100 protein-coding genes, 2 tRNA genes and 3 rRNA genes are annotated in these 111,940 nt (G+C 53.8%); 57 read left to right on the top strand and 48 right to left on the bottom strand.

From position 1 onward, the window contains the following. Positions 1-247 precede the first annotated feature (247 nt). The 11 genes from AC236I_RS25150 (at position 248) to AC236I_RS25100 (ending at position 8,693) form a co-directional block, all read left to right on the top strand. On the top strand, positions 248-328 hold the full coding sequence (locus tag AC236I_RS25150; protein ID WP_418325380.1) for a hypothetical protein: 81 nt from the start codon (positions 248-250) through the stop codon (positions 326-328). A gap of 218 nt (positions 329-546) precedes the next feature. After that, positions 547-687, top strand: coding sequence for a 50S ribosomal protein L34 (rpmH, locus tag AC236I_RS25145; protein ID WP_004871828.1), 141 nt, complete (start codon positions 547-549; stop codon positions 685-687). 15 nt (positions 688-702) lie between these two features. Further along, complete coding sequence (rnpA, locus tag AC236I_RS25140; protein WP_049264554.1) at positions 703-1,062, top strand: ribonuclease P protein component; 360 nt, start codon at positions 703-705, stop codon at positions 1,060-1,062. After that, positions 1,026-1,283 (top strand): membrane protein insertion efficiency factor YidD, encoded by a 258-nt coding sequence (gene yidD, locus AC236I_RS25135; RefSeq protein WP_015585463.1) that lies wholly within the window; start codon positions 1,026-1,028, stop codon positions 1,281-1,283. The genes rnpA and yidD overlap by 37 nt, the downstream gene beginning before the upstream one ends. Positions 1,284-1,285: 2 nt before the next feature. Then, positions 1,286-2,932, top strand: coding sequence for a membrane protein insertase YidC (gene yidC, locus AC236I_RS25130; RefSeq protein ID WP_004869180.1), 1,647 nt, complete (start codon positions 1,286-1,288; stop codon positions 2,930-2,932). Positions 2,933-3,015: 83 nt separating this feature from the next. Continuing rightward, complete coding sequence (gene mnmE / locus AC236I_RS25125; RefSeq protein WP_004869182.1) at positions 3,016-4,380, top strand: tRNA uridine-5-carboxymethylaminomethyl(34) synthesis GTPase MnmE; 1,365 nt, start codon at positions 3,016-3,018, stop codon at positions 4,378-4,380. A 180-nt stretch (positions 4,381-4,560) separates the two neighbouring features. Beyond that, positions 4,561-4,965 (top strand): GNAT family N-acetyltransferase, encoded by a 405-nt coding sequence (locus AC236I_RS25120; RefSeq protein WP_004869184.1) that lies wholly within the window; start codon positions 4,561-4,563, stop codon positions 4,963-4,965. Between the two features lie 118 nt (positions 4,966-5,083). Next, a complete protein-coding gene (locus AC236I_RS25115; RefSeq protein ID WP_015585461.1) occupies positions 5,084-6,268 on the top strand; it encodes an MFS transporter in 1,185 nt (394 codons plus the stop codon). Beyond that, the gene (gene yidZ / locus AC236I_RS25110; protein ID WP_004869189.1) at positions 6,237-7,196 is read left to right on the top strand and encodes an HTH-type transcriptional regulator YidZ; all 960 of its coding nucleotides are present in this window, start codon (positions 6,237-6,239) and stop codon (positions 7,194-7,196) included. The genes AC236I_RS25115 and yidZ overlap by 32 nt, the downstream gene beginning before the upstream one ends. Before the next feature lie 308 nt (positions 7,197-7,504). Continuing rightward, a complete protein-coding gene (locus AC236I_RS25105) occupies positions 7,505-8,089 on the top strand; it encodes a 4'-phosphopantetheinyl transferase family protein (protein ID WP_463666837.1) in 585 nt (194 codons plus the stop codon). Positions 8,090-8,126: 37 nt separating this feature from the next. Then, on the top strand, positions 8,127-8,693 hold the full coding sequence (locus tag AC236I_RS25100; protein WP_004869193.1) for an NADPH-dependent FMN reductase: 567 nt from the start codon (positions 8,127-8,129) through the stop codon (positions 8,691-8,693). A 46-nt stretch (positions 8,694-8,739) separates the two neighbouring features. On the opposite strand, the gene AC236I_RS25095 is transcribed toward AC236I_RS25100, so the two are convergent. After that, positions 8,740-10,077: an NCS2 family permease gene (locus AC236I_RS25095; RefSeq protein WP_004869195.1), complete on the bottom strand. Its 1,338-nt coding sequence runs from the start codon at positions 10,075-10,077 to the stop codon at positions 8,740-8,742. Between the two features lie 168 nt (positions 10,078-10,245). On the opposite strand from AC236I_RS25095, the gene yieH reads away from it, so the two are divergent. Beyond that, positions 10,246-10,911, top strand: a complete 666-nt coding sequence (gene yieH, locus AC236I_RS25090; protein ID WP_100662850.1) for a 6-phosphogluconate phosphatase — start codon at positions 10,246-10,248, stop codon at positions 10,909-10,911. 97 nt (positions 10,912-11,008) lie between these two features. Here yieH and phoU read toward each other — a convergent pair whose 3' ends face one another. The 7 genes from phoU to glmU form a co-directional block, all read right to left on the bottom strand. Next, positions 11,009-11,734 (bottom strand): phosphate signaling complex protein PhoU, encoded by a 726-nt coding sequence (gene phoU, locus AC236I_RS25085; RefSeq protein WP_004869199.1) that lies wholly within the window; start codon positions 11,732-11,734, stop codon positions 11,009-11,011. A 51-nt stretch (positions 11,735-11,785) separates the two neighbouring features. Next, positions 11,786-12,559, bottom strand: coding sequence for a phosphate ABC transporter ATP-binding protein PstB (pstB, locus tag AC236I_RS25080; RefSeq protein ID WP_004869200.1), 774 nt, complete (start codon positions 12,557-12,559; stop codon positions 11,786-11,788). A 45-nt stretch (positions 12,560-12,604) separates the two neighbouring features. Then, the gene (gene pstA / locus AC236I_RS25075; protein WP_004869202.1) at positions 12,605-13,495 is read right to left on the bottom strand and encodes a phosphate ABC transporter permease PstA; all 891 of its coding nucleotides are present in this window, start codon (positions 13,493-13,495) and stop codon (positions 12,605-12,607) included. Beyond that, on the bottom strand, positions 13,495-14,454 hold the full coding sequence (gene pstC, locus AC236I_RS25070; protein ID WP_004869204.1) for a phosphate ABC transporter permease PstC: 960 nt from the start codon (positions 14,452-14,454) through the stop codon (positions 13,495-13,497). The genes pstA and pstC overlap by 1 nt, the downstream gene beginning before the upstream one ends. A gap of 134 nt (positions 14,455-14,588) precedes the next feature. Next, positions 14,589-15,629 (bottom strand): phosphate ABC transporter substrate-binding protein PstS, encoded by a 1,041-nt coding sequence (pstS, locus tag AC236I_RS25065; protein WP_004869206.1) that lies wholly within the window; start codon positions 15,627-15,629, stop codon positions 14,589-14,591. Positions 15,630-15,968: 339 nt separating this feature from the next. Further along, positions 15,969-17,798, bottom strand: a complete 1,830-nt coding sequence (glmS, locus tag AC236I_RS25060) for a glutamine--fructose-6-phosphate transaminase (isomerizing) (protein WP_004869213.1) — start codon at positions 17,796-17,798, stop codon at positions 15,969-15,971. Between the two features lie 186 nt (positions 17,799-17,984). Next, a complete protein-coding gene (gene glmU / locus AC236I_RS25055) occupies positions 17,985-19,355 on the bottom strand; it encodes a bifunctional UDP-N-acetylglucosamine diphosphorylase/glucosamine-1-phosphate N-acetyltransferase GlmU (RefSeq protein WP_004869214.1) in 1,371 nt (456 codons plus the stop codon). A gap of 345 nt (positions 19,356-19,700) precedes the next feature. Between glmU and AC236I_RS25050 the strand changes: the two genes are divergently transcribed. Then, on the top strand, positions 19,701-21,872 hold the full coding sequence (locus AC236I_RS25050) for a right-handed parallel beta-helix repeat-containing protein (RefSeq protein WP_487608660.1): 2,172 nt from the start codon (positions 19,701-19,703) through the stop codon (positions 21,870-21,872). A gap of 407 nt (positions 21,873-22,279) precedes the next feature. Here AC236I_RS25050 and AC236I_RS25045 read toward each other — a convergent pair whose 3' ends face one another. From AC236I_RS25045 to asnC, 13 genes are all read right to left on the bottom strand, one after another. Then, positions 22,280-22,699 carry a F0F1 ATP synthase subunit epsilon gene (locus AC236I_RS25045; protein WP_004869216.1) on the bottom strand — a complete coding sequence of 140 codons (420 nt, stop codon included), beginning with the start codon at positions 22,697-22,699 and terminating at the stop codon, positions 22,280-22,282. A gap of 20 nt (positions 22,700-22,719) precedes the next feature. Beyond that, positions 22,720-24,102: a F0F1 ATP synthase subunit beta gene (atpD, locus tag AC236I_RS25040; protein ID WP_004869217.1), complete on the bottom strand. Its 1,383-nt coding sequence runs from the start codon at positions 24,100-24,102 to the stop codon at positions 22,720-22,722. Positions 24,103-24,128: 26 nt separating this feature from the next. After that, complete coding sequence (atpG, locus tag AC236I_RS25035) at positions 24,129-24,992, bottom strand: F0F1 ATP synthase subunit gamma (protein ID WP_004869218.1); 864 nt, start codon at positions 24,990-24,992, stop codon at positions 24,129-24,131. 50 nt (positions 24,993-25,042) lie between these two features. Continuing rightward, positions 25,043-26,584 (bottom strand): F0F1 ATP synthase subunit alpha, encoded by a 1,542-nt coding sequence (atpA, locus tag AC236I_RS25030; protein ID WP_004869219.1) that lies wholly within the window; start codon positions 26,582-26,584, stop codon positions 25,043-25,045. A 12-nt stretch (positions 26,585-26,596) separates the two neighbouring features. Next, positions 26,597-27,130, bottom strand: a complete 534-nt coding sequence (gene atpH, locus AC236I_RS25025; RefSeq protein WP_004869220.1) for a F0F1 ATP synthase subunit delta — start codon at positions 27,128-27,130, stop codon at positions 26,597-26,599. Positions 27,131-27,144: 14 nt separating this feature from the next. Continuing rightward, a complete protein-coding gene (gene atpF / locus AC236I_RS25020) occupies positions 27,145-27,615 on the bottom strand; it encodes a F0F1 ATP synthase subunit B (RefSeq protein WP_004869221.1) in 471 nt (156 codons plus the stop codon). Between the two features lie 54 nt (positions 27,616-27,669). Further along, positions 27,670-27,909 carry a F0F1 ATP synthase subunit C gene (gene atpE / locus AC236I_RS25015; protein ID WP_000429386.1) on the bottom strand — a complete coding sequence of 80 codons (240 nt, stop codon included), beginning with the start codon at positions 27,907-27,909 and terminating at the stop codon, positions 27,670-27,672. A 47-nt stretch (positions 27,910-27,956) separates the two neighbouring features. Further along, positions 27,957-28,772, bottom strand: coding sequence for a F0F1 ATP synthase subunit A (gene atpB / locus AC236I_RS25010; protein WP_004869223.1), 816 nt, complete (start codon positions 28,770-28,772; stop codon positions 27,957-27,959). An 8-nt stretch (positions 28,773-28,780) separates the two neighbouring features. Next, positions 28,781-29,161 carry a F0F1 ATP synthase subunit I gene (gene atpI, locus AC236I_RS25005; protein ID WP_004869225.1) on the bottom strand — a complete coding sequence of 127 codons (381 nt, stop codon included), beginning with the start codon at positions 29,159-29,161 and terminating at the stop codon, positions 28,781-28,783. 614 nt (positions 29,162-29,775) lie between these two features. Then, the gene (gene rsmG, locus AC236I_RS25000) at positions 29,776-30,399 is read right to left on the bottom strand and encodes a 16S rRNA (guanine(527)-N(7))-methyltransferase RsmG (RefSeq protein WP_004869227.1); all 624 of its coding nucleotides are present in this window, start codon (positions 30,397-30,399) and stop codon (positions 29,776-29,778) included. A gap of 115 nt (positions 30,400-30,514) precedes the next feature. Further along, the gene (mnmG, locus tag AC236I_RS24995) at positions 30,515-32,404 is read right to left on the bottom strand and encodes a tRNA uridine-5-carboxymethylaminomethyl(34) synthesis enzyme MnmG (protein WP_004869229.1); all 1,890 of its coding nucleotides are present in this window, start codon (positions 32,402-32,404) and stop codon (positions 30,515-30,517) included. A 381-nt stretch (positions 32,405-32,785) separates the two neighbouring features. Beyond that, positions 32,786-33,226, bottom strand: a complete 441-nt coding sequence (gene mioC / locus AC236I_RS24990; RefSeq protein ID WP_004869231.1) for an FMN-binding protein MioC — start codon at positions 33,224-33,226, stop codon at positions 32,786-32,788. A 91-nt stretch (positions 33,227-33,317) separates the two neighbouring features. Beyond that, positions 33,318-33,776: a transcriptional regulator AsnC gene (gene asnC / locus AC236I_RS24985; RefSeq protein ID WP_004869233.1), complete on the bottom strand. Its 459-nt coding sequence runs from the start codon at positions 33,774-33,776 to the stop codon at positions 33,318-33,320. Positions 33,777-33,928: 152 nt separating this feature from the next. Here asnC and asnA point away from each other — a divergent pair, with 152 nt between their 5' ends. Continuing rightward, on the top strand, positions 33,929-34,921 hold the full coding sequence (asnA, locus tag AC236I_RS24980) for an aspartate--ammonia ligase (RefSeq protein WP_004869235.1): 993 nt from the start codon (positions 33,929-33,931) through the stop codon (positions 34,919-34,921). Positions 34,922-34,938: 17 nt separating this feature from the next. Here the strand turns inward: asnA and viaA are convergent, their stop codons facing one another. Together viaA and ravA are read right to left on the bottom strand one after the other, a co-directional pair. After that, a complete protein-coding gene (gene viaA, locus AC236I_RS24975) occupies positions 34,939-36,387 on the bottom strand; it encodes an ATPase RavA stimulator ViaA (protein WP_004869237.1) in 1,449 nt (482 codons plus the stop codon). Next, positions 36,384-37,883: an ATPase RavA gene (gene ravA / locus AC236I_RS24970; protein WP_004869239.1), complete on the bottom strand. Its 1,500-nt coding sequence runs from the start codon at positions 37,881-37,883 to the stop codon at positions 36,384-36,386. Before ravA ends, viaA begins: the two co-directional genes overlap by 4 nt. Before the next feature lie 217 nt (positions 37,884-38,100). Here ravA and kup point away from each other — a divergent pair, with 217 nt between their 5' ends. The 7 genes from kup (at position 38,101) to rbsR (ending at position 46,007) form a co-directional block, all read left to right on the top strand. Continuing rightward, positions 38,101-39,969 carry a low affinity potassium transporter Kup gene (gene kup / locus AC236I_RS24965; RefSeq protein WP_004869240.1) on the top strand — a complete coding sequence of 623 codons (1,869 nt, stop codon included), beginning with the start codon at positions 38,101-38,103 and terminating at the stop codon, positions 39,967-39,969. 185 nt (positions 39,970-40,154) lie between these two features. Then, a complete protein-coding gene (rbsD, locus tag AC236I_RS24960) occupies positions 40,155-40,574 on the top strand; it encodes a D-ribose pyranase (protein WP_088883545.1) in 420 nt (139 codons plus the stop codon). Positions 40,575-40,584: 10 nt separating this feature from the next. Then, positions 40,585-42,090 carry a ribose ABC transporter ATP-binding protein RbsA gene (rbsA, locus tag AC236I_RS24955; RefSeq protein ID WP_004869243.1) on the top strand — a complete coding sequence of 502 codons (1,506 nt, stop codon included), beginning with the start codon at positions 40,585-40,587 and terminating at the stop codon, positions 42,088-42,090. Positions 42,091-42,095: 5 nt separating this feature from the next. Then, positions 42,096-43,061, top strand: coding sequence for a ribose ABC transporter permease (gene rbsC, locus AC236I_RS24950; protein ID WP_004869245.1), 966 nt, complete (start codon positions 42,096-42,098; stop codon positions 43,059-43,061). A gap of 27 nt (positions 43,062-43,088) precedes the next feature. After that, a complete protein-coding gene (rbsB, locus tag AC236I_RS24945; protein WP_004869247.1) occupies positions 43,089-43,979 on the top strand; it encodes a ribose ABC transporter substrate-binding protein RbsB in 891 nt (296 codons plus the stop codon). 102 nt (positions 43,980-44,081) lie between these two features. Further along, a complete protein-coding gene (gene rbsK / locus AC236I_RS24940; protein ID WP_004869249.1) occupies positions 44,082-45,011 on the top strand; it encodes a ribokinase in 930 nt (309 codons plus the stop codon). A 12-nt stretch (positions 45,012-45,023) separates the two neighbouring features. Beyond that, positions 45,024-46,007, top strand: a complete 984-nt coding sequence (gene rbsR / locus AC236I_RS24935; RefSeq protein ID WP_004869251.1) for a ribose operon transcriptional repressor RbsR — start codon at positions 45,024-45,026, stop codon at positions 46,005-46,007. On the opposite strand, the gene mdtD is transcribed toward rbsR, so the two are convergent. Continuing rightward, the gene (gene mdtD / locus AC236I_RS24930) at positions 46,004-47,401 is read right to left on the bottom strand and encodes a multidrug transporter subunit MdtD (protein WP_004869253.1); all 1,398 of its coding nucleotides are present in this window, start codon (positions 47,399-47,401) and stop codon (positions 46,004-46,006) included. The two genes, rbsR and mdtD, sit on opposite strands and share 4 nt — an antisense overlap. A 12-nt stretch (positions 47,402-47,413) precedes the next feature. Continuing rightward, positions 47,414-48,115 (bottom strand): FadR/GntR family transcriptional regulator, encoded by a 702-nt coding sequence (locus AC236I_RS24925; RefSeq protein ID WP_004869256.1) that lies wholly within the window; start codon positions 48,113-48,115, stop codon positions 47,414-47,416. Positions 48,116-48,592: 477 nt separating this feature from the next. On the opposite strand from AC236I_RS24925, the gene AC236I_RS24920 reads away from it, so the two are divergent. The 5 genes from AC236I_RS24920 (at position 48,593) to rrf (ending at position 53,785) form a co-directional block, all read left to right on the top strand. After that, positions 48,593-50,132 (top strand): 16S ribosomal RNA (locus tag AC236I_RS24920). 71 nt (positions 50,133-50,203) lie between these two features. Beyond that, a tRNA-Ile gene (locus AC236I_RS24915) sits at positions 50,204-50,280 on the top strand. A 109-nt stretch (positions 50,281-50,389) separates the two neighbouring features. Continuing rightward, positions 50,390-50,465 (top strand) — tRNA-Ala (locus AC236I_RS24910). Between the two features lie 206 nt (positions 50,466-50,671). Beyond that, positions 50,672-53,577, top strand: a 23S ribosomal RNA gene (locus tag AC236I_RS24905). 92 nt (positions 53,578-53,669) lie between these two features. Further along, a 5S ribosomal RNA gene (gene rrf / locus AC236I_RS24900) occupies positions 53,670-53,785 on the top strand. Together the 16S, 23S and 5S rRNA genes with 2 tRNA genes alongside form the textbook arrangement of a ribosomal RNA operon. 127 nt (positions 53,786-53,912) lie before the next feature. On the opposite strand, the gene mobB is transcribed toward rrf, so the two are convergent. Together mobB and mobA are read right to left on the bottom strand one after the other, a co-directional pair. Next, a complete protein-coding gene (mobB, locus tag AC236I_RS24895; RefSeq protein ID WP_015585455.1) occupies positions 53,913-54,428 on the bottom strand; it encodes a molybdopterin-guanine dinucleotide biosynthesis protein MobB in 516 nt (171 codons plus the stop codon). Next, complete coding sequence (gene mobA, locus AC236I_RS24890; protein WP_015585454.1) at positions 54,425-55,006, bottom strand: molybdenum cofactor guanylyltransferase MobA; 582 nt, start codon at positions 55,004-55,006, stop codon at positions 54,425-54,427. Before mobA ends, mobB begins: the two co-directional genes overlap by 4 nt. A 71-nt stretch (positions 55,007-55,077) precedes the next feature. Between mobA and AC236I_RS24885 the strand changes: the two genes are divergently transcribed. From AC236I_RS24885 to dsbA, 3 genes are all read left to right on the top strand, one after another. Next, a complete protein-coding gene (locus tag AC236I_RS24885) occupies positions 55,078-55,347 on the top strand; it encodes a YihD family protein (protein ID WP_004869260.1) in 270 nt (89 codons plus the stop codon). A gap of 75 nt (positions 55,348-55,422) precedes the next feature. Further along, on the top strand, positions 55,423-56,409 hold the full coding sequence (locus AC236I_RS24880; RefSeq protein ID WP_015585453.1) for a serine/threonine protein kinase: 987 nt from the start codon (positions 55,423-55,425) through the stop codon (positions 56,407-56,409). A 27-nt stretch (positions 56,410-56,436) separates the two neighbouring features. After that, a complete protein-coding gene (gene dsbA, locus AC236I_RS24875) occupies positions 56,437-57,060 on the top strand; it encodes a thiol:disulfide interchange protein DsbA (protein ID WP_004869264.1) in 624 nt (207 codons plus the stop codon). 75 nt (positions 57,061-57,135) lie between these two features. Here the strand turns inward: dsbA and yihG are convergent, their stop codons facing one another. Then, complete coding sequence (yihG, locus tag AC236I_RS24870; protein ID WP_015585452.1) at positions 57,136-58,044, bottom strand: 1-acylglycerol-3-phosphate O-acyltransferase, YihG family; 909 nt, start codon at positions 58,042-58,044, stop codon at positions 57,136-57,138. 396 nt (positions 58,045-58,440) lie between these two features. On the opposite strand from yihG, the gene polA reads away from it, so the two are divergent. Together polA and spfP are read left to right on the top strand one after the other, a co-directional pair. Beyond that, positions 58,441-61,227: a DNA polymerase I gene (gene polA / locus AC236I_RS24865; protein ID WP_487608659.1), complete on the top strand. Its 2,787-nt coding sequence runs from the start codon at positions 58,441-58,443 to the stop codon at positions 61,225-61,227. 165 nt (positions 61,228-61,392) lie between these two features. Next, positions 61,393-61,440 carry a small protein SpfP gene (gene spfP, locus AC236I_RS24860; RefSeq protein WP_071892919.1) on the top strand — a complete coding sequence of 16 codons (48 nt, stop codon included), beginning with the start codon at positions 61,393-61,395 and terminating at the stop codon, positions 61,438-61,440. Between the two features lie 135 nt (positions 61,441-61,575). On the opposite strand, the gene yihA is transcribed toward spfP, so the two are convergent. Continuing rightward, entirely contained in the window at positions 61,576-62,208 is a 633-nt protein-coding gene (yihA, locus tag AC236I_RS24855) for a ribosome biogenesis GTP-binding protein YihA/YsxC (RefSeq protein WP_004869272.1), read from the bottom strand. Positions 62,209-62,795: 587 nt separating this feature from the next. Between yihA and yihI the strand changes: the two genes are divergently transcribed. Together yihI and hemN are read left to right on the top strand one after the other, a co-directional pair. Continuing rightward, the gene (gene yihI / locus AC236I_RS24850) at positions 62,796-63,302 is read left to right on the top strand and encodes a Der GTPase-activating protein YihI (protein WP_004869274.1); all 507 of its coding nucleotides are present in this window, start codon (positions 62,796-62,798) and stop codon (positions 63,300-63,302) included. Between the two features lie 188 nt (positions 63,303-63,490). Next, entirely contained in the window at positions 63,491-64,864 is a 1,374-nt protein-coding gene (hemN, locus tag AC236I_RS24845) for an oxygen-independent coproporphyrinogen III oxidase (protein ID WP_015585451.1), read from the top strand. Positions 64,865-64,947: 83 nt separating this feature from the next. Here hemN and glnG read toward each other — a convergent pair whose 3' ends face one another. The 3 genes from glnG to glnA form a co-directional block, all read right to left on the bottom strand. Continuing rightward, positions 64,948-66,357, bottom strand: coding sequence for a nitrogen regulation protein NR(I) (glnG, locus tag AC236I_RS24840; RefSeq protein ID WP_004869277.1), 1,410 nt, complete (start codon positions 66,355-66,357; stop codon positions 64,948-64,950). An 8-nt stretch (positions 66,358-66,365) separates the two neighbouring features. Beyond that, the gene (gene glnL, locus AC236I_RS24835; protein ID WP_004869278.1) at positions 66,366-67,415 is read right to left on the bottom strand and encodes a nitrogen regulation protein NR(II); all 1,050 of its coding nucleotides are present in this window, start codon (positions 67,413-67,415) and stop codon (positions 66,366-66,368) included. A 187-nt stretch (positions 67,416-67,602) separates the two neighbouring features. After that, positions 67,603-69,012 (bottom strand): glutamate--ammonia ligase, encoded by a 1,410-nt coding sequence (glnA, locus tag AC236I_RS24830; RefSeq protein WP_004127100.1) that lies wholly within the window; start codon positions 69,010-69,012, stop codon positions 67,603-67,605. A 378-nt stretch (positions 69,013-69,390) separates the two neighbouring features. On the opposite strand from glnA, the gene typA reads away from it, so the two are divergent. The 8 genes from typA to fabY all read left to right on the top strand — a co-directional run bounded on the left by typA (position 69,391) and on the right by fabY (position 77,536). Beyond that, entirely contained in the window at positions 69,391-71,214 is a 1,824-nt protein-coding gene (gene typA, locus AC236I_RS24825; protein WP_004869279.1) for a ribosome-dependent GTPase TypA, read from the top strand. Between the two features lie 210 nt (positions 71,215-71,424). Further along, positions 71,425-72,135, top strand: coding sequence for a GntR family transcriptional regulator (locus AC236I_RS24820; RefSeq protein ID WP_004869280.1), 711 nt, complete (start codon positions 71,425-71,427; stop codon positions 72,133-72,135). A gap of 7 nt (positions 72,136-72,142) precedes the next feature. Beyond that, complete coding sequence (locus AC236I_RS24815) at positions 72,143-73,123, top strand: sugar phosphate isomerase/epimerase family protein (protein ID WP_487608838.1); 981 nt, start codon at positions 72,143-72,145, stop codon at positions 73,121-73,123. Positions 73,124-73,227: 104 nt separating this feature from the next. Continuing rightward, a complete protein-coding gene (locus AC236I_RS24810; RefSeq protein WP_004869285.1) occupies positions 73,228-74,496 on the top strand; it encodes an MFS transporter in 1,269 nt (422 codons plus the stop codon). Positions 74,497-74,662: 166 nt separating this feature from the next. Further along, a complete protein-coding gene (gene yihX / locus AC236I_RS24805; protein ID WP_004869287.1) occupies positions 74,663-75,253 on the top strand; it encodes a glucose-1-phosphatase in 591 nt (196 codons plus the stop codon). A gap of 2 nt (positions 75,254-75,255) precedes the next feature. Continuing rightward, positions 75,256-76,110, top strand: coding sequence for a virulence factor BrkB family protein (locus tag AC236I_RS24800; protein ID WP_004869289.1), 855 nt, complete (start codon positions 75,256-75,258; stop codon positions 76,108-76,110). A gap of 2 nt (positions 76,111-76,112) precedes the next feature. Beyond that, positions 76,113-76,550, top strand: coding sequence for a D-aminoacyl-tRNA deacylase (dtd, locus tag AC236I_RS24795; RefSeq protein WP_004869291.1), 438 nt, complete (start codon positions 76,113-76,115; stop codon positions 76,548-76,550). A 44-nt stretch (positions 76,551-76,594) separates the two neighbouring features. Then, complete coding sequence (gene fabY, locus AC236I_RS24790; protein WP_004869293.1) at positions 76,595-77,536, top strand: fatty acid biosynthesis protein FabY; 942 nt, start codon at positions 76,595-76,597, stop codon at positions 77,534-77,536. A 15-nt stretch (positions 77,537-77,551) separates the two neighbouring features. Here fabY and AC236I_RS24785 read toward each other — a convergent pair whose 3' ends face one another. The 5 genes from AC236I_RS24785 to fdnG form a co-directional block, all read right to left on the bottom strand. After that, positions 77,552-78,475, bottom strand: a complete 924-nt coding sequence (locus tag AC236I_RS24785; protein WP_015585448.1) for an alpha/beta hydrolase — start codon at positions 78,473-78,475, stop codon at positions 77,552-77,554. A gap of 198 nt (positions 78,476-78,673) precedes the next feature. Then, a complete protein-coding gene (gene fdhE / locus AC236I_RS24780; protein WP_004869299.1) occupies positions 78,674-79,603 on the bottom strand; it encodes a formate dehydrogenase accessory protein FdhE in 930 nt (309 codons plus the stop codon). Continuing rightward, positions 79,600-80,235 (bottom strand): formate dehydrogenase cytochrome b556 subunit, encoded by a 636-nt coding sequence (gene fdoI, locus AC236I_RS24775; RefSeq protein WP_004869301.1) that lies wholly within the window; start codon positions 80,233-80,235, stop codon positions 79,600-79,602. Before fdoI ends, fdhE begins: the two co-directional genes overlap by 4 nt. Further along, positions 80,232-81,134, bottom strand: coding sequence for a formate dehydrogenase subunit beta (gene fdxH / locus AC236I_RS24770; RefSeq protein ID WP_004869304.1), 903 nt, complete (start codon positions 81,132-81,134; stop codon positions 80,232-80,234). Before fdxH ends, fdoI begins: the two co-directional genes overlap by 4 nt. A gap of 12 nt (positions 81,135-81,146) precedes the next feature. Beyond that, positions 81,147-84,197, bottom strand: coding sequence for a formate dehydrogenase-N subunit alpha (gene fdnG / locus AC236I_RS24765; protein WP_088402721.1), 3,051 nt, complete (start codon positions 84,195-84,197; stop codon positions 81,147-81,149). A 156-nt stretch (positions 84,198-84,353) separates the two neighbouring features. Between fdnG and fdhD the strand changes: the two genes are divergently transcribed. The 9 genes from fdhD to AC236I_RS24720 all read left to right on the top strand — a co-directional run bounded on the left by fdhD (position 84,354) and on the right by AC236I_RS24720 (position 90,761). Then, on the top strand, positions 84,354-85,190 hold the full coding sequence (gene fdhD, locus AC236I_RS24760; protein ID WP_004869309.1) for a formate dehydrogenase accessory sulfurtransferase FdhD: 837 nt from the start codon (positions 84,354-84,356) through the stop codon (positions 85,188-85,190). 127 nt (positions 85,191-85,317) lie between these two features. Continuing rightward, positions 85,318-85,530, top strand: a complete 213-nt coding sequence (locus AC236I_RS24755) for a YdgH/BhsA/McbA-like domain containing protein (protein WP_015585446.1) — start codon at positions 85,318-85,320, stop codon at positions 85,528-85,530. Positions 85,531-85,931: 401 nt separating this feature from the next. Continuing rightward, positions 85,932-86,912, top strand: coding sequence for a 6-phosphofructokinase (locus AC236I_RS24750; RefSeq protein WP_015585445.1), 981 nt, complete (start codon positions 85,932-85,934; stop codon positions 86,910-86,912). An 11-nt stretch (positions 86,913-86,923) separates the two neighbouring features. Next, on the top strand, positions 86,924-87,238 hold the full coding sequence (locus AC236I_RS24745; RefSeq protein WP_004869315.1) for a PTS sugar transporter subunit IIB: 315 nt from the start codon (positions 86,924-86,926) through the stop codon (positions 87,236-87,238). Continuing rightward, entirely contained in the window at positions 87,231-88,598 is a 1,368-nt protein-coding gene (locus AC236I_RS24740) for a PTS sugar transporter subunit IIC (RefSeq protein WP_004869317.1), read from the top strand. Before AC236I_RS24745 ends, AC236I_RS24740 begins: the two co-directional genes overlap by 8 nt. Beyond that, on the top strand, positions 88,585-89,427 hold the full coding sequence (locus AC236I_RS24735) for a class II fructose-bisphosphate aldolase (RefSeq protein WP_015585444.1): 843 nt from the start codon (positions 88,585-88,587) through the stop codon (positions 89,425-89,427). The genes AC236I_RS24740 and AC236I_RS24735 overlap by 14 nt, the downstream gene beginning before the upstream one ends. 66 nt (positions 89,428-89,493) lie before the next feature. Beyond that, the gene (locus AC236I_RS24730; RefSeq protein ID WP_015585443.1) at positions 89,494-89,763 is read left to right on the top strand and encodes a hypothetical protein; all 270 of its coding nucleotides are present in this window, start codon (positions 89,494-89,496) and stop codon (positions 89,761-89,763) included. 9 nt (positions 89,764-89,772) lie between these two features. Further along, positions 89,773-90,210, top strand: coding sequence for a PTS sugar transporter subunit IIA (locus AC236I_RS24725; protein ID WP_015585442.1), 438 nt, complete (start codon positions 89,773-89,775; stop codon positions 90,208-90,210). After that, positions 90,207-90,761, top strand: a complete 555-nt coding sequence (locus AC236I_RS24720; RefSeq protein ID WP_004869327.1) for a P-loop nucleotide/nucleoside kinase family protein — start codon at positions 90,207-90,209, stop codon at positions 90,759-90,761. The genes AC236I_RS24725 and AC236I_RS24720 overlap by 4 nt, the downstream gene beginning before the upstream one ends. A gap of 41 nt (positions 90,762-90,802) precedes the next feature. Here AC236I_RS24720 and AC236I_RS24715 read toward each other — a convergent pair whose 3' ends face one another. Together AC236I_RS24715 and AC236I_RS24710 are read right to left on the bottom strand one after the other, a co-directional pair. After that, a complete protein-coding gene (locus AC236I_RS24715) occupies positions 90,803-91,126 on the bottom strand; it encodes an AzlD domain-containing protein (RefSeq protein WP_015585441.1) in 324 nt (107 codons plus the stop codon). After that, on the bottom strand, positions 91,126-91,785 hold the full coding sequence (locus AC236I_RS24710; protein ID WP_015585440.1) for an AzlC family ABC transporter permease: 660 nt from the start codon (positions 91,783-91,785) through the stop codon (positions 91,126-91,128). The genes AC236I_RS24715 and AC236I_RS24710 overlap by 1 nt, the downstream gene beginning before the upstream one ends. A gap of 100 nt (positions 91,786-91,885) precedes the next feature. Between AC236I_RS24710 and AC236I_RS24705 the strand changes: the two genes are divergently transcribed. The 7 genes from AC236I_RS24705 (at position 91,886) to AC236I_RS24675 (ending at position 101,866) form a co-directional block, all read left to right on the top strand. Further along, a complete protein-coding gene (locus AC236I_RS24705; RefSeq protein WP_004869333.1) occupies positions 91,886-92,434 on the top strand; it encodes a helix-turn-helix domain-containing protein in 549 nt (182 codons plus the stop codon). A gap of 95 nt (positions 92,435-92,529) precedes the next feature. Then, positions 92,530-93,525 (top strand): substrate-binding domain-containing protein, encoded by a 996-nt coding sequence (locus tag AC236I_RS24700; RefSeq protein ID WP_048023486.1) that lies wholly within the window; start codon positions 92,530-92,532, stop codon positions 93,523-93,525. Positions 93,526-93,638: 113 nt separating this feature from the next. Next, positions 93,639-95,762: an alpha-galactosidase gene (locus tag AC236I_RS24695; RefSeq protein ID WP_004869338.1), complete on the top strand. Its 2,124-nt coding sequence runs from the start codon at positions 93,639-93,641 to the stop codon at positions 95,760-95,762. A 41-nt stretch (positions 95,763-95,803) separates the two neighbouring features. Beyond that, entirely contained in the window at positions 95,804-97,069 is a 1,266-nt protein-coding gene (locus AC236I_RS24690) for an MFS transporter (protein WP_015585438.1), read from the top strand. Positions 97,070-97,916: 847 nt separating this feature from the next. Beyond that, positions 97,917-98,927: a LacI family DNA-binding transcriptional regulator gene (locus AC236I_RS24685; RefSeq protein WP_044023575.1), complete on the top strand. Its 1,011-nt coding sequence runs from the start codon at positions 97,917-97,919 to the stop codon at positions 98,925-98,927. 71 nt (positions 98,928-98,998) lie between these two features. Then, positions 98,999-100,387: a glycoside-pentoside-hexuronide (GPH):cation symporter gene (locus AC236I_RS24680; protein ID WP_044023633.1), complete on the top strand. Its 1,389-nt coding sequence runs from the start codon at positions 98,999-99,001 to the stop codon at positions 100,385-100,387. 105 nt (positions 100,388-100,492) lie between these two features. Then, a complete protein-coding gene (locus tag AC236I_RS24675) occupies positions 100,493-101,866 on the top strand; it encodes a NosD domain-containing protein (RefSeq protein WP_015585435.1) in 1,374 nt (457 codons plus the stop codon). 91 nt (positions 101,867-101,957) lie between these two features. Here AC236I_RS24675 and rhaM read toward each other — a convergent pair whose 3' ends face one another. From rhaM to rhaB, 9 genes are all read right to left on the bottom strand, one after another. Continuing rightward, complete coding sequence (gene rhaM, locus AC236I_RS24670) at positions 101,958-102,272, bottom strand: L-rhamnose mutarotase (protein WP_004869340.1); 315 nt, start codon at positions 102,270-102,272, stop codon at positions 101,958-101,960. Then, positions 102,269-103,417, bottom strand: a complete 1,149-nt coding sequence (fucO, locus tag AC236I_RS24665; RefSeq protein WP_004869342.1) for a lactaldehyde reductase — start codon at positions 103,415-103,417, stop codon at positions 102,269-102,271. The genes rhaM and fucO overlap by 4 nt, the downstream gene beginning before the upstream one ends. Positions 103,418-103,489: 72 nt before the next feature. Continuing rightward, a complete protein-coding gene (locus tag AC236I_RS24660) occupies positions 103,490-104,494 on the bottom strand; it encodes an ABC transporter permease (protein WP_032718499.1) in 1,005 nt (334 codons plus the stop codon). Then, positions 104,491-105,498 carry an ABC transporter permease gene (locus AC236I_RS24655; protein WP_487608837.1) on the bottom strand — a complete coding sequence of 336 codons (1,008 nt, stop codon included), beginning with the start codon at positions 105,496-105,498 and terminating at the stop codon, positions 104,491-104,493. The genes AC236I_RS24660 and AC236I_RS24655 overlap by 4 nt, the downstream gene beginning before the upstream one ends. Further along, on the bottom strand, positions 105,495-107,006 hold the full coding sequence (locus tag AC236I_RS24650) for a sugar ABC transporter ATP-binding protein (RefSeq protein ID WP_004869347.1): 1,512 nt from the start codon (positions 107,004-107,006) through the stop codon (positions 105,495-105,497). The genes AC236I_RS24655 and AC236I_RS24650 overlap by 4 nt, the downstream gene beginning before the upstream one ends. Before the next feature lie 48 nt (positions 107,007-107,054). After that, the gene (gene rhaS / locus AC236I_RS24645) at positions 107,055-108,041 is read right to left on the bottom strand and encodes a rhamnose ABC transporter substrate-binding protein (protein WP_004869349.1); all 987 of its coding nucleotides are present in this window, start codon (positions 108,039-108,041) and stop codon (positions 107,055-107,057) included. A gap of 176 nt (positions 108,042-108,217) precedes the next feature. Then, positions 108,218-109,048: a rhamnulose-1-phosphate aldolase gene (gene rhaD / locus AC236I_RS24640; protein WP_015585433.1), complete on the bottom strand. Its 831-nt coding sequence runs from the start codon at positions 109,046-109,048 to the stop codon at positions 108,218-108,220. Positions 109,049-109,153: 105 nt separating this feature from the next. Further along, on the bottom strand, positions 109,154-110,413 hold the full coding sequence (gene rhaA / locus AC236I_RS24635) for an L-rhamnose isomerase (protein WP_004869351.1): 1,260 nt from the start codon (positions 110,411-110,413) through the stop codon (positions 109,154-109,156). Beyond that, positions 110,410-111,876 (bottom strand): rhamnulokinase, encoded by a 1,467-nt coding sequence (gene rhaB / locus AC236I_RS24630; RefSeq protein ID WP_086817479.1) that lies wholly within the window; start codon positions 111,874-111,876, stop codon positions 110,410-110,412. Before rhaB ends, rhaA begins: the two co-directional genes overlap by 4 nt. Positions 111,877-111,940 lie beyond the last annotated feature (64 nt).

The raw sequence follows: 111,940 nt of genomic DNA, 5'->3' as shown, positions 1-111,940 counted from the left end.
GACCCTGCATTGGCCGAAAAGCCCCTGCACAAAAGGGGTGACGCGTGAACCGCTATCTGCGGTATTTATCCGATGCGGATCGGTGGATCGCGATCAGGACCGGGGATCATAGCCTAAACTGAGAAAGATATCTTGTGTTTCTCAACAGATTCTTCCCGATTTATCCACAGGAAGGATCGAAGCCGGGTAAGTGTAATCGATCCGGAGAGGAGTGAGGCACGATTTCGCCCACATATTGGAAAATTTAATGAGCTATGCTGGTTTAGGGCCTAAACGATCTAACAAAGATCCTTTGCGATCCTTGCGCTTTACCCGTCAGGCCGTATAATCCTCCACCCGGCGCGTAATGCCCGTTTTCCGTTGCCTGTCGCAGGTCATTTTTTGTGCGACAAGGTGCGAGAAATAAGGAAAGAGAATTGACTCCGGAGTGTACAATTATTACAATCCGGCCTCTTTAATCACCATCGCTGCCGCGTAAGTCGTTCGAAGTTCGTTCGGGTATACGCAAAAGTCAGTGAAATTATTCAAGTTTAGGTAGAAACCGCCATGAAACGCACTTTTCAACCGTCTGTACTGAAGCGCAACCGTTCTCACGGCTTCCGTGCACGTATGGCTACTAAAAATGGTCGTCAGGTTCTGGCACGTCGTCGTGCTAAAAGCCGTGCTCGTCTGACCGTTTCCAAGTAATAAAGCTAACCCTGCGTGGTTAAGCTCGCATTTCCCAGGGAGTTACGTTTGTTAACTCCCAGTCATTTCACTTTCGTCTTCCAGCAGCCACAACGGGCTGGCACGCCGCAAATCACCATCCTCGGCCGCCTGAATTCGCTGGGGCATCCCCGCATCGGTCTTACCGTCGCCAAGAAAAACGTCAAACGCGCACATGAACGCAATCGGATTAAACGTCTGACGCGTGAAAGTTTTCGTTTGCGTCAACATGAACTCCCGCCAATGGATTTCGTGGTGGTGGCAAAGAAAGGGGTTGCTGACCTCGATAACCGTGCTCTCTCGGAAGCGTTGGAAAAATTATGGCGCCGCCATTGTCGCCTGGCTCCCGGGTCCTGATAGGCCTTATACGGGTCTATCAGCGCCTGATTAGTCCGCTACTCGGGCCGCATTGTCGTTTCACGCCAACCTGTTCAAGCTACGGAATTGAGGCATTGCGCAGGTTTGGAGTGATAAAAGGCAGTTGGTTGACAGTGAAACGCGTATTAAAATGCCACCCTTTACACCCTGGTGGTGACGATCCCGTCCCGCCTGGACCATTTGATACCAGAGAACACTAACGATGGATTCGCAACGCAATCTTCTTATCATCGCTTTGTTGTTCGTGTCTTTCATGATCTGGCAAGCCTGGGAGCAGGATAACAATCCTCAGGCTCAGCAACAGACCACGCAGACAACGACCACAGCAGCGGGTAGCGCCGCCGACCAGGGCGTACCGGCCAGTGGCCAGGGGAAACTGATTACGGTAAAAACCGATGTGCTTGAGCTGACCATCAACACCCGCGGTGGTGATGTGGAGCAAGCGCTGCTTCCGGCTTATCCGAAAGCACTGAAGTCGACTGAACCGTTCCAGTTACTGGAAACCACGCCACAGTTTATCTATCAGGCTCAAAGCGGCTTAACCGGTCGTGATGGCCCGGATAACCCGGCTAATGGAGCCCGCCCGCTGTATAACGTCGATAAAGATGCGTTTGTGCTGGCGGAAGGCCAGAACGAAATCGTCATTCCGCTGACGTATACCGATAAAGCAGGCAACGTCTTCACCAAAACCTTCACCCTGAAACGCGGTGATTATGCGGTGAACGTGGGTTATAACGTGCAGAACGTTGGCGAAAAACCGCTGGAGATTTCTACCTTCGGTCAGCTGAAACAGACTGCCAACCTGCCAACCGCCCGCGATACGCAAACCGGTGGCCTGTCTACGATGCACACCTTCCGTGGCGCCGCGTATTCAACGTCTGAATCGAAATACGAAAAATATAAATTCGATACCATCGTCGATAACGAAAACCTGAACGTCAGCACCAAAGACGGTTGGGTGGCGATGCTGCAGCAGTACTTCACCACCGCATGGGTTCCGCAAAACAGCGGTACCAACAACTTCTACACCGCCAACCTCGGCAACGGCGTTGTCGCCATCGGCTATAAATCGCAGCCGGTACTGGTGCAGCCGGGTCAAACCGACAAGCTGGAAAGCGTTCTGTGGGTCGGCCCGGCCATTCAGGACAAAATGGCAGCCGTCGCGCCGCACCTGGATCTGACCGTCGACTACGGCTGGCTGTGGTTCATCTCCCAACCGCTGTTTAAGCTGCTGAAATTCATCCACAGCTTCCTCGGCAACTGGGGCTTCTCGATCATCGTTATCACCTTTATCGTTCGTGGCATCATGTACCCGCTGACCAAAGCGCAGTACACCTCCATGGCGAAGATGCGCATGCTGCAGCCGAAGATTCAGGCAATGCGTGAGCGTCTGGGCGATGACAAACAGCGTCAAAGCCAGGAAATGATGGCCCTGTATAAAGCAGAAAAGGTCAACCCGCTGGGTGGCTGCTTCCCGCTGATTATTCAGATGCCAATCTTCCTTGCGCTGTACTACATGCTGAGCGCCTCGGTTGAACTGCGTCATGCGCCGTTTATCCTGTGGATCCACGACCTGTCAGCACAAGACCCGTACTACATCCTGCCGATCATCATGGGCGCGACGATGTTCTTCATTCAGAAGATGTCTCCGACCACCGTGACCGACCCGATGCAGCAGAAGATCATGACCTTTATGCCGGTCATCTTTACGGTGTTCTTCCTGTGGTTCCCGTCAGGTCTGGTGGTTTACTATATCGTCAGCAACCTGGTGACCATTATTCAGCAGCAGCTGATTTACCGTGGTCTCGAGAAGCGTGGTCTGCATAGCCGCGAGAAGAAAAAGAGCTGATACTCTGCTTAAACCGCAGTAGCATCAATGCCAGAGAAGGCGGTCAATAGACCGCCTTTTTTACATTTACATAGAGAGTCATCATGAGCCATAACGACACTATCGTCGCCCAGGCAACCCCACCGGGACGCGGTGGTGTGGGCATCCTGCGCATCTCCGGCCTCAAAGCACGCGACGTCGCGCAAGCGGTTCTCGGCAAGCTGCCAAAACCGCGCTACGCCGATTATCTGCCCTTTAAAGATACCGACGGCACGCCGCTGGATCAGGGTATTGCGCTATGGTTCCCCGGCCCAAACTCCTTTACCGGTGAAGATGTGCTGGAACTCCAGGGCCACGGCGGCCCGGTGATTCTGGATCTGCTCCTGAAACGAATCCTGACGCTGCCGGGCGTGCGTATCGCCAGGCCCGGGGAGTTCTCTGAACGCGCGTTTCTTAACGATAAGCTCGATCTCGCCCAGGCTGAAGCGATTGCTGACCTGATTGACGCCAGTTCCGAGCAGGCAGCACGCTCGGCGCTGAACTCGCTGCAGGGCGCCTTCTCTGCCCGGGTGAATCATCTGGTGGAAGCGCTGACCCATCTGCGTATCTATGTCGAAGCCGCTATTGACTTCCCGGATGAGGAAATCGATTTTCTTTCCGACGGTAAAATCGAAGCCCAGCTCAACGGCGTGATTGCCGATCTTGATGCCGTTCGCGCCGAGGCCCGCCAGGGCAGCCTGCTACGCGAAGGGATGAAAGTGGTGATCGCCGGTCGCCCGAACGCCGGGAAATCGAGCCTGCTGAACGCGCTGGCCGGGCGCGAAGCGGCGATCGTGACCGATATTGCCGGAACCACCCGCGATGTACTGCGCGAGCATATCCATATCGACGGCATGCCGCTGCATATCATCGATACCGCAGGACTCCGCGATGCCAATGATGAGGTTGAGCGCATTGGTATTGAACGTGCCTGGCAGGAAATCGAGCAGGCTGACCGGGTACTGTTCATGGTGGACGGTACGACCACCAGCGCCGTCGACCCGGCGGAAATCTGGCCAGACTTTATCGAGCGTTTACCGGCGAAACTGCCGATTACCGTGGTCCGAAACAAAGCTGACGTCACTGGCGAAACGTTGGGTATCAGTGAAGTGAATGGCCACTCACTGATTCGACTGTCGGCGCGAACCGGTGAGGGCGTAGATGTCCTGCGCAACCATCTCAAGCAGAGCATGGGCTTCGATACCAACATGGAAGGCGGTTTCCTCGCCCGTCGTCGTCACCTGCAGGCGCTGTCAGAAGCCGCCAGTCATCTCCAGCAGGGCAAAGCGCAGCTGCTTGGCGCCTGGGCCGGTGAACTACTGGCCGAAGAGCTACGGCTCTCGCAACAGGCGTTGAGCGAGATCACCGGCGAATTCACCTCTGATGACCTGCTGGGGCGCATTTTCTCCAGCTTCTGTATCGGTAAATAACGCATCATCAATATGCCTTGGTGAGCATGAACTAACCTGCATCAACTTAATGTTTATGCAGGTTTTTTATTTTCCTGGCAGGAGGTTTTTCCTTTCATCTCACGATCTCACCGACGCAAGGTTGCTTCCTACAACGTGGCATCATTAAATGTCATGAGCCTCCCACAGCAGGATACCGCCATGACTTCTGATTACGCCGTTATCGAGACCGTCCCGTCGGCAGAGGATTTTTGCCGTTTACGACGGATCTCCGGCATGTCACCGCGCCCGCTGGAGGGCGTGATAGCCGGATTGCCGCGCAGCTGCTACGGCGTCCATATTCTCTGGCAGGGAATTCCGGTTGGCATGGGTCGCATCGTCGGTGATGGCGCCGTGAATTTCGAGATAGTCGATGTCGCGGTCGATCCGGCGCACCAGGGAAAAGGGCTGGGTAGACTGATTATGGAGAATATTGTCCGCTGGCTGGATGCCAATGCCTTTCAGGGCGCGTATGTTTCTCTGGTTGCCGATGTCCCCGAGCTGTATGCGAAGTTTGGTTTTACTTCCGTGCGCCCGGCCAGCGATGGCATGGCCAAAGTCTGGTAGTTCATCGCAGAACGCAGCGAGGGTTTTTCCTCTCAGGAAATCATTGTTGTCCAAATGGCAACTCGTACTGCCGCGCAATAGCCATTACTCTGTACGCCTCTATTCTCGCGGGGGTTCTATGGCACGCTTTCTTATCTGCAGTTTTGCGCTGGTTTTACTCTATCCATCCGGCATCGATATGTATCTGGTTGGTTTGCCGCGTATTGCGCAGGACCTCGGCGCCAGCGAAGCACAGCTGCATATTGCATTCTCGGTTTACCTTGCGGGCATGGCCGCCGCGATGCTGTTTGCCGGCAGAGCCGCCGATAAATCCGGACGTAAGCCGGTCGCCATTTTCGGTTCGACGACATTTATTTTGGCCTCGCTGCTCTGCGCGCACGCGCAGAGCAGCGATCTCTTCCTGGTCGGGCGTTTTATTCAGGGCATCGGGGCGGGGAGCTGCTACGTCGTCGCCTTTGCCGTCCTGCGCGATACGCTCGACGATCGTCGTCGCGCCAGGGTGCTGTCGCTGTTAAATGGCATCACCTGCATTATCCCGGTCCTGGCTCCCGTTTTGGGCCACCTGATTATGCTGAAATACCCGTGGCAGAGCCTGTTCTACACCATGACCGGCATGGGGGTGATGGTCGGCCTGCTCTCGGTCTTTATGCTGCGGGAAACGCGGCCGGCAGCCCCTTCACCGACTCTTGCCGGGCAGAAAAATGCCACGGAATCACTGCTGAACCGCTTTTTCCTCAGCCGTATCGTCATTACTACCCTCAGCGTAACGGCGATCCTCACCTACGTTAACGTCTCCCCGGTATTGATGATGGAGGAGATGGGGTTCGATCGTGGACAATACTCGATGGCGATGGCCTTAATGGCGCTGGTCAGCATGACGGTGTCGTTCTCAACGCCCTTTGCGCTCACCCTGTTTAAACCGCGTACATTGATGCTGACGTCACAGGTGATGTTCTTTACGGCCGGGGCTTTGCTCTGCCTTGCCACCAGCCAGACGGTAACCATGCTGGGTCTGGCGCTCATTTGCGCAGGCTTCTCTGTGGGCTTTGGCGTTGCCATGAGCCAGGCCCTGGGGCCATTTACTCTGCGGGCTGGGGTTGCCAGTTCGGTACTGGGGATTGCTCAGGTTTGCGGCTCTTCACTGTGGATTTGGCTCGCTGCCATCATCGGGTTAAGTGCCATGAATATGCTGATCGGGATTCTCATTGCCTGTAGCATAGTGAGTATTGTTCTGATTCTGGCCGCTTCCTCTGTCCGGGCTGCGCAACATAATGAAGAAATCCCTGTCGAGTCTCGATCTTAATTTATTACTCTGTCTGCAGCTTCTGACCCAGGAGCTCAGCGTCACCCGCACGGCGAAGCGCATGAACGTTTCGCCGTCGGCGGTGAGTAAATCATTAGCTAAACTGCGCGCCTGGTTTGACGATCCGCTATTCGTCAAAACGCCGCTCGGTCTGTCGCCGACGCCATTGATGACCAGCATGGAGCAGGATCTGGCGGACTGGATGCAGATGGGCAATCAGATCCTCGATAAACCCCACCACATCATGCCGAGCGGTCTGAAGTTCGAACTGGCGGCGGAAACGCCGCTGCTGATGATTCTGTTTAATTCGCTGTCGCAGCAAATCTACCAGCGCTATCCCCAGGCGCTGATTCGCCTGCGCAACTGGGACTATGACTCGCTGGATGCGATCATTCGCGGTGAAGTCGATATCGGCTTTTGCGGACGTGAAACACATCCGCGTTCACGGGAGCAACTCAGCCAGCTGCCGTGGTATATCGATTTTGAAGTCCTGTTTACCGACCTGCCTCAGGTCTGGCTGCGCGCGGATCACCCGGCGCTCAACGAAGAGTGGAATCTGGAGACCTTTTTACGCTATCCGCATATCAATATCAGCTGGGAACAGAGTGATACCTGGGCGCTGGATGATGTTCTCCACGAGCTGGGGCATAAACGCACCGTTGCGTTAACCCTGCCGGGGTTTGAACAATCGCTGTTTATGGCCGCCCAGCCGAATCACACGATGCTGGCCACCGCGCCGCGTTATTGCCATCACTATAACCGGCAGCACCACCTGCCGCTGGTGTCGCGGCCGCTTCCGCTGGAGCCGCTATTGCTGGAAAAAACGCGGGTGCCCTTTACCCTGCTATGGCACAAACGCAACAGCGACAACCCGAAGATAGTCTGGCTCAGAGAAACGTTTAAGCGACTCTATGCGGACCCCCTCTGACGTGTTTTCTCCTGCCATCCCCGCCTGACTGCGCAAGAAATTGTAAAAATCGCGCAAATCCCTTTTCAAGGGGGGATTTCCGCATTAAAACCTATCAATACCAGGTGATAATAGACCCCCAACTTTTTCTCTGACCATTAATCACGGAGCGACGAATGGCAACGCATTTTGCAAGAGGGATACTCAGCACCAGGGAGCCGCTATCGACACGACTGTCCGCGGCCTGTCATCAATCCGCGCAGCGCCTGCCAGAATACCGACAGACCCGCTATCGCGCATCACGTTCGCTGCTCGCCGAACTGTTGTTTATGCTGTATGGCATTAGCGAGCTCCCCGAAATCATCAGCGAAGAGAACGGCAGACCCGTTTTTCGCGATCCCCACCTGCCGCGATTTTCCATTTCCTATGCCGGAAACATTGTCGGCGTGAGCCTGACGACGGAAGGCGATTGTGGGCTGGATATGGAGCTTCAGCACGCCTCGCGCGGCGTCCACCCGCTGCACGACGCCAACCGCTACGTGTTCAACAGCAATGAGAATTTATGGATTAACATCCAGCATGACCCTGACGAAGCGCGCGCCCAGCTGGTGGCGCTGCGCAGGAGCGTGCTGAAGTTGACCGGTGAAGCGCCCGTCCGTCTGCAGCTACTACCCGGCGCGGGGCGACTACGGACCACCAACATGCAACCTGTTGAAGCCCTGTGCGATGCGGAACCGATACTGGTCTGGTCGATTGCCGCCACGCCGGCCATCGGCCAGCTTAAAGTCTGGGAATACAATTGTCAGGAAGGCTGGCGTAGCCTGCCGGACGCACAGATGCGAGCGAAGGAGCCCTCTGCCCGTCTGATACGCTTTACCAGCCTGCCCACAGAAAAAGCACTCTCCCTCAACTGACCGGTCTGTCCGGCTATCATGATGCAAAGGAGCAATCATGTCTGATACGTTGAAAGTTGTTACGCTACTCGGAAGTCTGCGCAAGGGGTCTTTTAATGGCATGGTTGCGCGCACCCTGCCTGGCATTGCGCCGGCGGGCATGGAGATCTCCGCATTGCCATCGATTGGCGACATTCCGTTATATGACGCGGATATCCAGCAGGAAGACGGGTTTCCGCAAAGCGTGCAGGATATTGCACAACAGATTCGCGAAGCCGACGGCGTTGTTATCGTTACACCTGAATATAACTATTCCGTTCCCGGCGGCCTGAAAAACGCGATTGACTGGCTGTCGCGCCTGCCTGAACAACCGCTGTCCGGGAAACCGGTCCTGATTCAAACCAGCTCCATGGGCGCAATTGGCGGCGCACGCTGCCAGTATCACCTGCGTCAAATTCTGGTGTTCCTCGATGCGATGGTGATGAACAAGCCTGAGTTTATGGGCGGCGTGATTCAGAACAAGGTCGATCCGCAGTCGGGAGAGGTGGTCGATCAGAGCACACTCGACCATCTGAGTGGACAGCTGAGCGCCTTTGCCGAGTATATTCAGCGAGTGAAAGCGTAAAAAAAAGCCCGGCAGCGCTGCCGGGCTTTCTTATTATGCTCGACGCTTAGTGCGCGTCGATAAACACGATTTTCAGCACGAACAGCAGCGAGACGATAATCACGCACGGGCTGAGATCGCGCAGACGACCGGTACCAATCTTCATCACGCAGTAAGAGATAAAGCCTAACGCAATCCCTTCGGTAATTGAGAAGCTGAACGGCATCATCACGGCGGTCACAAAGGCCGGCACCGCTTCCGTCAGGTCGTCCCACTTCACGCGCGACAGGCTGGATGTCATCAGTACGCCCACATAGATCAGCGCACCTGCTGCGGCATACGCCGGCACCATGCCCGCCAGCGGCGACAGGAAGATAACCAGCAGGAACAGAATCCCCACGACCACCGCCGTCAGACCGGTACGCCCGCCCACGGAAACACCGGAGGAGGATTCGATATAGGCGGTCACAGAAGAGGTGCCGATAAAGGAACCGGCCACCGATGAGATACTGTCGACAAACAGCGCCTGTTTCATCCGCGGGAATTTGCCTTTTTCATCGGCCAGACCGGCTTTATCAGTCACGCCGATCAAGGTTCCGGAGGAGTCGAACAGGTTCACCAGCATAAAGGAGAAGATGATACCCGCCAGACCGAGATTAAATGAGCCAGCCAAATCAACATGGCCAATCACCGACGTAATGCTCGGCGGAGCGGAAACAATACCGGTGTAGTGGACATCACCCAGAATCCAGCCCAGCAGCGTCGTGACGATGATGGAGACCAGCACCGCAGCATGAATGTTACGGGAGGCGAGAATAGCGATAATAAAGAAGCCGAGAATCCCCAGCAGCACGCTGTGGGAGGTCAGGTTACCGATGCTCACCAGCGTGTCTTTGTTTGCGACAATCACGCCGGCATTTTTCAGCCCCATCATGCCGATAAACAACCCGATACCGCTGGTGATCCCCACCCGCAGGCTGACGGGAATATTGGCAATCATCCAGTAACGTACGCGGAAAATAGTCAGCAGCAGCAGACCAACGGCGCCCCAGAAGATAGCGCCCATCCCCACCTGCCACGGCAGCCCCATCGCCTGGACGACGACAAAGGCGAAGAAGGCATTCAGCCCCATTGCCGGCGCCAGCGCAACCGGCAGGTTAGCAAACAGCCCCATCAAAATACTACCGAAGGCGGCGATCAGACAGGTCGTCACAAAGACAGCGCTGGTATCCATACCCGCTACGCCAAGAATTTGTGGGTTAACGAAAACAATGTAGACCATTGTCAAAAAGGTGGTGAAACCTGCTATCGCTTCGGTACGTGCCGTCGTGCCGTGTTCACGTAGTTTGAATACGCGCTCCAGCAGACCCTGGCCAGAAGACTGGCTGGTTTGTTGTTGACTCATTATCGGTTTCCGAACAAAAGGAGGGAAAATTCGTCGCTATCCTATACCAAAATGCGACACCGGGGGCAGTTGTATGGTAATTTTTTTCATTGAATTTGCTTATACGGCAACGATTGCGTCTTGTGAATAGGCAGGACGAAAACGTTAACTTGTTAAAATGGAAACGGCATGTCCCAAATAGAAGCCCTGTTTTTCGACTGCGACGGCACGCTGGTCGACAGCGAAGTGATCTGTTCCCGCGCCTATGTTCACATGTTCAAAGCGTTCGGCATTACGCTGGATTTAGACGAGATTTTTAAGCGTTTCAAAGGCGTAAAGCTCTACGAAATCATTGATACCATCAACCAGGAGCACGGCGTTAATCTACAAAAACCAGAGCTCGAACCTCTCTACCGTGCCGAAGTCGCACGCCTGTTTGATTCTGAACTGGAAGCGATTGCCGGAGCGGAAACGCTGCTGGATACGATCAGCGTGCCGATGTGCGTGGTCTCTAACGGCCCGGTCAGTAAAATGCAGCACTCGCTGGGAAGAACCGGCATGTTGCGCCATTTTCCCGACCGACTGTACAGCGGTTACGATATTCAGCGCTGGAAACCCGATCCGGCACTGATGTTCCATGCAGCAAAGACGATGAACGTTAACGTCGAAAACTGCATTCTGGTGGATGATTCCAGTGCAGGCGCTCAGTCCGGGATTGAGGCAGGAATGGAGGTGTTTTACTTCTGCGCCGATCCGCACAACAAACCGATCGATCATCCAAAAGTGACGACCTTTACTGATTTGGCACAGCTGCCTGCGCTGTGGAAAGCCCGTGGATGGCATATTACGCGTTAATGAAAAAAGCCGGATAGCGCGAGCGCGTATCCGGCCTCCAGGATCCGGGGTTTTGTCGACCCGGTAAGCGTAGCGCCTGCGGGTATTTTACGGCGGATCACTCTTTCGGATCTTTACCCGCCAGCAGCTTATCCAGCTCGTCGCCGCCAACGTGGCGGAAATCCTGACCTTTGACGAAGTAGAAAATATATTCGCAAATATTCTGGCAGCGGTCGCCGATACGCTCGATTGAACGGGCGCAGAACAGCGCGGTCAGCACGCTTGGAATCGTACGTGAATCTTCCATCATATAGGTCATCAGCTGACGCACGATGCCCTCATATTCCTGATCCACCTTCTTATCTTCGCGATAGATACGCACCGCTTCGTCGAGATCCATGCGAGCGAAGGCATCCAGCACGTCATGCAGCATCTGCACGGTATGACGCCCCAGTGATTCCAGGCTCACCAGCAGCGGCTGGTGCTGCTGGGAGAACTTCTCCAGCGCGGTGCGGCAAATTTTATCCGCCACATCACCGATACGTTCCAGCTCGGCGATAGTCTTGATAATCGCCATGACTAAACGCAGATCGCTGGCGGTTGGCTGACGCTTGGCGATGATGCGCACGCAGGCTTCATCAATGGCCACTTCCATCATGTTGACCTGCTTATCGCCGTCAATCACGCGTTTTGCCAGATCGCTGTCCTGATTGTGCATCGCGGTAATCGCATCAGACAGCTGCTGTTCCACCAGCCCACCCATGGTCAACACCTGAGTGCGGATATACTCCAGTTCTGCATTGAACTGGCCAGAAATATGTTTGTTAAGATTTAGGTTGTCCATGGTGTCTCCTGAATGCCCAACGGGTTAGATCCTGTGAAAGCAGAAGGGCAATCAACCGTAGCGGCCAGTAATATAATCTTCAGTTTGTTTCTTCGCGGGCTTCGTAAACAGATCGTCCGTGTTACTGAATTCAATCAGCTCGCCAAGATACATAAATGCCGTATGGTCTGAACAACGCGCAGCCTGCTGCATGTTGTGGGTAACAATAACGACGGTGTAGTCCTGTTTCAGTTCGGTGATCAGCTCTTCAATGCGCCCGGTGGAGATCGGGTCCAGCGCTGAACACGGTTCATCCAGTAACAGCACTTCCGGACGAATCGCGATACCGCGCGCGATGCACAGACGCTGCTGCTGACCGCCGGAGAGAGAATATCCGCTCTGATGCAGTTTATCTTTGGTTTCGTTCCATAATGCGGCTTTGGTCAAGGCCCACTGCACGCGCTCATCCATATCGGCACGCGACAGCTTTTCAAACAGGCGAACGCCAAAGGCAATATTGTCATAAATCGACATCGGGAACGGCGTCGGCTTCTGGAAAACCATGCCGACTTTGGCACGCAGCAGAGCGATATCCTGAGTATTGGTCAGAATATTATCGCCATCCAGCAGGATTTCGCCTTCCGCGCGCTGCTCCGGGTAGAGCTCGAACATTTTGTTGAACGTCCGCAGCAGGGTCGATTTACCGCAGCCTGACGGGCCGATAAACGCCGTAACCTGGTTTTTGGTGATATCCAGGTTGATATTTTTCAGGGCATGGAATTTTCCGTAGTAGAAGTTCAGGTTACGAACTGAAAGTTTACCCGGGGTCGCATTCGCCATACTCATCAATCTCTTCCTCATTCGGCGCCGCATTTCGCCGCGCCGCAAAAATTAACCGTGTTTATTCTTCGCGAAAACCACGCGCGCCAGAATGTTCAGCAGCAATACGCACAGGGTGATAAGCAGTACCCCGGCCCATGCCAGTTGCTGCCACTCCGCGAACGGACTCATGGCAAATTTGAAAATAGTCACCGGCAGGTTGGCAATCGGCTGCATCATATCGGTGCTCCAGAACTGGTTGGAGAGCGCGGTGAACAGCAGCGGCGCCGTTTCCCCGGCGATACGCGCGATAGCCAGCAGGATCCCCGTCATGATGCCGGACACCGAGGCCTTCAGCGTGATCGCAGAAATCATTTTCCACTTCGGCGTGCCCAGCGCATAGGCCGCCTCACGCAGGCTGTCCGGCACCAGTTTCAGCATATTCTCGGTAGTACGAATCACGATAGGCACCTGCAGCAACGCCAGGGCGATAACCCCAGCCCAGCCGGAAAAGTGCTGCATCTGTGCAACCACGATGGTATAGACGAACAGACCCACGACGATGGATGGCGCGGAAAGCAGGATATCGTTAATAAACCGAATCACTTCCGCCAGCGCGGACTTACGCCCGTATTCCGCCAGATAGATACCCGCCATAATGCCCAGCGGCGTACCGAAAACCGTCGACCACAGGATCAGCAGGCCGCTGCCCGCCAGGGCATTCGCCAGACCACCGCCCGCGGTGTTCGGCGGCGGCGTCATTTCGGTAAACAGCGCCAGACTCATGCCATCGATACCGCGGGTAACGGTGGACATCAGGATCCAGATAAGCCAGAACAACCCGAAGACCATGGTTCCCATTGACAGGGTCAGGGCGATACGGTTTTTCAGCCGGCGTTTAGCCTGCATCTTACGACGGGATTCAGCCAGCTCGGTGCTGGTTTGCAATTCAATCGTGGCCATTAGCGCGCCCCCTCACTCTTCGCCAGACGCATCACCATAAACTTCGATGCGGCCAGAACAATAAAGGTAATCACAAACAGAATCAGCCCCAGCTCCATCAGCGCCGCCACGTGCAGCCCGGTTTCCGCTTCGGCAAACTCATTCGCCAGAGCGGAAGTAATACTGTTCCCCGGCATATACAGTGAAACGCTATCCAGCTGGTAAGTGTTGCCGATAATGAAGGTCACCGCCATGGTTTCCCCCAGCGCGCGCCCCAGACCGAGCATCACGCCGCCGATAACCCCGTTCTTGGTAAAGGGCAGGACGATACGCCAGATGACCTCCCAGGTCGTACAGCCGATACCGTAGGCCGACTCTTTCATCATCACCGGCGTTTGTTCAAACACATCGCGCATGACGGCGGCGATGTACGGAATAATCATGATGGCCAGAATGACGCCCGCCGCCAGAATACCGATACCAAATGCCGGACCGGCAAACAGCGCTCCCACAAACGGGATCGTCGACAGGACGTTGCCTACCGGTTCCTGGAAGTAGGTGGCAAACAGCGGAGCAAAGATAAACAGGCCCCACATGCCGTAAACGATACTCGGAATGGCCGCCAGCAGTTCAATGGCGATGCCAAGAGGACGTTTCAGCCAGGCAGGAGAGAGCTCCGTCAGGAACAGTGCGATACCAAAGCTCACCGGAACGGCGATCAGCAGCGCTATAAATGAGGTCACCAGCGTCCCGTATATCGGCACCAGCGCACCGAAAATTTCGTTGGGCGCATCCCACTCTTTGGTCCACAAAAAGGAAAAACCAAACTTCTGAATGCTTGGCCATGAAGAGATGATGAGGGAAACGATGATGCCGCCCAGCATCAATAGCACAATCAGCGCCGCCAGTTTGACCAGCACGCCGAAAATTATGTCACCCTTTTTCCCCGGAGGGTTAAATGCCGGCTTGGTTGCAGCCATAGATTACTCTTTCTGTTTGGGCCTGGAAGCGCGCATTTTACCGTGCCTCCAGGCTAACGTAATGCTATACCCTAAATAATTCGAGTTGCAGCAAGCGCAGCCAACGCAGCTGCGGCTCGAAGTATGACGGGTATTTAGTACAGCGCTTTACCGCTGCTGTCTTTCACGTTGGTTTTCCATGCAGCACGAACCTGCTCAACCACGCTTTCCGGCAGCGTTGCGTAATCCAGCGCGTTGGCTTCTTTACTGCCATTTTTGTACGCCCAATCGAAGAACTTCAGCACTTCAGCAGTCTGTTCTGGCTTGTTCGTAGCTTTGTGTACCAGGATAAAGGTGGTTGAGGTGATCGGCCATGCATTCTCACCCTTCTGGTTAGTCAGATCCTGTGCGAAGGATTTGCTCCAGTCGATACCTTTAGCCGCGTTAGCGAAGTTATCTTCCGTCGGGCTGACCGGCTTGCCATCTGCGGAAAGCAGTTTGGTGTAAGCCAGGTTGTTCTGCTTCGCATAGGCGTATTCTACGTAGCCAATGGAGCCCGGCAGACGTTGAACGAAAGCGGCGATGCCGTCGTTACCTTTACCGCCCAGACCGGTCGGCCAGTTAACGGTAGAACCCGCGCCAATCTTAGATTTCCACTCTTCGTTCACTTTCGCCAGGTAGCTGGTGAACACGAAGGAAGTGCCGGAACCATCGGCGCGACGAACCACGGCGATATTCTGAGACGGCAGCTTCATACCCGGGTTGAGTTTAGCGATCGCTTCGTCATCCCACTTTTTAATTTTGCCCAGGTAGATATCACCCAGAGTTTTACCGTCCAGAACCAGCTCACCCGACTTCACGCCAGGCAGGTTGATTGCCAGAACCACACCGCCGATAACGGTCGGGAACTGGAACAGGCCTTCCTGAGCCAGTTTGTCATCAGCCAGAGGAGCATCAGAAGCACCGAAATCAACGGTGTTAGCAATAATTTGTTTGACACCACCGGAAGAGCCAATGCCCTGGTAGTTCACTTTATTGCCGGTTTCTTTCTGATAGGTATCAGCCCATTTGGCATACACCGGTGCAGGGAAAGTTGCGCCCGCGCCAGTCAGGCTTGCAGCTGCAAATGCAGAGAAAGCGCTCATCGATAAGGTCGCGGCGACAACTGTTGCGACGGTGGTACGCATAACGTTCATAATGTCTCCTGCTGGATTCGTAAATCGTTGTTTCGAGGCTATGGTGAGCAAAATAGGACAAAGAGGTGACAGTAAAATGTACGAATTATTACAGTTTTATGACACCCAAAAAGATAGCGGACTGGAGAAAATAAAAACAATATAAATCATAATGTTAATTATTTAAGTGACCGTAAGATTGCAGAAAAATTTTCTTTTTATGACACTTAAAATCGTAGTCGAAGATGACGGTTTGTCATAAACCCGCGCAGCAGCATTTTTCAGCAGAGCGCTGAAAAACAATCGCGGGAAATAAAAAAGGGCCGCCGGATGGCAGCCCTTTGTCTGATGCGTGTTGGCTTATTCTACGGTGACCGATTTTGCCAGGTTACGCGGCTGGTCAACGTCAGTGCCTTTAATCAGCGCAACGTGATAGGCCAGCAGCTGCAGTGGCACGGTGTAGAAGATCGGCGCAATGACCTCTTCAACATGCGGCATTTCAATAATGTGCATATTGTCGCTGCTGCTAAAACCCGCCTCGCCATCGGCGAAGACATACAGCTGGCCGCCACGCGCGCGAACTTCTTCAATGTTGGATTTCAGCTTCTCCAGCAATTCGTTATTCGGCGCCACGACGATCACCGGCATTTCGGCGTCAATCAGGGCCAGAGGGCCGTGCTTCAGCTCACCGGCCGCGTAGGCTTCCGCGTGGATATAAGAGATCTCTTTGAGCTTCAACGCCCCTTCCAGCGCGATCGGATACTGATCGCCACGGCCAAGGAACAGCGCATGGTGCTTATCGGAGAAGTTCTCGGCCAGCGCCTCAATACGCTTATCCTGCGACAGCATCTGCTCAATACGGTTCGGCAACGCCTGCAGCCCATGAACGATATCATGCTCAACGGCGGCATCCAGACCTTTAAGGCGCGCCAGTTTTGCCACCAGCAGCAGCAATACGGTCAGCTGAGTGGTAAAGGCTTTGGTCGAGGCCACGCCGATCTCAGTGCCCGCTTTGGTCATCAGAGCCAAATCGGACTCGCGGACCAGAGAAGAACTCGCCACGTTACAAATAGCCAGCGATCCGAGGTAGCCCAGCTCTTTTGACAGACGCAGCGCGGCCAGCGTATCCGCGGTCTCACCGGACTGGGAAAGCGTGATCATCAGACTGTTGCGACGCACCGCCGATTTGCGATAGCGGAATTCAGAGGCGATTTCAACATCGCACGGCACGCCCGCCAGCGCTTCAAACCAGTAGCGAGAAACCATGCCGGAGTTATACGAAGTGCCACAGGCTACGATCTGGATATGTTCAACCTGAGACAGCATTTCGTTAGCATGCGTGCCCAGCTCGCTGAGATCCACTTCGCCATGGCTGATGCGCCCGGAGAGGGTGTTTTTGATCGCATTCGGCTGTTCGTAAATCTCTTTTTGCATGTAGTGGCGGTAAGTGCCTTTGTCGCCTGCGTCGTACTGCAGATTAGATTCGATCTCCTGACGTTTCACCTGCGCGCCTTTGGTATCAAATACGGTCACATTGCGGCGAGTCACTTCCGCGATATCGCCTTCTTCCAGGAAGATAAAGCGACGGGTAACCGGCAGCAGAGCCAGCTGATCGGAGGCAATAAAGTTTTCCCCCATACCCAGACCGATAACCATCGGGCTACCGGAACGCGCTGCCAGCAGCGTGGACGGATCGCGGGAATCCATGATCACCGTACCGTAGGCACCGCGAAGCTGAGGAATGGCTCGCAGTACCGCTTCACGCAGCGTGCCGCCCTGCTCCAGCTCCCAGTGCACCAGGTGAGCAATCACTTCGGTGTCAGTTTCAGAGACGAAGGTGTAACCGCGCGCTTTCAGCTCTTCGCGCAGCGGCTCGTGGTTTTCGATGATGCCGTTATGGACCACCACAATGTGTTCAGAAACATGCGGATGCGCGTTACCTTCAGACGGCTCACCGTGCGTTGCCCAGCGGGTATGGGCAATCCCCGTACCACCGTGTAACGGGTGTTCTTCTACCGCCTGAGCCAGCATCTGGACTTTACCGAGACGACGAACGCGGGACATATGCCCTGCGTTATCAACCACTGCCAGACCGGCAGAGTCATATCCACGGTATTCCAGACGACGTAGACCTTCGAGAAGGATTTCAGCAATATCACGCTGCGCGACTGCGCCAACAATTCCACACATAGTTAAATTTCCTGATAATGGCGTTATGCCATGCGTTGTCGCTGACCTGTATTTGCCCGCGTTACGGGCGCCCCGAGCCTTGTAGAGAGTGGGGTTATTTTTATGGTACTGCCTGCGGACGGGGACCTATATTGCTCCTCTCATCCTGGTTCGCCGGGCGGTTTCCCCCCGGCGATAAGCCAAAAATTACTTCTTCTTCACCGGACGCTGCCAGCCCTGTTTATGGACCTGCGGCACACGGCTTAAAACCAGTTCGTTGTCGGCGATATCGCGCGTGACCGTCGTACCGGCGGCAATCGTGACGCCTTTACCCACGGTCACCGGCGCCACCAGCTGAGTGTCGGAACCGACAAACACATCATCGCCGATAATGGTTTTGAATTTATTTGCGCCATCGTAGTTACAGGTAATGGTACCGGCGCCGATGTTCACGTTGTCGCCGATTTCCGCATCGCCGAGGTAGGAGAGATGCCCTGCCTTCGAACCTTTACCCAGTCGCGCTTTTTTCATTTCTACGAAGTTGCCGACATGCGCACCTTCCAGCAGTTCGGCGCCTGGACGCAGACGTGCGAACGGCCCGATGGTGCAGGCGGCCTGCAGATGAGCATCTTCCACCACCGAGTACGGGCTGATCTCACAATCATCGCCAATGGTGCTGTTCTTGATCACGCAGCCGGCGCCGATCTTCACGCGCTCACCCAGAACCACGTTGCCTTCGAGGATAACGTTAGTATCAATCTCCACATCACGCCCATGTTTCAGGGTACCACGGAGATCAAAACGCGCAGGATCGCGCAGCATCACGCCCGCCAGCAGCAGTTTTTCCGCCTGCTCGGCTTGATAAACGCGCTCCAGACGCGACAGCTGCAGGCGGTTGTTTACCCCTTCAACTTCGCTTAAGCGCTGCGGATGAACGGCAACGATTTCACGCCCTTCCTGATACGCCATGGCGATAATATCGGTGATGTAGTATTCGCCCTGCACATTGTTGTTCGTCAGCTTCGCCAGCCAGCGTTTTAAATCCGCCCCACCAGCGATCAAAATACCGGTGTTAATTTCCTGAATCTGACGCTGCGCATCGCTGGCATCTTTATGCTCCACGATGCCGGTTACCTGACCGTTTTCACGCGTAATGCGACCATATCCGCTCGGATCGTCCAGCTTTACCGTCAGCAGGCCAATGCCGCCCTGCGGCTTCGCCGCGCGCAGGCGTTGTAGCGTATCAACGGAAATCAGCGGAACATCGCCGTACAGCATCATGATGTCTTCATCATCATGGAAGAACGGCGCCGCCTGTTGCATGGCATGGCCGGTACCGAGCTGTTCAGCTTGTAAGACCCAGTTAAGATTATCTTCATGCAGCGTCTGGCGCAGCAAATCGCCACCGTGCCCGTACACCAGATGTACGGCCGAAGCACCGAGATCTTTAGTCGCATCAATAACATGTTGCACCATTGGCTTCCCGGCCAGGGAGTGCAGCACCTTAGGAAGATCGGAATACATGCGGGTCCCTTTGCCTGCGGCAAGGATAACCACGCTCATCGCACTGTTTGACATACGCATCCTGACAACAATTAGAACGAAAAGTAAAAGCCTTTCACGTTGAAATATCTACATATTTTTCATCATGAAACGAGACGAGGATAAAACGCTCAGGCTCAACGATATACACCATTTTATGGTGCTATTTTTCACCGCTGTAAATGAGTTTATCTCCTGAAAAAGCGCATAAGGGAGATAAATCCCTGCTATCCCACTGCTTTTCCTGTTTTTTTGACACCTGAATAAAGCAAATCAATAAAATAAAACATAGTTTCAATATTCATTAATTGTGACGCATCAAATAGAAACGCCATTTCATTATTATGATAATACTGCTCAATAATTACCCAGGAGACAAAAATGAATAAAAAAATACCTTTGGCATTAGCCCTTTGCAGCACAATTATCGCATTACCGCTGCAGGCTGACGAGCAGCATGTCTGGCGAGGCATCGCTTTTGGTCAATCAACTGACGTGAATTTTTCCTCCAACGTGCTGCCGGAAAAGATCGGCGTTAACGACGTAACGATAGCAGGCAAAAAACTGGCTCCGCAGGATACTGCCAACCTCCAGGCCCCCATCACCATTGAGAGCCGCGGCGGAAAAATAGCCAACTCGCACGACGGTTTGACCTTCTTTTATACCGAACTACCGGCCCGACAGAATTTCATCCTGCAGGCCACGGTGACGGTGGATCAATTTGGTCCAGAAAATGGCGCCCTTCCGGCTGCACAGGAGGGCGCCGGGCTGCTGGTACGCGATATCATCGGCCATCCGCGGCAGCAGCCTTTGGTGGTTGGCTACGAAGAGTTTCCGGCGGCATCCAATATGGTCATGAACGCGATTATGACCCAGGATAAAAAAGATCGCTCGCACGTCAAACTCCAGGCCATCACCCGGGAAGGGATCGCGCAACCGTGGGGAAACGCAGGTTCGACTATCAACCGGCTGAGTTATAAAGAGAATATCGATCTTAAACAGACACCGGACTTCCAGCTCAGACTCGAACGAACCAACGAAGGATTTGTAACATCATGGGCGCCAGTCGGCAGCGATAAGTGGGTGAGCCAAAAAGTGCCTCATGCCGATCTGATCACCCAACAGGATAAAGATAGCTACTACGTTGGCTTTTTTGCCTCTCGTAACGCCAAAATCACCGTCAGCCATGCATCTCTGGTGACATCCCCGGCGAATACCGTTGCTTCACAGCCCTATGTTGCCAAAACCTGGCCGGTTGTGATGCAAATCGCCTCAGGCGCAGTAAGCCAGAGCGCAGATTACGTATTGCAGGCCCGGGCCAGTGGCGACGGTAACTTCACGGTTCGTCAGGATGAGGTGACGATTGGGATGAATAAAAAGGTCAAGGCCGGTGAGATGTTTACTCAAGCCGCGACGCTCAAAGAGAAAAGTACCTTTGAGATTGTTTTTACACCCACCAGCAGCCAAAAACCCATCACACAAAGCCTGACGGTTGAACGCAGCCGCCGCATTGAAGGGTGTACGCTACATGTCTCCCCTGAGGGGCTGTCTGACGCGAAAGGGACGCTTGATTCTCCGCTCGATCTCTCCACCGCGGTCGATTTGTTGCCTCCGGGCGGAAAGATTATCTTAGCCGCCGGGGATTATCCGCAAACGGTGATTCCGCTACAGGCCAGCGGGCTCAGAGAAAAGGTAAAAACGCTGCAGGCCGACGACAAGGCGGTTATTCATGGCCTGCTGCTGGATGCAAGCTACTGGCATATCAAGGGTATCTCAATAACAGACAAGAGCCTGCGCATACAGGGCAGCCATAACCTGATCGAGAACGTCACCGCCTACAAAAACGAGGATACCGGGATCCAGATCTCCTCCCCGGACAAAACCGATCGCCCGCTATGGGCCAGCTACAACCGGGTCGTGAACTCAGAATCCTACGGCAATGAGGATCCCGGTAAGATTAACGCCGATGGTTTCGCCGTAAAAATGCGGGTAGGGGAAGGTAATCGCCTGGAAGGCTGCTACTCACACGACAATATCGATGACGGATTCGACCTGTTTAACAAAATCGAAGACGGTGCCAATGGCGTTGTGGTGATCGAGAATTCAATTGCCCGCAATAACACCAGTAACGGTTTTAAACTCGGTGGGGAAGGGCAGCCGGTTGCCCACGAAATACGTAACAGCATTGCTATCGGTAACCATCTGGACGGGTTCACTGATAATTTCAATCCCGGCAAGCTGGTGGTGGTCAATAACGTCGCGGTAGATAACCAGCGCTTTAACTATCTCTTCCGCCCCAGCCCATACGGTAAGCCAGAGACTCAAGGCAACTTCAGCGACAATCTGTCGCTGCGCAGCCAGCCCGGAAAATATGATGATGCCGTTGTCGGGAATATTGAAGATAACAACTACTTTATTCGCGGGGGAAAAAGCGTCAATGCAGAGGGGAAAACCATTCTGAGCACCGATTATCAAACCCTGGCGCTACCGGATCCGCTGCTGCGTCATGCCGATGGCAGTTTTGCTACCGGAGACTTTCTCAACCGTAGATAGCAATATCCGGCTGAGAAAAACACAAAGGCCGCCCTCGGGCGACCTTTTTTGTTCTGCTTCGCACCGCAGGTGTTGTCGTTTTCGTTAGCGGTACAGCGCAAATGCAGAGAGGCTGGCGACTTAGTGATTGAAGGTACCGAAAGTGACGTTCATAGCACTGAAGAAAGCGATGATTTTGTTAAGCAGTTTCATGATGACTTCCTGGATAAAGAATGTGTTCTGGTAAATTTGTTTTGTGATTTACATCACAAAAACAAGTCTACGCTTCATTTTTTAACCGATCAACAAAAATGAGACGCTCATCACAAAAAAATTAAAATGCCATTTTAGTTTTGATAAATTTGAAACGAAGCCATAAAAAAAGCCAGCCTGGAAACCAGACTGGCTTTTTAACTTTCAAGCCGGTGTTACATCGCTTTTTTGGTCAACTCGATAACGCGCAGTTTGGCGATCGCTTTGGCCAGTTCCGCGGACGCCTGAGCGTAATCCACGTCGCCGTGAGAGCTGTTAATGTGCTCTTCCGCTTTACGCTTCGATTCCAGGGCTCGCGCTTCGTCGAGATCCTGGCCACGAATTGCCGTATCAGCCAGAACGGTCACGCTACCAGGCTGCACTTCAAGAATGCCGCCAGACAGATAGATAAACTCTTCATGACCGTGCTGTTTAACGATGCGAATCATACCAGGCTTAATGGCGGTGAGCAGCGGTGCGTGACCCGGGTAAATACCCAGTTCACCTTCACTACCCGTTACCTGGATTTTCTCGACCAGACCGGAGAACATTTGCTGCTCCGCGCTGACGACGTCCAGGTGGTAAGTCATTGCCATATCACCCTCCGATTAAGGCGTTAAAGTTTTTTGGCTTTTTCCACGGCTTCGTCGATAGAACCGACCATGTAGAACGCCTGCTCTGGCAGGTGATCGTATTCGCCTTCCATGATGCCTTTAAAGCCACGGATGGTGTCTTTCAGGGAGACGTACTTGCCCGGAGAACCGGTAAATACTTCTGCCACGAAGAACGGCTGGGACAGGAAGCGCTGAATCTTACGTGCGCGAGCTACCACCAGTTTGTCTTCTTCAGACAGTTCATCCATACCGAGGATGGCGATGATGTCTTTCAGTTCCTGATAACGTTGCAGCAGGGACTGTACGCCACGTGCGGTGTCGTAGTGCTCCTGACCCACAACCAGCGGATCCAGCTGACGGCTGGTGGAGTCCAGCGGGTCAACGGCCGGGTAGATACCCAGAGACGCGATCTGACGGCTCAGTACCACGGTTGCATCAAGGTGAGCAAAGGTGGTGGCTGGTGACGGGTCAGTCAAGTCATCCGCAGGGACGTATACGGCCTGTACGGAAGTGATAGAACCGGTTTTGGTGGAGGTGATACGTTCCTGCAGAACACCCATCTCTTCCGCCAGGGTCGGCTGATAACCTACCGCTGAAGGCATACGACCCAGCAGTGCGGATACTTCAGTACCGGCCAGGGTATAACGATAGATGTTATCGACGAACAGCAGAACGTCACGACCTTCGTCACGGAATTTCTCAGCCATGGTCAGGCCGGTCAGAGCAACGCGCAGACGGTTTCCCGGCGGCTCGTTCATCTGGCCATAAACCAGGGATACTTTATCCAGAACGTTGGAGTCGGTCATTTCGTGGTAGAAGTCGTTACCCTCACGAGTACGTTCACCTACGCCCGCAAACACGGAGTAACCGGAGTGCTCGATCGCGATGTTACGGATCAGCTCCATCATGTTTACGGTTTTACCTACACCCGCACCACCGAACAGACCAACTTTACCGCCCTTAGCGAACGGACACATCAGGTCGATAACTTTGATGCCGGTTTCCAGCAGTTCCTGAGAGCTGGACAGCTCCTCATAGGACGGAGCTGCACGGTGAATAGCCCAACGCTCTTCTTCGCCGATGTCGCCTTTCATATCGATTGGCTGACCCAGCACGTTCATGATACGACCCAGCGTTGCTTTACCAACCGGGACTTCGATCGGGTGCTCAAGGTCTTTAACTTCCAGACCACGACGCAGACCGTCGGAAGAACCCATGGCGATAGCACGTACGATACCACCGCCGAGCTGCTGCTGAACTTCCAGCACCAGGCTCTCATTACCATTCTGTACCTCAAGAGCATCGTACACGCGCGGTACGGCATCCTGAGGGAATTCGACGTCAACCACGGCGCCGATTACCTGGACAATTTTTCCAGTAGCCATCTTGAATCCTCTACGAATTAACCTGGTTATACCGCGGATGCACCACCGACGATCTCGGTGAGTTCCTGAGTAATGCTGGCCTGACGAGCTTTGTTGTATACCAACTGCAGCTCTTTAATCAGGCTGCCGCCATTATCGGTTGCGGCTTTCATCGCCACCATACGTGCGGCCTGCTCGCTGGCCAGGTTTTCTACCACGCCCTGATAAACCTGGGACTCGACATAACGACGCAGGAGGGTATCCAGCAGCGCTTTCGGGTCTGGCTCATACAGATAATCCCAGGATTTACGCTTCAGCTCAGCATCTTCTGATGCCGGTAACGGCAGCAGCTGAGTGATGGTCGGAGTCTGGGACATGGTATTAATAAATTTGTTGCTGACAACGTACAGCTTGTCCAGACGGCCTTCATCATAGGCCTGCAACATCACTTTTACCGGGCCGATCAGTTCGGACAGCGATGGGTTATCCCCCATGCCAGTCACCTGGGCGACAATATTGCCACCGACGGAACTAAAGAAAGATACGCCTTTAGAGCCGATCATTGCGATGTCGCACTGAACGCCTTTATCGGACCATACTTTCATATCTGCCAGCACTTTCTTGAACAGGTTAATGTTCAAGCCGCCGCACAGACCACGGTCGGTCGACACCACCAGGTAGCCCACGCGTTTAACGTCGCGTTCTTCCAGGTACGGGTGCTTATATTCCAGATTACCGTTTGCAAGGTGACCAATCACTTTGCGCATAGTATCTGCATAAGGACGGCTGGCCGCCATGCGCTCCTGCGATTTACGCATTTTGGAAGCGGCGACCATTTCCATCGCTTTAGTGATCTTTTGCGTGTTCTGGACGCTTGCGATCTTACTACGTATCTCTTTTGCGCCGGCCATGAACTTCTCCTCAATGCCTTGCGGCCTGCCCTAAGGCAAGCCGCCAGACTTTACCAGGACTGGGTTGCTTTAAAGGAGTCGAGGATGCTTTTCAGCTTGCCTTCGATCTCGTCGTTATAGCCACCGGTCTGGTTAATCTCTTGCATCAGCGGAGCGTGGTCACGGTCAACGTAAGCCAGCAGAGCGGCTTCGAAGCTACCGATTTTCGCCAGTTCCACATCTTCGAGGTAACCGCGTTCAGCAGCAAACAGGACCAGACCCTGCTGTGCTACAGACATAGGTGCATACTGTTTCTGTTTCAGCAGCTCGGTTACTTTCTGACCATGGCTCAGCTGTTTACGGGTTGCTTCATCCAGATCGGATGCGAACTGAGAGAACGCAGCCAGTTCACGATACTGTGCCAGCGCGGTACGGATACCACCGGACAGTTTCTTGATGATCTTGGTCTGAGCAGCACCACCCACACGGGATACGGAGATACCCGGGTTAACCGCAGGACGAATACCGGAGTTAAACAGGTTGGTTTCCAGGAAGATCTGACCATCGGTAATGGAGATTACGTTGGTCGGAACGAACGCAGAAACGTCACCCGCCTGGGTTTCGATAATCGGCAGTGCGGTCAGGGAGCCGGTTTTACCTTTAACTTCACCTTTGGTGAATTTCTCAACGTATTCCGCGTTAACGCGGGATGCGCGCTCCAGCAGACGGGAGTGGAGGTAGAACACGTCGCCCGGGAATGCTTCACGTCCTGGCGGACGACGGAGCAGCAGGGAAACCTGACGGTAAGCAACAGCCTGTTTAGACAGGTCATCGTAAACGATCAGCGCATCTTCACCGCGATCGCGGAAGTATTCGCCCATTGCGCAACCGGCATACGGTGCCAGGTATTGCAGTGCAGCGGATTCAGAAGCGGTCGCCACAACAACGATAGTGTTGGACAGCGCGCCGTGCTCTTCCAGTTTACGTACCACGTTAGAAATGGTGGACGCTTTCTGGCCGATAGCGACGTAGACGCACTTGATACCGGAATCACGTTGGTTGATGATCGCATCGATTGCCATCGCGGTTTTACCGGTCTGACGGTCACCGATGATCAGCTCACGCTGGCCACGGCCGATTGGAATCATGGCATCGACGGATTTATAACCGGTTTGTACCGGCTGATCGACGGACTGACGTTCGATAACGCCCGGAGCGATAACTTCGATTGGCGAGAAGCCATCGTGCTCAACCGGACCTTTACCGTCGATAGGTGCACCCAGGGTGTTCACCACGCGACCCAGCAGGCCACGGCCAACCGGAACTTCAAGGATACGGCCAGTACATTTAACCTTCATGCCTTCGGCGAGGTCAGCGTACGGACCCATGACTACTGCACCTACGGAGTCGCGCTCCAGGTTCAGTGCGATAGCGTAACGGTTACCCGGCAGGGAAATCATCTCACCCTGCATACAATCGGCCAGGCCGTGGATGCGGATAACACCGTCACTGACGGAAACAATAGTACCTTCGTTGTGAGCTTCGCTCACCACATTGAACTGAGCAATGCGCTGCTTGATCAGTTCGCTGATTTCGGTGGAATTCAGTTGCATGCTCCAGTCCCCTTAAGACTGCAAGACGTCTGCAAGGCGATCAAGACGGCCGCGTACGCTACCATCAATGACCATATCACCCGCACGGATGATAACACCTGCCATAACAGACTTATCGATTTTGCAATTCAGCTTAACTTTGCGTGACAGACGTTTTTCCATCGCGCCGACGATCTTCTCAAGCTGTGCTTCACTCAACTGGGAGGCAGAAATAACATCTACCTCTGCGGTTGCCTCACTGGCAGCGCGCAGGTGAATAAATTGCTCAAGAACATCCGGGAGCACTTGCAGACGACCATTTTCAGCCATAACCCGAATCAGGTTCTGGCCATTTTCGTCCAGTTGCTCACCGCATACCGCAATGAACGCGTCAGAGAGCGTTTCCGGCGCCAGAGCACCGGACAGAAGCTCTGCCATTTGTTCGTTTTTGGTCACTTCAGCGGCAAACGCCAGCATATCCTGCCAGCGTTCAACACTTTTGTGTTCGACGGCAAAGTCAAAAGCTGCTTTGGCGTAGGGGCGAGCTACCGTTACAAATTCAGACATCAGCCCCTCCCTCCTTACAGTTCAGCGACAAGTTTGTCCACGATGTCGCTGTTAGCAGCTTCATCCACGGAACGTTCGATGATCTTCTCGGCGCCAGCAACAGCCAGGATTGCGACCTGCTTACGCAGCTCCTCGCGAGCACGTTTACGTTCGGCATCGATTTCAGCCTGCGCCTGTGCGACGATTTTGGTGCGTTCCTGTTCTGCTTCAGCTTTAGCTTCGTCCAGCATCTGAGAGCGACGCTTGTTCGCCTGCTCGATGATGACCTGAGCTTCCGCTTTCGCTTTTTTCAGCTGGTCGGTCGCGTTGGCCTGTGCAAGGTCCAAATCTTTCTTAGCGCGTTCTGCAGAAGCCAAACCGTCAGAAATCTCTTTCTGACGTTTTTCGATGGCAGCCATTAACGGCGGCCATACGTACTTCATGCAGAACCATACGAAAAGAACAAACGCGATGGCCTGGCCGAGGATTGTTGCGTTCATGTTCACAGCACAATACCTCTTAAATTAACTCTGTGGCTTAGGTTTCTTTCGAACAACTTACTACGCGACAGCAAACATCACGTACAGACCCAGACCTACAGCGATCATCGGGATAGCATCCACCAGACCCATAACGATAAAGAACTGAGTACGCAGCAGAGGAATCAGATCCGGTTGACGCGCTGCGCCTTCCAGGAATTTGCCCCCGAGGATGCCGATACCGATCGCAGCACCGATCGCCGCCAGACCCATCATCACAGCGGCAGCCATGTACAGCAGATCCATATTCAGGTTTTCCATGACAGTCTCCAGTTTGTTTCAGTAAAAACGTAGTATGTTGGTAAAAATCAATGCTCTTCAGATGCCATCGACAGATAGACGATCGTCAGAACCATGAAGATGAAGGCTTGCAGCGTAATAATCAGGATGTGGAAAATGGCCCATGGCACATTCAGAACCCACTGTGACCACCACGGCAGCAGACCAGCAATCAGAATGAAAATCAGCTCACCGGCATACATGTTGCCGAACAGTCGCAGACCAAGTGAAACCGGTTTGGACAGCAGGCTTACCCCTTCAAGGATTAAGTTGACAGGAATGAATGCCCAGTGATTGAACGGCTGCAGTGTCAGTTCTTTAACGAACCCACCCACGCCTTTCATTTTGATGCTGTAGAAAAGAATCAGGATAAACACGCCAAGCGCCATCGACAGGGTGATGTTCACGTCAGCAGACGGAACCACGCGCAGTGCAGGCAGGCCGAAAATGTGTTCGCCGATATACGGAATCAGGTCGATTGGCAGCAGGTCCATCAGGTTCATCAGGAATACCCAGACGAACACGGTGAGGGCCAGCGGAGCAATCAGCTTGCTCTTGCCATGATACATGTCTTTGACGCTGCCATGGACGAAGCCAATGGTCATCTCGATAGCCGTCTGGAGTTTACCAGGAACACCGCTGGTCGCTTTTTTCGCAACGCTACGGAAAATGGTAAGGAACAACAGACCGAGCACCACTGAGAAGAACATGGAGTCAATGTTGAGCGTCCAGAAGGTGGCCGGGGGGTTGTGCGGATCCACCAGCGAGAAAGTACGCAGGTCCAGCTGAAGGTTGTTCAGATGGTGGCCTATGTATTCCTGCGGCGTCATATTTTCTGCAGCCATGATGCCTTTTACCCTTTGTTGTTAATTACAGCTGGTGCCAGAATTTGTACCACCAGCACCAAAACCCACGTCACTATCAGCGGCATGAATACCACTTTGAATACGGCCAGCGCCACCGCGAGGAGGGCAAAGGTCAGCAACACCTTGAAAGCTTCGCCGAAGGCGAAGGTCCAGGCCACTCGGCCTTTAGATGGTGTATGCGCCTGATGACGCCAGGCAAAAATCATAAACAACATGTTTGGCAAAACAACCGCCAAACCTCCGCATACTGCGGAGACGCCCCAGAAGGGGTCTTTTAGGCTGAACAGCAGTCCACTTGCTATTACTGCCAGTAACTGAATAAACAGAAGCTTACGAGCAACGTTTCGACTCAAGAGCGACACAGACATCACGTTTTTACTCCTGCTCCCTTCGAGGTATGTCGCGTGTCGTATAAAACGTCCTTTAAGACGAAGAGTCAAGCATCAAAAAGCGGACAAATTATACGGTGACGCCCCGTGATTTCAAACAATAAGTAGCAAAATAGTGAATAAATGTTTAATTATTTTCCAGCAGGCAACTTTTCCTGCATTTTGCCAATCTGTGAGCCGTCATACGAAACTGCAAATACTGAGAAAACACAGAGATTAAAGCGTGCACCAGATCACATATTAAACATTTTAGAGTAAAGCGAATTAATTCCGCTCATAAATTGTCTGTTTTCATCTTTTTGATATTAAAGATAAAAAATGAGCAGTTTTTATAAAACAACCGCGCATACAATGAAAACCTTTTATTGACATTTATAATAAATATTTAACATCTGTATGCCCTGTCAGTTGCTCGATTTTTAGCGTACTGATATTTTCAATGTTGACTATTTTATGGGTTAACCAACCGTTAAAGTTAACTTCGAGATAACCCATAGTAAAAACATGGTTAAAACACGCCGGGAATAGCTCGCAGTGACATTTATTTTTGTAACATGCGGCGGTCTCATTTTTTTCACATTTTTTGATAAAAACTAAATCATTTTTGGCTTAATAACCACCAGGTGACGCTCCCCTTCCAGCTCAGGAACATGCAGCCTGATGATCTCGCTGACGGTGTATCCTTCGGGAAGATTTGCCATTTCATCTTCCTGGGCCACCCCTTTCAACGCATAGAAGCAGCCGGTTTCCGACGGCAGATGATGACACCAGCTGACCATGTCATTCAACGAGGCAAATGCGCGGCTGATGACGCCATCGAACGGCGGCTCAGCGGGGAAATCTTCCACGCGGCTCTGAACCGGGGCGATATTCTCCAGTTTTAACTCATGCTGGACCTGACGAAGAAAACGCACGCGCTTACCGAGGCTGTCCAGCAGCGTGAAATGTGCTTGCGGGAGAACTATCGCCAGCGGGATTCCCGGTAGTCCAGGCCCTGTTCCGACATCGATAAAACGCGTTCCCTGCAGGTACGGCGCAACAACAATGCTATCGAGGATATGGCGAATCAGCATCTCATTCGGATCGCGAACGGAAGTCAGATTGTAGGCTTTGTTCCACTTATCCAGCATGCCAACGTAGGCCACCAGCTGGTTTTTCTGGTGATCGGTGAGCGAAATACCGGCTTCAGCCAGCAGACGAGAGAGTTTGTTGAGCACGTTCTGTACCTGTCCAGAAATAATGAGCCCGGAGGCGATGACGCTTACCGGGCCGGTGAATCAAAAAGGGCGGAGAAGCAGCCTGCTATCCGCCAAATTCCGCCTGTCAGGGCAATCAGGCGCTACGGCGCAGCATCCCCTGCTTTTTCAGCCAGACCAGCAAAATAGAGATCGCCGCTGGCGTGATGCCGGAAATACGCGAAGCCTGACCGATTGAAGACGGTTTGTGATCGTTGAGCTTGGCAATCACCTCATTCGACAACCCGATCACCTGACGATAATCAAGCGTTGCCGGCAGGATCGTATTCTCATTACGCTGCTGTCTTTCGATCTCTTCCTGCTGACGAGCAATATACCCTTCGTACTTCACCTGGATTTCGACCTGTTCTGCGGCCTGCACATCTTCGAGGCCCGGCGCGAACGGCGACAGCTGAACCAGCTGCTCATAGGTCATTTCCGGACGACGGAGTAAATCTTCTCCACTCGCTTCGCGAGAAAGTGGTGCAGTCAGGTGAGCATTCACTTCTTCCGCACTGTCCGCCGCCGGATAAACCCAAGTGGATTTCAGACGCTGACGCTCCAGCTCAATGCTTTCCAGCTTCTCGTTGAAACGCGCCCAGCGTTCATCATCGACCAGACCCAGTTCACGCCCCTGTTCCGTCAGACGCAGATCGGCGTTATCTTCGCGCAGCATCAGACGATATTCGGCGCGTGAAGTAAACATCCGGTACGGTTCTTTGGTCCCCAGAGTACACAGATCGTCGACCAGCACGCCGAGGTAGGCTTCCGAACGCGCCGGCGCCCATCCCTCTTTTTCCGCAGAGAAACGACCGGCGTTCAGACCGGCAAGCAGCCCCTGGGCGGCAGCTTCTTCGTAACCCGTGGTGCCGTTAATCTGTCCGGCAAAGAACAGACCGTGGATATATTTACTTTCCAGCGTCGGCTTCAGATCGCGCGGGTCGAAAAAGTCGTACTCAATAGCGTAGCCTGGACGAACGATTCTGGCGTTCTCCATGCCTTGCATAGAGCGAACAATTTGCATTTGTACGTCAAACGGCAGGCTGGTGGAGATACCGTTTGGATAAATTTCGTTGGATGTCAGCCCTTCTGGCTCGAGGAAGATCTGATGCTGGTTACGATCGGCAAAACGCATCACTTTATCTTCGATCGACGGGCAATAACGCGGTCCGATCCCTTCAATCACCCCGGCATACATTGGGCTACGATCGAGGTTATTACGGATCACGTCGTGGGTTTTCTCGTTGGTATACGTGATATAGCACGGTACCTGCTGCGGATGCTGAGACACGTTGCCCATGAACGAGAAGACCGGCATGGGGTTATCACCATGCTGCGGCGCCAGGACGCTAAAATCGATGGTACGGGCGTCAATACGCGGCGGCGTACCGGTTTTCAGGCGGCTGACGCGTAGCGGCAGCTCACGTAAGCGGCGAGAAAGGGGGATGGACGGCGGATCGCCTGCGCGACCACCGCTGTAATTATCCAGTCCGATATGGATCTTGCCGTCAAGGAAGGTGCCGACGGTCAGGACCACCGCTTTGGCGCGGAATTTCAGACCCATTTGGGTAACGGCACCGACAACCCGATCGTTTTCAACAATCAGATCCTCAACCGCCTGCTGGAAGATCATCAGGTTGGGCTGGTTTTCCAGCGCAGTGCGCACCGCCTGACGATAGAGCACGCGGTCTGCCTGAGCGCGTGTCGCCCGTACCGCCGGGCCTTTGCTGGCGTTTAGTATCCTAAACTGAATGCCTGCCTGGTCGATCGCTTTCGCCATCAGTCCGCCAAGCGCATCCACTTCTTTTACCAGGTGTCCTTTCCCAATGCCGCCAATCGCCGGGTTGCAGCTCATCTGCCCCAACGTGTCGATATTGTGTGTCAAAAGCAGGGTCTGCTGACCCATTCGCGCTGCGGCCATCGCGGCCTCAGTGCCTGCATGACCCCCGCCAATGATGATGACGTCAAAAGGATCCTGATAAAACATGGTGGTATGCCTCGCATAAAGCGGTTTGAAAATGGATTGAAGCCCGGGCCGTGGATTCTACTCAACTTTAGTCGATCGAGAAAGCTCCGGGATCTTGAGTATTAAAAAGAAGATCTTTTATTTAGAGATCTGTTTTATTGTGATCTCTTATTAGGATCGAACCTTTCTGTGGATAAGCCGGATCCGCGTTTTAAGATCAAATGCTTAAGAAGGATCACTATCTGTGAATGATCGGTGATCCTGTTCCGTATAAGCTGGGATCAAAATGAAGGGTTATACACAGGTCAAAAAGCAGCCACTGGTTATACGTTGGATAACTACCGGTTGATCAGAGCTTTTAACTGTAGTTATCCACAGAAGATCGGACGATCTTTACAAAACTTAGAGTAAATCTTTCCAGGATCCGACCCAAATCTCAGCCGGATCCTCCGGAATTTCATGTTCCAGGACATTTATCTTCAGCGTTTCGCCGATCTGTTGGGCACCACATGCCTTCAATGCGCTGTCGATTTTGTCGATGGCGCCGCAAAAGGTGTCGTATTCGCGGCTACCAATACCTACGGCGCCAAAACGAACGGCGGACAGGTCTGCCTGCTTTTCCTGAAGCGCTTCATAGAACGGCAGCAGATTATCAGGGATATCGCCCGCACCATGTGTCGAGGAGATAACTAACCAGATCCCTTCAGCCTGCAGATCCTCGATCAACGGACCGTGCTGGATTTCGGTGCTGTAGCCCGCCTCTTCCAGCTTTTCAGCCAGATGCTCCGCTACATATTCCGCACTGCCCAGGGTACTGCCGCTGATAAGCGTAATGTCTGCCATGATCGTCTGCTCAATTATTCAGAGTGGCACATTGTACGCTGTGTGAGAGCTGGGATCTACCTGTGGAAAATGTGGGATTAAAAAAGCCCGATCACGGGCGGATGGTCCGCATGATCGGGTTCTGCAGGGAGATCAGGGTCTCGGTGGACTGAATTTCATCGATTGTTTGGATCTTGTTGATAAGTACCTGCTGCAGGGCATCGATCGAGCGGCACATCACCTTAATAAAGATGCTGTAGTGCCCGGTGGTGTAGTAGGCCTCGGTAACCTCGTCGAGGCTTTCGAGTTTGGCCAGCGCGGAGGGATAGTCTTTGGCGCTTTTCAAAATGATGCCGATAAAGCAGCAGACGTCGTAACCGAGCTGTTTGGGGTTCACGTCGATACGGGCACCGGTGATGATGCCCGCCTGTTTCATCTTCTCCACACGAACATGAATCGTCCCCGGGCTGACGCCAAACTGTTTGGCCAGTTCAGCATAGGCGGTACGGGCATTGGCCATTAAGGCTTCCAGGATGCCGCGGTCCAGATTGTCGATCTGATAATTTTCCATAGGTTTTTCTTATGATGTTTGATGATTCTTTCTATATTAGCCATATATTTTAATGAATCAAAAGTGAACATGGCTTTTTGTTGTTTGATTATTGAATTGGTGGTCGTTTTTGTTGCTTAATCAATATCAACAGGACGCAGGAGTAATAAAAAATGAAAACCGCATACATCGCAAAACAACGCCAGATTAGTTTCGTTAAGTCTCACTTTTCCCGCCAGCTGGAAGAGAAGCTTGGTCTGATTGAAGTCCAGGCACCTATCTTAAGCCGCGTAGGAGACGGGACTCAGGACAACCTGTCTGGTTGCGAGAAAGCGGTTCAGGTGAAAGTGAAAACACTGCCAGACGCCCAGTTCGAAGTGGTTCATTCACTGGCGAAGTGGAAACGTCAAACCCTGGGACAACACGACTTCAGCGCGGGCGAAGGGCTGTACACGCACATGAAGGCCCTTCGCCCCGATGAAGACCGACTGACCGCCATTCACTCCGTTTACGTCGACCAGTGGGACTGGGAACGCGTGATGGGTGATGATGAACGTCATGTCGGCACATTAAAATCAACCGTAGAGGCTATCTACGCCGGGATCAAAGCGACCGAGGCCGCCGTATGTAAAGAGTTCGGCCTGACGCCGTTCCTGCCGGAACAGATTCAGTTTGTCCATAGCCAGACGCTGCTGAGCCGTTATCCGGATCTCGATGCCAAAGGCCGCGAGCGGGCGATTGCCAAAGAGCTGGGAGCCGTATTCCTGATAGGGATTGGCGGTAAGCTTTCTGATGGTCAGCGTCACGACGTTCGTGCGCCGGATTATGATGACTGGAGTACGTCGGTTGAGGAAGGCTTTAGCGGCCTGAACGGCGATATTCTGGTGTGGAACCCGGTGCTGGAAGACGCTTTCGAGCTCTCCTCTATGGGGATCCGCGTGGATGCCGAGGCCCTGAAGCGCCAGCTGGCGATCACCGGTGATGAGGATCGTCTGAAACTGGAGTGGCACCAGGCGCTGCTGCGCGGTGAAATGCCGCAGACTATTGGCGGCGGCATTGGTCAATCCCGTCTTACCATGCTGCTGCTGCAGCTGGATCATATCGGCCAGGTGCAGTGCGGAGTATGGCCGGCGCAGGTTCGTGAGAGCGTGACTTCGCTCCTTTAATTGCCCGGAGAGATCCGTTAACGCCGCCAGCGTCGCAGCAGGCGGCTACGTAACCCGGTATCAAAGCGCCAGATATGATCGAAGATGCGCATTATGCCGGGTTTGCCATGTACAGACATCGCCACCGCATGAAAGCGATGATGATGCTTGCGCTGTAGCTCCCCCACCTTATTGATCACCTCGTCCGGCAGCCGCTGGGCAATAAAATCGGAAATCACCACCGCATCGGCATCGACCCACTGCGGATTTTGCATTCGCTCAATGATCGAACGGAAACAGCTGGCTAAATCCGTACCGCCGCGAAAACGCTGGCTCAGGAAGCGGATCGCCTGCTCCAGACCCTGCGGGCCCGTCAGCTCGTAATGCACGACTTCACTGGAGAAAAGCATAATAAAGCAGCGGCGATTGTCCGCCAGCGCCACCCGCATTAATGCCAGGCAAAATGCCTTGGCGCACTGTTCGTTGAAACCGCCCATCGAGCCGGAAGTATCGACGCAGACGATAAACGGTCCGCGCGGCTGCTCGTCAACATCTTGTCGGGTCACCGGCCGCTCGGTGATTTTTTCCCGCCAGGCGTCGCCATGTAGCCGATAGGTCAGCAGCTGCTTTTCTACCAGCTTGCGATAGAACTCGAATTCCAGTTCAGTGATCCCCAGCGTCGCCAGCTCCGGCGGCAGCAGGCGCAGGATATCGTCGCTCTGTTGTAGGCCATCAACCTGTTCCGGTACCGTTGCCGGCTCACGCACCAGGCTGCGAAAGGCTTCCATCGGCGCATCCTTTTTCGGTACCGATTTGGCTTCCCGCGAGCGGCCTAACTGTTCAGCCAGCTGCATCAGCTCCGGCTGCTGGCTGAGAAAGTCACCGTAGCGAACGATCAGCTGATAGTCACCGCGCTTCAGCTCACCTGCGCTCATATCCCACAGCCGGCCCGCGGCGTTATCGTTTTCCACCAGCACCGGCTCCAGCTGCCCGCTCAGCGTCATCCTCTCCTGGACTTCGCTCAGCAGCTGATCGCGTTCTTCATCCAGTAGCTGCTGGTTGAGTGTGGTTGCCTGCACCACCAGACTCAGACGCCAGCGTTGTAAAAACAGGGTATGTAGTGCGGGCGTGAAGGTCGCATTGTCATCCACCAGCAGCTGCGCCTGGGCTGCAAACGGCGAGTGCAGCTGATGCAGCTGGCCAAGGATCTGCGGGAGCTGCACGATGAACTGCGAGGTGGAGAGCAGCTGCGATCGCTGATAGTGCTGTACTTCAATATCCAGCTCCGGCGGGATCGGCGTCTCTTTGAGTCGTGCTCTGACGGCTTGCCGCCAGCGTGGAATATCGGCGGCGATAATATTCTTCAGGCGCGGAAATTTTTCGAAGAACACGGCAAGCTGAGGAGAGGCCAGCAGCGCCAGCAGCATCTCCTCGATCATCCCCTCTTCGCTGACTGCCAGCATGACATTCAGCATATCCAGCGTCATGGCTGTCGCGCCTGTTTAATCTGCGTGCCGACGTCCTGCAGGCTGGCTTCAATACGTCCTAGCCAGTCACCGGGAATAAACAGACATTTTTGCTGTTCGCTAAAGCGGTTATGTTGCTGGTGCCACTCGTCATCCAGCGCTTCCAGCTGCTGGCGGATTTCTGCCGGCATGTTTTCTTGCGATTCGCTGCCGGGCAACGAAAGACGGGATCCTTGCAGGCTGACGTCGCGCACAACCAGATGCTGGCTGGCATCGACATCGATATTCAACTGCTGGGCGAAACCAATGCCGTTAAGCTTGCCGCGGATTTCACCGCCTTTTTCCAGCCAGTGCGAAAGCTCTTCGCGGACGAAGGTAATATGAATCACTTCCATATCGTGCAGCTTAAGCGGCTGCTGGAGCAGCAGAGTCAGCGTGGTATCTTTGAGTTCAGACGGTAATTCATAATGCGGCTTACGGCTGAACATCCCGCCGAGGCGCGTGACCTTCAGCGCGGTTTTGTCGCTGTGCTGCTGTTGGATTTGGATGCGTCTTTGGGTTATGGCGCCCAGTTTGGTCAGCATTGCCTGCTGTTGCCAGGCATGGCTGGTCATCAAGGTTTCCAGCTGCTGTGACATCAGATTCATGCTTTCGATATCGTGCCACAGACAATCTTTCAGCAAAATCAGATCGATAGGAGCAATAGTATCCCGGCCGCTGAAGAAGGCGCTGGCCTGCAGCAGACGAATGGCCTTTTTCCAGCGCCGATCCGAGACATAAGGCGAACCCGGTAACGTATCCAGCTGCTGGCGGAGCTGGAAGATAAGCTCAAACACACTATCCGGAAGCTTCACGGCGCTGATATCCTGCTGCCACTGCCGGAACTCTTCGTCGCTGACCTGCAGGCTGGCGGGGACCGGGTTGCTGTTTTCATCCTGCTGGCTTATCAGCATCGAGCGGAAGTTCGTTTTATCCTGAACCTTATCCAGCCATAAACGGATGAGCATACGGTCGTACAGCGCTTCAAGGCTGCTGTCCGCTTCCGGTAATTCGTTTGAGGCCGCCACCAGCAGGCGCATGGGGATTTTTTCTTCTTTCGCCCCGTTGCGGAAATGACGTTCGTTGATTGCCGTCAGTAAGGTGTTGAGGATAGCCGGCCCGGCTTTCCAGATTTCATCGAGGAAGACAATTTCGGCTTCCGGAAGGTAGCCTGTCGTCAGGCGCTCGTAGCGTCCTTCATCCTTCAGCGCCTGGATGGAGAGTGGACCAAAAACCTCTTCCGGAGTGGAAAAGCGGGTCATCAGGTATTCAAAGGCGCGGGCTTGCTGAAAGGCAAATTTGAGGCGGCGGGCGATCAGGCTTTTAGCGATGCCCGGCGGACCGAGTAAAAAAACGCTTTCGCCGCTGAGTGCGGCAAGCAGGCAGAGTCGTATCGCGTGACTGCGTTCGAACAAACCTTTTTCGAGGGAGGCGCTGAGCCGGGAAATTCTTTCTGCCAGTAAATGTGATTGAGCCATAATTGAGTTGCGTGCTTTTTCATGTGTCGTTATTGATCCGAGTATAGATGTTTGATTAGGGATGGTAATAGCCTGAAGAATCGATTTATTTTCTTTGAGTCAGGTTAATATGATGTTCGTTAGGGGTACGATTCAGCAAATAATCGTGCATACTGTGCGCTTTTTGTGGGCCAAGGGACTAGGCACACATTTGTTTTATAAACGAAAAGACTAGTCTATGAGCACTGATAATAAGCAATCGTTGCCAGCAATAACGCTGGCGGCTATCGGCGTGGTATACGGAGATATCGGTACCAGTCCGCTGTATACACTTCGGGAATGTCTGTCTGGTCAGTTTGGGTTTGGCGTTGAACGTGATGCTGTTTTTGGCTTTCTGTCGCTAATATTCTGGCTATTGATCTTTACCGTATCACTCAAATATATCACCTTCGTCATGCGCGCAGATAACGCCGGTGAAGGGGGGATCCTGACGCTGATGTCGCTGGCGGGCCGCAATACGTCCGCGCGAATGACGTCGGTTCTGGTTATTCTTGGCCTGATCGGCGGCAGCTTCTTCTATGGCGAAGTGGTGATTACGCCAGCGATTTCGGTGATGTCGGCTATTGAAGGGCTGGAAATTATCGCCCCTAATCTGGATACCTGGATTGTCCCCATCTCCATTATCGTGCTGACGCTGCTGTTTGCTATCCAGAAGCACGGCACCAGTATGGTCGGCAAGCTGTTCGCGCCGATTATGCTGATTTGGTTCCTGCTGCTGGCGGTGCTGGGCGCGCGCAGCATTATCGCCAACCCGGAAGTGCTGCAGGCGCTAAACCCTTACTGGGCGGTTCATTTCTTCCTTGAATATAAAACCGTCTCTTTTGTTGCGCTGGGCGCGGTGGTGCTGTCCATTACCGGTGTTGAAGCGCTGTATGCGGATATGGGGCACTTTGGCAAACTTCCGATTCGCCTGGCCTGGTTCTCGGTGGTGCTGCCCTCGCTGGTGCTGAACTACTTCGGTCAGGGAGCGCTGCTGTTGCAGCACCCGGAGGCGATCAAAAACCCCTTCTTCCTGCTGGCCCCTGAATGGGCGCTGATTCCGATGCTGATCATTGCGGCGCTGGCGACGGTTATCGCCTCGCAGGCGGTAATTTCCGGCGTCTTCTCGCTGACTCGCCAGGCGGTTCGTCTGGGATATCTGTCGCCGATGCGGATTATTCATACCTCGGAAATGGAGTCCGGACAGATCTATATTCCGTTCATCAACTGGCTGCTGTATGTCTCGGTGGTGATCGTGATTATCAACTTCGAGCACTCTTCGAACCTGGCGGCGGCATACGGGATCGCGGTAACGGGAACCATGGTGTTGACCACGATTCTCTTCACTACGGTCGCGCGTAAAAACTGGCGCTGGAATAAGTTCGTTGTCGCGCTGCTCCTTATCGCCTTTATGAGCATTGATTTTCCGCTGTTCTCGGCCAACCTCGATAAGATTGTTTCCGGCGGCTGGCTGCCGTTAACCCTGGGTCTGGTGATGTTCACCGTGATGACGACCTGGAAAAGCGAGCGTTTCCGTCTGCTGCGTCGGATGCATGAACACGGTAACTCTCTGGAAGCGATGATCTCTTCCCTGGAGAAATCACCGCCGGTTCGCGTGCCGGGGACTGCCGTATATATGTCCCGTGCGCTGAACGTGATTCCGTTTGCCCTGCTGCATAACCTGAAGCACAACAAGGTGCTGCATGAACGCGTGATTCTGCTGACGCTGCGTACTGAAGATGCGCCTTATGTGCATAACGTCCGCCGGGTGCAGATTGAGCAAATCTCACCGTCGTTCTGGCGCGTGGTGGCCAGCTACGGCTGGCGCGAAACGCCAAACGTGGAAGAGGTGTTCCACCGCTGCGGGCTGGAAGGCCTGAGCTGTCGGATGATGGAAACCTCCTTCTTTATGTCGCATGAATCGCTGATTATCGGCAAACGGCCATGGTATCTGCGTTTGCGCGGAAAACTGTACCTCCTGCTGCAGCGTAACGCCCTGAGGGCGCCGGACCAGTTTGAAATCCCGCCAAACCGGGTGATTGAACTCGGTACCCAGGTCGAAATCTGATGCTCTGAAGCCCTTCCACGTGAAGGGCTTTTTTTGGTTTTTTGCCCCGCTTCACTTTTCCTTCCCGGCGTTTGCGAAACGTTTCGATGGCGATCACATTTCTCTCTTCTGGTGATGGTTTTTCGCGCGTGTATTGACAATACTTGCGACAGCGAAACGTTTCGCTAATGGAGCAAAAGAGAAAAATGAAAAAAGGCACCGTACTTAACGCTGATATTTCTTCGGTTATCTCCCACCTGGGTCATACCGATACGCTGGTGGTCTGCGATGCCGGTTTACCGGTTCCCCGCAGCAGCGCGCGCATCGATATGGCATTAACCCAGGGCGTTCCCTCCTTTATGCAGGTTCTGGAGGTGGTGACGGCGGAAATGCAGGTTGAGGCGGCGATCCTGGCGGAAGAGATAAAAACTCATAATCCGCAGCTCCATGCGACGTTGCTCACTCACCTTGAGCTGCTGCAGCAACACCAGGGAAACACCATTGAAATTCGTTACACCAGTCATGAGCAGTTTAAAAAACAAACCGCAGATAGTCAGGCGGTGATTCGCAGCGGGGAGTGTTCCCCGTATGCGAACGTTATTCTCTGTGCCGGCGTGACGTTCTGAGGTCGCCGATATGGAAGCCTTATTGCAATTAAAAGGGATCGATAAAGCGTTCCCTGGCGTTAAGGCGCTCTCCGGCGCCTCGCTCAATGTCTATGCTGGCCGCGTGATGGCGCTGGTCGGCGAAAACGGCGCCGGCAAATCCACCATGATGAAGGTGCTGACCGGGATCTATACCCGCGATGCCGGCTCGCTGTTGTGGCTCGGCAAAGAGATCACCTTCAACGGACCGAAATCCTCCCAGGAAGCCGGTATCGGCATTATTCACCAGGAACTCAATCTGATCCCACAGCTGACGATCGCGGAAAACATTTTCCTCGGTCGTGAGTTCGTGAACCGGTTTGGCAAAATCGACTGGAAAACAATGTATGCCGAAGCCGACAAACTGCTGGCAAAGCTGAATTTACGCTTTAACAGCCAGAAGCTGGTGGGCGATCTGTCGATTGGCGATCAGCAGATGGTTGAAATCGCCAAGGTGCTGAGCTTTGAGTCGAAGGTCATCATTATGGATGAACCAACGGACGCATTGACCGATACCGAAACGGAATCTCTGTTCCGCGTCATCCGCGAGCTGAAAGCGCAGGGGCGCGGAATTGTCTATATCTCTCACCGTATGAAAGAGATCTTCGAGATTTGCGATGATGTGACGGTCTTTCGCGACGGGCAGTTTATCGCCGAGCGCGAGGTAGCCAGTCTGAATGAAGATCTGCTGATCGAAATGATGGTTGGCCGCAAGCTGGAAGATCAGTACCCGCACCTGGATAAAGCGCCCGGTACGGTTCGTCTGAAGGTGGACAATCTGTGCGGACCGGGCGTTGAAAATGTGACCTTTTCCCTTCGTCAGGGCGAAATTCTCGGCGTCGCCGGGCTGATGGGGGCCGGACGCACGGAGTTGATGAAGGTGCTGTACGGCGCGCTGCCGCGCACCAGCGGTTCCGTCACGCTCGACGGCCATGAAGTGGTGACCCGTTCCCCTCAGGATGGTCTGGCAAACGGGATTGTCTATATTTCCGAAGACCGCAAGCGCGATGGCTTAGTGCTCGGTATGTCGGTGAAAGAAAACATGTCGTTAACGGCACTGCGCTATTTCAGCCATGCTGGTGGCCGCCTGAAACACAAAGATGAGCAGCAGGCGGTGAGCGATTTTATCCGCCTGTTCAATGTGAAAACGCCGTCAATGGAACAGGCAATAGGTCTGCTCTCCGGCGGTAACCAGCAAAAAGTGGCCATCGCCCGCGGGCTGATGACGCGGCCGAAGGTGCTGATCCTTGATGAACCGACCCGCGGCGTGGACGTGGGGGCGAAGAAAGAGATCTATCAGCTGATCAACCAGTTTAAAGCCGATGGTCTGAGCATCATTCTGGTCTCTTCGGAGATGCCGGAAGTGCTGGGCATGAGCGATCGCATCATCGTGATGCATGAAGGGCATCTCGGCGGTGAGTTCACACGCGAGCAGGCCACCCAGGAAGTATTGATGGCTGCCGCTGTGGGCAAGCTTAACCGTGTGAATCAGGAGTAAAAAAGATGACAACCCAGGCTGTTACTGGTCGCCGCTATTTCACAAAAGCATGGCTGATGGAGCAAAAGTCGTTGATTGCCCTGCTGGTGCTGATAGCGATTGTTTCGACCATGAGCCCCAACTTTTTTACCGTTAATAACCTCTTCAATATTCTGCAGCAGACGTCGGTCAACGCCATTATGGCCGTCGGAATGACGCTGGTCATTCTGACCTCGGGGATCGACCTGTCCGTCGGCTCCCTGCTGGCGCTGACCGGCGCGGTTGCGGCATCGATTGTGGGGCTGGAGGTTAATGCGCTGGTGGCGATTGCCGCGGCGCTTGCTTTAGGCGCGGCAATTGGCGCAGTGACCGGCGTGATTGTGGCGAAAGGGCGTGTTCAGGCCTTTATCGCTACCCTGGTGATGATGTTGCTCCTGCGCGGGGTGACGATGGTCTACACCAACGGTAGTCCGGTGAACACCGGGTTTACTGATAACGCCGACCTGTTTGGCTGGTTTGGTATCGGGCGCCCGTTAGGGGTTCCGACGCCGGTGTGGATTATGGCAATCGTCTTTCTGGCGGCTTGGTACATGCTGCACCATACGCGGCTGGGTCGTTATATTTATGCGCTGGGCGGTAACGAGGCGGCAACCCGCTTATCCGGCATCAGCGTCAATAAAGTAAAAATCATCGTCTATTCGTTATGCGGCCTGCTGGCTTCGCTGGCGGGGATTATCGAAGTGGCGCGTCTCTCTTCCGCGCAGCCGACGGCGGGGACCGGCTATGAACTGGATGCTATCGCGGCGGTCGTGCTCGGCGGCACCAGTCTGGCGGGTGGTAAAGGCCGTATTGTCGGTACCTTGATTGGTGCGTTGATCCTTGGCTTCCTGAACAACGGTTTGAATCTATTAGGCGTTTCATCCTATTACCAGATGATCGTGAAAGCGGTGGTAATTTTGCTGGCGGTGCTGGTAGACAACAAAAAGCAGTAACTAAGAACTCTACAGGACATCTTAACTATGAATATGAAAAAACTGGCGACCCTGGTCTCTGCTGTGGCTCTCAGCGCAACCGTCAGCGCCAACGCGATGGCCAAAGACACTATCGCCCTGGTTATCTCTACTCTGAATAACCCGTTCTTTGTTTCTCTGAAAGAGGGGGCGCAGAAAGAAGCTGACAAACTGGGTTACAACCTTGTCGTACTGGATTCGCAGAACAACCCGGCGAAAGAGCTGGCGAACGTGCAGGATTTAACGGTACGTGGCGCGAAGCTGCTGCTGATTAACCCTACCGATTCTGATGCAGTAGGTAACGCCGTGAAGATGGCTAACCAGGCGAAGATCCCGGTGATTACCCTCGACCGTCAGGCTTCGAAAGGCGACGTTGTCAGCCATATCGCGTCTGATAACGTGCTGGGCGGTAAGATGGCCGGCGACTACATTGCGAAGAAAGCCGGTGAAGGCGCGAAAGTGATTGAACTGCAGGGTATTGCAGGGACCTCCGCAGCTCGTGAACGTGGTGAGGGCTTTAAGCAGGCCGTTGCCGCGCACAAATTCAATGTGCTGGCCAGCCAGCCGGCGGACTTCGACCGAACCAAAGGTCTGAACGTCATGCAGAACCTGCTGACCGCCCATCCTGATGTGAAAGCGGTGTTTGCGCAGAACGATGAAATGGCGCTGGGTGCGCTGCGCGCATTACAAACGGCAGGCAAATCCGATGTGATGGTGGTTGGATTTGACGGTACTCCGGATGGCGAAAAAGCCGTAAATAGTGGCAAACTGGCAGCGACCATCGCTCAGTTGCCAGAGCAGATCGGCGTGAAAGGCGTGGAGACTGCTGATAAAGTGCTGAAGGGTGAGAAAGTGGATGCCAGCTATCCGGTTGAGCTGAAGCTGGTCATTAAGCAGTAATATGCGATTCGGCTCGGAAACGATCCGAAGGACAATATAAAAAAGAAAAGCAGGGCATGCGCCACCGGAGTCCGGTGGCGCGCTTTCCCGGGAACAGAAATAATGAAAACCGCAGGCAAACTTGTCGTCCTTGGCAGCATCAATGCCGATCACATTCTTAACCTTGAATCTTTCCCGACGCCGGGCGAAACCGTCACCGGTCATCATTATCAGGTGGCTTTCGGCGGTAAAGGGGCTAACCAGGCCGTCGCCGCCGGGCGAAGCGGCGCGGATATTGCGTTTATTGCCTGTACCGGTGATGACGATATCGGCGAACGCGTTCGCCGCCAGCTGGAGCGCGATCGTATCGATGTTGCGCCGGTGCGTGCGGTCAACGCTCAATCGACCGGCGTGGCGCTAATTTTTGTTAACGCCGAAGGTGAGAATGTCATCGGTATTCATGCCGGAGCTAACGCCGCGCTCTCTGTCGAGCAGGTTGAGGCGGAAAAAGCGCGTATTGCGGGTGCTCAGGCGCTGCTGATGCAGCTGGAGTCACCGCTGGAAAGCGTGCTGGCGGCGGCAAAAATCGCCCATCAGCATCAGACCACCGTTGTGCTCAACCCGGCACCGGCGCGCGACCTGCCAGATGAGTTGCTTTCGCTGATAGATATTATTACGCCTAACGAAACCGAAGCAGAGAAGCTGACCGGCATCCGCGTTGAAAACGATGACGATGCGGCTAAAGCTGCCCGTGTGCTGCATGAAAAAGGCATTGGTATCGTGATGATTACGCTTGGCAGCCGGGGCGTATGGGTCAGCCATGACGGTCAAGGCCGTCGGGTTCCCGGTTTTAAAGTTCAGGCCGTCGATACCATTGCCGCTGGCGATACCTTTAATGGCGCCTTTGTGACGGCCTTACTGGAAGGAACCGCGCTGGACGAAGCGATCCGTTTTGCCCATGCCGCGGCAGCGATTGCCGTTACCCGCAAAGGCGCACAGCCTTCCGTACCATGGCGCGAAGAAATCGACGAGTTTTTACGTCAACAGGGGTAACGTTTGGCTACCATGAAGGATGTAGCCCGCGAAGCGGGCGTTTCCACTTCAACAGTTTCTCACGTCATTAATAAAGATCGCTTCGTCAGCGAGGCGATTACCGCCAAAGTTGATGCGGCGATTAAAAACCTTAACTATGCGCCGTCTGCGCTGGCGCGTAGCCTCAAATTAAACCAGACCCGGACCATTGGCATGCTGATCACCGCCAGTACCAATCCGTTTTATTCGGAACTGGTGCGCGGCGTGGAGCGCAGCTGTTTTGAGCGTGGTTATAGTCTGGTGCTGTGTAATACCGAAGGCGATGAGCAGCGTATGAACCGCAATCTTGAGACGCTGATGCAAAAACGCGTCGACGGTCTGCTGCTGCTGTGTACCGAAACGCATCAACCTTCACCGGAAATTATGCAGCGCTACCCGTCAGTCCCTACGGTGATGATGGACTGGGCGCCGTTCGACGGCGATAGCGATCTGATTCAGGACAATTCGCTGCTGGGCGGCGATATGGCAACCCAATATCTGATTGATAAAGGATATACCCGCGTGGCCTGCATTGCCGGGCCGCTGGATAAAACGCCGTCGCGCCTGCGCCTGGAGGGATATCACGCGGCAATGGCGCGCGCCGGGCTTCCGGTGATGGAAGGTTATGTCATTACCAGTGATTTCGAATTTGGCGGCGGATTTAGCGCTATGCAAAAGCTGCTCGCCTTACCCGAGCGGCCGCAGGCGGTGTTCGTCGGCAACGACGCGATGGCCGTTGGAGCCTATCAATCGCTGTATCAGGCCGGGTTACGAATTCCGCAGGATATGGCGCTGGTGGGGTATGACGATATCGAACTGGCGCGCTATATGACGCCGCCGCTGACCACTATCCATCAGCCGAAAGATGAACTGGGCGAACTGGCCATCGATGTGCTGATTCATCGCATGGCCGACCCGGGTCAGAAGCAGCAGCGCGTTCAGCTCACCCCGGAACTGGTCGTTCGCGGCTCCGTCTAACGCTTGTGCCGCTCCTTAATCAGGTTGCGGCCGTCTTTCGCTCTTAACAGCATAAATGTCAGCGCCGAAACCACGGTAATCGCCCCCATTGTAATAAAGGTGTAGTGGAACTGCTCAACGGTACTGGCGCTGTCGAACCCTTCATAAAAACGTAGCACTGCGGCGCTAATGGCGACGCCGAGGCTAATGGATAGCTGCTGCGTCACGGCCAGCAGGCTATTGCCGCTGCTGGCGTTATCATCGGTCAAATCGGCCAGCGTGATGGTATTCATCGATGTGAACTGGGTAGACATCGCCATCCCCAGCACAAACAGCGGTAGCAAGAGCATCCAGACAGGCATTGCCGGAGACTGGAATGAGAACTGGGCAATCATCAGTCCGATAAAAATGGTGACGCCGACCAGGGTTTTCCGATAGCCGAGCCAGCGTAAAATCTGCGTCACGGTCGATTTCGCGATAATCGACCCGATGGCGGTGGGGGCTATCATGCAGCCTGCGACGATCGCCGGATAGCCAAAACCGACCTGCAACATCAAGGGCATCAGAAACGGCACGCAGCCGGTTCCCAGACGCGTCGCCAGATTACCGGCAATACCGACCGAAAAGGTGCGCGTTTTAAATAAAGAAAGCGAGATCAGCGGAGTCGGGTGGCGGCGTGCGTGGCGGATATAGGCCAGCAGCAGGATGACGCTGAGGGCAATGACCGAAAGGGCTATCCAGGTTGCGACGATTTTCTCGCCAAACAGTTCGATGCCGCTGGAAAACAGTACCAGGCTCAATCCAAACAGCAGAAAACCGGTGGTATCGAAACGCCGGCGCGGGGTGGTGAAATCCGGCATATATTTGCGCGCGTAAAGTATCCCGATAATGCCGATAGGAATATTAATGAGGAAAATCCAGTGCCAGCTGGCCCAGGTAACCAGCACGCCGCCGAGCACCGGCCCAAGAATAGGGCCAACAAGGCCGGGCATAGTGACGAAGTTCAGTACGGGGAGCAGTTCGCTGCGCGGGTAGGCTCTTAATAATGCCAGGCGCGCCACCGGCATCATCATGGCGCCGCCTATCCCCTGAATCACGCGAAAGATAACCAGCTCCATTAATGAACTGGAGAGGGCGCAGGCCAGTGATCCGAGCGTAAACAGGCCGACGGCAATGATAAACACCTTACGGGTGCCGAAGCGGTCAGCTAACCAGCCGCTGACCGGGATAAGCATAGCGACCGTTAATGTGTAGCTGATGATGGCGGACTGCATGGCCAGCGGTGAACGGTTAAGGCTATGCGCAATGGCGGGAAGGGCGGTGTTGAGAATGGTGGCATCCAGCGCCTGCATAAAAAAAGCCATGGCTGCAATCCACGGCAGTCCGGCCATACTGCGCCCTTTTTTTTCGCTCATGCGGAACCCTTGTTACTTGCCTGAATGGTTTGGTGCGCTCAATAACGTCTGGCAGGCGCTTAGCGCGCGCGGGCCATCGCTATCCTGGATAGCGTCGACAATGGCCTGGTGGAGATCCAGCTTAACCACTTCGTTCTGAGTAATAGAGGTGAAATAGGTGTGGTAGACCGAATGAAACAGAGATGCGAAAGCGATCAGGAACGGATTTCCGCTCATTTCATAGATGTGCTCATGCCAGGCCATATCGACTTCTATCCAGCGTTCGCGCAGAAAGCGTTTTTTTAACTGGCCCATCTCTTCCATTAAGGTATTGAGCTCGGCCTTTTGCTCCGCGTTACCGAAGGTAGCTGCCAGAAAACAGGCCTGAGGCTCCAGGCTACTGCGCATAACCAGGAAATGGCTCACCACCTCTTCAAAGTTATCTTCCGTTAACCACCATGAGAGCAGCTCCTTGTCGAGGAAGTTCCAGCTACTGCGTGGCATGACTCGGGTGCCGATACGCGGGCGCGGCAACAGCATCCCTTTGGCGGTAAGCGTCTTAACCGCTTCGCGTACCGCGGTGCGACTCACGCCAAACTGTTCCCCCAATTCCATTTCGCCTGGAAGAATACTTTCCGGCGGGTATTCGCCGGTCAGGATTTTTTGAGCCAGTTTCTCTGCTAATACCCAGGAGATGTTCTTTTGTGCCGCCAGTTGCTGTGCGCTTAAAGACATATATGCCGTTCCTTTCTCTTTTTATCTGTATCAGTATGCCATCTGGTGGACTATTTCGTTGGTTAAAACAGCAAAACGCTGGTTTTTTGCCACGTCACGGGCTGATTTGGTGAAAAAAGAGACGGTTGAAAAGTTTTTTTAAAACAGGGCTTGTCAACGTCTCAGAACTCCCTATAATGCGCCTCCACTGACACGGAACAACGGCTTACAGGCCGCCGGGTTAGCGGGGTTCAGCGATGAACGCCAACAGAGAAAAGCAAAAATAAATGCTTGACTCTGAATGAGGAAAACGTATTATACGGGACCTCGCGACAGAGCGCTCAGCGCCGTCGCACTGCTCTTTAACAATTTATCAGACAATCTGTGTGGGCACTCAAAGTGACATGGATTCTTAACGTCCTCGGACGAAAAATGAATACCAAGTCTCTGAGTGAACACGTAATTCATTACGAAGTTTAATTCACGAGCATCAAACTTAAATTGAAGAGTTTGATCATGGCTCAGATTGAACGCTGGCGGCAGGCCTAACACATGCAAGTCGAGCGGTAGCACAGAGAGCTTGCTCTCGGGTGACGAGCGGCGGACGGGTGAGTAATGTCTGGGAAACTGCCTGATGGAGGGGGATAACTACTGGAAACGGTAGCTAATACCGCATAACGTCGCAAGACCAAAGTGGGGGACCTTCGGGCCTCATGCCATCAGATGTGCCCAGATGGGATTAGCTAGTAGGTGGGGTAATGGCTCACCTAGGCGACGATCCCTAGCTGGTCTGAGAGGATGACCAGCCACACTGGAACTGAGACACGGTCCAGACTCCTACGGGAGGCAGCAGTGGGGAATATTGCACAATGGGCGCAAGCCTGATGCAGCCATGCCGCGTGTATGAAGAAGGCCTTCGGGTTGTAAAGTACTTTCAGCGAGGAGGAAGGCATTAAGGTTAATAACCTTAGTGATTGACGTTACTCGCAGAAGAAGCACCGGCTAACTCCGTGCCAGCAGCCGCGGTAATACGGAGGGTGCAAGCGTTAATCGGAATTACTGGGCGTAAAGCGCACGCAGGCGGTCTGTTAAGTCAGATGTGAAATCCCCGGGCTCAACCTGGGAACTGCATTTGAAACTGGCAGGCTTGAGTCTTGTAGAGGGGGGTAGAATTCCAGGTGTAGCGGTGAAATGCGTAGAGATCTGGAGGAATACCGGTGGCGAAGGCGGCCCCCTGGACAAAGACTGACGCTCAGGTGCGAAAGCGTGGGGAGCAAACAGGATTAGATACCCTGGTAGTCCACGCTGTAAACGATGTCGACTTGGAGGTTGTTCCCTTGAGGAGTGGCTTCCGGAGCTAACGCGTTAAGTCGACCGCCTGGGGAGTACGGCCGCAAGGTTAAAACTCAAATGAATTGACGGGGGCCCGCACAAGCGGTGGAGCATGTGGTTTAATTCGATGCAACGCGAAGAACCTTACCTACTCTTGACATCCAGAGAACTTAGCAGAGATGCTTTGGTGCCTTCGGGAACTCTGAGACAGGTGCTGCATGGCTGTCGTCAGCTCGTGTTGTGAAATGTTGGGTTAAGTCCCGCAACGAGCGCAACCCTTATCCTTTGTTGCCAGCGATTCGGTCGGGAACTCAAAGGAGACTGCCAGTGATAAACTGGAGGAAGGTGGGGATGACGTCAAGTCATCATGGCCCTTACGAGTAGGGCTACACACGTGCTACAATGGCATATACAAAGAGAAGCGACCTCGCGAGAGCAAGCGGACCTCATAAAGTATGTCGTAGTCCGGATTGGAGTCTGCAACTCGACTCCATGAAGTCGGAATCGCTAGTAATCGTAGATCAGAATGCTACGGTGAATACGTTCCCGGGCCTTGTACACACCGCCCGTCACACCATGGGAGTGGGTTGCAAAAGAAGTAGGTAGCTTAACCTTCGGGAGGGCGCTTACCACTTTGTGATTCATGACTGGGGTGAAGTCGTAACAAGGTAACCGTAGGGGAACCTGCGGTTGGATCACCTCCTTACCTGAAAGAACCTGCCTTTGTAGTGTCCACACAGATTGTCTGATGAAAAATAAGCAGTAAAAAATCTCTGCAGGCTTGTAGCTCAGGTGGTTAGAGCGCACCCCTGATAAGGGTGAGGTCGGTGGTTCAAGTCCACTCAGGCCTACCAAATTCGCTACCGTGCTGCGTTATGGCGATGCTCACATACTTCAGTATGCTTCGTATCACCATGCCTTGCCCGATATCGAATTACGGTAAACAGAGAGAAACATTACGATGGGGTTATAGCTCAGCTGGGAGAGCGCCTGCCTTGCACGCAGGAGGTCTGCGGTTCGATCCCGCATAGCTCCACCATCCTTTACTGCGGCACAACAAGAAAACTTCAGAGTGTACCTGAAAAGGTATGCTGCGAAGTTTTGCTCTTTAAAAATCTGGATCAAGCTGAAAATTGAAACGACACACTGTTTCCTTTCTCCGTAATAAGAGAGGAAAAGCGGTGTGTTCGAGTCTCTCAAATTTTCGCAACGCGGACTGTTTTACGAAACAGTTTCGGGTTGTGAGGTTAAGCGACTAAGCGTACACGGTGGATGCCCTGGCAGTCAGAGGCGATGAAGGACGTGCTAATCTGCGATAAGCGTCGGTAAGGTGATATGAACCGTTATAACCGGCGATTTCCGAATGGGGAAACCCAGTGCAATTCGTTGCACTATCGTTAAGTGAATACATAGCTTAACGAAGCGAACCGGGGGAACTGAAACATCTAAGTACCCCGAGGAAAAGAAATCAACCGAGATTCCCCCAGTAGCGGCGAGCGAACGGGGAGCAGCCCAGAGTCTGAATCAGCGCGTGTGTTAGTGGAACGGTCTGGAAAGTCCGGCGGTACAGGGTGATAGCCCCGTACACTAAAATGCACACGTTGTGAACTCGAAGAGTAGGGCGGGACACGTGGTATCCTGTCTGAATATGGGGGGACCATCCTCCAAGGCTAAATACTCCTGACTGACCGATAGTGAACCAGTACCGTGAGGGAAAGGCGAAAAGAACCCCGGCGAGGGGAGTGAAAAAGAACCTGAAACCGTGTACGTACAAGCAGTGGGAGCCTACTTGTTAGGTGACTGCGTACCTTTTGTATAATGGGTCAGCGACTTATATTCTGTAGCAAGGTTAACCGTATAGGGGAGCCGCAGGGAAACCGAGTCTTAACTGGGCGTTAAGTTGCAGGGTATAGACCCGAAACCCGGTGATCTAGCCATGGGCAGGTTGAAGGTTGGGTAACACTAACTGGAGGACCGAACCGACTAATGTTGAAAAATTAGCGGATGACTTGTGGCTGGGGGTGAAAGGCCAATCAAACCGGGAGATAGCTGGTTCTCCCCGAAAGCTATTTAGGTAGCGCCTCGTGAACTCATCTTCGGGGGTAGAGCACTGTTTCGGCTAGGGGGTCATCCCGACTTACCAACCCGATGCAAACTACGAATACCGAAGAATGTTATCACGGGAGACACACGGCGGGTGCTAACGTCCGTCGTGAAGAGGGAAACAACCCAGACCGCCAGCTAAGGTCCCAAAGTCATGGTTAAGTGGGAAACGATGTGGGAAGGCACAGACAGCCAGGATGTTGGCTTAGAAGCAGCCATCATTTAAAGAAAGCGTAATAGCTCACTGGTCGAGTCGGCCTGCGCGGAAGATGTAACGGGGCTAAACCATGCACCGAAGCTGCGGCAGCGACACTATGTGTTGTTGGGTAGGGGAGCGTTCTGTAAGCCGTTGAAGGTGGCCTGTGAGGGTTGCTGGAGGTATCAGAAGTGCGAATGCTGACATAAGTAACGATAAAGCGGGTGAAAAGCCCGCTCGCCGGAAGACCAAGGGTTCCTGTCCAACGTTAATCGGGGCAGGGTGAGTCGACCCCTAAGGCGAGGCCGAAAGGCGTAGTCGATGGGAAACAGGTTAATATTCCTGTACTCGGTGTTACTGCGAAGGGGGGACGGAGAAGGCTATGTTAGCCGGGCGACGGTTGTCCCGGTTTAAGCATGTAGGCGGGAAGTTTAGGTAAATCCGGACTTCTTTTAACGCTGAGGTGTGATGACGAGGTACTACGGTGCTGAAGTAACAAATGCCCTGCTTCCAGGAAAAGCCTCTAAGCATCAGGTAACAACGAATCGTACCCCAAACCGACACAGGTGGTCAGGTAGAGAATACCAAGGCGCTTGAGAGAACTCGGGTGAAGGAACTAGGCAAAATGGTGCCGTAACTTCGGGAGAAGGCACGCTGATGGTAAGTGAAGCGACTTGCTCGTGGAGCTGAAATCAGTCGAAGATACCAGCTGGCTGCAACTGTTTATTAAAAACACAGCACTGTGCAAACACGAAAGTGGACGTATACGGTGTGACGCCTGCCCGGTGCCGGAAGGTTAATTGATGGGGTTATCCGTAAGGAGAAGCTCTTGATCGAAGCCCCGGTAAACGGCGGCCGTAACTATAACGGTCCTAAGGTAGCGAAATTCCTTGTCGGGTAAGTTCCGACCTGCACGAATGGCGTAATGATGGCCAGGCTGTCTCCACCCGAGACTCAGTGAAATTGAACTCGCTGTGAAGATGCAGTGTACCCGCGGCAAGACGGAAAGACCCCGTGAACCTTTACTATAGCTTGACACTGAACATTGAGCCTTGATGTGTAGGATAGGTGGGAGGCTTTGAAGTGTGGACGCCAGTCTGCATGGAGCCAACCTTGAAATACCACCCTTTAATGTTTGATGTTCTAACGTAGACCCGTGATCCGGGTTGCGGACAGTGTCTGGTGGGTAGTTTGACTGGGGCGGTCTCCTCCCAAAGAGTAACGGAGGAGCACGAAGGTTAGCTAATCCTGGTCGGACATCAGGAGGTTAGTGCAATGGCATAAGCTAGCTTGACTGCGAGCGTGACGGCGCGAGCAGGTGCGAAAGCAGGTCATAGTGATCCGGTGGTTCTGAATGGAAGGGCCATCGCTCAACGGATAAAAGGTACTCCGGGGATAACAGGCTGATACCGCCCAAGAGTTCATATCGACGGCGGTGTTTGGCACCTCGATGTCGGCTCATCACATCCTGGGGCTGAAGTAGGTCCCAAGGGTATGGCTGTTCGCCATTTAAAGTGGTACGCGAGCTGGGTTTAGAACGTCGTGAGACAGTTCGGTCCCTATCTGCCGTGGGCGCTGGAGAATTGAGGGGGGCTGCTCCTAGTACGAGAGGACCGGAGTGGACGCATCACTGGTGTTCGGGTTGTCATGCCAATGGCATTGCCCGGTAGCTAAATGCGGAAAAGATAAGTGCTGAAAGCATCTAAGCACGAAACTTGCCCCGAGATGAGTTCTCCCTGACTCCTTGAGAGTCCTGAAGGAACGTTGAAGACGACGACGTTGATAGGTCGGGTGTGTAAGCGTAGCGATACGTTGAGCTAACCGATACTAATGAACCGTGAGGCTTAACCTTACAACGCCGAAGCTGTTTTGGCGAAGAGACGCAATGTTCAGCTTGATTACAGATTCATCATCGCGCAGGAATGCGGGGTGAAACAGAATTTGCCTGGCGGCGATAGCGCGGTGGTCCCACCTGACCCCATGCCGAACTCAGAAGTGAAACGCCGTAGCGCCGATGGTAGTGTGGGGTCTCCCCATGTGAGAGTAGGGAACTGCCAGGCATCAAATCAGTAAAAAGCCCATCCTGACGGATGGGCTTTTTGCGTTTTTATCGTTATTTATCCGCAACGCCTAATCTCGCAGGAATAACGCAGAACGGGCGCTATATTACGCCCATTGCTGAAATACTCACTGCCATTGCGCTTCTGCCAACCAGCGTAGAATAAACGCCGCGATCTGCGGAATATCGTTTAAATCTAACTGCGGGAGTGATGTCTCTAATGGAGTATCGCTGACTACCGCAATCACATGCTCATCCAGGACGAGCTCCTCGACACGATGCCCACCCTGTTGCCGAAAAAGCAGGAGCTTCGCTACCGGCTCATGCTTAAACCCTTCAACCAGAACCAAATCCAGCGTTGATGCATCCATCCTGCTAACCAGCCAGGCTAAATCCACCTCTTCTTCATCCGGCGTTTCAGTCATTAGCGCCCAGCGTTGTGAACTGGCGACAATCGTTTGAGCTGCCCCGGCTTTACGCAATTCATAGCTGTCCTTACCCGGCAGATCGACATCCATATTATGATGGGTATGCTTGATCAAACCCGGACGCAGGCCAGCAGCACACAATGCGGGGATTAATTTTTTTAACAGCGTTGTTTTACCGGTACCACTCCAGGCGGAAATGGCGAGAACGGGGATCATGATTGCTCCTGTATGCCCTGCAAGTCATCAAGGGTATTGACGTTAATAAAGGCCGGGCGGACATCGCTGAAATCAACGCGATGTCCGCCGCTGTTGCGCATAAAAGCCATCACGCGTCGTTCGCCTGCGGCAAGATATGCCGCCAGATCGGGCATTAAACATCGATGCATCAGGGTAATAGCGGGATGATCGCGTTCTCCGTCGTAAACCCAGACGACGGGAGCGGTCTGTTTCTGCTGTATAAAGCGCTCAGCCAGGAATGAGGGGATAAAGGGGGTATCGCAGGGGCAGAAGAGGAACCATTCGCTCTGTGTCTGCTGCATCACGGATAGCATACCGGCTAATGGCCCCGGGAAGTCAGAGAGACTGTCGGAATACACCGGATACCCGCTTTCATACCAGCGTTCCAGATTACGGTTGGCACTGATAACCAGGTGGGTCACCTGAGGAGACAACGCATCTGCAACATGGCGCCATAATGGCTTACCATCGAGTAGCTGCAATCCCTTATCCGCACCTCCCATCCGCGTGGCCCTTCCGCCTGCTAATATAACGCCGGTTATGACCTCGCCTTGCATATCAATATCGCCTCTTTCATTGTGGGATTGACCCTGTTAAGTTGTCGCTATCAAGAGTAAGGAGCATGACCATGAAATGTAAACGTCTGAATGAAGTAATTGAACTCCTCCAGCCAGCCTGGCAGAAAGAGCCGGAGCTGAACCTGATGCAATTTTTGCAGAAACTCGCAAAAGAGGCCGGTTACGACGGCGAGCTGGTCGATCTTTCCGACGATATCCTGATTTATCATCTGAAAATGCGTGATTCGGCAAAAGAAGCCGTTATTCCTGGTATTCAGAAAGATTACGAAGAGGATTTCAAAACGGCCTTATTGCGCGCTCGCGGCGTGATTAAAGAGTAAAAGGTTGTAAGTGCTGCCGCGGAACGAGTTATGAGATGATATCCTGAACTATTCCTAAGATTATCGGATGTCAGGATGCACGATAAGGCTTTTAATTTTCAGACGCTAAACCCGGATACCATCATCGATGGGCTATTCGATCTGGGGATGCGAGTGGACTCCGGGCTCACTCCGCTTAACAGCTATGAAAACCGCGTTTACCAGTTTCAGGACGAAGACCGCCATCGCTATGTGGTGAAGTTCTATCGTCCTGAACGTTGGTCTGCCGAACAGATCCTCGAGGAACACCAGTTTACCCTTCAGCTCAAGCAGGATGATGTTCCTGTTGCTGCGCCATTATTTTTCAATGACAGTACTCTTCATCAGCATCAGGGCTTCTATTTTGCCGTGTTCCCCAGCTTAGGTGGGCGTCAGTTTGAATCGGATAACCTCGATCAAATGGAGTCCGTCGGCCGTTATCTGGGGCGCTTGCACCAGACCGGGCGCAAAGCGCGTTTTGTCGCGCGCCCTGAGATAGGCGTGAATGAGTATTTGCTCGCGCCGCGGGACGTTTTTGAACACTCAACGCTGATCCCCTCAGCTCTGAAGAAGGACTTCCTCCGCGCCGCAGATAAGCTGATTGCTGCCGTTATCGCTCAATGGCACGGCAACGCGGACATTCTGCGTCTGCACGGCGATTGTCATGCCGGTAATATTCTCTGGCGCGATGGTCCGCTTTTTGTTGATTTAGATGATGCCCGCAACGGTCCGGCCATCCAGGATCTGTGGATGCTGCTGAACGGTGATAAAGCCGAGCAGCGAATGCAGCTGGAGATGATCGTTGAAGCTTATGAAGAATTCAGTCCGTTCAATTCAGACGAAATCGCCCTTATCGAACCTTTACGCGCCATGCGGTTAGTTTATTATCTGGCATGGTTGCTCAGGCGCTGGGACGATCCTGCTTTCCCTATTAATTTCCCCTGGCTTACCGGGGAAGATTACTGGCGGGGGCAGACAGCAACTTTTCTTGAGCAGGTGAAGGTTCTGCAAGAACCCCCTCTTCAGTTAACGCCAATGTATTAATCAGATATTTCCAGGAGAGACGTAAACATGAAAAAAATTTGGCTGGCGCTGGCTGGTATGATTCTGGCTTTTAGTGCTTCTGCGGCCCAGATCACCGACGGTAAGCAGTACATCACCCTTGATAAGCCCGTAGCCGGCGCGCCTCAGGTTCTTGAGTTCTTCTCGTTCTACTGCCCGCACTGCTATCAGTTTGAGGAAGTGCTGCACGTTTCTGATAACGTGAAGAAAAAGCTGCCGGAAGGCGCCAAAATGACCAAGTACCACGTTGAATTCCTCGGACCTTTGGGTAAAGACTTAACCCAGGCATGGGCCGTCGCGATGGCGCTGGGCGTTGAAGATAAGATCACCGTGCCGATGTTTGAAGCGGTACAGAAGACCCAGACCGTGCAGACCGTGGCGGATATTCGTAAAGTCTTCGTTGACGCTGGCGTGAAAGGCGAAGACTACGATGCGGCATGGAACAGCTTTGTCGTGAAATCCCTGGTTGCTCAGCAGGAAAAAGCGGCTGCTGACTTCCAGCTGCAGGGCGTACCGGCAATGTACGTCGACGGCAAATATCAGCTGAACCCGCAGGGAATGGATACCAGCAATATGGACGCCTTTGTCGCCCAGTATGCGGATAGCGTTAAGCAGCTGGTTGAGAAGAAGTAAAAAAAAAGCCGGTCACTGACCGGCTTTTTTCATATCTCTCTTAAACCGCCTGTGGAGGTGGCATGGTTATCAGGTTCAATGCTCTTCGCGTCCTTTTGTCCGCATGATTTCCGTCAGCTGACAGTCTTTCTCTTCCCACAGTTCATTCAACCAACGCTGGAAACGGCGCTTAAAGTTTTTGTCATTCACGTAGTCGCCGTGCAGATCTTCCGCCACGGGAATGAGATTAACGCGAACAACAATACGCGTCAGTCGGCCGCTTAACATATCGTAAAATGGCCTCTGGTTGTTCTCCGGATAGCAAAGCGTGACGTTCAACAGCTTATCGAACTGAGCACCGAGCACGTTCAACGCCATCGCGATACCTGCGGCCTTCGGTGGCAATAAATTGCGATAAGGTGAACGAGTTTGCCGCTGCTTATCTTCGGTAAAACGCGAACCTTCTACAAAATTGACGATGGTCGTCGGATGCGAGCGAAATTTCTCGCAGGAGCGGCGAGTGGTTTCAACATCTTTACCGCGACGCTCAGGATGGCGAATTAAATAGCCTCGCGAGTAGCGACGCATAAAGGGCATATCCAGCGCCCAGCAGGCAAGCCCGATAAAAGGTACCCACGCCAGCTGTTGCTTAAGGAAGTACTTATTCATAGGGATATGCTTGCGAAACAACACGCAGAGCACCACGATATCCGCCCAGCTGTGATGATTGCTGATAAGCAGATACCAGTTTTTCTTGCTCAGCCCTTCAAGACCTTGCACGTCCCACGTCAGTCTGGGATTCAGATAGAGCAGCAGTGCCAACCCTTCGCACCAGCAATACATCATGAAATTGCAGAAACGGGAAATCGCACGCCATACCGCAGGGATGGGGACAAGAAGTTTAATCAGCCCGGCGATGATTATCGGTACGGAACAGATAATGGTGACTAAGATGGTAAGGGCGATACTCAGCGGAAGTGTTATTGCAGCGAGTAATCTCGACATAGTTAGTTTATTCAGAAAGTTAGGCTGATAAAGAGCGCAGTTAAACCGTGCAAGAGGCTGATTTTACCAGAAAACGCAGCAAATGACGGGTCTTACCAGAACAGAAAAAACGGCGGATCTTATATCCACATGGAACATTGAGTCATTAGAAAGGTATTAAAAGCAAGGATCAATCATTAACTTTATGATAAATAAACTTAAATTATGTTTTTTGTTATTTTATTTCAGACCAGACAGCTATCCTTATAAAACTATGCACAAAGTTATCCACAGATATTACTGCCGCACGATCGACCGGATCAACGAATCTTTTTGGTGAAATGCGGGAAAAATTCAGGTTTTCAGGCCTGTCTGTGGCATCCTTTACCCATAATCTGATAAACAGGCACGGAAATTATGGTTCAGATCCCAGAAAACCCACTTATCCTCGTTGACGGCTCCTCTTACCTCTACCGGGCGTATCACGCTTTCCCGCCGCTGACTAACAGCGCCGGAGAACCGACAGGCGCTATGTATGGCGTGCTGAATATGCTGCGAAGCCTGATCCTCCAGTATCAACCCACGCACGCCGTTGTGGTTTTTGATGCCAAAGGGAAAACTTTCCGTGACGAACTGTTTGAGCATTACAAATCCCATCGTCCGCCGATGCCGGACGATCTGTGGGCGCAGATCGAACCGCTGCATACTATGGTGAAAGCGATGGGGCTGCCGCTGATGGCTGTGCCTGGCGTCGAAGCGGACGATGTGATCGGAACTCTGGCGCGCGAAGCAGAAAAAGCGGGCCGCCCGGTGCTCATCAGTACCGGTGATAAAGATATGGCGCAGCTGGTCACGCCGGGAATTACCCTGATTAATACCATGACCAATACCATTCTTGGCCCGGAAGAAGTAGTGACGAAGTACGGCGTTCCGCCAGAGCTGATTATTGACTTCCTGGCGCTGATGGGCGACTCCTCCGATAACATTCCAGGCGTACCCGGCGTGGGCGAGAAAACGGCCCAGGCGCTGCTGCAGGGGCTGGGTGGGCTGGATACGTTGTACGCTGAGCCAGAAAAAATTGCCGGTTTGACTTTCCGCGGCGCCAAAACGATGGCGGCAAAACTGGAGCAGAATAAAGAGGTGGCCTACCTCTCGTATCAGCTGGCGACGATTAAAACCGACGTCGAGCTGGATCTGAGCTGTGAAGAGCTGCACGTGCTGCCGCCGGCGGCGGATGACCTGTTGGCTCTGTTCAAAAAATATGAATTTAAGCGCTGGATCACCGATGTTGAATCCGGCAAATGGATGCAGTCAAAAGGCGTTAAGCCAGCTGCAAAACCGGCTGAAGCGGCGGCAGTAGCGGAAGAAGAAGCCGAGGTGGTAGCGACACTGTCTGCGGAAAACTACGTCACTATTCTTGATGAGCAGACGCTGATCGAATGGATCGAGAAGCTGAAAAAAGCGCCGCTGTTTGCGTTTGATACCGAAACGGACAGCCTGGATAATATCTCCGCCAATATGGTCGGCCTGTCGTTTGCCATTGAGCCCGGCGTTGCAGCCTATGTACCGGTTGCGCATGATTATCTCGATGCACCGGATCAGATCTCCCGCGAACGCGTACTGACGTTGTTGAAACCTCTGCTGGAAGACGAGAATCTGCTGAAGGTCGGGCAAAACCTGAAATATGACCGCGGAATTCTGGCGAACTATGATATTGAGCTGCGCGGCATCGCTTTTGACACCATGCTGGAATCCTACATTCTTGATAGCGTGGCGGGCCGCCATGATATGGACAGCCTTGCCGACCGCTGGCTGAAGCATAAAACGATTACCTTTGAAGAGATTGCAGGCAAAGGTAAAAATCAGCTCACCTTTAACCAGATCGCGCTGGAAGAAGCTGGCCGCTACGCGGCGGAAGATGCCGACGTCACTCTGCAGCTGCACCTGAAGATGTGGCCGAAGCTGCAGCAGCATGAAGGTCCGCTGAATATCTTTAAGCATATTGAGATGCCGCTGGTACCGGTGCTCTCTCGCGTGGAACGTAACGGCGTCAACATTGATCCGGCTGTACTGCACGCTCATTCGCAGGAGATCGCCAGGCGCCTGATCGAACTGGAGCAGAAAGCCTACGAGATCGCTGGTGAAGAGTTCAATCTCTCTTCACCCAAACAGCTTCAAACTATTTTGTTTGAAAAACAAGGCATTAAACCGCTGAAGAAAACACCGGGCGGCGCGCCTTCAACCTCCGAGGAAGTGCTCGAAGAACTGGCGCTGGACTATCCGCTACCGAAAGTTATTCTCGAATATCGCGGACTGGCGAAGCTGAAGTCGACATATACCGACAAGCTACCGCTGATGATTAACCCCAAAACCGGCCGCGTGCATACCTCTTATCACCAGGCGGTAACGGCGACGGGGCGTCTCTCCTCCACCGATCCTAACCTGCAGAACATTCCGGTGCGTAACGAAGAGGGGCGTCGTATTCGTCAGGCATTTATCGCGCCGCCGGATTACCTCATCGTCTCTGCCGACTACTCGCAAATTGAGTTGCGCATTATGGCGCATCTGTCGCGTGACAAGGGGCTGCTGACCGCGTTTGCGGAAGGTAAAGATATCCACCGCGCAACGGCGGCAGAGGTCTTTGGCCTGCCGCTGGAGAGTGTAAGCAGCGAGCAGCGTCGCAGTGCCAAGGCGATTAACTTTGGTCTGATTTATGGCATGAGCGCATTTGGCCTCGCACGGCAGCTCAATATTCCGCGCAAAGAAGCGCAGAAATATATGGACCTCTATTTTGAGCGCTATCCGGGCGTCCTTGATTACATGGAGCGTACCCGGGCACAGGCAAAAGAGCAGGGCTATGTCGAAACGCTGGATGGCCGTCGCCTTTACCTTCCGGACATCAAATCCAGCAACGGCGCCCGTCGTGCCGGCGCCGAACGTGCGGCGATCAACGCCCCGATGCAGGGGACGGCGGCTGACATTATCAAGCGCGCAATGATCGCCGTTGATGAATGGCTGCTGACCGAGAAGCCGCGGGTGCGGATGATCATGCAGGTGCACGATGAACTGGTCTTTGAAGTGCACAAAGATGACCTTGATGCCGTGGCGAAAAAGGTGCACGAACTGATGGAGAACAGCACCACGCTGGCGGTACCGCTGCTGGTGGAAGTAGGAAGCGGAGAAAACTGGGATCAAGCGCACTAAGTATTCAGTGGATAAGGTGATTTTCTGTAAGTAAGCAACATAACTTATAGCGTTTTGTGATGATCATTTGAATTTGCTATGTAAAGAGTGAAAAAAAACTACAAAAAGTGCTTTCTCCGTAACCGAAAGAAGAGTAGAGTTAATGACGTAGGGTACAGAGGTAAGATGTTCTATCTTTCAGACCTTTTACTTCACGTAATCGGATTTGGCTGAATATTTTAGCCGCCCCGGTCATTTATGACCGGGGCGTTTTTTATTGCGCGAAAGAAAATTTTGGCGGACTGCGGTGGGCTGATGATGCAGCCCGGATAAGGCGTCAGGCGCCGCTATCCGGGAAAACAACGGCGATTACTCTCCGTCGGCGATCTCTTCCTGAGGAGGGATCTCATTAAACCAGCTGTCGAGCTTCTGACGCAGCTTATCCACGCCTGTTTTTTTCAGCGAAGAGAAGGGTTCAACCTGCACATCGCCGTTAAAGGCAAGAACCGCTTCACGCACCATATTCACCTGCGCTTTACGTGCGCCGCTGGCCAGCTTATCGGCTTTGGTGAGCAGAACCAGAACCTGGATATCGCTTTCTACCGCCCATTCGATCATTTGCTGATCGAGGTCTTTCAGCGGATGACGGATATCCATCAGCACCACCAGTCCTTTCAGGCACAGACGTTTCTCCAGGTATTCACCCAGCGCGCGCTGCCATTTGATCTTCATCTCCTCCGGGACCTGAGCGTAGCCGTAACCCGGCAGGTCGACCAGGCGTTTGCCTTCGGCGACTTCAAACAGGTTGATTAGCTGGGTGCGGCCAGGGGTCTTAGAAGTCCGCGCCAGGCTTTTCTGGTTGGTGAGCGTATTCAGGGCGCTGGATTTCCCCGCATTTGAGCGACCAGCAAAGGCAACTTCGATACCCGTATCGGATGGAAGATGGCGGATATCGGGTGCGCTGGTGACAAAATGCGTCTGTTGATAGTTCCAGTTAGTCAAGACTGTCGTCTCCGTTAAATAAGGCTATGGCGGGGATTATACCTGAACAGCAGAAAAAGGCTGTTTTTACCGCATCCTCTGTCGTAAGTAAAAACCCCTCTCTTTGTGAGACATTGTCCATTCAATGTCGAGGCAATCGATGAGAAACAACGGGGGTTGGTCGTGTTAAAACATTAAAAATCATACAATTAACACTATAGAACAATCTTAAATAGCCATTTTTACTCTGAGGGTTGGTTGTAGGATGGGATTAAAACGGTAAAGTAAGGGGCACAGGCAAGGAAGCCGACAGGATAGTGACTCAGGATGAGTTGTCAGGAGCGCCAGGAGGGCGAAGACCCGGGATTAATGTCAGGATGACCAACGTCTGGAGACGTTTTAACAAGGAAAAGGACATAACAGGGACTGTTATTGGCTAAAGGAAAGACAGGGTGCGTCGTGAGCTAACAGGGAAAGTGGAAACCCGCTAAGGGTTATCAGTGAGGAAAAAGGCGGCAGAGTAATCTGTCGCCTTTTTTCTTTGCTTGCTTTCTGCTAGATTCCGCCTCAATTCTATACTGAAGAAAACGAATCTGAAGATTACCTATATGAAAAAACCGACATCCGTACCCCGTGGCAAAACGCATCGCAAGACACGTGAAGAAATGAATCAGGAATCCCGCGATCGCAAACGCCAGAAGAAACATCGTGGTCACGCGGCAGGAAGTCGCGCAACCGGCGGTGATGCCGCGTCATCCGGCAAAAAACAGAGCCAGCAGCAAGATCCGCGTATTGGGAGTAAAAAACCGATTCCGCTGGGCGTGACTGAAAGCACCCCGGCTACTAAGCAGCACAAACCGAAGAGCGAGAAACCTATGCTTTCACCACAGGCTGAGCTGGATTTGCTGGAAAACGATGAGCGCCTGGACGCGCTGCTGGAACGTCTGGAAGAGGGGGGCACCCTGAATGCTGAAGAGCAGTCGTGGGTCGATGCCAAACTCGATCGTATTGATGAGCTGATGCAGCAGCTTGGCCTGTCCTACGATGATGACGAGGATGAGGAAGAAGAAGAGCGTCAGGAAGATATGATGCGTCTGCTGAAGGGTGGAAACTAACGTTTGCACTCAATCGGATTCCCGGTCCTGCTTATAACCCTTTTGGTTGTATGTTATCTGCTGTGGTTATTCGTTAAACTACGACGGTTGTCGCGGCGTCAGAAATGGCTGCGCAACCGGCTCATCACCCGAGGTGCGGTTGGGCCGGGGCGGCGTACCCGCCGACGGCACCATCGGAAGGAGTGAGCATGTCTGTGCAGTTAATCGACTGGGATCTGGCCCTGATCCAGAAATATAACTATTCGGGGCCGCGTTATACCTCATACCCCACCGCACTGGAGTTTTCACCTGAGTTTGGTGCGGCAGAATTTGACGAGGCGGTAGCTCGCTACCCGCAGCGTCCGCTATCGCTGTATGTGCATATTCCGTTTTGTCACAAGCTCTGCTATTTCTGCGGCTGCAACAAGATTGTGACTCGCCAGCAGCATAAAGCCGACCAGTATCTGGATGTGCTGGAGCAGGAAATTATTCATCGCGCGCCGCTCTTTGCCGGGCGTCAGGTGAACCAGCTGCACTGGGGCGGCGGTACCCCCACCTACCTGAATAAAGCGCAAATCAGCCGCTTAATGCAGTTGCTGCGCAGCCATTTCAATTTTAACGCCGATGCAGAGATCTCGATTGAAGTCGATCCGCGCGAAATTGAACTGGATGTCCTGGATCATCTCCGATCGGAAGGCTTCAACCGGCTGAGCATGGGCGTGCAGGACTTCAATAAAGAGGTTCAGCGGCTGGTTAACCGCGAGCAGGATGAGGCGTTTATCTTTGCCCTGCTCAACCACGCGCGTGAGATTGGTTTTACCTCGACGAATATCGATCTGATTTACGGCCTGCCGAAACAAACGCCGGAGAGTTTTGCCTTTACGCTGCAAAAAGTGGCCGAGCTCAACCCCGATCGTCTGAGCGTATTCAACTATGCGCATCTGCCGACGCTCTTTGCCGCTCAGCGTAAAATCAAAGAGGCCGACCTGCCTTCGGCGGAACAGAAGCTCGATATCCTGCAGGAGACCATTGCCTCCCTCACCGACGCCGGCTATCAGTTTATCGGTATGGATCACTTTGCCCGTCCGGATGACGAGCTGGCCATTGCTCAGCGTGACGGCGTCCTGCACCGCAATTTCCAGGGTTATACCACCCAGGGCGATACCGACCTGCTGGGGATGGGGGTGTCGGCGATCAGCATGATTGGCGACTGCTACGCGCAGAACCAGAAAGAACTGAAGCTTTACTATCAACAGGTGGATGAAACCGGAGATGCGCTCTGGCGCGGCATCGCGCTGACCCGCGATGACTGTATTCGTCGTGATGTTATTAAGGCGCTGATTTGCCAGTTCTATCTCGATTTCTCTGCGGTAGAAACGCGGTGGGAACTGGATTTCCAGCGTTATTTTGCCGACGATCTGGCGCTGCTGGCACCGCTGGCAAAAGATGGGCTGGTGGATGTGGATGACAAGAGCATTCAGGTGACGGCGAAAGGCCGTCTGCTGATTCGCAACATCTGCATGTGCTTTGATGCCTATCTGCGTCAGAAAGCGCGGATGCAGCAGTTCTCCCGCGTCATTTAACTCTGCAATGCCGGGCGGCACTTCGTTTGCCCGGCCGACGGATTCTGTAGGCCCGGTAAGCATAGTGCCACCGGGCATGACATTTACTCCATTCCTAACTCTTTCAGCTTGCGCGTTAGCGTATTACGTCCCCATCCTAGCAGTCGCGCGGCTTCCTGCTTATGCCCTTGCGTATGACGCAGGGCAGTAGTCAGCAGCGTCCGCTCCATCTCCGGCTGCGCTTCAGAAAGCAGGTTTTGATGACCGGAACGCAGAGCGCGGTCGGCCCACTGCCCCAGTAACGTTGCCCAGCTGTCCGGCTGCATATGCGTCGGGCTATCGGGAATTGCGGTTTCAAACAGTTCGCTGGGAAGATCCTGCGTCAGAACCTCCTGGCCTGCTGCCATCACCGTCAGCCAGCGGCAGGTGTTCTCCAGCTGGCGGACGTTACCAGGCCAGGCTAAACGGGTGAGCGCGGTTTCCGTCTCCGGATGCAGCTGCTTGGCTTCGACCCCCAGTTCGCGGGCGGCAATTTGCAGGAAGTGCCGCGCCAGGCGGGGAATATCTTCCCGGCGCTCGCGCAGCGGCGGGAGATGAACGCGAATCACGTTCAGGCGGTGGAACAGGTCCTCACGGAACTTTCCTTCCTGCACACGCTGCTCAAGGTTCTGGTGGGTTGCCGCAATAATTCGCACGTCTACCTTCACCGGCGCATAGCCGCCAACGCGATAGAACTGGCCATCGGCCAGAACGCGCAGCAGGCGCGTCTGCACATCGAGCGGCATATCGCCGATCTCATCGAGGAACAAAGTCCCGCCGTCAGCCTGCTCAAAACGTCCCTGACGCACGGTATTGGCGCCGGTAAATGCCCCTTTTTCGTGACCGAAAAGCTCAGATTCGATCAGGTCTTTTGGGATAGCAGCCATATTCAGTGCGATAAACGGCGCTTTTGCCCGCGGGCTATGACGGTGCAGGGCGTGCGCAACCAGCTCTTTACCGGTACCGGATTCACCGTTGATCAATACGCTGATTGATGAACGCGACAGGCGCCCGATGATGCGAAAGACGTCCTGCATCGCCGGCGCTTCGCCGATGATATCGGCCGTCGGGCTGGTTATCGTGATATTGCGCGGCTGCTGCTGCTCCTGATAGTGGCTGATAGCGCGATCGACCAGAGCGACCGCTTCATCAATATCAAAAGGTTTGGGCAGATAGTCAAAGGCACCTTGCTGATAGGCGCTGACCGCGGCGTCCAGATCCGAATGCGCGGTCATTATGATGACCGGAAGCATTGGGTGACGCTGTTTAATTTGTTTCAGTAACGCCAACCCATCCATTCCCGGCATCCGGATATCAGATAACAGTACATCCGGGGTTTTGGTGGTGAGTGCCTCAAGCACCTCGTTGCCGCTTTCAAACGTTGTACAACTTAAGCCTGCTCCGGTGAGCGCGCGTTCAAGCACCCAACGGATGGAGCTATCGTCATCAACGATCCAGGCTATCCCTCGTTGCATAAACACCTCTACTTCCGAATAGGCAGGTACACCGAGAATTCGGTATGTCCTGGCCAACTGGTAAATTCAATTTTGCCGGAGTGCTGATCGATAAGACTGCGGGCAATGGAGAGCCCCAGACCGGTACCGCCTTCGCGACCGCTAACCATGGGATAGAACAGCGTATCCTGTAAGTGGGACGGAATTCCCGGGCCGTTGTCCTCAACGTCAATACGCGCGGTGAGGCGGTAACGTACGCCGTGCAGCGTCAGCTGAAAGGCGGTTCGGGTACGTAGGATGATCTCGCCACCTTCTGGCCCCAGCGCCTGCAGCGCGTTGCGTACGACATTCAGCAGAACCTGTTCGATCTGGTCCGGGTCATGAGGAAGTTCCGGCAGGCTCGGATCGTAATCGCGGACCAGTTTGACGTTATCCGGCAGTTCCATCGAGACCAGCTTCACAACCCGTTCGGCGACCTTATGGATGCTTTCGGTCACGTGCATCCCTGGATGCTGCGGCCCCAGCAGGCGGTCGACCAGATTTCTTAAGCGATCGGCCTGTTCAATAATAACGTTGGTGTATTCCATCAATGCCGGGTCAGGCAGCGCTTTACTCAGCAATTGCGCAGCGCCTCTCAGGCCGCCTAAAGGGTTCTTGATCTCATGGGCCAGCCCGCGAACCAAATCCCGCGCCGCGATTTGCTGGGCGTGCTGCAGTTGCTCCTGGCTCAGGCGTCGCTGGTTATCCATCGGAGCCATCTCCAGCAGGATATAGCCTTCAGGCAGGCGCTGTGCCGTCAGAGACAGGATATGCGAGCGGCCATCGATAACCAGCGTCACTTCGTTGTCGGTAAAGCCCTGGCCCGCCAGCAGGCTTTCCTGCATCAGGCCGATATTCAGTGAAAAGTAGCTCAACAGTTCCGGAAGCGGCGTGCCAAAGAGCTTACGTGAACTTTGCGCCAGCAGCTGCTGCGCGGCCGGGTTCGCGTAATGCACCGCCAGGTCGTCATCGACCAGTAAGATACTGTTGATTAAAGAGTTAAGGATCTGCCCAGCATCGGGCTGAGTGCCTGTTGCCATCTGACAGTCTCCTGAAAAGAGTGCACTATTTTAGTGCAGTATAGCTTTTTATAGGTAAAAAGCGCATGAGATCAGAGTGTTGGTGGAGAAAAAAGCCCATCCTGAGATGGGCTGAAAGTTTCCACGGCAACAAAATATCCACGGTACCCCACGCCACAACACGGAATACCGGGGATTTACAGCAAAATCAGACGCTGTAGTACAGTTCGAATTCAACCGGGTGCGGAGTCATACGTACGCGGTCGTTTTCTTCAATACGCAGGGCGATGTAAGCATCGATAGCGTCGTTGGTGAACACGCCGCCAGCGGTCAGGAACTCACGGTCAGCGTCCAGCGCGTTCAGTGCTTCTTCCAGAGAGCCTGCAACCTGTGGGATCTCTTTCGCTTCTTCCGGCGGCAGGTCGTACAGGTTTTTGTCCATCGCTTCGCCCGGATGGATTTTGTTCTTGATACCGTCAAGGCCTGCCATCAGCAGTGCTGCGAAGCACAGGTACGGGTTAGCCGCCGGGTCCGGGAAGCGCACTTCGATACGGCGTGCTTTCGGCGAGGTGACTACCGGGATACGGATGGAAGCGGAACGGTTACGGGCAGAGTAAGCCAGCATGACCGGTGCTTCGTAACCCGGGACCAGACGCTTGTACGAGTTGGTGGTCGGGTTTGCCAGGGCGTTGATCGCTTTAGCGTGCTTGATAACGCCGCCGATGTAGTACAGCGCTTGTTCAGACAGGCCTGCATATTTGTCGCCAGAGAACAGGTTAACGCCGTTCTTGGACAGAGACATGTGGCAGTGCATACCGGAACCGTTATCACCGAACATCGGCTTCGGCATGAAGGTCGCGGTTTTACCGAAACGGTGCGCAACGTTGTGCACAACGTATTTGTAGATCTGAATTTCGTCCGCTTTTTTGGTCATGGTGTTGAAACGGGTCGCGATTTCGTTCTGACCCGCGGTAGCCACTTCGTGGTGGTGAGCTTCAACAACCAGGCCCATCTCTTCCATGATCATACACATGGTAGAACGGATGTCCTGAGAGGAGTCAACCGGCGGAACCGGGAAGTAACCGCCTTTCACGCCTGGGCGGTGGCCTTTGTTACCACCTTCGTATTTGGTGGAGGAGTTCCATGCGCCTTCGATGTCGTCGATAGCAACGTGGGAGCCAGAAATAGAGGCACCGAAACGGATATCGTCGAACAGGAAGAACTCTGGTTCTGGCCCGAACAGAACGGTGTCCGCCAGACCGGTAGAGCGCAGGTATTCTTCCGCGCGTTTGGCGATGGAGCGCGGGTCACGGTCGTAGCCCTGCAGCGTGCCTGGTTCCAGGATATCACAGCGGATGATCAGCGTCGGTTCTTCATAGAACGGGTCGATCAGCGCAGTGGTCGCATCCGGCATCAGAACCATGTCAGATTCGTTAATACCTTTCCAGCCACCAATCGAGGAGCCATCAAACATTTTGCCTTCTTCGAAGAATTCGGCATTTACCTGATGAGAAGGAATTGTGACGTGCTGTTCTTTACCTTTGGTATCGGTGAAGCGCAGATCGACAAACTTCACTTCGTGCTCGTTCAGCATCGTCAAAACGTGTTCAGCGGACATACTTAAACTCTCCCGGATTGGTCATTGTCGTCGTGGTAACGAAAACTTTTTAACTGCTTAATGTGGCGTTGTTGCCTTAAAAAAGATAAAGCGAAATCTGTGCCAACTTTTAAATTGCCCCCAAAAGGCGTTATCATGCACTCCATCGTGCAAAAGGGCTGCACCATTATGAATGCATTGCACCAATATAGTGCAATTGTGTGAACATTGGGCACTAATTTGGTGCAATTGACCTTGAATAACCCTTTTAACGCTCCGTGAAAGCGATCACAAAGAAACTCTGCAATACTTGTTTGTGGAGGATGTTTGTGATCCTGTTTTGTACTGCGATTAATCCGTGTACAATAACGCGCTATTTCTAATGCCTGAGGCAAAGTTGTGATCGAAAATTTGCGTAATATCGCCATCATCGCGCACGTTGACCATGGTAAAACTACCCTGGTTGATAAGCTGCTGCAGCAATCCGGTACGTTCGACGCGCGTGCCGAAACTCAAGAGCGAGTGATGGACTCCAACGATTTGGAGAAAGAGCGCGGGATTACCATCCTCGCGAAAAACACCGCCATTAAATGGAATGACTACCGTATCAACATCGTTGATACCCCTGGGCACGCCGACTTCGGTGGTGAAGTTGAGCGTGTAATGTCCATGGTTGATTCCGTTCTGCTGGTTGTTGACGCAATGGATGGCCCAATGCCGCAGACGCGCTTCGTAACCAAGAAGGCATTTGCTCATGGCCTGAAGCCCATTGTTGTCATCAACAAAGTTGACCGTCCTGGCGCGCGTCCTGACTGGGTTGTCGATCAGGTATTCGACCTGTTCGTTAACCTCGACGCGACCGACGAACAGCTGGACTTCCCGATCGTTTACGCTTCTGCGCTGAACGGTATTGCGGGTCTGGATCACGAAGATATGGCTGAAGATATGACTCCGCTGTATCAGACCATCGTCGATCGTGTTCCGGCACCGAACGTTGACCTTGACGGTCCGCTGCAGATGCAAATCTCCCAGCTGGATTACAACAACTACGTTGGCGTCATTGGCATCGGCCGCATCAAACGCGGTAAAGTGAAGCCAAACCAGCAGGTCACTATCGTTGATAGCGAAGGCAAAACCCGTAACGGTAAAGTGGGTAAAGTTCTGACCCACCTGGGTCTGGAGCGTATCGACAGCGATATTGCTGAAGCGGGCGATATCATCGCGATCACCGGTCTGGGCGAACTGAACATCTCTGACACCATCTGCGATCCGCAGAATGTTGAAGCGCTGCCGGCGCTGTCAGTCGATGAGCCAACCGTATCCATGTTCTTCTGCGTTAACACCTCTCCGTTCTGTGGTAAAGAAGGTAAGTACGTTACCTCTCGTCAGATTCTTGACCGTCTGAACAAAGAGCTGGTGCATAACGTGGCGCTGCGCGTTGAAGAAACTCCGGATGCTGATGCATTCCGCGTTTCCGGTCGTGGTGAACTGCACCTGTCAGTTCTGATCGAAAACATGCGTCGTGAAGGTTTCGAAATGGCGGTTTCCCGTCCGAAAGTTATCTTCCGCGAAATCGACGGCCGTAAACAAGAGCCGTTCGAGAACGTAACGCTGGACGTTGAAGAGCAGCATCAGGGTTCTGTCATGCAGGCTCTGGGTGAGCGTAAAGGCGACCTGAAAAACATGAATCCAGATGGCAAAGGCCGCGTACGTCTCGACTACGTGATCCCAAGCCGTGGCCTGATTGGCTTCCGTTCTGAGTTCATGACCATGACCTCCGGTACCGGTCTGCTGTACTCCACCTTCAGCCACTACGACGACGTTCGTGCGGGCGATGTAGGTCAGCGTCAGAACGGCGTACTGATCTCCAACGGTCAGGGTAAAGCGGTTGCGTTTGCACTGTTCAGCCTGCAGGACCGCGGTAAGCTGTTCCTGGGTCACGGTGCTGAAGTTTACGAAGGCCAGATCATCGGTATTCACAGTCGTTCTAACGACCTGACTGTAAACTGCCTGACCGGTAAGAAACTGACCAACATGCGTGCTTCCGGTACCGACGAAGCAACGGTTCTGGTTCCGCCAGTTAAGATGACCCTGGAGCAGGCTCTGGAGTTCATCGATGACGACGAACTGGTAGAAGTGACTCCAACTTCCGTCCGTATCCGTAAACGTCATCTGACCGAGAACGACCGTAAACGCGCAATGCGCGGTGCGAAAGAAGATTAATTTCCGCTTCTTGTCGATATCAGAACCCCGCCTTGATGGCGGGGTTTTTTTTTGCCCTGGCGCGATAGCCGCCCGCCAGTCAGCAGATAGTTACGCGCTTTCCGAAGAGAGGCCGGTCACATTTATCCCCAAAGAATAACGGAGATATTGTTTTTTTTTTGCACGTCGGAGTAAGATTCAGGAACTGGTTTAAACCAATTGGGTTAAACAATGACAACAAATCTGTCTACCGTCGAAAATGCGAAAGAAAAATTAGATCACTGGCTGAGGGAAGGGCTCACCGCGCCCGGCGGTAAACTCCCCTCCGAACGAGAATTAGGCGAACTGCTGGGTATAAAGCGTATGACCCTGCGGCAGGCGCTCCTGAGCCTGGAGGCTGAATCGAGAATCTTCCGTAAAGATCGGAAGGGCTGGTTCGTCACCCAGCCTCGTTTTAACTATAGCCCGGAGCTCTCCGCCAGCTTTCAGCGCGCTGCGCTTGAACAAGGTCGGGAACCCTCCTGGGGATTTATTGAAAAAAGCCGCACGGCAAATTACCCCGAGGCCGCGCGACCGCTTCTTGCGACAGCGGCATCTGATGAGCTGTACCTCATCACCGGTTGGGGGGCGCTGGAAGGGCATAAAGTGTTTTATCACGAAACCTTTATTAACCCGAATGTCGCTCCGGGATTTATTGAACAGCTTGAAAACCAATCCTTCTCCTCGGTCTGGAAAAATGAGTATCAAAAGGACGTCGTAACTAAAAAACTGGTGTTTAAACCGGTCAGAATGTCTGGCGATATCAGTAAATTCATTGGCGGATCTTCAGGTATGCCGGCCATTCTTATTGAAAAACACCGGGCTGACAGTGATGGCAATATCATTCAGATAGATATTGAATATTGGCGGTTTGAGGCGGTTGACCTCTTTATTAACTTGTAGGTACGTTATGCTAACTCAATATGATGCAGAAAAAATCCTCGCCCGTATCGATAATATTCCTCTTTATCTTCATGCCTATGCATATCATTTTAATATGCGGCTTGAGCGTATATTACCCGGCGATTTATTAGATATCGCCCATGAAAATAATCTGCGCGGGGTGAAAATTCATGTTCTCGATGGTGAAACGCGCTCCTTAGGTAAAATGAGTGATGCTGAACTGGCCGCGTTCTCAGAAAAGGCACGGAGATTACAGCTTGATGTCCATATAGAAACCAGCGCTTCAGATAAACACGCGATCGACCATGCAACGCATATCGCATTAAAAACGGGCGCCAGCTCCGTCAGATTTTACCCTCGCTATGAGGGGCATTTACAAGAGGTTCTGTCAAAAATCGCTCTTGATATCCAGTATCTGAAGGCGCGTTATCAGGATAGCGGGCTGACTTTTACTCTTGAGCAGCATGAGGATCTGAAAAGCCACGAGCTGACTGCATTAATAGAGCAAAGCGGTATGTCTTCGCTCTCTCTGCTTTTTGATTTTGCGAACATGATTAATGCCAACGAGCACCCGCTGCATGCATTAGAGGCGATGTCTCCGTTTATTACTCAGGTTCATATAAAAGATGCGTTAATTATGCCGCAGGATAACGGTCTCGGACATCAGGCCTGCGTCTCCGGCCAAGGAGATATGCCGTTTAAGGCGTTGCTCACCAGACTGATTTGCCTGGGCGACGAGCACCCCCAGGTGGTCGCCTACGGCCTGGAAGAAGAGGTGGACTACTATGCCCCGGCATTTCGCTTTGCCGATGAAGGCGACAACCCGTGGATCCCGTGGCGGGAAATGAGCGAAACACCGTTACCCGATGCCTCACAGCTGGAAACCCGGTTATTGAAAGAAAAAGCGGATGCTCTTCAACAGTTGGCATTTGTCAGAACAACGCTGCAGGAAATAAAAAGTGAGGCCAGTCGCATTATTAACTCTTAATTTTAATCTCTGATTTTTATTTTTTTGATATGCCACCCGTCAGGCGTGGTCAGGGTTCTTTTTCCTTTTAAAACTAAATGATTGTAAAATCATTAAGGAATTATATGCTCACAAAAAAGAAATGGGCACTCTTTAGCTTATTGACACTGTGTGGCGGTACGATTTATAAACTGCCCTCGCTAAAGGATGCTTTCTATATACCGATGCAGGAGTATTTTCATTTGACCAATGGTCAAATTGGCAATGCGATGTCTGTGAACTCGTTTGTTACGACAATTGGTTTCTTTCTTTCAATCTATTTTGCCGATAAACTACCGCGCAAATATACCATGTCCCTTTCGCTTATTGCCACCGGGCTGTTAGGTATCTATCTGACAACCATGCCGGGATACTGGGGGATTCTCTTTGTCTGGGCACTATTTGGTGTCACCTGCGATATGATGAACTGGCCGGTATTATTAAAGTCGGTTAGTCGTCTGGGGAATAGCGAGCAGCAGGGGCGGTTGTTTGGTTTCTTTGAAACCGGACGGGGTATTGTCGATACCATTGTCGCTTTTTCTGCGCTGGCGGTCTTTGCCTGGTTTGGCAGCGGCCTGTTAGGGTTTAAAGCAGGGATCTGGTTTTATTCTATTATCGTTATTAGCGTTGGGGTCATTATCTTCTTCGTGCTGAACCAGGATGATGATGAGGTGAAAACGGCAGCCGTTGATAGCCCACAGGAAGAAAAGAAAAACACCAGTATGTCCTCCGTACTGAAAGATAAGACAATATGGCTGATTGCGTTCAACGTCTTTTTTGTCTATGCCGTCTATTGCGGGTTAACATTCTTTATTCCGTTCCTGAAAAATATTTATATGCTGCCTGTCGCGCTGGTGGGGGCTTACGGCATTATTAACCAGTATTGCCTGAAGATGATCGGGGGCCCCGTTGGCGGGATTATTTCGGATAAGATACTGAAATCCCCGAGTAAATATTTGTTCTACACCTTTTGTATCAGTACGGCTGCGCTGGTGGTCTTAATTCTGCTGCCGCATGAAAGTATGCCGGTTTATCTGGGAATGGCCTGCACATTGGGCTTTGGGGCAATCGTCTTTACTCAGCGTGCGGTCTTCTTTGCCCCCATCGGCGAGGCAAAGATTGCGGAAAGCCAGACCGGTGCCGCCATGGCGCTCGGTAGCTTTATCGGCTATGCCCCTGCCATGTTCTGTTTCAGCCTCTACGGCTATATTCTGGATCTTAACCCGGGCATTCTGGGGTATAAAATTGTCTTTGGTATCATGGCCTGCTTTGCGTTCTGCGGCGCCGTCGCCTCAGTATTGCTGGTGAAGCGTATTAACCAAAGAAAACGAGTCTTAGAGACCGCGGAGGCCTAGAGCCGGTTATCTGCCCTCACCTCGTTCGCTCAAAGCCGCAGATTTCTGCGGCTTTGCTTTATCCGGCGGGCATAAATCGTTCTGTACCTCGGTTTAAAAACCATACATAGTCAAATACCGCCTTTCCCGCTACAGTTAATCTTTCATGGCGCGCAAGGAGACAAAAATGCTCTATATCTTTGATTTAGGTAATGTGATTGTCGACATCGACTTCAATCGGGTACTCGGGACATGGAGCGATTTGAGCCGCATCCCACTCGCGACGCTCAAGCAGCATTTCACTATGGGCGAGGCGTTCCATCAGCATGAACGCGGCGAAATTAGCGATGAGGCCTTTGCCGAAGCGATGTGCCATGAAATGAATATGCCGCTGAGCTATGAGCAGTTTTCCCACGGCTGGCAGGCCGTTTTTGTCTCTCTGCGCCCGGAAGTGACCGCGATTATGCAAAAACTGCGTGAGCAGGGACACCGCGTGGTTGTCCTGTCGAATACCAACCGCCTGCATACCACCTTCTGGCCGGATGAATATCCGCAGGTGCGGGCCGCCGCCGACCATATCTATCTTTCCCAGGAGATGGGAATGCGTAAGCCCGAGGCGCGGATCTATCAAAGTGTTCTGCAGTCTGAAGGTTTTTCTGCTGAAGATACGGTCTTTTTTGACGATAACGCCGATAATATAGCGGGGGCTAACCAGTTGGGGATCACCAGTATTCTGGTGACCGGAAAGGAGACCATTCCCGCCTACTTTGCGAAATAACTATGCTCAAAACCGTTCATCAAAAAGCAAAGCATCGCGTCCGGCCCCTGATGGCCTGGATAAAACTGCTGTGGCGGCGCATTGATGAAGACCATATGACGACGCTGGCGGGGAATCTCGCCTACGTGTCGTTACTCTCTCTGGTGCCGCTGATCGCCGTTGTCTTTGCGCTGTTCTCGGCATTTCCGATGTTCTCTGAGGTCAGCGGGCAGATTCGCCATTTTATCTTCGCTAACTTCATCCCGGCGACCGGGGATGTCATCCAGGGATACATCGAACAGTTTGTTGCGAACTCCAGCCGGATGACGGCCGTCGGCGCCTTCGGGCTGATCGTGACGTCACTGCTGCTGATGTATTCTATTGATAGCGCGCTGAACACCATCTGGCGCAGCACCCGCACCCGGTCCAAAATTTACTCGTTTGCCGTTTACTGGATGATTCTGACGCTGGGGCCGCTGCTGGCGGGGGCGAGCCTGGCCATCAGCTCTTATCTGCTGTCGTTGCGCTGGGCAAGCGAACTGAACAGCGTGATTGATGATGTGCTGCGTCTCTTCCCGCTGATTTTATCGTGGACGGCGTTTTGGCTGCTTTATAGCATTGTACCGACGACCCAGGTACGCAATCGCGATGCGATTATTGGAGCGCTGGTGGCGGCGCTGTTATTTGAGGCGGGTAAAAAAGCATTTGCCTTATATATCACGGCGTTTCCGTCGTATCAGCTGATTTACGGCGTCATAGCCGTGGTGCCTATTTTGTTTGTCTGGGTGTACTGGACGTGGTGTATCGTCTTGCTTGGGGCAGAAATTACTGTCACTCTCGAGGAATACCGCAAACTTAAAAAAGAAGAAACAGAATAACTATGATTGCATTAATTCAGCGCGTATCCCGTGCAAGCGTAACCGTGGAGGGCGAAGTGACGGGTGAAATCGGCCCGGGGCTTCTGGTGTTGTTGGGCGTCGAGAAAGACGATGATGAGCAAAAAGCGAATCGCCTGTGCGAACGCGTGCTTGGCTATCGTATCTTCAGCGACGCCGAAGGAAAAATGAACCTGAATGTGCAGCAGTCCGGCGGCAGCGTGCTGGTCGTCTCACAGTTCACGCTGGCAGCGGATACCGAACGGGGCATGCGCCCGGGTTTTTCCAAAGGGGCCGCTCCTGACAGAGCAGAAGCGCTGTATGACTATTTTGTCGCGCGCTGTCGCCAGCAGGAGATGAACACACAAACCGGGAGATTCGCTGCGGATATGCAGGTATCACTGGTAAATGATGGTCCTGTGACCTTTTGGTTACAGGTATGAGCCAGCTTCCGGGCCGGCTGCGGGTAACAAAAGAGAGTACAGCTATGTATCACCTTCGTGTACCGCAAACAGAAGACGAACTCGAGAGCTACTATCAGTTCCGTTGGGAGATGTTGCGCAAGCCGCTTCATCAGCCCAAAGGATCGGAGCGTGACGCCTGGGATGCGATGGCGCATCACCAGATGGTAGTGGATGAAGAAGGCAACCTGGTTGCCGTCGGGCGGCTATATATAAACGCGGAGAACGAAGCCTCTATTCGTTTTATGGCCGTACACCCGTCGGTGCAGGATAAAGGGTTGGGGACGCTGATGGCGATGACGCTGGAGTCCGTCGCTCGTCAGGAAGGCGTTAAGCGCGTGACCTGTAGCGCTCGCGAAGACGCGATGGATTTCTTTGCCAAGCTCGGTTTTGTTAACCAGGGCGAGATTACCACGCCAACCACCACACCTATCCGCCACTTCCTGATGATTAAACCGATCGCCTCGCTGGACGATATTCTGCATCGCGGCGACTGGTGCGGGCAGCTGCAGCAGGCCTGGTATCAGCACATTCCGCTCAGCGAAAAAATGGGCGTGCGCATTCAGCAGTACACCGGCAAAAATTTCATCACCACCATGCCCGAAGCCGGAAACCAGAATCCGCACCATACGCTGTTTGCCGGAAGTCTGTTTTCCCTGGCGACGTTGACCGGCTGGGGGCTGATCTGGCTGATGCTGCGCGAGCGGCATTTGGGCGGCACGATTATTCTCGCCGATGCCCATATCCGTTACAGCCAGCCGATCAGCGGCCGCCCGAGCGCAGTGGCCGATCTGGGGTCGCTCAGCGGCGATCTCGACCGCCTGGCGCGCGGACGTAAAGCCCGCGTGCAGCTGCAGGTTGAGTTGTTTGGCGGTGAGAGTCTGGGCGCCATTTTTGAAGGTATTTACATCGTTCTGCCCGCGAAGCCGTTTGGTTCGTATGAAGAGGGCGGGAACGAAGAAGAGTAATTCCCGTCGCAGTGATTATCGCGACCGACCTGGTGAACGGATTCGCCAGGCGACATCTCCCATGGCATGGCGCGCCGCCAGACTGATGCCACCCAGCTGAAAGAAACCGTGAATCACCCCAGCATAGCGCTGACAGGTACAGGCCACGTTTTGCTCAACCATTCGCTGATACAGCGCTTCGCCTTCATCACGCAGCGGATCATATTCGGCGGTGAGGATATGCACGGGTGGCAGGCCGCTGAAGTCATCACGCCAGAGCGGGCTGGCCTCCGGGTGTGCAGACTCCGTCGAGGGCAGGTACATTTCATAACCGCTCAGGAGCGTATCCCGGGTGATAATGTAATCCTCTCCGTTGCTGATGTAGCTTGCCGACGCCGCGGTAGCATCCAGCATGGGATAAATCAGAATCAGCTGCGCGGGCAACCAGGCACCCGCGGCTTTCAGCCGTAGCGCGGTGATGAGAGCCAGATTTCCCCCCGCGCTATCGCCCGCAAGGGTGATTTGCGAGGTATCCACCCCAAGCGCTTCTGCGTGGCGGCGGATAATCTGCGCTCCCCGTTCCGCGTCATCGTGCGCGGCAGGAAACGTCTGCTCGGGTGCCAGCCGGTATTGCACGGCAATCACCCGGCAGCCGCTGTCATACGCCAGCTGACGCCATTGTTTATCGTGGGTGGCGAAGCCGCCGCTGACAAAACAGCCGCCGTGATAGTAGATAACGGTTGGCAGCGGACCGGCAGCATTCTGCGGCGATACCACGCGAAAATTGATCCCTTCCAGCGTGATGTCGTCCACCTGCACACGCGTTTCACTTTCTCCGGCCAGCACCGCACTGGCTACATAGCCCGCCCTCCGGTCATCAATATTCTGCTGTCGTGAAGAGGGGCGCCCTGCGGCGATAAACTCCTCAACCAGCCGGGCGATACCGTGTTCCAGTGCCATCATTATATTCCTTTAGTCTGTATGGATATACAGTGTTATAGCCTGGATTGTAGTCGATAGAAAAGGGGTTTTTTGTCAAAAATGCGTGTCGGGAACGGGAGAAGGGCGTACTAAAGCGAAGGCCTTCCTGTGCTGAGGTGCTTACGCATCGGGGGGAGAGTGCCGGGTAATCTGGATTACCCGGCACTACGAGGGGTTTTACTCCCCTTCACCCGGGAACATAAACGGGTTAATCGAACTTCTGGCAAAGCCTTCCTGCTCCATGCGAGCGTCCAGCACCAGCGAGGCGAGATCGTCGGCCACGGCCTCCACTTTCGGATCTTTTTCCTGATACAGAATCTTCAGGTAAGTCCCGCAGTCACCGCAGCTTTCGGCTTTCACCGCCGCGTCTTCATTTTCCAGCGACCAGTAGTTGAGATCGCGGGTCTGTTCGCAGTTGCTACATTTGATGCGCACCACGTGCCATTCGGTTTCACACAGGTTGCAGTGCAGGTAGCGCAGCCCCTGGGTGGTTCCAATTTGCACCATGCTGGAAACCGGCATTGAGCCGCATACCGGGCAGAACTGGCGTGCTTCACCGTATTCTGCGCGGGCTTTGCCTGGGATCAGGCTGGCCATTTGCGCCCAGTAGAGCGACAGGGCAGCCCAGATAAACGGCGCTTTATCACTGCTCACCAGCGCGAAGTCGGAAGCGAACAGCGCGCTTGCCATCTCTTCCAGCTCCAGATCGGAGGATTTTTCCAGATTCTCGATAACTGCCAGCGCGGTACCGCTCATCTCCGGCTTCAGCTCGGCAATTAGCGAATGCAGCAGCTTGTGCCAGTGCTTGTCGCGCGGCAGGACGTGAATATCCAGCGGCGGTTTGCCCTGCGCATTGGCTTCTTTGATGCGCGCGGTCAGATCCATTTGCAGCGGGTGGTCATAGAGCACCACTTCCTGCGCGTGGGCGACCAGCGCGGCAAAACGCAGAAAATCGCCCAGCGGGTTGTTCTCTGCCAGCTCGCGCAGACGCTCTGCGCGGCGATTGTAGAGGTTCTTGAGTCTGGGGAATAACAACGGCGGAATATAATCCGCCGTGCGTTTCTCGCTCGACCCCAGCTCATCTTGCGGGATTATGCGAATACTCATTCAGTCTTATTTTCCTGTTTCTGGCGAACTTCTCGGTACCAGCGGGGGTGATGTTTCTTCGCCCATGTTTTGGTAACCCAGCCTTCCACCATCGCGGTAATGGTGCCTTTCACCCACAGGGCGGCGTAAATATGCACCATGATAACCACAATTAGGGCTACTGCGGCAAATGAATGCAGCATGAGCGCTAACCGGATTACCGGGATTGAGAACGCAGGCGCAAAATACGGACGCCAGATGATCACACCGCTTACCAGCAGCAGAACCAGGAAAATAATCGCCGCCCAGAATACGCATTTCTGGCCGAAGTTATAGCGCCCGGTGTCACCCACTTCCTCGTTGACGACGATCTTACGAATATTCTTCGCCCAAAAGATATCATCCCGATTGATTAGGTTATGGTGCCAGTAGCGGAAAAACATGATGATGAATGAGGCAAACATAATGACCCCGACAAACGGGTGCAGAATGCGCGCCAGCTGCGGAGTGCCCATGATTTGCATCAGCCAGTTGAAGGACGGGAAAAAGAATCCCAGTCCGCTTATCGCCGCCAGCATGAAGCAGAAGGCGGTGACCCAATGGTTGATGCGTTCCGGCGCCGTGTAGCGCACGATGGTGTCACGTCTTTTCATTTGCGCACCTCGTCATTCTCTTCATGCAGGTTGTCCTCTTCCTCTTCCGCACGGTTCGGACCGACCCCGACATAGTGGAAGACGCTGGCTGCAAAGGTCGCGGCAAACCCTACCGCCGCGAGCGGTTTCCAGATCCCTTTCCAGAACTTCACGGTGGCGCTGATTTCCGGGTTTTCCGGCAGGCCGTGATACAGATTTGGCTTGTCGGCGTGGTGCAGCACGTACATCACGTGCGTTCCGCCAACGCCAGCCGGATCGTACAGGCCCGCATTGTCATACCCACGGGTTTTCAGCTCGGCGACACGTTCGCCGGCCAGCACCTTCATGTCCTCTTTGGAGCCAAAGTGAATCGCGCCGGTCGGACAGGTTTTCACGCATGCCGGTTCCTGGCCCACGGTGACGCGGTCTACGCACAGCGTACATTTGTAGACGCGGTTGTCTTCCGGGTTGAGCCGGGGGACGTCAAACGGACAGCCGGCGATGCAGTAGCCGCAGCCGATGCACTGTTCGGACTGGAAGTCGACGATGCCGTTGGCATACTGAATGATGGCCCCTTCCGACGGACAGGCCTTCAGGCAGCCCGGATCGGCGCAGTGCATACAGCCATCCTTACGGATCAGCCACTCCAGTTTGTCGTTCTGCTCCACTTCCGAGAAGCGCATTACCGTCCAGGATTTGGCGGTCAGATCCGCGGGGTTATCGTACACCCCGACGTTGCTGCCGACTTCATCACGGATGTCATTCCATTCTGAACAGGCGACCTGACAGGCTTTACAGCCAATACAGGTGGTGACGTCGATAAGCTTCGCGACTTCCTGCTGGTGGTCCCGCGCCTGAGGCGCGGGAGTGAAACCGTTAGTCGCGGAACGACGAATGATGTCTTGCGATTGATAAGCCATAAGTCGTCTCCGTTACACCTTTTCCACGTTCACGAGGAAGGCTTTAAACTCCGGCGTTTGCGTGTTCGCATCGCCGACGAACGGCGTCAGCGTGTTGGCGATAAAGCCTTTCTTCGCCACCCCTTCATAGCCCCAGTGGATAGGAATACCGATCGTATCGATATCCTTACCGTCCACTTTCAGCGTGCGAATACGCTTGGTCACCACCGCCTTGGCTTTGATATAACCGCGATTGGAGGAGACGCGAACGGTATCGCCATGCGCGATGCCGAGCTTGTTCGCCAGCTTCTCGCCGATTTCCACGAACTGTTCCGGCTGGGCGATGGCGTTAAGCAGCGCATGCTTGGTCCAGTAGTGGAAATGCTCGGTGAGACGATAGGTGGTACCGACGTACGGGAACTTATCCGCTTTACCCATCTGTTGCAGGTCACCGCTAAAGACGCGGGCGGCCGGGTTAGAGACCACATTCGGGTGCAGCGGGTTGGTGCCCAGCGGCGTTTCAAACGGCTCGTAGTGTTCCGGGAACGGACCTTCCGCCATCTTATCGAGGGCAAACAGACGACCCATGCCTTCGGGCTGCATGATGAACGGCCCGACGTCGGTGCCCGGTGCGGCGGCACTGTAGTCCGGAATGTCCACGCCGCCCCATTTTGCGCCGTCCCATTTCAACAACTGGCGTTTCGGATCCCATGGTTTTCCCTGTGGGTCCGCAGAGGCGCGGTTATACAGAATGCGACGGTTGAGCGGCCATGCCCAGGCCCAGCCCAGCGTATTACCCAACCCGGAAGGGTCGGCGTTATCGCGACGTGCCATCTGGTTACCTTCCGGCGTCCAGCTGCCGGCGAAGATCCAGCAACCGCTGGCGGTGGTGCCATCATCGCGCAGTTGCGCGAAGGAGCTGAGCTGCTGGCCTTTCTTCACAAGCACTGCGCCGGTGGCCGGATCGGTAATATCCGCCAGCGCCTTGCCGTTGCTCTCCATCGCCACCTCTTCCGAAGCGGGCTCGTGCGGCGTGGAGTAGTTCCAGGTCATATTCAGCACCGGCTCAGGCGCCGGACCACCGTTTTCAGCGTACATTTTCCGCAGACGTAAGAAGATGCCGGCGAGGATTTCGCCATCGGTGGTCGCAATCCCCGGAGCATCCGCGCCTTTCCAGTGCCACTGCAGCCAGCGTCCGGAGTTGACGATAGAGCCGTTCTCCTCGGCGAAGCAGGTGGAGGGCAGACGGAACACTTCGGTCTGGATTTTCGACGGATCGACATCGTTCGACTCACCGTGGTTTTGCCAGAAGGTGGACGTTTCGGTGTTGAGCGGGTCGATGGTCACCAGGAACTTCAGTTTCGACAGCGAGGCGACCACTTTGTTTTTGTTCGGGAACGAGGCCACCGGGTTAAAGCCCTGGCAAATATAGCCATTGACCTTGCCCTGGTGCATCATCTCGAAGTACTGCAGGACGTCGTAGCCCTTATCCCACTTCGGCAGCCAGTCAAAGCCCCAGCTGTTTTCCGCCGTGGCTTTATCGCCAAAGAAGGCCTTCATCATTGAGACGAAGAATTTCGGGTAGTTGCCCCAGTAGTTCACCTGATCTTTCAACAGCGGCTTCGGCGTGTTGGCGGCCAGGTAGGTTTGCAGGTCGGTCTGTTTCTCACTCGGTAGCGTCATATAACCCGGCAGGCTCTGCGACAGCAGCCCCAGGTCGGTCAGCCCCTGAATGTTGGAGTGACCGCGCAAGGCGTTCACGCCGCCGCCGGCCATACCCATGTTGCCAAGCAGCAGCTGGATCATTGCCATGGTACGGATGTTCTGCGCACCGATAGAGTGCTGCGTCCAGCCGAGCGCGTAGAGGAATGACGCGGTTTTATCATGGGCGCTGGTTTCAGCGATGTACTCACAGACTTTCAGGAAGTCCGCTTTCGGCGTACCGCAGATATTTTCCACAACCTCCGGGGTGTAACGGGAAACGTGCTGTTTCAGCAGATTCCATACGCAGCGCGGATGTTGCAGCGTCGTGTCGCGTTTCGCGAAGCCGTTTTCGTCCAGCTCATAGTTCCAGCTGGTCTTATCGTATTTGCGGTTTGCCGCGTCATAGCCGCTGAACAACCCGTCGTCGAAGCTGTAATCCTCACGCACGATCAGGCTGGCGTTGGTATAGGCTTCGGTGTACTCGCGGTTGAATTTTTCGTTATTCAGCAGGTACAGGATGACGCCTGACAAGAAGGTAATGTCAGTACCGGAACGAATCGGGGTATAGAAGTCGGCTACCGACGCAGTACGCGTAAAGCGTGGGTCGATAACAATCAGCTTCGCGCCGTTATGGATTTTGGCTTCCATCGCCCAGCGGAACCCTACCGGGTGCGCTTCAGCGGCATTACCGCCCATCACCACGATCAGGTTGGCGTTTTTGATGTCAACCCAGTGGTTGGTCATCGCACCGCGACCAAATGTTGGAGCAAGACTTGCTACCGTTGGTCCGTGTCAGACGCGTGCCTGGTTGTCTACCGCGAGCATACCGAGCGCGCGGGTGAATTTTTGCGTTAAATAGCCGGTTTCGTTACTGGAGGCTGAAGCGCACAGCATGCCGGTGGTCAACCAACGGTTGACGGTGGTGCCGGCGTCGTTTTTGGCGATAAAGTTGGCATCGCGGTCTTCTTTCATCAGCTTCGCGATGCGATCGAACGCGTCGTCCCAGCTGATTTGCTGCCATTTGTCGGAGCCTGGCGCACGATATTCCGGGAACTTCAGACGACTTTCGGAATGGATAAAGTCGACGAGACCCGCCCCTTTCGGGCAGAGCGCACCACGGTTGACCGGATGGTCAGGGTCACCTTCGATATGAAAGATGGATGCTTTGGCGTTTTTCGCACCGTCGCCGAGGCTATACATTAACAGCCCACAACCGACAGAACAGTACGTACAGGTGTTACGGGTTTCACGGGTACGCAGCAGTTTATATTGCCGGGTTTCCGCGAGCGCGGCGCCTGGGGCAAAACCCAGCGCTGCAGCCGTTGTGCCTGCCATACCGCCAGCGCAGATCTTAAAGAACTGCCTTCTGCTGACCTGCATGGTTCACTCCTTGTATCGACATTGTCACATGTAGTTATTTACTTTGCGGTAAGCGCCGCAAAGGTTCAGAATTGGGGGTGATCACCCTTTCACTTGAAGGGGTATGCAAAGAATACCACATTGTGTGTATGCCTGTTCCAATACGGTTAAGACAAAGTGAACAAGAACCCTCCCGAACAAATTGAAAATGTGACAAACATCACAGGATGTCGTCAGGTCGCGCTCTGGAAGCGCGATGATTTGCAACATCCGCAGTCTGACGAATTAGCCGAAGAAGTTCCTGTGGCGCTGGTCTATAACGGTATCTCACACGTTGTCATGATGGCCTCTCCCACCGACCTGCAACGATTTGCCGTCGGTTTTTCATTATCCGAAGGGATTATTGAAAACCGGCGCGAGATCTACGGGATGGAAGTGGTGCCGGCCTGCAACGGTCTGGAAGTGCAGATTGAACTCTCCAGCCGTCGTTTTATGGGACTGAAAGAGCGCCGTCGCGCGCTGGCCGGGCGCACCGGCTGCGGCGTTTGCGGCGTTGAGCAGCTCAACGATATCGGCAAGCCGGTGCAACCTTTACCTTTCACCCAAACCTTTAGCCTGGGGAATCTCGATCGCGCGCTGGAGCAGCTTCGTGATGTTCAGCCGATTGGCCATATCACCGGCTGCACCCATGCGGCGGCGTGGCTGCGTCCGTCCGGTGAGCTGGCGGGCGGACATGAGGATGTCGGGCGTCACGTCGCGCTGGATAAACTGCTGGGGCGACGGGTAGAAGAGGGCGATGACTGGCAATGCGGGGCGGCGCTAGTCTCCAGCCGTGCCAGCTACGAGATGGTGCAGAAGGCGGCAATGTGCGGTGTGGAAATTCTGTTTGCGGTTTCCGCCGCTACCGCGCTGGCGGTGGAGGTCGCGGAACGTTGCAACCTGACGCTGGTGGGCTTTTGCCGCCCGGGCAGGGCAACGGTTTACACCCATCCGCAGCGGCTGATCGCCGGTTAAAAATAAGTCAATTTTTTTGAACGATGAGAGCAAATCCTTACGCTTTTAGTCGTGGGTTGTGAGGTCTATTATTTATCACATCAAGGCACAACGCCTTACCCAAACAACTTAATGAAGGATTTACATCATGAAAAGCATCAAAACTTTTGCTGTAGTTATCGCTCTTACCGCTTCCTTTGGTTCTTATGCCGCGCAGTCAGTGAGCGCAACCTCCTCTACAATGGACGGTGCGGAAGCGAAAATCGCCGCTCAGGCTCAGGCCGCCGGTGCTTCTTCTTACACCATCACCGAAGCCTTCACCGGTAATCGCGTGCATATGACGGCAGAACTGAACAAATAAAACCGGCATCACCGTCGAAAGAGCGCCTGCGGGCGCTTTTTTTGTTTTTGTGCTTTTACCATCCGGAAAACTCTCCGCCCGACACCTCCACTTCTCCTCAAAAAAATGTGGTGTTTATCACGTTTCTCTTCTTTGCTTTTGGCGACGAAATTAACCCGCTGGCAAGCAAAATGACACGCTATCCTCTCAATATTTAACCTAATGAATAATAAAGTTATTTGAAAATAACTGTTAAGGCGATCTCATCTTTTAAGTGAGACGCACATCACAAAAAACACCCCATATTTACGTCTGTCAATCGTTACCACGGATCAATTAATCATAATTATGTGATCTTCGTTGCAAATCCAGGTCTTGAACTTAGGGATAAATGTGGGCAAGGAAATATGACGGTGGTGACCATGAAAATCGGTATTGTTATTAGCGGTGGCGATGTATCGGGAATTAATAATTTCATTTTTCAGGTTGCGAAGCTCGCAAGCGCGGAGATCACCATTTTTAATGGTGGAATACCTGGGCTGCTCGATAAAAATCATCAGGAAATCGCCTGGCGGGATCTTGTCGATTTCTCTATTTGTTCACTGCCTGTTATTACGTCCGGCCGAACCACGCGTAAATTGCTGCGGAGTGAGTATGAAACTATAGCCAGGAAAATTAAGTCGCTGCGCCTTGATGTACTCATTATGGCCGGCGGTGATGGCAGCCTACAGTTCCTTAATACGCTTAGCGAATTTGATATTAACTGTTTCGGTGTCGGGATGACTATCGATAATGATGTATACGGTAGTGATTATACTATCGGTTTTTCTACAGCCTGCGAACAAATTATCAAGGAGGTTTCTCGTTTAAGAAATACCGGCAGAGCATTACCTGGGCGGGTGTTTATGGTTGAAATATTAGGAGGGTATTGTGGAGAGCTAACGCTGCAGTCAGCAATTAAAAGTAATGCCGATATTGCGCTGATCCCGGAAGCACAGATGCCATTAGAGGATCTGGCCGAGCGCGTCAGACGCAAGCTTCGCGAGCAAAACAGCGTGGTGATACTTTGCTCTGAAGGTTACACCAGGGAGTATTCCCCTGGGTTTCAAGGGGCTATCGATACGATGATCAAACAGCTTGAGCCACGCATCGGTGTCCGCATCCGTAAAACCATTATCGGCTATGGACTGCGCAGCGGCGACCCGACCTGCGAAGAAATTTACCAGGGCACGATCATGGCGAACGAAGTCGTTCGCTGTATTCAGTCAGGAATGAAAAATAAAGCCATTATTATAAATTCAAGCAATAAACCTATTCCAATTGACTTAGTCAGTATGAAAAAACGTCTGGTAGATATCGAAGGACATCATTATAAACTTGCCAAACAACTCAATATTATTTGAGGAGACCCTACATGCTGAAAATTCTTTGCGTATGTGGCTGCGGCCTCGGTTCAAGCTTTGCCATCGAAATGACGGCGAAAGCAGTATTAAAGAAACTGGAAATTCCTGCACATATTGAACATACCACCGTATCTGAAGCTGGAGCATTTAAATCCGACATTATTTTGACGCAAAAAACATTCGCCGACATATTAACCGCCGACGCTAATGAAGAGGAAATAAAACGTGTAGTGGTCCTCAACCGCCTGACGGATAAAGATGAAATTGAGCGGAAAATTGTCTCATTCCTGAAAGAGCGCAATCTGAAGGTGACCGATCATGAATAGCTTTATCGAGTTTATTGTAAAAGATTTGCTCGGCCAGGCTTCGATATTAATCGCGTTTATTGCCATGCTGGGTCTGATTTTACAGAAGAAGTCAGTGGGTAAAACGGTTGAGGGGACGTTTAAAACGCTGCTCGGGTTCTTAATTATGATGGCCGGCATTAATATTATTGTCGCCACCCTGAGCTTCCTTAACGATATCTTCACCCACGGTTTCGGGATGAAAGGATACATCACCGATGTCGCTGCTATCGCCGGTCTGGCGAATCGAGAACTGGGTTCTGAAGTGGCGCTGACGCTGATGGTGATCTTTGCCGTTAATATTATTATCGCCCGCCTGACACCGCTGAAATATATCTTCCTCACCGGACAGGCGCTGCTGTGGATGGCAACGATTGGCACGGTGATTGGCTACAAAGCCGGGCTGACCGGGCTGCCGCTGATCCTGACCGGCGGTATCTTTGGCGGCGTCATGGCGGTACTGATGCCGGCGTTAGCGCAGCCGGTGGTCAGACGTATTACCGATTCTGACGATGTGGCTCTCGGGCATTTTTGCACCATCGGATATTTAGTCCAGGCGGCGGTGGCCAAAGTGGTGGGTAAAGGTTCCCGCTCCACAGAAGATCTTGAACTGCCTGATAACTTCAAGTTTCTGCAGGATACCTATCTCGCCATGGCGGTGGTGATGGTCCCCATGTACCTGATCCCGGCGCTGGCTGCCGGACCCGAGTATATCGCCCAGTTTTCCGGCGGTGTGAACTACCTGATGTATGCCTTTATGCAGTCTGTTCAGTTTGTGGCAGGGGTCTTTGTCCTCTACAGCGGCGTGCGCTTGTTACTGAATGAACTGGTCCCGGCTTTTCGCGGTATTGCCATGCGTATTGTGCCGGATGCGAAACCGGCGCTGGACTGTCCCGTCCTGTTCCCTTATGCCCCTAACGCGGTCATCGTGGGATTCCTCGCAACGACGGTGGGTTCGATCATTGGCATGTTGGTCTTCCCGATGTTTGGCCTGGCGATGATCCTCCCTGGACTGTTAACCAACTTCTTTGCCGGCGGTACGGCGGGCGTCTTTGGTAATGCGCTGGGTGGGCGTCGCGGGGCAATGATTGGCGGTGTGGTTCACGGTCTGTTTATTACTTTCCTGCCTGCCATTCTGGTACCGATGCTTGAAAGCTACGGTTTTACCGGCGTCACATTCAGTGATTCAGATGTTATTAGTTCAGGCCTGGTATTAGGCCATGCCTTACAGAACAACTGGTTATTTGTCGCCTTGTTTATTGTTTTTGTTGCCGCACTGGCATGGTTCGTAAACGGTACATCATCTAAGCCTAAAGGGGAAAAGATTCATGAGTCTGTATAATTTTAACGATATTCTGAAAATCGCTCAGCAAAGAAATTACAAAGCTATTGGCTCATTTAATTTGCATTGTATTGAAATGCTACCGGCTTTTTTTAAAGCCGCGCAAAAGAGCAATAGCCCTTTAATGATTCAAATCTCGACCGGTACGGCGGAATATCTTGGCTATCGTTTACTGGTGGATGCCGTCCGTTCACTGGCGGAAAGTGAAAATGTGCCAACCTGTCTGCATCTGGATCACTGTTCTGATATCAGTGCGATTGAAACAGCCATGAATGCCGGATTTTCATCGGTCATGTACGACGGTTCACACCTGGGGCTCGAGGAAAATATCGGCAATACGCGGATTGTGGTGGAAATGGCGCGGCCGCGGAATATCACCGTTGAAGGGGAGCTGGGCGCCATCGGGGGTTCAGAAGATGGTAAAGCCGTTGCCGCAGAGGATATCAGCTTTACCACCGTCGAAGACGCCACGCGCTTCGTAACTGAGACCCGGGTTGACATGCTGGCTGTCTCCGTCGGCACCGTGCACGGCCTTTATACCGGCAAGGCGCAGATCCAGCATCAGCGCCTTCAGGAGATTAGCCGGGCTACGGGCGTTCCGCTGGTGCTGCACGGTGGTACCGGCGTCAGTGATGAGGATATGCGTAAAGCGGTGACTGAAGGGATTAATAAGGTCAATGTGGGCACAGAAATGAACGTGCAGTGGGTTGACCAATGTAAAACCACTTTTGAAAAAGGTAAGGTTAATGACAGCGTGCGTAAGTTTTTAATTCCCGCCAATAATGCGGTCACCCAGGTGCTGATGGAAAAAATGGAATTATTTAAATAGTTAAATCCGCAATAATAAATTGTCATTACCAGGTTAGCCCTGCACCCGTCAGGGCGGGAGAAGATTATGTTTCAATCACTGAAAGCGTTGTGGAAAAAAGAGAATCATCCGTCGCAGGATTATGATCGGCTGTCCCGCGAACTGGCTGAGGAAATAAAGACGCTGGAAAATGAACTACAGGGCGAGCCTGGCAATGGTGAGATCCAGAAGGCATTGATGCTGAAGTATAACAGGGCGCTATCGGTGTATGCTAAAAGCAAAATACATCGTCAGGATATCGACGCACTATTTATTCGTATTGATGAGTTACGCAATATTATTCGCCGTAATATCTAGGGAGGCGTAATGACCATAAAAGATTTGCTGATTGAGGCCGATGCCATTCAGATCGGCGTGCTGGAGTCTGACTGGCGCAAAGTGATTGAGCTTGCCGCCAGTCCCCTGGTGGCGAACGGGTATATCTCTGAGAGTTATAGTAAAGCGGTGATTGATAATACTCTCAATCACGGTGCTTATTACGTATTTGAAGAGGGGATTGCCATTCCACACGCCAGACCGGAGTGCGGGGTGAAGCGAAACTGCTTCAGTCTGGTGGTATTAGATAAACCGATTCAATTTGCCGGAAGCGACAGGGCGGATATCGTCATTATGTTCGGCGCCCAGGATAGCAATGCGCATATTGAAGAGGGAATTCGGGCGATTGTTGCACTGCTGGACAATAACGAAACCATGGCCAGGCTTCGCGCCGCCAGTACCAGAGAAGAGGTGATAGCGTTGTTATGAACAGACATCTCACTGCCGGCTGTAAAACCGTGATCTTAATTAACGGCGTCCCCGCTTCGGGAAAGAGCACGATAACCCAGGCGCTATCGCAAACCTTTGGCCTGCCGCTCCTGACCATCGATGAGATTAAAGAACCGTTTATGGCGTGCTTTACCGACATCGATCGGCCTTTTAATCGTCAGCTGGGATGCGCGGCCTACGAGGTTATCTGGTCGATCATCGGCCATTCACCAGCCAACGTTATCTGGTTAGTCGACGCCTGGTTCGGTTTCCAGCCCCGGGAAACGCTACAACGATGGCTGCATCAGGCGGGAGTTGAGAAAGTGGTTGAGATCTGGAATCAAATCTCTCCTGAGCTTGCCGTGTCACGCTATGCCACGCGTCTGCAGGATCGTCGGGCGGGCCACCCCGGAGAAGAATATCTGCCGGAGCTTGCCCTGTTGGCTGAACGGGCTGAGCCGATGCGACTTGGCCCGGTCTTCACGGTGGATCAACAGCAACCGTTGGATATTATCAGGCTATCGGAGTGGATTAAGCAGACCCTGGGTTGACGGAGCGTCTGCTTGCCGGATAGTGCTTGCGCCTGTCCGGCCTACGAAAGCCCGGCCAGACGCAGCAGCGCCGTGATCACCGCCGCCGAAATAATCACCACGATCAGCGGCATTTTGCGCCAGGCAAGAAAAACGGCGAAACCGACGCCCAGCACCCGCGCCATGCCGGCAAAATGTTCACCTTCATAAAAGGTGGTCGCCAGGGCAACAGAAAACAGCAATACCGTTGCCGCATCGGAAAGCAGCGCCTGAGAACGTTCAGAAAGCGCTAAACGACTGCCGAGCTTCGCCCCGCCCAGACGCATCAAATAGGTTCCTGCCGATAAAATCGCCATGCCGACGATGAACAGCGTGATATCAGCCATTATTTTTTCCTCGTCATCAAGCCAAACAATGAGAGCAGCACCGGCAGACCCACCGGAGCAAAGGGAACGGTGGCCAGGGATAGCGCCGCGCCGCTGCAGGCGCGGATTAAGGTGGTGCGGTTTTTAAACGCCGGAATCACCAGCGCCAGCAAAATAGCCGGGAATACCGCATCCAGACCAATGGTTTCCGGGTCGGGCAATAGCTTGCCGACCATGGCGCCGAGTAGCGCCCCTACGGGCCAGATAATCGCCACGCCGAGCCCGCACAGCCAGTAGGCGGCTTTACGCTGTTCCGGCGTTTTTTGCGAGAGCCCGAACACCACGCTCTCATCATTCATAATATGGCAACCCAGCAAGCTGACGCCGCGTTTGCCGACGAGGTCGCGCACCGTGACGCCGAACGGAATATGGCGGGCGTTGACCAGCAAGCCTGCCGCTGCAGCGGCTAGCGGGTTCCCGCCGCTGGCGATAATGCCGATAAACATAAATTCGGAGGCGCCTGCCAGTACCGAAAGGGAGAGCGCAAACGGAACCCATACCGGGAAGCCATAGGCCATCGCCAGCGAACCGTAGGACATGCCGACGATGCCGACCGCCAGGCACACTAACGCGATTGCTTTGATGGTGTCTGCTTTGAGACAGGAGAAGTGCTGCTTCATACTATTTAGCCATATCGAACGAATTTCCATTATAATGAACGCATCAATATCGATTTTCAAGACGAACGAATCGTTCGATATAAAAAACGCGGAGCCGTGTATGACACAGCCAATTAGCCTGATTGCCAAAAGCCTGGTACGTGAACGTGCACGTACCGGACTGTCGTTGGCGGAAGTGGCGCGCCGGGCAGGCATTGCCAAATCAACGTTATCGCAGCTGGAATCGGGCAACGGTAATCCGAGCCTGGAGACCTTGTGGGCCCTCTGCGTCGCGCTCGATATTCCTTTTGCGCAACTGCTGGAGCCGCAGGCGCAAAAGACACAGGTTTTGCGTCGCGGAGAAGGAACCAAAGTGGTGGCCGAACAGGCTCATTACCAGGCCATTTTACTGGCGACCTGTCCGCCGGGCGCCCGTCGCGATATCTATTTATTACTGACGCAGCCAGGTGCCGATCGGATTTCTCACCCCCATCCGCCGGGTTCGGTTGAGCATATTATTATCACCCAGGGGCGCGCGCGGGTCGGGTTGACCGAAGCGCCGGAAGAGCTCGGTGAGGGGGATTACATCTGCTATCCGGCGGATCAGGAACATGTTTTCCAGGCGCTGGAACCGGATACCCAGGCGATACTGGTTGCTGAACAAAACTAACGGGATGGCGAGAACACCGGCGCTGCGGCTGTTGCTGGACGCCATCTCCGTATTGCGGGAAACTAGCCGCATTCTCCGCGAAGACAGGGATACATATGTCGCTGAAAGCTATTGCTAAAGAACTTGGGATCTCGGTCACCACCGTCAGCCGGGCATTAAACGGCTATGACGACGTGTCGCAGGAGACGCGAGCCCGCGTCGAGGCGGAAGCAAAACGCCGCGGCTATCGGCCCAATACTTTTGCCAGGCGCCTTAAAATGGGCAAAATCGATGCCGTGGGTCTGGTGTTCCCCGTCCGTCCGGCTCCGCTGAATAACACGGTGTTTCTCGAGATGGTCGGGGAGATTAGCCATGAGCTGGCACGTTATGAAATTGATTTGCTGCTGATCGCGGATGATGAACAGGCGGATAAACATGGCTATATGCGCATGGTGCAAAGCCGGCGAGTCGATGCGCTGATCGTGGCGCATACGCTGGATGACGATCCGCGTCTGACGCAGTTGCTCTCCTCGGGATTCCCCTTTCTCGCGCTTGGCCGCAGCCGCCTGCCGCAGCCCTACGCCTGGTTTGATTTCGATAATTATGCTGGGACATATCGCGCGACTCGCCACTTAATCAGCCAGGGCCATCAGCGCATCGCCCTGCTGGGGGAAAACAACAGCCAGGCGTTTATCACTCAGCGGCGTAACGGCTACCTGGACGCCTTGCGCGAAGCCGGTCTGTCCGATAGCTGGCTGCGTAGCGTGTCGCCCACCCGCCGCGGCGGATACCAGGCTACGCTGGAGCTTTTGCGCCTGCCGGAGCCGCCGACGGCGATCGTCACTGACTGCAATACCCACGGCGACGGCGCGGCGATGGCGCTTTCGCAGCTGGGTCGCCTGACCGGCGATAGCCGCGTGTCATTAGTGGTTTATGACGGATTGCCGCAGGACAGCATTATCGATACTCAGGTCGCGGCGGTGATTCAGTCCACCCGTCAGGGCGTCGGCCGGCAGATTGCAGAGATGGTCCGGCGGCTGATCGCCGGTGACGACCTCTCCTCTTTACAGGTGCTCTGGCAACCTGAATTCATCCCTGGCGAAACCGCCTGATCATCTCTCCACAACGTTAATTTCTGCACTCGATCACGGATCCGAAACGTTTTGGTTGTTACCCGAAACGTTTCGGATCAACAGTAAGGCATTCCTTGTTGTGGAGATGTCTGATGTCTGATTCGATTTTACGTCTGCAAAGCGCCACGGTTGATGTGGTGATCAAAACCCAGCCGTTCGCCGAAATAATCTACTGGGGGCCGCATTTAGCTCACTTTTCGCCGCAGGATGCTGACACGCTTGCTCGCCCGATCGCCAACGGTCGCCTTGATGTTGACTCGCCGGTCACCTTGATGGCCGAACTGGGCCACGGGTTGTTCGGCGCGCCGGGGATTGAGGGGCATCGTCAGGGCCTGGATGGTTCGCCGGTCTTTGTCACTACCGGGGCTTTGCAGGAGGGGCAGCGCTTAACGCTGACCAGCGAAGACAAGCAGGCCGGTCTGCGTCTGGAAAGCGACATTGAGCTCGATAGCAGCGGCGTTCTGCGCGTCCGACACGGCGTAACCAATCTTCGTCCGCAGCCCTGGCAGGTCGATCGCCTGGCCGTAACGCTACCGGTTGCCGAGCGTGCCCGAGAAGTTATGGCGTTCCACGGCCGCTGGATTCGCGAATTTCAGCCGCATCGTCTGACTCTCGAACACGATAGTTTTGTGCTGGAAAATCGCCGTGGACGCACCTCCCATGAACATTTCCCGGCGCTGATTACCGGTAGCCCGGCGTTTTGCGAAATGGAGGGAGAGGTCTGGGGCGTGCACCTGGGCTGGAGCGGCAACCACCGTCTGCGCGCGGAGGTGAAAACCGACGGCCGCCGCTACCTACAGGCGGAAGCCTTGTATCTGCCGGGCGAAATGGCGCTCGCGGAAGGGGAAACGTTGTGGACACCCAGCCTCTATGCCAGCTATTCCGCTCAGGGGCTGAACGGCATGAGTCAGCAGTTCCACCGCTATCTGCGTGAGCAGATCATTCGCTTTCCGGGCAATAAACCGCGACCGGTGCATCTCAATACCTGGGAAGGGATTTACTTCGACCATGACCCGCAATACATCATGCGCATGGCGGATGAGGCGGCAGCGCTGGGCGTCGAGCGATTTATCATAGACGACGGCTGGTTTAAAGGGCGCAACGACGACTGGGCGGCGCTCGGCGACTGGTATCTCGATGAGCAGAAATACCCCAATGGCCTGACGCCGGTGATTGACCATGTGAAGTCGCTGGGCATGGAGTTTGGTATCTGGGTTGAACCGGAAATGATTAACCCGAACTCCGATTTATACCGCGCGCATCCTGACTGGGTGCTGGCGCTGCCGGGCTATAAGTCACCGACCGGACGTCATCAGTATGTTCTGAACCTGAATATCCCTCAGGCGTTCGACTATCTGCTGGAGCGGATGAGCTGGCTGCTGGGCGAGCATGCGGTTGATTATGTGAAGTGGGATATGAACCGCGAGCTGGTGCAGCCGGCGCATAACGGCAAAGCGGCGGCCGACGCGCAAACCCGTCAGTTTTATCGCCTGCTGGATACCTTAGTGGCCCGCTTCCCGCAGATCGAGTTTGAATCCTGTTCTTCCGGCGGCGGACGCATTGATTACGAGGTGCTTAAACGCAGCCACCGCTTCTGGGCTTCAGACAATAACGATGCGCTGGAGCGTAATACCATCCAGCGCGGCATGAGTTATTTCTTCCCGCCGGAAGTGATGGGGGCGCATATCGGCAACCGTCACTGTCACGCTACTTTCCGTCAGCACAGTATCGCTTTTCGCGGCCTGACCGCGCTGTTTGGTCATATGGGGCTGGAGCTGGATCCGGTGAGCGCCGATGAACAGGAGCGTGCCGGCTACCGCAAGTATGCGGCGCTACATAAGCAGTGGCGCGACGTGATTCATCATGGCGTGCAGTGGCGGCTGGATATGCCGGATACCACCACCCTTGCACACGGCGTGGTCAGTGAAGATAAGGGGCAGGCGCTGTTTCTGGTGAGCCAGCTGGCAATGCCCGATTACAGCCTGATGGCGCCGCTGCGCATTGCGGGTCTGGAGGCGGGGGCGCGGTATCACATTACGCTCCTTGATCACCCCAATATTCAGGTAACGGGGGAGGGCGGCCACACCATGCGCAAGCTGCCGGCGTGGATGACCTCACCGCAGACGGTAAGCGGCGAGTGGTTGCAACAGGCGGGACTGGCGCTGCCGATTCTCGACCCGGAAAGCGCCATTTTGATTGGTCTGCAACGCGTGTGATGGCAATGGGCCGCCCGGCGGCCCTTATTGAGGAATATAAAATGAACCCGACCGCCTGTACCCATAAAAACAACCCTAACTTCTGGATTTTCGGGCTGTTCTTTTTTCTCTACTTTTTCATCATGGCCACCTGTTTTCCGTTTCTGCCGATCTGGCTATCGGACGTTATCGGGCTGAACAAAACCGAGACCGGTATTGTGTTTTCCAGCCTGTCTCTGTTTGCGATTTGTTTTCAGCCGGTGCTGGGCGTTATTTCGGATAAGCTGGGGCTAAAGAAACATCTGATGTGGGTCGTCTCCGTCCTGCTGGTGCTGATTGCGCCATTCTTCCTCTACGTGTTTGCTCCGTTATTAAAAACCAATATCTGGATCGGCGCGTTAAGCGGCGGTGCCTACATCGGCTTTGTGTTTTCCGCGGGCGCCGGGGCGATGGAGGCGTACATCGAGCGCGTCAGCCGGAATAGCGGATTTGAGTACGGCAAAGCGCGTACCTTTGGTTGCCTGGGATGGGCGCTGTGCGCGACCACCGCAGGCATGTTGTTTAGCGTCAATCCGGAATGGGTTTTCTGGATGGGATCGGTCGCGGCCTTGCTGCTGCTGGTACTGGTTGCGATAGCTAAGCCGCAGGCCAGCCAGGCGACTCAGGTGCTGGGCTCCCTGGGGGCCAATCGTTCCGCCGTAGATTTGAAAACCGCGGTGCGCATGTTCCGCCAGCGCAAAATGTGGATGTTTATTTTGTATGTGGTTGGCGTGGCCTGCGTCTATGACGTGTTCGATCAGCAGTTTGCTACCTTCTTTAAATCCTTCTTTACCACTCCGGAAGCGGGGACCCGGGCGTTTGGTTTTGCCACCACTGCCGGGGAGATCTGCAATGCTATTATCATGTTCTGCTCGCCGTGGATTATTAACCGCATCGGCGCCAAAAATACCTTATTGATTGCCGGGATGGTAATGGCGGCAAGGATGATCGGTTCATCGTTCGCCACGACGGCCGCTGAAGTCGTGGCGCTAAAAATGCTCCATGCGCTCGAGGTTCCGTTCCTGTTGGTGGGGGCATTTAAATACATCACCGGCGTCTTCGATACTCGCCTGTCGGCGACGATCTACCTGGTCGGTTTTCAGTTTGCCAAACAGGTGGCGGCGATTTTCCTCTCCGCGTTTGCCGGCAATATGTATGACCGGATTGGCTTCCAGGACACCTATATGATCCTCGGCGGAATTGCCCTGGCCGTCACGCTCATATCTGCCTTTACCTTATCGGGCAAGGCAAAGCCGGAAAATATTAGCGATAACGCCATGACGGTTTAGCAAATAGAGCGACAATTCACAGGGACGTGTTAAATATATGAGGAGTAGCTTGTGCTTTGGATATAAGAGAAAGAATGAGCCACGGTGAGCCAAGTATTGATTCAGGGTATGGTTTACCGCCGCAGCGGCTAATGAGCAAGGCGCGGGCCTATGAGTTCAATCACTCGCACCCATTATTCCGCGGATGTTTTCCAGGGGCGGTAAATAGTGCTGGATAGGACCACCGATTAATATTGCCGACGGAACGCATACTTCTGTCGGCGATAATTGTTACGCTACAACGGATGGCGCTGCCTGAAGCGCGGTTTGCCGGCGCTGAGAACCGGGCGCGCCTGATATTCTTCTCTCGACAGTGACAAGAAGCTGAGCCATGATGACGATCGCTACGACGCATGAAGCGCGTTAAATATTACTTTTTTCTATTTCATTACGCGTAGAGCAAACGCTGTTAAATTGATTTATTTTTTAATGAATAATATTACCAATATATAAATAAGGTCGATTTTTATAATGCCTCATCCTTAGCGGTGATCAACGCGAGAACTCTATCGCTTACGGGCGGAATAACGATGCGACCCTTTACATGCACTCCTTTTAACCTGCATTTTGTACCAGTCAACTAAACCCATTACCGCTACAGTACAATAATTTTCTGACATAATATATTATCCTTTTCGCTAATATATGCTTTTGTATAGGTCTGAAAATAAACCGGGAGCAGCTAAATAAAATTGCGAAGGCTGAACGCGATTCTATGTAACGCGGCAACATGTGAACTGGCTTACATTTTCGACAGCGATCACAATTTATAGTGAGCACCAGTGTTAGGGGGGCGTATTCAATCATCATGGCATCCATTAAAGACGTAGCGAAAAGAGCCGGGGTCTCGACTGCGACCGTATCACGAGTCCTCAACAATCATCCCAGCGTGATACCGGAAACGCGTCAGGCGGTGCGTGATGCAATGGATTATCTCTGCTATGTACCCAGCAAGAGTTCGTTTCAGCTTAGTGGGAAATGTTCCGGACTGATTGGTGTGGTGGTGCCTAATCTGGTAAACCCTCACTTCTGTGAACTGTTGGCGACAGTAGAAGAAGAGGCCCGGTATATCGGCAAATCGGTGATTGTTAAAACGCACCAGAATCAACCGCAACAAGATAAACATATTATTCATACCTTAGTGGGGATGGGCATTGACAGTTTGTTATGGGTGCCGACAGAAGCCGAAGCCGAACTTTCAGAATGGTTGACGATTACCAGGATCCCCGTCGCCGTCGTCACGCAGGTTTCCCGCTTCTTTAATTCAGTGTCGATTAATCAGGACCGCGGAGCTGAAAGTATTGCGGAGCACTTCATACACACCGGCCATATTTCATTTGGGTTTGTTGCCCAGGAGGGTGTTGACAATCGTAAAGTCTCGTCGTATAGCAAAAAAATAGCCAGTCATGGCTTAAATCTGGTTCAGAATAATCTGTTCTGGATAGCCAAAGGTGAGGGAGAAAAGGTATCAGGCCATATTAGTATTCTTGATGATATTATCGAGAAACTCAGTGAGCGGAAGAACCCCTGCACATGTCTGTTAGTTTATAACGATATTGCGGCAAACTATATTATCGATGGCCTGAAGGAAAAAGGAATCTCCGTTCCTGAAGATATTGCTATTGCCAGTTTTGACAATAGCCTGCTGGCGCAAACCAAAAAAATCACCAGCGTTGCGCAGCCAATAAATGAAATCGCGCATCTGGCCTTCCAGATGGTGAAGCATCAACCGCAGCAGGACAGTATCGAAATGCATGAAATTGTCTCCCGGTTAATTATCCGCGAGAGCAGCGTAAAGATTAATATTACTTCCCTGTAAGGGATTTATATTTAGACATGGCGCGACGCTTTGCGCCATGGGTTCCTTTTAACAAAAAAATAGGTGTATTTATGTCTGCTACCGCAATGGAAAGGCCAAGCGCTTATGAAAAGCTGGGGCTGAGAGAGAAGATCGGCTACGGCATGGGTGACGCCGGCTCAGGAATGATATGGAGCGTGCTGGCGCTCTATCTGACATGGTTTTATACCGACGTTTATGGTTTAAGTGCCGGTGTTGTTGGGACATTATTCCTGGTTATTCGCATTTTTGACGCTTTTAGCGATCCGCTAATGGGGGCTATCTGCGACCGAACCGTGACCCGCTGGGGGAAGTTCCGCCCATGGTTACTCTGGATGGCACTTCCGTTTGGACTGGGCGCGGTACTGATGTTTACTACGCCAGAACTGAGCATGAACGGCAAGATTATCTACGCCTGGGTCACCTATTTGATGATGTCGCTGATTTATACCGCGATTAATATTCCCTATTGCTCGGTCGGCGGCGTAATTACTCTCAATCAGAAAGAGCGCATGGGCTGCCTGTCATGGCGATTTTTCCTTAACGGTCTGGCAACGTTAATTATTTCCTCCTCTATTTTGCCGTTAACGGACTGGTTGGGTAACGGTGACCGCGCTTCCGGTTTTCAGATGACGATGATGATTATGGGCGGTGCGGCAACCCTGATGTTCCTCTTCTGCTTCTCCAGCATAAAAGAGCGCGTGGTATCGGTTAAGGAAAACGAATCATTAAAGAAAGATCTGCGCGACATTATTAAAAACGATCAGTGGCTACTGATGATCTCTATTACCTTCCTTAATGTTTTCCCGGCATTTATCCGCGGTGGCGTAACCATTTATTATGCGACCTATGTGATGAAGGCCTCTGTCGGATTTATTACGTTGTTTATGGCGCTCGGCGTGGCCTGTAATATGCTGGGCAGTGTACTTGCCAAACCGCTTACCGATCGCTTTGATAAGCTGGCGCTGTTCCGCATTATTAATATTATCCTCGGTATTCTGTCATTTGCGTTATGGTTTATCGATCCGCAATCGCTGACCCCGCTGATGACGCTATTCATTGTGATTAACGTTCTGCATTTAATTCAGTCTGGCCCCATTCTCTGGGCGATGATGTCCGACGTCGATGACTACGGCGACTGGAAATTCGGCAAGCGCCTGACCGGTATCTCCTTCGCGGGTAATCTTTTTATGCTGAAAATGGGGCTAGCGGTGGCTGGCGCGATCGTCGCATGGATTCTGGCGTTTACCGGCTATGTCGCTAATGAGCCGCAGCAAAATCCTCAGACCATCCAGGGCATCATCGTCATGTTCTCACTGTTGCCGATGGTGAGTTATTTCATCAGCGCGTATCTGGTGCGCTACTTCAAGCTGAATAACGCGTTCCTTGAAAAAATCAAAACAGATCTGGCGAAACGTGAACTGGAAAAAGGTCGCGGTTAATCACCAGAAGCTCAGGATATCCGCGTCATTGACTATTAAATAATAGCACTGGTGAAATTAAAATATTGGTTATTGATTTTAAGTTAATATCAAAGGAGGGTTTTCATGGCGCGTAAAAATTATTATGACGTGACACAGTGGCATATCGGTAATGCGAATGATGATATTGGCGAGGTCATCAATAGTATTATCGCAGATATCAAAAAAGGACAACCGCATACCGATGTTAATAACGGCGGTAAACCCGGTGCGGTTATCTATATTCCGCCCGGCGATTATCATCTGACCACTCAGGTTCTGATAGATATTAGTTATTTAAAAATAATGGGTTCCGGACACGGTTTTGTCTCCTCAAGTATTCGCTTTAATACGCCTGCGGATGAATGGGCGAATTTGCATGATGTATGGCCGGGCGGGAGCCGCATTCTGGTTGATCTTTGTCCGCAGGCCGGCGATGAAGAGCACGCAGGCGCTGCATTTTATGTAAAGCGGAACGGCGCTCCTCGTATCAGTTCAGTTGCGTTCGAAAATTTCTGTATTGATGGCCTGCACTTTATTGATGATGGGCTGGGAAACAACGATCCGGAAAATAGCTATACCAACGGCAAAACCGGGATTTATATCGCCAGCGCTCAGGACGCTTTCCGCATTACGGGTATGGGATTCATCTACCTTGATCATGGCCTCACTACGTACAATAGTGATGCTCTGGCAATCCATAATAACTTTATTGCCGAATGCGGTAACTGTATTGAGCTTCGTGGTGCCGGACAGGCTTCGAAAATAACCGATAACCTGATTGGCGCAGGCTATAAAGGCTATTCGATTTATGCCCAAAACTTCGGCGGGCTATTAATTTCTACCAATAATATTTTCCCGCGCGGCGCAAGCAGCGTTCATTTATCTGGCGTTGTACGCTCTACCGTCACCAGCAACCGGTTCCATTCATTTTATCCGGGAATGTTGGTGCTGGAGAACAACTGTGCGGAGAATCTCATCTCTGCAAACCATTTTTTGCGCGATCGTGAGCCCTGGCCGCCGATGCAGGCCTATGACAATGGCCAGAATGATGCCTATGGCTTGCTGCATATTAATGGCAGTAATAACTCGGTTATTGCCAATCATATTTCCGAAACTATCGATGTCCAGTATCTCAAGCCGCTGGGAATTAAACCGGTCATCATCCGGCTGGTTTCCGGCAAAGGGAATTATATTGCTAATAATCATATCGTTGCTACGACGGAAGCGTCAGTGCAGCAGGCGCAACCCTCCGAAGAGGATGCCTGCTTTGCGGCGCAGGTCAGCGCTTTGCTGACGACGGCCAGATTAAAAGCGCTTGATGCCGTCGCTGTGCTGGTAGAAAACGAGTCGTCTCAAAATACGATACTTGATTGCGGCAGTGACAACCAGGTGATGATGGACAGAGCGATTAATGCCTTCAGAGCCACGCCAGCCCCCGGCAATGTGGAGGTTGATTAGTCCGGCTGCGAATTGTGACGGCGCGCGATCACTATTTCTTCTCAGCGCCTGAAGCAGTTGCCCCGCTAAGCGTAGCGGGGCAACCATAGATTTACGCCAGATAAAATACCTCTTTGAGCTCCGCACTCACCGGGCTGTTGTCCGGATTGGCAGGCATCACATCGCACATATGTTGCCACCAGCGCTGGCAGACATCGGTACTGGCGACCGCATTCCACCGCTCCTCAGATTCAATTTCCACCGTGGCGAACAGCAGATGGCGATCCTTATCGAGATAAATCGCGTAGCGATGCGCGCCGTGCGCTTTGAGTACCGCTTCCAGCTCCGGCCAGATGGGATTATGGCGGCGCTGGTACTCCTCATGCGCGTCGGGATTGACCTGCATGACAAAGGCTTTGCGGATCATAAGGCCTCCAGATAAAGCTCACGGACCTCATCGCGGCTGGCGCTGCGCGGGTTGCATGGTGCGCAGGGGTCAGCCAGCGCCTTATCCAGCCAGCCTTCGATATCGGCTTTGGTGACGCCAAGCTGGCTGAAACCTTGCGGGATACCGACCCGTTTGCTCAGCGCGCGAATCGCGTTGATGGCTTCTGTACTGGCGGCTTCCTCGCTCAGACCGTGGGTGTCCACGCCCATGGCCTGCGCCACGCGGGCAAAGCGAGCGATAGCGTTCGGACGGTTAAAGTTTTCGATGATCGGCAGCAGGATAGCGTTGCATACGCCATGCGGCAGATTGTGGGTGGCGCCAGGCTGATGCGCCAGCGCATGGACCAATCCCAGTCCGGCGCTGTTAAATGCCATGCCCGCCAGATACTGGCCAAATGCCATTTGCTCGCGCGCCTCGAGGTTATGCCCGTCCTCAACGGCTTTCGGTAGCCACCGGGATATCAGGCGAATGGCCTCCAGCGCGTTGGCGTCGGTAAGCGGATGGGCGCCGACGGAAACAAACGCTTCGATGGCGTGGGTCAGGGCATCCATCCCGGTTGCGGCGGTGATGGATGGCGGAATATCCAGCATTACGCTGGCATCATCCACCGCAATATCCGGGATGATATTCGGATCGATAATCACCTCTTTGACCTGACGCCCGGCGTCGATAATCACCGCGTTGCTGGTCATCTCTGCCGCCGTACCGGCCGTCGTGTTGATCGCCACCAGCGGTACGCCGGCATTCTTCACCTTGCCGACGCCGGAGTAAGCGGTGGAGGGCGCCGGGTTAGCGGTGAGGATTTTTACCGCTTTGGCGGTATCGATTGGGCTGCCGCCGCCAAAGGCGATGAGGTAATCGCACCCGGCCTCCCGATACGCCGCATAGCCTTGTTGCACCAGCGCCTCGGTGGGATTGGGAAAGACTTCGTCAAACAGATGATAAGGCAGCTGCTGCTCATCCAGGGCGGCGAACAGGCTGTCCAGCAGCCCGAGCTTTACCAGCTGGCCGTCGGTGACGATCAGCGCTTTGCCCCACTGTTTATCTGCTACCAGCTTGACCATATCACCGATAGCGCCCGCGCCGTGGAGGCTGATTTTGGGAAGTGCCAACATAAAACTCATCATAATTCTCCTTAATTACCGTGATTTTTATGCCCGGCGGCGCTGCGCTCGTAGCCACAGCGCCGTCCGACATTAGATCCGTCTTCGCTGCATCACTCGCCGCGTAATAATGGGCAGCGAGATCACCACAATCAGCATCGCGCCGATGATGATTGACATAACAATGCCCGGCACGTTGAGCAGGCTCAGGCCAAACGTCACCAGCCCCATCAGAAAGGCGGCGATAATCACCCCCACCATGCTGCCGGAACCCCCGAGAATATTGATGCCGCCGAGTACCGCCATCGTCACGACCGCCAGCTCCCAGCCCATCGCCAGGGTCGGGCGGGTGCTGCCAAGCCGGGAGGTCAACAGCACGGCGGCCAGCCCGGACATCAGCCCGACCAGCGCAAACAGCACCAGGTTGTGGCGCTTAACGTTGATACCGGAAAACCAGGCGCCGGTCGGGTTATTGCCAATGGCGTAGGTGCGGCGACCAAAGTTGGTTTTGTGCAGCAGGAAAGCGAAGGCGATTGCGAGAAGAATAAACAGCGCGAACTCGAAGGAGAGCGCACCCCACACATAGCCCTGGCCGAACCAGGCGAAGCTGTCCGGATAGTGGTTCAGCGCTTTGTCGCCCAGCAGAATGTAGGTCATACCGCGATACAGGCTCATGGTGCCGATGGTAATGACGATCGACGACAGATTCAGACGCGTGACCAGCAGGCCGTTAAACAGACCACACAGCAGACCCACTCCCAGCCCGACGGCCACCAGCAGCGGCGTATCCATCCCCGCCGCCGCGCAGAAGCCCATCACCGTTGAGCTCAGCGCCATGGTGGAGGCGACCGAGAGGTCGATTTCCCGGGCGATAATCAACATCGCCATCGGCAGGACCACAATCGCCTTCTCGGTAAAGTTGAAGGTGGCGTCCGACAAATTCCAGATATTGAGGAAGTAGGGCGAGGCCAGCGCGCAGACCACGAAGACCACCAGCGTGACCGCCAGTAAAAATCCTTCCCAGCATAGCAGGCGGTGCAGCGGTGACGGCGCAGGTGCGATGTTGATCGTCTCTTCCGGGGTCATTATTTTACTCATGATTTCACCGTCTGTTTTTGCGCGGCAACCACCGCACTGCGCAGAATTAACCGCCCGTGTCGTTTGTTGCCGCGCTCATTGAGTACCACCGCGATAACGGTGACCGCGCCGGAGATCGCCATTTGCCAGAACGGTGAGATACCCATCACCGGCAGCGCATTATTGATGATGCCGAGAAACAGCGCGCCGCAAAGACAGCCGATGACGCGCCCGGTTCCCCCCATCGTACTGATGCCGCCAATCACGCAGGCGGCCACGACCTGTAATTCAAAACCGTTGGCAACATCAACGTAGGCGACGGCAAAGCGCGAGATCCACAGGTAGCCGCAAAAGCCCGCCAGCGCGCCGGAGAGGCAGAAGCTGATGAACTGCATTTTCCCCGCATTAATCCCGGTGTAATACGCCGCGGTAGCGTTGCCGCCCGCGGTGTACAGCGCCCGGCCGGTACGGCTGTAACGCAGAAAGTAGCCCACCAGCAACAGCGCGGCGATGGCGCACCAGCTCAGCAGCGGTAGCCCAAGCAGCGAGGCGCGCGGCAGGCCGAGAAAATCGGCGCTCATCTGGTGCGAGTTGACCCAGCCGCCGTCGGAAAGCAGGAAAATAATGCCGCGGTAGATGCTCATGGTACCGAGGGTGACCACAATGGCCGGGATGCCGAGCCGCCACACCAGCAGGCCGTTGATCATCCCCATCAGCAGGCCCAGCAGGGTCGCCAGAACCAACAGCGTCCAAACCGGTACTTCGGGATAGTGGGCGTTGAGCAGCGCGACAATCATCCCGGTTAGCGCCAGATTGGCGGCCATCGACAGATCGATACCTTTGGTCAGCAGCACCATCATCTGACCGAGGGCAAGGATGATCAGAATAGCGGTGTCGTTAAACATCTCCACCAGATTACCGGGCGTGATAAATGACGGTGCCCGGCTGCCGATCGCGCCGATCATCATAATGATGATGACAGCCAGCAGCGTTTCACGGTGTTTAAGCAGTTGTCGCCCCATTATGCTGCCTCCCGACCGAGGCCGCTGGCGGCGCTGACGATGGTTTCTGCCGTTGCCTCCCCCGCGCGATATTCGGCCACCATCAGCCCTTCATGCATCACGATGATGCGGTCTGCCATCCCCATGACTTCCGGCAGCTCGGATGACACCATGATCACCGCCAGCCCCTGTCCCACCAGTTCGGACATAAACTGATGCACCGCCGCTTTTGAACCGATGTCGATCCCCTTGGTTGGCTCATCGAGGATGATCACCTCCGGGTGTGTGGCCAGCCATTTGCCGATCACCACTTTCTGCTGATTGCCGCCGGAGAGGGTTTCTACCGTCTGCTGCCAGTTAAACGCTTTGACCTGCAGACGTGAGGCATATTCATTCGCCAGCTGCCATTCGCGGGTGGCGTTCAATACGCCATTGGGATTGAGTTGACTGAGCTGCGGCAGGCTAATGTTCTGGGCGATTGGCAGGGCAATAATCGCCCCCTGCTTCTGCCGCTCTTCCGGCACGCAGACAATTCCCGCCCGGATGGCGTCCGCCGGCTGGCGGAAGTGCATGGTTTTACCGTTCAGCACGATCTCCCCGCTCGCGGGACGAGATACCCCGGAGAGCGCCTGCATCAGCTCGGTTCGCCCGGCGCCGACCAGGCCGTAGAAGCCCAGAATTTCACCTTTACGCAGCGAAAAATGGATATTGGCAAACTCGGTGGGATGGCAGAGGTTTTTCACCTCCAGGACCGTTGCGCCCGGCGTGCACTCGACTTTCGGGTAGGTCTGGGTGATGGCGCGACCGACCATCATCGCCACCATCCGTTCTTCGGTGATGTCATTAATGGCGCCGGCGCTGACGAAGACGCCGTCGCGCAGAATGGTGTAGTAATCGGCCAGTTCGAAAATTTCGTCAAACTTATGCGAGATAAACAAAATCGCTTTCCCGTCTTGCTTCAGGCGTTCAACGATTTGATAGAACTCCAGAATCTCATGCTGCGAGAGGGCGGCGGTGGGCTCATCGAGAATCACCACCTGGGCGTCGAAGGAGAGCGCTCTGGCAATCGCCACCATATGCCGCTGGGCGATGCTGAGGGTTTTCAGCGTCGCGCGTGGGTCAATCTGCACCTCAAGGCGGGTGAGGATTTCGCTGGCTTTGCGGTGCATGGCGGGCCAGTCGAGTTTCTTCAGCAGGCCGGTATACAGATACTGGCCGACGAAAATATTTTCGGTGACCGACAGCTCGTCGAACAGCACGGTTTCCTGATGAATGGCGGTGATCCCCACCTTATGCGCCGACTCGGGGTTCGGCAGCTGGATAGGGATTGCTTTATAGAGGATCTCGCCCTCTTCGGGCTGATAAATACCGGTCATTACTTTGACCAGCGTGGATTTGCCGGCGCCGTTTTCGCCGATTAAGGCGGTCACTTTGCCGGGCCAGAGATCGAGCTGTACGTTCTCAAGGGCATGCACACCGGGGAAAACCTTGGTGATGCCCTTAAGCGACAGCAGAGGAGTGGATGCCGTCATGATAATTCTCCAGTTTTTCCCCTCCCGGTATCGGTGAGGGGAACGGGGTCAAAAGATTTTTGAGAATTTATCGATGTTGCTGGCATCGTAAACGAACGGCTGCGCCATCGCGCCGTTGCCGTTGGCATCCAGCTGGACTTTACCCAGCTTGCCCATACTGGCTTCGGTTTTACTCGCCGTCCCTTTTACCAGATCGTCGGCCAGATAAGTGGCGGCGTAGCCCAGATCAATAGGGTTCCAGATAGCGAAGCTTTTGCTGGCGCCGGATTTAATCGCCCCGGCCATTTCAGACGGCAGCCCGAGCCCGGTCACGTAGACCTTGCCAATCTTGCCCTGATCCTTGACCGCCTGCGCGGCGGCGACGATCCCGACCGAAGAAGGCGAGACGATCACTTTCAGCTCGGGATATGACTTCAGCAGGCCCACCGCTTCGCGGTAGCTCTTATCCGACAGATCGTCGCCGTAGGCCACGGTGACCAGATTGACGGAAGGGTACTTCGGCAGCACCTTTTTCATCTCCTCGATCCAGATATTCTGGTTGGTCGAGGTCGGGGTGGCGCTTAACACGGCCACATCGCCTTTATCGACATTCAGCGCTTTTAATGCCTCGGCGGCGAGCCGGACGTTGGTTTCGCCAATCAGGGCATTATTGGAGGGGTTGAGATGGATTTGCCGACCCGCTGGCGCCACGCCGGAATCCCAGGAGACCACTTTGATACCGCGCTGCATGGCTTTTTTCAGCACCGGGACGACGGCATCAGGATCGTTGGCGGAGATGGCGATCGCATCCACGCCCTGGGCGATCAATCCGTTAAGGACTTCGATCTGCGCTTCTGCCGTGGTGGTGGTCGGGCCGGTATAAATGACTTTAACATCGCCTAACTCTTTGGCCGCTTGCTGGGCGCCGACGTTCGCAGCTTCGAAGAACCCATTTCCCAACGATTTTGCCACGAGGGCGATTTTCACTTCCGCTGAAGCAGAACCGGACAACGCCATAATGGCAACGGTGAGGATCAAGCTTGTCTTTGTTTTCATTGCTTTTACTCCACATGATTGAGTTAGATTCCCGTTGTCATTCACATTACAGATGCGTTGGCTTGTATGACCCGTCCATCCGTGGACTCCGCCCCCTTCCTGCAGTGCGACATACTCGGGGAATGATTTGCAGGTGACAGAGTTCGCCCCGTCTCGGTGAGCGGGGCGCGATGTTGTTATTGATACAGGTCTAACGCGGACTGCATGGGCTGCACCGCAAAGCGTTTGCCCAGGGCGATGAGCTCTTCGCGGGTGATGGTCTGTTTCATGCCCCCCATCGAATAGACTTTCACCAGCACTTCGGCCGACTTCTCGGCGGTATCGATGAGACCGAAGGTTTCGTCCAGCGTCGGGCCGCTGCCGAAGACGCCGTGGAACGGCCACAGCACCAGCGAATGTTTGCGCATTTCCAGCGCGGTGGCTTGGCCAATTTCATCGGTGCCCGGCACCATCCACGGCAGAATGCCGACCCCGTCCGGGAAGACCACCAGACATTCGGTGCTGCCTTCCCACAGTTTGCGGGTGAACAGATCGCTGTTGTTCTCCAGTACATAGGTCAGGGCAATCAGGTTGGTGGCGTGGCAGTGCATGATCACGCGGTCTTTGCCGTTGGTTAGCCTGATGCGCTCGCTGTGGGAGAGAAAATGCGCCGGTAATTCAGAGGTCGGCACCGCATCGTCCGTCAGTCCCCATAGCACGTGGTATCCCGCCCCATCGCTGTCTACCTTCACCACGCCGAGATTGGCCGCAGGATCGAGCTGGACGTTGCGGAAAAATTTGCCGGAACCGGTGACGATAAATGGCTGGTTCGCCAGCGTGGGCATCGGCTGACTGAGGGCGATGTAGCGCGGCTTAGCGTAAAAATCGGCCGCGAACGGTTCGATATCCGCGTCGTCGAGGCGCAGCGTCAGGTTACCGCCGTTACGCTCGTCCCAGCCCTTCAGCCAGGCATCGGAAGTGGCTTTAATCATGCCCTGAACGAACCAGGCGTTGATGATGTTCTGCATAGTCTTGTATTCCTGTTGCTGCGATGCGGGGGGAGCCCCGCACCATAAAGAAGATTGACCCTACGGGCTGCGGTTGTGGCATCAGCCGCCGTCCGGCAATGATGATTAGCCGCGTTGGCTTAGTACCGCTTTTTCATAAGCGCGTACGCTATCCAGCCACTGGCTGCCCGCCGGGGTATCGTGGCGCTGGCAATACATCTCCCAGGCGGCCTGCCATGGCAGGCATTTCTGCTCTTCCAGCAGGGCCAGACGGGCGGTGTAGTCACCGTCAGCTTCCAGCTGGCGCAGCTGTTCCGTCGGTTCCAGCAGGGCGCGCAGCAGCGCTTTCTTCATGTTGCGGGTACCAATCACCCACGCCGCGATGCGGTTAATCGAGGCGTCGAAGAAATCGAGACCGATGTGCACGCGGTCGAACAGGTTGTGGCGGATGATTTCGCTGGCGATAGCCTGGGTTTCGTCATCCAGCAGCACGACGTGGTCGCTGTCCCAGCGCACCGGGCGGCTGACGTGCAGCAGCAGTCGCGGGATGTACAGCATGGCGGCGGAAATTTTGTCAGAGATGACTTCCGTCGGGTGGAAGTGGCCGGCATCGAGGCACAGCGCGGTCTGGCGGCTGGTGGCGTATCCCATATAGAACTCGTTGGAGCCGACGGTATAGCTTTCTGCGCCGATACCGAACAGTTTGCTCTCTACGGCATCGATGTGATGCGCCGGGTCGAGTTTTTCGCTGATGACCTCATCCAGCGCATTGAGCAGACGCTGGCGCGGGGCAAAACGGTCAACGGTAATATCTTTCATGCCGTCCGGGATCCAGATATTCATCACCGACGGGGTGCCCAGCTGCTCGCCGAACCAGGCAGAGATACGGCGGCTGGCTTTGCAGTGATCGATCCAGAACTGGCGGATTTCGTCGTTGGCGTGCGACAGGGTAAAGCCATCGGCGCTCAGCGGGTGGGAGAAACAGGAGGGGTTAAAATCCAGCCCCAGCTTATTGGTTTTGGCCCACTCAACCCAGTTGCGGAAGTGTTGTGGCTTGATTTCATTGCGCGCCACCGGCGTATCTGATTCCAGATAGAGCGCGTGCAGATTCAGGCGTTTCGGCCCCGGAATCAGGCTCAGCGCCTGCTCAAGGTCGGCGCGCAGCTCGCCGGCGTTACGAGCTTTGCCCGGATAGTTCCCCGTGGCCTGAATCCCGCCCGTTAAGTTCCCTTCCGGGTTTTCGAAGCCGGCGACGTCATCGCCCTGCCAGCAGTGCATCGAAACGGGTAGTCGGTCCAGTTGACGCAGGGCCTCCTCGACATCCACGCCAACGGCAGCGTAGCGCTGTTTAGCAATATCCCAGGCTTGTTCAAGTTGAGTGGTCATGCGCAAAGCTCCTTAGTCTGTTGTGGCTGAAACTGCGCCACGAAACGGGCAATTTCATGTTCAGGATTGGGGGTAAACGTGGTAAGCGCGGCGTTGCGACATACCACCTGACGGAAATCGTCGACGTTATTCAGTTCGTCCAGGGTCATCAGCTGGATGCCGATATTGCCCAGCGTGGAGGCCTCTACGGGCCCAGCGACCACCGTGATACCGCAGGCGTCGGCACACAGCTGATTGAGCAGCCCGTTCTGGCAGCCGCCGCCGACAATATGCAGCTGGCTGAACGGCTGGCCGCGGAGTTGGGCCAGTTCACGAAGTACGCGGGCATAGAGCAGGGCCAGACTGTCGAAAATACAGCGCGCCAGTTCGGCGTCATCGCCGGGAACCGGCTGCCCGGACTCGCGACAGGCGGACTGAATTTCGGCGCTCATATTGGCCGGATTGATAAAACGATCGTCGTTGCAGTCAATGACGAAACGGCAGGCCGGAAGACGAGCGGTACGGGCGATGAGCGCCGACAGGTCACTGATGTTTTGTTCTTTCAGCACCCGCTGCAGCAGCCACAGTCCCATGATATTTTTCAGCACCCGGTAGCGCCCTTCGGCGCCACCTTCATTGGTGATATTCGCCTGCAGCGCGTCGCTACCGGTGTAGGGGGTTTTGCTTTCAAAGCCCATCAGCGACCAGGTGCCGGAAGAGAGATACGCGGCGTTTTTGCTGGCCAGCGGCGAGGCGATGACCGCGCTGGCGGTATCGTGACTGGCGACGGCCACCACCGGAATGGCGTTGCCCTGCGGGCATAGCCAGTGACCGATTACGTTACCGGGATGCGTTGGCGTGCCGAACCATTCGCGCGGCGCTCCGCTCCAGTTCAACAGCTCTTCATCCCAGCTATCGCTGTTTATATTGATCAACTGGGTGGTGGTGGCGTTGGTGTATTCCCAGTTCAGATGGCCGGTGAGGCGAAAGCTGAAGTAGTCAGGGATCAGCAGCGCATGTGAAACCTGGCTGACCAGTTCCGGCTGCTGCTCAACCAGCGCGCGGAGCTGATAAAGGGTATTGAAGGGCATAAACTGAATGCCGCTACGGCGGTAGATCTCGGCGCGGCCTATTTGCTCTTCGGCATGGTGCATCAGGCCCTGGGTTCGTGGGTCACGATAGGAGACCGGCAGACCCACGCGTTCGCCGTGCTTATCCAGCAGGACATAATCCACGCCCCAGGTATCAATACCGATACTGTCGATGAGGATACCCTGCTCGCAGACCTTCACCAGCCCGCGGCGAATTTCGCCTTCCAGACGGTCGACATCCCAGCAGTCGTAGCCATCCACCTTTTGCAGGCTATTGGTAAAGCGGTGTATTTCGCGCAGCGTTAGCGTACGCGTCCCGCATTCATAGCTGGCAAGCATCACCCGCCCGCTGGAGGCGCCTAAATCAACGGCTACACAATGACGAAAGCTCATGGGGAGATCCTTGTAAAAATCATTGTCAGCAGTCTAAAAAAGTCGTGAATCGCGCACCTTCTTG

The sequence above is a fragment of the Klebsiella sp. Sb-30 genome (assembly GCF_057652795.1).
Note: the sequence above shows the minus strand (reverse complement) of the source record. Positions and strands in the feature narration are given on the sequence as shown.

Bases quoted from the DNA above. Each gene is read 5' to 3' on its own strand.
- AC236I_RS25150 (WP_418325380.1), top strand. From the start codon at position 248: ATGAGCTATGCTGGTTTAGGGCCTAAACGATCTAACAAAGATCCTTTG.
- rpmH (WP_004871828.1), top strand. From the start codon at position 547: ATGAAACGCACTTTTCAACCGTCTGTACTGAAGCGCAACCGTTCTCAC.
- yidD (WP_015585463.1), top strand. From the start codon at position 1,026: ATGGCGCCGCCATTGTCGCCTGGCTCCCGGGTCCTGATAGGCCTTATA.
- yidC (WP_004869180.1), top strand. From the start codon at position 1,286: ATGGATTCGCAACGCAATCTTCTTATCATCGCTTTGTTGTTCGTGTCT.
- mnmE (WP_004869182.1), top strand. From the start codon at position 3,016: ATGAGCCATAACGACACTATCGTCGCCCAGGCAACCCCACCGGGACGC.
- AC236I_RS25120 (WP_004869184.1), top strand. From the start codon at position 4,561: ATGACTTCTGATTACGCCGTTATCGAGACCGTCCCGTCGGCAGAGGAT.
- AC236I_RS25115 (WP_015585461.1), top strand. From the start codon at position 5,084: ATGGCACGCTTTCTTATCTGCAGTTTTGCGCTGGTTTTACTCTATCCA.
- yidZ (WP_004869189.1), top strand. From the start codon at position 6,237: ATGAAGAAATCCCTGTCGAGTCTCGATCTTAATTTATTACTCTGTCTG.
- AC236I_RS25105 (WP_463666837.1), top strand. From the start codon at position 7,505: ATGCTGTATGGCATTAGCGAGCTCCCCGAAATCATCAGCGAAGAGAAC.
- AC236I_RS25100 (WP_004869193.1), top strand. From the start codon at position 8,127: ATGTCTGATACGTTGAAAGTTGTTACGCTACTCGGAAGTCTGCGCAAG.
- AC236I_RS25095 (WP_004869195.1), bottom strand. From the start codon at position 10,077: ATGAGTCAACAACAAACCAGCCAGTCTTCTGGCCAGGGTCTGCTGGAG.
- yieH (WP_100662850.1), top strand. From the start codon at position 10,246: ATGTCCCAAATAGAAGCCCTGTTTTTCGACTGCGACGGCACGCTGGTC.
- phoU (WP_004869199.1), bottom strand. From the start codon at position 11,734: ATGGACAACCTAAATCTTAACAAACATATTTCTGGCCAGTTCAATGCA.
- pstB (WP_004869200.1), bottom strand. From the start codon at position 12,559: ATGAGTATGGCGAATGCGACCCCGGGTAAACTTTCAGTTCGTAACCTG.
- pstA (WP_004869202.1), bottom strand. From the start codon at position 13,495: ATGGCCACGATTGAATTGCAAACCAGCACCGAGCTGGCTGAATCCCGT.
- pstC (WP_004869204.1), bottom strand. From the start codon at position 14,454: ATGGCTGCAACCAAGCCGGCATTTAACCCTCCGGGGAAAAAGGGTGAC.
- pstS (WP_004869206.1), bottom strand. From the start codon at position 15,629: ATGAACGTTATGCGTACCACCGTCGCAACAGTTGTCGCCGCGACCTTA.
- glmS (WP_004869213.1), bottom strand. From the start codon at position 17,798: ATGTGTGGAATTGTTGGCGCAGTCGCGCAGCGTGATATTGCTGAAATC.
- glmU (WP_004869214.1), bottom strand. From the start codon at position 19,355: ATGTCAAACAGTGCGATGAGCGTGGTTATCCTTGCCGCAGGCAAAGGG.
- AC236I_RS25050 (WP_487608660.1), top strand. From the start codon at position 19,701: ATGAATAAAAAAATACCTTTGGCATTAGCCCTTTGCAGCACAATTATC.
- AC236I_RS25045 (WP_004869216.1), bottom strand. From the start codon at position 22,699: ATGGCAATGACTTACCACCTGGACGTCGTCAGCGCGGAGCAGCAAATG.
- atpD (WP_004869217.1), bottom strand. From the start codon at position 24,102: ATGGCTACTGGAAAAATTGTCCAGGTAATCGGCGCCGTGGTTGACGTC.
- atpG (WP_004869218.1), bottom strand. From the start codon at position 24,992: ATGGCCGGCGCAAAAGAGATACGTAGTAAGATCGCAAGCGTCCAGAAC.
- atpA (WP_004869219.1), bottom strand. From the start codon at position 26,584: ATGCAACTGAATTCCACCGAAATCAGCGAACTGATCAAGCAGCGCATT.
- atpH (WP_004869220.1), bottom strand. From the start codon at position 27,130: ATGTCTGAATTTGTAACGGTAGCTCGCCCCTACGCCAAAGCAGCTTTT.
- atpE (WP_000429386.1), bottom strand. From the start codon at position 27,909: ATGGAAAACCTGAATATGGATCTGCTGTACATGGCTGCCGCTGTGATG.
- atpB (WP_004869223.1), bottom strand. From the start codon at position 28,772: ATGGCTGCAGAAAATATGACGCCGCAGGAATACATAGGCCACCATCTG.
- atpI (WP_004869225.1), bottom strand. From the start codon at position 29,161: ATGTCTGTGTCGCTCTTGAGTCGAAACGTTGCTCGTAAGCTTCTGTTT.
- mnmG (WP_004869229.1), bottom strand. From the start codon at position 32,404: ATGTTTTATCAGGATCCTTTTGACGTCATCATCATTGGCGGGGGTCAT.
- mioC (WP_004869231.1), bottom strand. From the start codon at position 33,226: ATGGCAGACATTACGCTTATCAGCGGCAGTACCCTGGGCAGTGCGGAA.
- asnC (WP_004869233.1), bottom strand. From the start codon at position 33,776: ATGGAAAATTATCAGATCGACAATCTGGACCGCGGCATCCTGGAAGCC.
- asnA (WP_004869235.1), top strand. From the start codon at position 33,929: ATGAAAACCGCATACATCGCAAAACAACGCCAGATTAGTTTCGTTAAG.
- viaA (WP_004869237.1), bottom strand. From the start codon at position 36,387: ATGACGCTGGATATGCTGAATGTCATGCTGGCAGTCAGCGAAGAGGGG.
- ravA (WP_004869239.1), bottom strand. From the start codon at position 37,883: ATGGCTCAATCACATTTACTGGCAGAAAGAATTTCCCGGCTCAGCGCC.
- kup (WP_004869240.1), top strand. From the start codon at position 38,101: ATGAGCACTGATAATAAGCAATCGTTGCCAGCAATAACGCTGGCGGCT.
- rbsD (WP_088883545.1), top strand. From the start codon at position 40,155: ATGAAAAAAGGCACCGTACTTAACGCTGATATTTCTTCGGTTATCTCC.
- rbsA (WP_004869243.1), top strand. From the start codon at position 40,585: ATGGAAGCCTTATTGCAATTAAAAGGGATCGATAAAGCGTTCCCTGGC.
- rbsC (WP_004869245.1), top strand. From the start codon at position 42,096: ATGACAACCCAGGCTGTTACTGGTCGCCGCTATTTCACAAAAGCATGG.
- rbsB (WP_004869247.1), top strand. From the start codon at position 43,089: ATGAATATGAAAAAACTGGCGACCCTGGTCTCTGCTGTGGCTCTCAGC.
- rbsK (WP_004869249.1), top strand. From the start codon at position 44,082: ATGAAAACCGCAGGCAAACTTGTCGTCCTTGGCAGCATCAATGCCGAT.
- rbsR (WP_004869251.1), top strand. From the start codon at position 45,024: ATGAAGGATGTAGCCCGCGAAGCGGGCGTTTCCACTTCAACAGTTTCT.
- mdtD (WP_004869253.1), bottom strand. From the start codon at position 47,401: ATGAGCGAAAAAAAAGGGCGCAGTATGGCCGGACTGCCGTGGATTGCA.
- AC236I_RS24925 (WP_004869256.1), bottom strand. From the start codon at position 48,115: ATGTCTTTAAGCGCACAGCAACTGGCGGCACAAAAGAACATCTCCTGG.
- mobB (WP_015585455.1), bottom strand. From the start codon at position 54,428: ATGATCCCCGTTCTCGCCATTTCCGCCTGGAGTGGTACCGGTAAAACA.
- mobA (WP_015585454.1), bottom strand. From the start codon at position 55,006: ATGCAAGGCGAGGTCATAACCGGCGTTATATTAGCAGGCGGAAGGGCC.
- AC236I_RS24885 (WP_004869260.1), top strand. From the start codon at position 55,078: ATGAAATGTAAACGTCTGAATGAAGTAATTGAACTCCTCCAGCCAGCC.
- AC236I_RS24880 (WP_015585453.1), top strand. From the start codon at position 55,423: ATGCACGATAAGGCTTTTAATTTTCAGACGCTAAACCCGGATACCATC.
- dsbA (WP_004869264.1), top strand. From the start codon at position 56,437: ATGAAAAAAATTTGGCTGGCGCTGGCTGGTATGATTCTGGCTTTTAGT.
- yihG (WP_015585452.1), bottom strand. From the start codon at position 58,044: ATGTCGAGATTACTCGCTGCAATAACACTTCCGCTGAGTATCGCCCTT.
- polA (WP_487608659.1), top strand. From the start codon at position 58,441: ATGGTTCAGATCCCAGAAAACCCACTTATCCTCGTTGACGGCTCCTCT.
- yihI (WP_004869274.1), top strand. From the start codon at position 62,796: ATGAAAAAACCGACATCCGTACCCCGTGGCAAAACGCATCGCAAGACA.
- hemN (WP_015585451.1), top strand. From the start codon at position 63,491: ATGTCTGTGCAGTTAATCGACTGGGATCTGGCCCTGATCCAGAAATAT.
- glnG (WP_004869277.1), bottom strand. From the start codon at position 66,357: ATGCAACGAGGGATAGCCTGGATCGTTGATGACGATAGCTCCATCCGT.
- glnL (WP_004869278.1), bottom strand. From the start codon at position 67,415: ATGGCAACAGGCACTCAGCCCGATGCTGGGCAGATCCTTAACTCTTTA.
- glnA (WP_004127100.1), bottom strand. From the start codon at position 69,012: ATGTCCGCTGAACACGTTTTGACGATGCTGAACGAGCACGAAGTGAAG.
- AC236I_RS24820 (WP_004869280.1), top strand. From the start codon at position 71,425: ATGACAACAAATCTGTCTACCGTCGAAAATGCGAAAGAAAAATTAGAT.
- AC236I_RS24815 (WP_487608838.1), top strand. From the start codon at position 72,143: ATGCTAACTCAATATGATGCAGAAAAAATCCTCGCCCGTATCGATAAT.
- AC236I_RS24810 (WP_004869285.1), top strand. From the start codon at position 73,228: ATGCTCACAAAAAAGAAATGGGCACTCTTTAGCTTATTGACACTGTGT.
- yihX (WP_004869287.1), top strand. From the start codon at position 74,663: ATGCTCTATATCTTTGATTTAGGTAATGTGATTGTCGACATCGACTTC.
- AC236I_RS24800 (WP_004869289.1), top strand. From the start codon at position 75,256: ATGCTCAAAACCGTTCATCAAAAAGCAAAGCATCGCGTCCGGCCCCTG.
- dtd (WP_004869291.1), top strand. From the start codon at position 76,113: ATGATTGCATTAATTCAGCGCGTATCCCGTGCAAGCGTAACCGTGGAG.
- fabY (WP_004869293.1), top strand. From the start codon at position 76,595: ATGTATCACCTTCGTGTACCGCAAACAGAAGACGAACTCGAGAGCTAC.
- AC236I_RS24785 (WP_015585448.1), bottom strand. From the start codon at position 78,475: ATGGCACTGGAACACGGTATCGCCCGGCTGGTTGAGGAGTTTATCGCC.
- fdhE (WP_004869299.1), bottom strand. From the start codon at position 79,603: ATGAGTATTCGCATAATCCCGCAAGATGAGCTGGGGTCGAGCGAGAAA.
- fdoI (WP_004869301.1), bottom strand. From the start codon at position 80,235: ATGAAAAGACGTGACACCATCGTGCGCTACACGGCGCCGGAACGCATC.
- fdxH (WP_004869304.1), bottom strand. From the start codon at position 81,134: ATGGCTTATCAATCGCAAGACATCATTCGTCGTTCCGCGACTAACGGT.
- AC236I_RS24755 (WP_015585446.1), top strand. From the start codon at position 85,318: ATGAAAAGCATCAAAACTTTTGCTGTAGTTATCGCTCTTACCGCTTCC.
- AC236I_RS24750 (WP_015585445.1), top strand. From the start codon at position 85,932: ATGAAAATCGGTATTGTTATTAGCGGTGGCGATGTATCGGGAATTAAT.
- AC236I_RS24745 (WP_004869315.1), top strand. From the start codon at position 86,924: ATGCTGAAAATTCTTTGCGTATGTGGCTGCGGCCTCGGTTCAAGCTTT.
- AC236I_RS24740 (WP_004869317.1), top strand. From the start codon at position 87,231: ATGAATAGCTTTATCGAGTTTATTGTAAAAGATTTGCTCGGCCAGGCT.
- AC236I_RS24735 (WP_015585444.1), top strand. From the start codon at position 88,585: ATGAGTCTGTATAATTTTAACGATATTCTGAAAATCGCTCAGCAAAGA.
- AC236I_RS24730 (WP_015585443.1), top strand. From the start codon at position 89,494: ATGTTTCAATCACTGAAAGCGTTGTGGAAAAAAGAGAATCATCCGTCG.
- AC236I_RS24725 (WP_015585442.1), top strand. From the start codon at position 89,773: ATGACCATAAAAGATTTGCTGATTGAGGCCGATGCCATTCAGATCGGC.
- AC236I_RS24720 (WP_004869327.1), top strand. From the start codon at position 90,207: ATGAACAGACATCTCACTGCCGGCTGTAAAACCGTGATCTTAATTAAC.
- AC236I_RS24715 (WP_015585441.1), bottom strand. From the start codon at position 91,126: ATGGCTGATATCACGCTGTTCATCGTCGGCATGGCGATTTTATCGGCA.
- AC236I_RS24710 (WP_015585440.1), bottom strand. From the start codon at position 91,785: ATGAAGCAGCACTTCTCCTGTCTCAAAGCAGACACCATCAAAGCAATC.
- AC236I_RS24705 (WP_004869333.1), top strand. From the start codon at position 91,886: ATGACACAGCCAATTAGCCTGATTGCCAAAAGCCTGGTACGTGAACGT.
- AC236I_RS24700 (WP_048023486.1), top strand. From the start codon at position 92,530: ATGTCGCTGAAAGCTATTGCTAAAGAACTTGGGATCTCGGTCACCACC.
- AC236I_RS24695 (WP_004869338.1), top strand. From the start codon at position 93,639: ATGTCTGATTCGATTTTACGTCTGCAAAGCGCCACGGTTGATGTGGTG.
- AC236I_RS24690 (WP_015585438.1), top strand. From the start codon at position 95,804: ATGAACCCGACCGCCTGTACCCATAAAAACAACCCTAACTTCTGGATT.
- AC236I_RS24685 (WP_044023575.1), top strand. From the start codon at position 97,917: ATGGCATCCATTAAAGACGTAGCGAAAAGAGCCGGGGTCTCGACTGCG.
- AC236I_RS24680 (WP_044023633.1), top strand. From the start codon at position 98,999: ATGTCTGCTACCGCAATGGAAAGGCCAAGCGCTTATGAAAAGCTGGGG.
- AC236I_RS24675 (WP_015585435.1), top strand. From the start codon at position 100,493: ATGGCGCGTAAAAATTATTATGACGTGACACAGTGGCATATCGGTAAT.
- rhaM (WP_004869340.1), bottom strand. From the start codon at position 102,272: ATGATCCGCAAAGCCTTTGTCATGCAGGTCAATCCCGACGCGCATGAG.
- fucO (WP_004869342.1), bottom strand. From the start codon at position 103,417: ATGAGTTTTATGTTGGCACTTCCCAAAATCAGCCTCCACGGCGCGGGC.
- AC236I_RS24660 (WP_032718499.1), bottom strand. From the start codon at position 104,494: ATGAGTAAAATAATGACCCCGGAAGAGACGATCAACATCGCACCTGCG.
- AC236I_RS24650 (WP_004869347.1), bottom strand. From the start codon at position 107,006: ATGACGGCATCCACTCCTCTGCTGTCGCTTAAGGGCATCACCAAGGTT.
- rhaS (WP_004869349.1), bottom strand. From the start codon at position 108,041: ATGAAAACAAAGACAAGCTTGATCCTCACCGTTGCCATTATGGCGTTG.
- rhaD (WP_015585433.1), bottom strand. From the start codon at position 109,048: ATGCAGAACATCATCAACGCCTGGTTCGTTCAGGGCATGATTAAAGCC.
- rhaA (WP_004869351.1), bottom strand. From the start codon at position 110,413: ATGACCACTCAACTTGAACAAGCCTGGGATATTGCTAAACAGCGCTAC.
- rhaB (WP_086817479.1), bottom strand. From the start codon at position 111,876: ATGAGCTTTCGTCATTGTGTAGCCGTTGATTTAGGCGCCTCCAGCGGG.